The sequence below is a fragment of the Nevskia soli DSM 19509 genome (assembly GCF_000711955.1).
Lineage (GTDB): Bacteria > Pseudomonadota > Gammaproteobacteria > Nevskiales > Nevskiaceae > Nevskia > Nevskia soli.
In genome coordinates this window covers 170,725-286,067 of the sequence record NZ_KL543998.1, presented here as the reverse complement: position 1 = coordinate 286,067, position 115,343 = coordinate 170,725, and the positions used below count along the sequence as shown (strand labels likewise).

Below are 115,343 nucleotides of genomic sequence, written 5' to 3'. Positions count from 1 at the left end.
CCGCCAGCCTGATCTTCAACCGCTGGATCGCCAAGAGCGGCAGCGGCGCCGCCGTCGGCAACCAGTTCACCGCCGACGTGTCGGTGGAGCAGCTCAGGGTGCTGCCCGGCTCCGGGCGGGTGGAGGTCGGCGGCCAATACAGCCTGAACTTCCAGGGCCTCAGCGGCGGCGCCTTCGGCAACCTCGGGTCCGCCAGCGGCGTCGGTACCGACGACGTGGTGCAAGGCGTCGGCGCGCTGATCGACGCCTTTTCGAACAAAAAGAAGCACTAGGCCGACATGAAAAGCACCTACAGGATCATCCCCTGCGTCGCCCTGCTGCTCGCCGCCTGCGGCAGCGGCCCGAGCGGTGAATACACCGCGGACCAGCATGCCTTCTTCGACAAGCTGGTGTTCCGCTCTGGCGGCGAGGTGGACATCGGCTTCATGGGTAGCACCGGCGCCGGCAGCTACAAGATCGACGGCAAGCGCGTCCTGGTCACGGTCAACGGCAAAACCCAGGTATTCGAGATCGACCGCGACGGCTGCGTCGATGGCGGCTCCGGAATCGGGCGTTATTGCAAGCGCTGAGGGCGCGCCGTATCCGCCCTCCACCCACGCACCCGCGGCCACATACCCGGGATGCGTGAGCCGGCCGCGGTCAGCAGTCCCGAACATCCGGGCCGGCGGCAGTGTTTGCGATATCGTGCCTTTGATCGCTTGCTGATAGATGCGCCCGCCGCGCGATGGAGCCCAGGGCGCTCCATCGAGTCGACTATGACTTGCGGGTTCTTCTCGCGGAATGCTTCCGGCCCGGGACGGTACTCGCACCGGCGTTCGACCGCGCAGCCACCAGGATGCGGATGACTTCGCAGGTCACCGCGATATTCGGCTTGCGTCCCGTGATCTGGTCGCTGTACAGGCAGGATTCAACAATGCGCACGATGGCATAGGCCAGGTCTTCGATGCTGAGGGCTGGTGCAATATGGCCGGCTTTGGCGTGCTCGCGCAGCAGGGCCCCGACCGCCTCGATGATGCGGGCCTGCACGGTGCTGGTTTTCGAAGTAAGCAGGCGCAAGGCGTATTCCGGATCCTGCGCGATAAAGCGCCGCAGCGGCGTCGATTCAAGCGCGGATTCCATCAGCCGGCGCGTGAAGTCGGCCGCGTAGTCGGCGCCCACCCCTTGCGCCGCCGCCATCGCATCTCTCCAGATCGCGGCGAAGCTCTGCCAGATCACCTCGCCAAGCAGGAGTTCACGACTGCCGACCCAGCGGAAGACAGTCGCACGATTGACGCCGAGCTCCTCGGCCACCGCGCCCACCTCGACACGTTCTCCTTTTACCCATTTGCGCATCGCCAGCTCGAACGCATCCCGCGGCATCGCGCGGCGACTGGGCTCGGCGCGCCGCAGTTCGCGGCTGAGGCGGGTTTCTCGGCTGCCCGGAGGGGTATTCATTCGCAAGCTTGGCGGTAGGCGTGGCTCATTCTCAACGCATTGACAAGGCATGGCAATGTGCATCATTGTGACGATGTGACGCATCGCGCGGCGTTACGGCAGAAAGCTACTAAAAAAATTTGGAGGAGTTCACATGCGCAGGTCGTACATTGTCCGTTGGGCAGCTTCTTCGCTGTTCACGCTGCTTGCGGCGTGCGGAGGCTCCACCGCGCCGGCCAGCACCGACCCGGTGGGCTCGAGCGCTTCGTTCGCGTTCCAACCGATCGCCATCCAGCGCATCGACCTGCCCGCAAGTGTGGTATCCGCCGGTTGGCCGGTCTTCGCCAACGACGGGCAGCACCTGCTGTTCTTTTCGACCGGTACCAGTTCGACGGGAGGCAATACCGGTCAAGGGACAACCGCCGAACTGTGGATCACTGGCCTCGACGGGGGCGGCGCCCATTGCCTTTCCTGCGGGCTCGTCAATGATCCAACGTCCAAGGGGGAGGGCGAGATCACCCCGTTCCCGGATGGCAAGCGGGTGTTCTTCGGCAGCTTCAACCAGCCGGGCTCCAGTCAATACGGGGTTCTGGAGTGCAGCCCGAGCGTGGCCGACTGCCGGAGCGCCAGCATCCTCCCCGTCGATTTCTCCGCGGCGGAGCCCAAGCTGATTCCACCGGGCGGGGTCGTCCTAATCCCCCAGCTCAACACCGGCGGCGCTTATGCGGCAAAGCTGTCGCAGGACGGTGTACACGTCGGCTTCTCCGACATCCTGATCGACAGCATCGAGATGATGGTGGTCGGAACGCTGACCCGTTCCAGCAGCGGATACCAGGTGACCGATCCGCTCGTGATCAACCCCGACAACCCCACCTCGCTTGCGGATACCAACATTGAAGCCTGGTCCAATGGCGGTGCGCTGTACGAATTCAAGACTTTCAGCAACGGCGGTGCCGATGCTACCTATGCGCAGTCCGGCGGCATCGCGTTGGGGAACCCGGACGTTTGGTCGGTCAACCTGGCAAGCGGGAAGCGGACCCGCCTCACGGCCCACCCAGACTACGACGAGGACAACGCCGTCTCGCCGAACGGCAAGCTGCTCGCACTCTGGAGCAACCGGACCATGCATCTCACCGACTGGTACGGCGGCCTCGTCCCCGTGCGCGATTTCATCGACGTGCCATCGGCTCTGCTGGCCCTGGGCATATCCAGCTCGAACAAGAGGTGCCATGGCCCGATCTGGATCATGCCATCGGGCGGCGACCGGGACGGAACGCTTGCCGGCCAGCCTATCGTCTACCATCCGACACCGGATATTTTCGTGACCAACAATCTGGTCGGGTGGCCGCAGTGGAGCGCCGACGGCACCATGCTTGCGCTGAACACGACCAACAGCGCCGCGGGTAGCGCATACCCGGCGCACGCTCCCTTCCTGCTGGTGGCGCATTTCACGGCAATGCAGGCGAGTCCGGCACTCGCTGCGGTCAGCTCGCAGCCGGGCGCCTGGGCGATTCCTCCGGCCGACTACCATCCCGCGATGGGCAGCATCGGCATCCATACATTTTCCGGCCCCGGCGGCGGAACTGTCACGGTCAGCTATCTGGGCAATGTGCTCGCCGGCAATTGGTCGGAGACGTACAAGAACTACTCCGACGACGGCGTCGATTTCGTCACCGGCTCGGTCACCATCACCTCGGCGATCGAGTTCGGAACCTACAGTTCGCACCTGAGCATGACCGGCGCACATACCGGCAGTACCAACACGGATATGAGATTCGTGGGCGGTGCCCAGGGTCATGGAGAGTCCACCTACGATGGAAACACCGTCAGCGGACCCTCGGCGGAACAGACAGGGGGCGGTGCCTGCCCCGATCTCGAGCCGAAGGCGCCGGCATTGCAGCTTGCGTATTCGAGCCTCGGCAATGGGGCTTACAGGATCCACGTAACCGCGAGCGTTGCCGGCGTTGGCCCCAACGAAGCCTCCGTCGATACGGAGCCGGTCTATCACGCAACGCTGCAGCTCGGCGATCAGACCGCCTACACCGACGATCAGGGCGCCGCCACGGTGACCGTAACCTCAAGCCATGATCTGGCAGTGAAGGCGGGCGATACCCTGCAAGCTGCATCTATCCACTTGCCCTGAGCCGGTACGGATGGAAATATCTCATCCAGGCCCGTGTCGGGGCTACGAAAGTGTCGAATGCTGGGGGGACTGCGCACGCAGCAGGACGCTGATCCGTGTAGTCCGCGCACTCGTCGGGATTCTCGCAATTGCCCTGTCCTGTGTCACCGCCACAGGCTGCGGCAGCAGCAATGGTGTAGATCGGAATGTCAGCGGGTCACTGCCCCCGGCGGTTTCGCCACCGGACTATCCGGGCGCGGCAAATGAAGTGCCGCCCACGCCGGCAAAGGGCACATCGCGTGCGGGACTCTGCTACAACATCTACGTCGAGGGCGGTCATGGCGAGAAGGTAGCCTTTTCCGTTTGCGAACCGGGCTTCCTCGAAGGCGGAAAAACCTATCCGCTCGTGCTTCATTCGCACGGCTTTGGCGGCAGCCGGGACACCGGTCCCAACAATGTTCCCGGGTACGCGGGCACCGGTACGGGAATGCTCGTTGCGAACGGCTATGGCTTCATCAGTATCGACGAGCGTGGCCATGGCGAGAGCGGGGGCACCATCCGCGCCATGGACCCGGACTATGAAGGCAAGGACCTCATTGCGGTGATGGACTGGGCCGAGACCCACCTCGACTGGCTCGCATACGGCAGTAACGCGGACGGCAGTAATTCGCACAGCCCGATCATCGGATCGATCGGCGGATCCTATGGCGGCATGTATCAATACCTGATCCACGACATCGACCCCAGGCACCGCGTCATCGCCATGGTGCCGGAGTATGCGCCGTACGATCTCAACGGCAGCATGTTCCCCAATGAAGTGCCGAAGACCCTTTGGGATGCGTTCCTGTTTGTATCGGGCACCATTGCGGGGAACGGACTGGATCGCCTCCACTTTGATCCATTCATCAATCGCGAACTGCCCGCCGCCCTGCTTTCCAATTCTGAAAGCCCGGCACTGAGCGACTTCTTCCGGTATCACAGCGATCGATATTTCTGTGAAGGGCTGCCCATCGCAAGCAATGGCGGTCCCGGAACGTCTCCCGAGCACGCGCCGCTGCCGGGGCCCAGGGTGCACGCGATGCTGTGGCAGGGAATGCGCGATACCTTGTTTGACTTCACCAACGCCTGGCGCAACTACGAATGTCTGAAGGCCGCGGGTGGGGATGTGCGCTTGCTTAGCTATCAGGCGGGACATAACAGCTTGCAAGCGGTTCCGGATCCGGATGAACTCCTGTATCACCCCCTCGGTGACGACCTCAATACGCAGTGCGGCACCCTGGAGGTGCGCACTGCGACGCTGGCTTTCTTCGACGAATATCTGAAAGGCCAGGCCGGGGCGGCCGACAGGATCATTCCGCGCCGGATTTGCCTGTCGATTTCCGGAACCGATGCGGTTCTGGTCGATACGCTCATTTCCGGACACGCGGGAACTGAAGCAAGCGTTCAAAACGCCATGGTCACCGCGGGCATTCCGAACGTTCCGACCGTGGTGGACACCGGCATCACCGCCGGAGCGGATGGGCTCGTAGTCGGCGGCATTCCGAGACTGGAAGTCAGTGTTCAACCGCTTGTTTCCGGCGCGCGCGGGGTTCCCATCATCTTTGCGGGTATAGGCATCTGGCATAGCCCGCCCGCGCCCCTGTTCGAGTTGGTGGACAATCAGATTTCGCCGCTGCGCGATGTGGGCGAACACGACATCGACATGAGTGGTGTGGCGGCTCGATTGAAGCCCGGCGAAAAACTCGTTCTACTGCTCTACGGCGGCCACGATCAGTATCTGGCGAACGGATCGATCAATCTGGATCTTCCGTCCGAGGCCATATTACCTGTGACAGTCAGTGGAAAGGTCTGGATTCCTGTCTTGTCGACACCCATCGCCGCCCCTTGAGGCACTTGGTGTATGTTGCGCAAGGCGCAGGCTGCGCCTTGCGTATCTGAAATTGCCGTTCGCACCGCTGCGGTCTTCCGATCGGTGCGGCCACGGGCCGTATTGCAGGCATGAGTGCGGATGACCGCGAGAGGCCATGGCCAAGCCGCAGGGTCGTGGGCCTGAACGGTCGGCTGGATGTCGTCGATCACGTCCCCCGCTCGACCCACTGCGCGCGCCAGGCGGGGGCGTCGAAAGGATCGGCAAAATATTGAGTCTCGTGCGACACCTTCCCATTCCGGAACTCCATGATGCTCACGGTATGGGCACGCTTGCCCGCATAGTCAATCACGTACTCGGTCACCCAGAGATTGCCTTCTCCCGTTATGCGCCGGACCACAAACCCGGACGGTCTGCCTGGATGATGACTGCGCAGCGCCTGGAGGTTGTGCCGACCGTGGATGACCTCGCCTGACTGCGGGTACTCGCACACGGCATCATCGTGATAGATCTCATGCTCGGCGACCTGGTCGCCTGCGGCGGATGCGATCCAGTGTCGATCAATGGCCATGCGGATGTTCTGCTCTTCCATCATCAGCCTCCATTTGAGTTCGCCCGGAGTGGGTGGTGACTCACCATTTGCCGCGCGCCGCTTCTCGGCCGCACCACAATCGGCATGCGAATGACATCGAATCCGCTGCAACATGCAGACGTTGTCGTGCCTTGCTCGAAACGCCTTCGACTGGCCCGACGTATCCGGCTTGATGTCGCTCCTTGAACTTTACTTCGAACGGCGAAGCTTTGGCATGTAGGGCGTAACCCCTTCATTCGTATCTTGAAGTCCATGGCCGGTCCCGGCGTGGGGGCGGTCTTGGGCTTCAGATCGCCTTTTGATTGACCCGCTGGCTCAAGGCTTCGGCGCTTTCCTTGCGCTCGCTGTAGCGGTCCACCAGATAGGGCGCCACATCGCGGGTCAGCAGGGTGAACTTCATCAGCTCTTCCATGACGTCGACCACGCGGTCGTAGTAGGCGGAGGGTTTCATGCGGCCGGCCTCGTCGAATTCCAGGAAGGCCTTGGCCACGGAGGACTGGTTGGGGATGGTGAGCATGCGCATCCAGCGGCCCAGGATGCGCAGCTGGTTGACGGCATTGAAGGACTGCGAGCCGCCGCTGACTTCCATCACCGCCAGCGTCTTGCCCTGGGTGGGACGGACGGAGCCGACGGACAGCGGAATCCAGTCGATCTGCGTTTTCATGATGCCGGTCATGGCGCCGTGGCGCTCCGGCGAGCACCACACCATGCCTTCGGACCACTGCGCCAGCGCGCGCAGTTCCACCACTTTGGGATGGGTTTCCGGCGCGCTGTCGGCCAGGGGCAGGCCAAGTGGGTTGAAGATACGTACTTCCGCACCCATGGCTTGCAGCAGGCGCCCGGCTTCCTCGACCAGCAGGCGGCTGTAGGAGCGTTCGCGCAGAGAGCCGTAGAGCAGGAGAAAGCGTGGCGGGTGCGTCGACGGTGCCGTTGACGTCAGCCGGGCAATGTCCGGAATGGCAAAAAGCGCCGGGTCGATGTTCGGCAGCGTGTTCGAGGGTTCAGACACGCTTGCCCTCCGCGTTTACCACGGCTTCGCCGTCTTCCTTGGAGAAGGCGCCGCGCTGCGGCTGCGGCAGGATCTCCAGCACCGCTTCCGAGGGGCGGCACAGACGGGTACCCAGGGGCGTCACCACGATGGGGCGGTTGATCAGGATCGGGTGCGCCATCATGAAATCCAGCAGTTCGTCATCGGTCCATTTCGGATCGTCCAGGCCCAGATCCTCATAGGGCGTGCCTTTCTTGCGCAGCACCTCGCGTACCGGGACGTTCATGGCCGCGATGAGTCCGCGCAGGGTTTCGCGGCTGGGCGGCGTGACGAGGTATTCGACGATTTCCGGCTCCACGCCGGAGTTGCGGATCAGGCCCAGCACATTGCGGGAGGTGCCGCATTTGGGGTTGTGGTAAATGGTGATCGGGCTCATGCGGGCGCCATGGAAGATGGGAGGGAGTGGTTGACATCATCCCATGTTTCCATAATCATGGAAACATGGAAATGAAATCCGCACTGGCTGCCTTGTCCGCGCTCGCCCAGGAAACCCGGCTCGCCGTGTTCCGCTACCTGGTCGAAGCGGGTCCCGAGGGGATGACCGTCGGCCGCATCGGCGAGGCCCTGGGGGTGCCGGCGGCGACGCTGTCGTTCCACCTCAAGGAACTGAGCCACGCCGGCCTGGTCTCCAGCCGCCAGGAGAGCCGCTTCATCTGGTACTCGGCGAACTACGAGTCCATGAACGGATTGATCGCCTACCTGACCGAAAACTGCTGTCGCGGCCAGCCGGAAGCCTGCGGTGTGGGCTGCGCCCCACAGACGAAATCCAGCACTGCCAGCCGCAAGAAGGTGCCTGCATGAAACGTTTCACACACTCGGCGACATTTCCGTGTTCGGTGCGCATGCGGCGGGGCCGGCAGCGGCGGTTTGCTGCGCGCCCGAGCTTCCGGTGAGTTTCGCGCCGCGCCCAAAGCCGGCGGGTTGCTGCAGCTGATTGGCCGTGCCTATCGTCCCCGCCAGGGCCGCCGATGAGGCGGACATCAGACGCCTGCTCGAAGCATCGGGTCTGCCGACTGCCGATGTTACGCCGCTATTGCTTGAGCACTTCCTGGTACTTCGTGAAGGTGCGTCCCTGCTTGCCGTGGTTGGTCTGGAGCCTGCCGGGGATACAGCCCTGCTGCGCTCGCTGGCGGTAGCGGATTCGCTGCGCGGCGGCGGCATCGGGCGGCGGATGGTGCGCGCTGCCGAGGACCTGGCCCGGGAGCGCGGCATACGGTCGCTCTACCTGCTGACGACGACGGCCCACCATTATTTCGCCGCCTTGGGTTACCAGCACGCGCCGCGCGATCAGGCGCCGGTGTCCATCCGGGAAACAGCGCAGTTTTCCAGCCTCTGTCCCTCGTCGTCTTTCTTCATGGTGAAAGCTTTGGCCCCCAGGCCGTTCAATGTGCTGTTCCTGTGCACCGGCAATTCGGCACGTTCCATCATGGCCGAGGCGATCCTGAACCATCTCTCCGGTCGCGGCCGATTCCGCGCCTATTCTGCCGGCAGCCATCCGAGGGACAAGCCCCATCCCTTTGCGGTGCAATTGCTCGAGGAGTTCAGACTCCCGACGGATGGCCTGCGCAGCAAGAGCTGGGACGAATTCGCCCAGGCGGATGCGCCGCCTCTCGATTTTGTCTTCACGGTCTGCGACAAGGCCGCCGGCGAGCAGTGCCCGTTATGGCCGGGCCAGCCGATGACGGCGCACTGGGGCGTGCCGGACCCGGTGGAGGCCGAGGGCAGCGACGACACCAGGCGCAGGGCGTTCTCGGATGCTTTCCTGGTCCTCAAGCGTCGCATCGACCTGTTCACCAACCTCCCATTTGATTCGATTGCCGGCATGGCGCTGGAGCAGCGTCTTCGGGAAATCGGCAAGGAATGAATCACGATATGTCTACGCGGATCGATGCTCCGGCCACGCCGGAATCAGGGGCGGCGATGAGCGTGTTCGAACGCTATCTCACCGTCTGGGTATTCCTTTGCATCGTCGTCGGCATTGCGCTGGGACAGGTGCTGCCCGGCGCATTTCAGGCCATCGGCCGTATCGCGATCGCCGAGGTGAACCTGCCGGTCGGCCTGCTGATCTGGGTGATGATCATTCCGATGCTGTTGAAGGTGGACTTCAGTGCGCTGCATCAGGTGCGCCAGCATATCCGCGGCATCGGCGTGACCCTGTTCGTGAACTGGCTGGTCAAGCCGTTTTCGATGGCCTTCCTCGGCTGGCTGTTCCTGCGGCACCTGTTCGCGGCCTACCTGCCCGCGGACCAGATCGACAGCTATGTCGCCGGCCTGATTCTGCTCGCCGCAGCGCCTTGCACGGCGATGGTGTTCGTCTGGAGCCGTCTCACCAATGGCGACCCGCTGTTCACGCTGTCACAAGTGGCGCTCAACGATTCCATCATGGTGTTCGCTTTCGCGCCCATCGTTGGCCTGCTGCTGGGTATTTCCAGCATCACCGTTCCCTGGGCCACCTTGCTGACCTCGGTCGTCCTGTACATCGTCATCCCGGTCATCATTGCCCAGATCATCCGCCGCGCCCTGCTGCGCCAGGGCCAGGCGAAATTCGATGCCGCGCTGGCGAAGATCGGGCCCTGGTCGATCGGCGCATTGCTGACCACGCTTGTGCTGCTGTTCGCTTTCCAGGGGCAGGCGATCCTGAAGCAGCCGCTGGTGATCGCACTGCTTGCCGTGCCGATCCTGATCCAGGTGTTCTTCAATTCGGCGCTGGCTTACGGCCTCAACCGGTTGGCCGGCGAAAAGCATTCGGTGGCCTGCCCGTCGGCATTGATCGGCGCCAGCAATTTCTTCGAGTTGGCGGTGGCCGCGGCCATCAGCCTGTTTGGATTCAACTCCGGCGCCGCATTGGCCACCGTGGTGGGGGTCCTGATCGAGGTGCCGGTCATGCTGCTGGTGGTTCGGGTGGTCAACGCCTCCAAGCCCTGGTACGAAGCCGGCAAGGCACGCCAATCTTCATAGTCGCTTCTGCTTCAATTCGAGCCAGGCATGACATCTTCGCCCTTCAATGTGCTTTTCCTGTGCACCGGAAATTCGGCGCGCTCCATCCTCGCGGAGGCAACGCTCAATCATCTTTCGCGAGCGGATGGCCGGTTCCACGCCTATTCTGCCGGCAGCTTCCCCAAGGGAGAGCCGAATCCACTGGCGCTGGCGCTCCTCGGCGCCGAAGGCATTTCCACGGAGGGTGCGCGCAGCAAGAGTTGGGACGAGTTTTCGGCGCCAGGAGCGCCGCCCATTCATCTGGTCATTACCGTTTGCGATCAGGCTGCGGGTGAGCAATGTCCGTACTATCCCGGCCAGCCGCTCAAGGCGCACTGGGGAGTGCCCGATCCGCATACGGCGGCGGACTTCCGCGATGCCTATGCGGCGCTGCGCCGCCGCGTGCAATTGTTGATCGAAACGCCGCTCGATTCGCTGCAGCGGTCGGAATTGCAGCGGAGACTCAATGCTATTGGCCAGATTTGAGCGTAACGCTCGATGGGCAGCAGCCTGCTGACGCTCGGGGCGATGACGTAATCGACGGGTATTTGTAAGCTTTCCGCCCGGCACCCGGGCAGCACGGTGGAGCATGCGGCGCTGGACAAGATGGGCGAGCGTTACCTGTAACGGGCTTTGCCGAAAAATCCCAACAAGGTGCAGTGGTTTGTCGAGCTGGATGCGAAGACCGGTGAGACGGTGACGGATCAGCAGGACGCCCACCAGACCTTCAGCGCAACGCGCCTGTACAGCGGCCTCTCCCCGCGCGTGGAGCAGGGAGAGGCCGTGTTCGTTATCCCAGCAGGATCTTCGGCTTCTCCGACAGGCCTTCCAGCATCAGCTTGTTGATCTGCCGGACGAAGGCCGCGGGATCTTCCAGCTGGCCGCCTTCGGCCAGCACGGCCTGGCCGTGCAGCAGCTGGGCCAGGTCGGTGAAGGCGGTTTCGTCCTGGGCGTCCTTGAGGCGCTGTACCAAGGGATGCTGCGTGTTCAGCTCCAGGATCGGCAGGCTGCCGAAGGGGTTGGCCTGGCCTGCCTGCTTGAGCATGCGGGCCATGCGCAGGGAGATGTCGTTTTCGCCGGAGACCAGGCAGGCGGGGGACTCGGTGAGGCGGCCGGAGACCTTGGCGGCGCTGATCTTGCCGGCGAGGGTTTTCTGCAGGCGCTCCAGGATGTCCTTGTAGGCGGACTCGGCGGCGGCTTTTTCCGGCGTGTCGATCACCGATTCGACGTCGGCGGCGGCGCTGGCCACGCTGTCGAGTTTCTTGCCTTCGAACTCGCGCAGGTGGGTGGTGACCCATTCGTCGACGCGATCGGTCAGCAGCAGGACCTCATAGCCCTTGCCGCGGAAGCCTTCCAGGTGCGGGCTGTTGCGCGCGGCGGAGAGGCTGTCGGCGGTGAGGAAGTAGATCGCCTTCTGCTCCGGCTTCATGCGGGCGACGTAGTCGGCCAGCGAGGTGGTGGCGTCGGCTTCGGTGGTGGTGGAGTTGAAGCGCAGGAGCTTGGCGATGCGCTCTTTCTGGCCCTCGTCCTCGATGATGCCTTCCTTCAGCACGGCGCCGAAGGTCTTCCAGAATTCCGCGTATTCCTCGGGCTTGTTGGCGGCGAGGTCTTCGAGCAGGTCGAGCGAGCGCTTGACCAGGGCTGAGCGGATCTTCTCGACGGTGCGGTTGTTCTGCAGCAGCTCGCGCGAGACGTTGAGCGGCAGGTCGGCGCTGTCCACCAGGCCGCGCATGAAGCGCAACCAGGGCGGCAGCAGTTCGGCCGCCTTGTCCATGATGAAGACGCGCTTCACGTAGAGCTGCACGCCGTGCGAGGGCTCGCGCTCGTACAGGTCCATCGGGGCGCGCTTGGGGAGGTAGAGCAGGGAGGTGTATTCGAGGTTGCCTTCGACCTTGTGGTGGGCCCAGGCGCGGGCATCTTCCCAGTCGTGGCTGAGGTGCTTGTAGAAGGCCTGGTAATCCTCGTCCTTGAGTTCGGATTTGGGGCGGGTCCAGAAGGCGCGGGCCTGGTTGAGGGTTTCCTCCTTGCCGTCGTGGACGAGCACGATGGGCAGGCCGAGGTGGTCGGAGTATTTCTGCACCAGGTGGCGCAGACGCTCCGGCTGGAGAAATTCCTTGTCGTCCTGGCGCAGGTGCAGGATCACCTCGGTGCCGCGGTCGGCCTTGTGGTGCGGCTGGATGTCGTAGGCGCCTTCGCCGTCGGAGTCCCAGCGCACGCCTTCGCCGTCGCTGCGCTTGGTCAGCACGCTGACGCGCTCGGCGACGATGAAGGCGGAGTAGAAGCCGACGCCGAACTGGCCGATCAGCTGGGTGTCCTTCGCCTCGTTGCCGCTGAGGGCTTCGAGGAATTTCCTGGTGCCGGAGCGGGCGATGGTCCCGAGGTTTTCGATCACCTCGTCGCGGCTCATGCCGATGCCGTTGTCCTTGATGGTCAGGGTGCCGGCGCCGGCATCCGGGATCAGCTCGATGCGCAGGGTGTCGCCGCCCATCAGGTCCGGTTTGGCCAGGGCTTCGAAGCGCAGCTTTTCGCAGGCGTCGGAGGCGTTGGAAATGAGCTCACGCAGGAAGATTTCCTTGTGCGAGTAGAGCGAATGGATCACCAGGCGCAGCACCTGGCGGGTTTCGGCCTGGAATTCCCGTGTTTCAGTCGTCATTGGCGTGTTTGGTGGATTGGTGGTTGTAACGTGACCCAGTACTCAATTAGGGCTCGGATCGGCCAAATTCAAGGGCTTGGACCGGTTGCCGACCCCTGCCGCCGGGGCTAGGCTTGCATCAGGCCCGCCATCGGCGGGCCGCAGAATATACAAGAAGGGGATCGATGTTCGCTGTCCGGCTGTGCCGCCTGCCGTGGTGGTGCCGCGCCCGGGGCGACAGGGACGTCCGCAGCGCGGGCTGGTGGCGCCGCAACGCCGTACTGCCGTGCCTGTTGCTGCCCTTGCTGCTGGGGGCCGGAGCCTCCTGCGCGGCGCCCCTGGGCGACCCGCCGATTACCCGCTTCGCGCCGAACATCGACGTCTATCCGCAGACCTTCGACATTGCCCAGGACGGCGCCGGGGTGGTCTACGTCGCCGCCACCAATGGCGTGCTGAGCTTCGACGGGGTGCGCTGGCAGCTGATCCGCCTGCCCAATGGCGACATGGTGCGCTCGCTGGCTGATGACGGGCATGGGCGCATCTATGTCGGCGGCTATGGGTTATTCGGTTACCTGGAGCGTGATGCCCTGGGCGCGGCGCAGTTCCATGACCTCACCGCGCTGTACCGGGAGCAGTTGCACGGCGAGACCTTCGACGACGTCTGGAACATCCTGGTGTCGCCGCAGGGAGTGTTTTTCATGGCGCTGTCGCAGCTGTTCCAGTATGTGCCGGAGACGCAGGCGGTGCGGCTATGGCGCTATCCGCAGCACTACGGGACCATCGTCGAATCCCATGGCGAGGTGCTGGTGCAGTTCCGCGAGCAGGGCCTGAAGCGGCTCAAGGACGGCGACTGGGAACCGGTGCCGGGCAGCGAGCCGCTGAAGGACCTGGTGTACCAGTTCCTGCATCTGCCCGATGGCGGCCTGCTGACCCTGGCCCGCGATGGGCGCTGGCGTGAATTCCGCGATGGGCGGGTGAGCGACTACGCCATGCCGGCCGGCTTTCCGGCGTCCTCGTTCCTGATGATGGGGCGCGAGCTGGCGGATGGCAGCATCGCCTTGGCGGGGCAGGACGGGCAGCTGCATCTGTACGATCCGGTTCGCCGCAGCGTGCGCAGTGTGCGGGTCGACGACAGCGCGCTCAACGGTATCGTGCAGGCCGCGGATGGCGGGCTGCTGACGCTCAGCAATCTCGCCGTGTTCCATGTCGCCTGGCCCACGCCGTGGAGTGTGATCCGCCCGCAGACCGGACTCAACGGCGGGGTGCATCGCATCGCCCGCTGGGGCGAGCGCTGGCTGGCGCTGACCGATGCGGGGGTTTACCAGGCGCAAGGCGGTGGTGCGGCGTTCCACCGTCTCGGCTGGACCGATTTCGAAGGCTGGGATCTGCTGCCGCTGGATCAGCACAGCGCCTTGCTGGCCGAGACCTACAACATCAAGCTGGTGCAGGGCGATCGCGCCGTCAACCTGTTCGAGACCCGGGTCGCGCCATTCCTGCTGCGCCGCTCCCGTTTCGATGCGGATGTGGTGTACGTCGGCACCGAAACGGGCTTTGCCGTGCTGCGGCGGGAAGCGGGGCAGTGGCGCCTCAAGCTCAATGCGGCGGATCTGGAGACCACGCGCGTCGGCAGCCTGGTCGAACTGGGGCCGCATGAGTTGCTGGTCGGTTCGGATCGCGGCGGCGTGCATCGCCTCCGATTGGCCGACGATGACTCGCGGATCGTCGGGTTGCAGGGCTTCGGCGCGGCCGAGGGCATCGGCTACGGCCGCCTGTCGGCCGCCACGGTGACGGACTGGGCCGATGGCGCGCGCCTGGCTGCCACCGCGGCCGGCATCTATCGCTGGAGCGGCGGCCGCTTCGAGCGCACCGATCTGGATGGACTTGAAGGCCTGCGCCGGAAAGACGAGGAATTGACCCTGGCGCTGGCGCCGGACGGCGATCAATGGGCCTACAGCTACAACCATATCTATCATCGCCCCGCAGGGGGCGCGTGGCGGCGGGAAGAGCTGGGCAACATCCTGCATGGCGCGCTGGAGTCGCACAGCTTCGAAGGTGATGGCACCGCCTTGTTCGCCGCCAACGGCGAGGTGTTGCGCCACGACGCGGCGGCGCCCGCGGGTGGTCATGCCGATCCGGTGGTGCAGTTGCGCTCGGTCGAGCACCTGGACGAAGGCGATCAGCCGCAGGCCTTGCCGCTGCGGCCGGAAGCGCCGCCGCGCTACGCGCAGCTGCAACTGGCCATGCGTTTCCATATCGCCCTGCCGGACTATCGCAGCGTCGGCGAGGTGCGTTACCAGGTGTGCCTGGAAGGCTTCGACCGGCACTTCGGCGACTGGTCCGAATCGCGCACCTATACCTATCGCCGCCTGCCGCCGGGCGAATACCGCTTCGAGGCGCGCGCGCGGGACAGCTACGGCAACATCAGCGAGATCGTGCCGTATCGCTTCACCGTGGCGGAGCCCTGGTTCAATACTTCCACGGGACGATGGCTGGAACTGCTGCTGATCGGTTTCGTCGCGGTCTTCGCCGGGCTGCTGGCGGCGCGGCTGCGCACGCGGCGGCTGGCGCTGGAGAAGTTCCGGCTGGAGGAAGTGGTGCGGACGCGCACGCTGGAGCTGGAATCGGTCAATCGGCGCCTGGACAGGATGGCGCACCTGGACGGACTCACCGAGATCCCGAACCGGCGTCGCCTCAACGATTATCTCAGCGAGGTGTGGGCGCGTTGCGCCGAGCAGGGTCGGCCGGTGTCGGTGCTGGTGATCGACGCCGACCGCTTCAAGGAATACAACGACCAGCACGGCCATCTGGCCGGCGACGAGGTGCTGAAGCGGCTGACCCAGGTGCTTACTTCCTGCCTGCGGCGCGACGAGGACCTGGTGGCGCGCTTCGGCGGCGACGAATTCGTCGCGGTGTTGCCGGGCGCCGAGATGCACATCGCCCGGGAGGTGGCGGAGATCATGCGCAGCAAGGTGGAGGAGAGCGGGGTGGGCGTCACCATCTCGGTCGGCTATTCCTCGCGCGTGCCGCAGTCCCACGAGACGGTGTGGGCGCTGGTGCATGAGGTGGATGGGGCGCTGTATGACGCCAAGCGCAGCGGGCGCAACCGGGTGGCGGGATTCGGTGAGGGACCTAGTCCGGATATGTGAAGGCCTGTTGCCTGCTGTCCACTAGCATGCGGCATACGCTGTCAACCGGAGGAGAATCCACCATGGCTGTTACACCGGCAGAAGTGCGCGTTGTCCTGCAGAAATACGTCGAGGCCTGGGCGCGGGGCGACAAGGCCTTGTTGCTGTCGATCTTCGCCGAGGATGCCGCCTGGTGCGATCCGGTGGGCACGCCCCCTTTCGTCGGCCATGAAGGCGTCGGGGCGTTCTGGGATTTCGCCCATCAGGACAGTGCGCGTCAGCTGACTCCCAAGATCAATCGCATCGTCGCCTGCGGCAACGAGGGTATCCTCGATTTCACCATGCAGGTGCGCGTGCCCCACCTGAACCAGGGGCTGGACCTGCATATCGTGGACCGCTTCGTGCTCAACGATGCGGGCAAGATCCAGGCGGCGAATGCCTACTGGGACGAGACCTGTGCGACCGCGCCGGCGGGTATGGATTTCTTCGCGCCGAACATCGAAGAGGCGTACAAGAAGTAAGCGGGCTCAGCTCAGGGTGCCGGCCAGGGCGCCGATGCCGGCGGTCACGGCCATGGCCAGGGCGCTCCAGAAGGTGACGCGGGCCACGGCGGCGCGTAGCCAGCCGACGTTTTCGATGCGGTGGATTTCCAAGTCGTTGGCGGACGATCCTGCAGCTGAATCCGCAGTCATACCCTGATACTCCCCCCGAGCCGATGCCGGCGATTGTAGCCGGGCGCCGCCGTGGATTTTTTTGCCTACGGGAGGCCACGTGCCGGGGCGTGGCTTGCTTCTTGCGCATTCGCCTGCATGGACATCGCGGGGAAGGGAATTCCCGGGCAAGCGGGGGACGCAAGCATGAGTTTCGAGAAGTTCGTTCACAGGAATCTGCTGGTGGCGGATTGCGTGCAGCGGATCGCGGCGAGCGGCAAGGCCGGTCATCTGTTCGAACATTCCGCCCGGTTCAATCCCCGGGTGCGCGAGTTGCTGGCGGCGCAGGAGCGCTTGCTCAATGCGGCCGAGCGCCTGCTCGAGCATTGCGATTCCACCGAGGCTCAGAGCGCCTGACAGGCTGGGCCGGCGGCCCTGGAGGCGGCGGCAGCCCGGCTTGATGTAGGCTGTCCGCCATGAGCCCGATTCTTGCGGTGTCGCTGCCATGAGCCTGCGCGGTCACGTGCGGCTGCGCCTGCTGCTGGACGACGATATCGCCTTCGGCCCCGGCAAGGCCGACCTGCTGGAAGCGATCCGGCAGGCCGGCTCCATCTCGGCCGCGGCCAAGGTGCTGGACATGTCCTACCGGCGTGCCTGGATGCTGGTGGAGACGATGAACAGCTGCTTCGAGTCGCCGCTGGTCAAGTCGGCCAAGGGCGGCAGCGGCGGTGGGGGCGCCGAGGTCACTCCCGAGGGGCTGGCCTTGCTGCGGGAATTCCGGGGGATGGAGCGGGAGGTGGCGCAGGTGGTGAATGCGCACCTGCCGGCCTTCGCGCGGCAGGCGCGCAAGCCGCGGCGGCGGGCAGCCAAGTCCTAAGGGGGCTGTGGTGGGCGGTGATTTTTGGGATGCGATATATTCAGACAAACATAACGCTTGACTGAACCCTCGGACAACTCCATGAAAAAAATCCTGCTGGTGCTTGCCGGCCTGTTCTGCATGGGAGCGGCGCAGGCCGCCGAGCCCACCACCCTGACCATTGCCGCCGCGGCCGACCTGACCTTGTGCCTTGACGATCTCAACGCGGCGTTCAAGAAGATCCATCCGGACGCGGACCTCAAGTCCACCACAGGTTCCTCCGGCAATTTCCTGGCGCAGATCAAGAATGGCGCACCGTTCGATGTATTCCTCTCCGCCGACATGTCCTACCCGAAGGAGCTGGTCAAGGGCGGCCTGGGCGACGGGGCTTCGCTGACTCTCTACGCCACCGGACATATCGTGTTGTGGAGCACCAGCCCGGCGGTGGACGTAAGCAAGGGCCTGGCCGTGCTGAAGAGCGACAGCGTGAAGAAATTCGCCATCGCCAATCCCGAGGTAGCGCCCTATGGCCGCGCGGCCAAGGCGGCCCTGCAGAGCGCGGGCGTATGGGACCAGGTGCAGTCCAAGCTGGTCAGCGGCGAGAACATCGCGCAGACCGCGCAGTTCGTGCAGAGCGGCAATGTCGACGCCGGCATCGTTGCACTGTCCTTCGTGCTGTCGCCGAAGGTCGCGGGCACGGGCAAGTATTACCGCATCGCCGAGGACCAATACCCGGTGCTGGAGCAGGGCGCGGTGATCACGTCCAAGGGCGCGGCCAATCCCCTGGCCAAGGCCTACATCGAGTTCCTGCGTTCGCCGGAGGCGCGCGCGGTGTTCGACAAATACGGCTTCCTGCTGCCGGCGAAGTCCTGAGGAAGTTGGTTGCAGCCCCACGATGGTGCGCACCATCGTGGGGCGAATCGGCGCCTGGCGCGGTCCGGAGCGTGCTCTGTTCCGCGCCTGGGGTAGAATCGAAGTCCGCCCCACCGAGCAGAGGACCACGATATGAAATTGATCGTCGCCGTTATCAAACCGTTCAAGCTCGATGATGTGCGCGAGGCACTGTCCGAACTGGGCGTGTCCGGCATCACCGTCACCGAGGTGAAGGGCTTCGGCCGCCAGAAGGGCCACACCGAGCTGTATCGGGGCGCGGAGTACGTGGTCGACTTCCTGCCCAAGATCAAGCTGGAGATCGCCATCGAGGACGAGCGCTCCGAAGCCGCCGTCGACGTGATCAGCAAGGCAGCTCACACCGGCAAGATCGGCGACGGCAAGATCTTCGTCTACACGCTGGACCAGGCCATCCGCATCCGCACCGGGCAAACCGGCAAGGACGCGCTGTAGGCTGAATGAGGAATAAAAAAAGCCCCGAACGGAAAACCGTCCGGGGCTCAGGACCTCAGGGTCGTTGGCTACTTGGTGGTGGCTGAGGCCTCGTTGGAATACGGGCTCAGGCCGGCCGAATCATAGGCCTTGACCTCGAAGTAGTATTTCTTGTTCTGCGTCAGTCCGGTGACCTCGGCGCCGGGGCTGGTGACATAGCCCAGGGCCGTGCTGCTTTCGCCGTGTGAGCTGGTGCCCATGTAGACGTAGTAGCGGGTGGCGCTGGCGGAAGCGTTCCAGTTCAGATTGACCGCGCCCTGGCCCAGGTACTTGGTGCCGGTGGCGGTCAGGCCGGTCGGCGCCGCGGGAGCGCCGGTGCCGCCGCCACTGCTGGAGCTCGAACTGCCGCCGCTGGAGCTGGACGAGCTGGAGCTGCTCGACCCGCCGCTCGAGCTGGAGGAACTCGAACTGGAGCTGGAGCCGCCGCTCGAACTGGAACTGCTCGAGCTGCTGCCGCCAACCGTGGCGATGACGTCCGCGTACAGGTTGGCGCCGTTGTAGGAGCCCCAGCCTGTTGCGGTGTCGTAGCCGACCACTGCGCTGAAGTGGTTGTTGGTGCCGCTGGTGACGTCGTGGAAGTCCCTTGCGTAGGACGTGGCGTTCTCGGCCAGTTGATAGATGGTCGGGTTGGCGAAGCCGGGGCTCTTGCCCAGCCCCTTGGCGACCAGGCTCCAGAAGGCCGCGTACTGCGGCGCCGCATCGCTGGTGCCGCCGACGATGCACCAGCCGCCGCAGCCGTCCGTATCATAGATGTAGAAGCCGGTTGCGGGATCCGAGTCGAGCGCGACGTCGGGCACGTTGCGCTTGGTGGTGGAGAACTGGCCCGACGGCGCATTGGACACCACGCCGGTCTGGTAGGACGGAATGGCCCACAAGGTGCTGATGCCGCCGCCGCCGCCCTCGGTGGAGCTGGTATCCCAGGGTGTTTCGGAGGTGTAGGCCTGGGTCGAGGTCGTGACCAGGTTGGTGCCGCCCACGCCGACGACGTTCGGCTGCGAGGCCGGATCATCCACCGCCAGGGTCTTGGTGCCGCAGTCGTAAGCGCCGGAATCACCCGCCGCGGCGAACAGCGTCATGCCCTCGGCGACCATCTTGCTGAAGATGGTCGCTTCGGAATTGGCGGCGCTGGAGCCTTCGCTGGATTCGCACAGTCCCCAGGAAGTACTGACTGCGCTGACCAGGTTGTCGTTGGCGATTTGCGAATAGGTATCGAGCACGCCGCTGCTGGAGTTCGGGCCGGTGTAGACGTACATCGAGGAAGGATTGGACGTCGCCATCACCAGTTCGATGTCCAGCATCACCTCCGTCGAGCCGCTGGTGTCGGTGGTGCCGTTGTCGACCTTCTTCTGCGTGATGGTGGGGTTGGTCAGACCAAACTTGCTGGCGTAGGTCGCCGCGTCGGTGTATTTGGCGCTGGACAGTTCGAAGATCGCCACCGCCTGCGCGCCATTCTGGATGCTATTCAGGTTATAGGCCGTCTTGATGTCGGCCGGACCATAGGAGCCGGAGGATTGGGTTCCGGCGTGCGGCTGTGCGGCCGCGGAGACTTCGGTGTCGGTAGCCTGGCGTTTCTTGACCAGGTGTGAATGCAGGGGGCGATGATCCAGGCCCGCGGCGTCGGCGCCCAGCCCAAAAAATGCGAATGGCAATGCGGGTACACGGTCGGGAGCGAGGAACTGTTTTCCGTCCGCCTGCTGCAGCAACTGCATGCGCGAGCCCAGGACGCTGCGGATGGCTGCCGTGGATGCCTCCACATCCAGCAGGGTGCGGCTGGAGTTCTCTCCCACGATGGTGAAGCCGAATTCGGCCGCCAGTGTCTTGAGCTTGTCGTAGTCCGCCTGGGCAGGCGCAAAGCGCGCGTCGAAATCGGCGGAGCTCAGGAACTTATGGAATTGCGCGTCCCCCGGTGTATAGATGTGCTCGATCAGCTGATCCAGTTCGGCCTTGTTGCGCAACGGCAGGGTGAGGGCGAACTGGACTTTTTCCTGTTCGTCCGCGGCCCGAACGACGCTGTCCCCGACCAGCGGCAATGCCTGAGCCGATCCGATAAATGCCGCACCGAGAAACATCCCCGCCGCAGCCAGCTTGAGTTGGCCCTGCAACGTCAGCCGCCACGCTTCCTTGCGATGCTTCAACTGTTGTTTCATGAGAGACCTCATCAGAGTTAAGGGTTTGTCGACAGCCTTGCCGACCCCCGCCTCTGCCCCATCTGCCTCGGCGACAGAAAAAACAGCAACGGCCTCCCGCTCGCGGGCTGCCCGTCTCTTCAGTCCTTGAAGATTCCCCCAGTTACGGCTCGAAAGATTCCCCCCAATGCAGCTTGGACAGCGGTGAATGTCCAGCTCCCTAGGCCATCTGATTCGAGGCTAGTCTTTTTTTCTTAATAATGTGGTAAGGAAGTCGTAAGGAATCCGGAAGGCGGATTTACATAAAAATATTTATAAATCAAATATATAGTTTAAAAATTCATTTCCCACAATATGGCGCTTCCGGAAATGCGAGCCGACGAACGTAACGAAGCGTTGCGCGGGCGGGTCACTGCATTAAGAAAAATCCGCTAGTCATTTCGGACTACGCCGCGGCACGGTTCGCGGCGTAGGGTAGCCGCAACACAGCTGCACATAATCAGGCCCGCCGAGGCCCACGAAGAGGGGAGTGCTCATGGCTCGAGGGAGTCGTGCGGTTCCAAGCGGACCGCGTCGCTGCATGTTGCTGCTTGCCGTTCTTGCCATCGGCGTTCAGGGCGTGGCGCGCGCGGGATCGTTCGAGATCGGCGACATCCACGCCGACTACAAGCTGACGGTCAATTACGGTGTGGCGATGCGCATGAAGGAGCCGTCGAGCGCGCTGACCAACGGGCCGATCGACGATTTCCAGCTCAACCTCGGCGGCATCTTCAACGGCACCGGCTTCACCCATACCGGCCTGCCGACCACCGTCAACCAGGATGACGGCGACCGCAACTTCAAGCAGTTCAGCCTGATCAACAACCGCATCAGCGGCCTGCTGGAAACGCAGTTCAGCTACGAGAACTATGGTGTGGTGCTGAGCGGCGACGGCTTCTACGACCAGGTCTATCACCACCCCAACGACAACAACTCGCCCGACACCATCAACAAGGATGGGCCGACCACCGAGTTCGCGCCGGGTGCGCGCTACTACGATGGCCAGCGTGTGCGCCTGCTCGATGCCTACGCCTACGGCACCTGGCCGATCACCGACGGCATGACGCTGGACGTGCGCGCCGGCCAGCAGCTCGTCGCCTGGGGCGAGAGCCTGTTCTTCTCCGGCATGGCCATCTCGCAGTCCGCCGCCGACGCCACCAAGGCGTTCACGCCGGGCGTGGAGGTGAAGGAAATCCTGCTGCCGGGGAACCAGATCTCGGCCAGCCTCGCCATCGGCGACAAGTGGACGCTGATGTCCTACTACAAGCTGGCCTTCAAGAAGACCGAGATCTTCCCGGTGGGCGACTACTTCTCGTCGACCGACAGCGTCGGTCCGGGCGCTTCGTTTTCCTACGGCGCGGTCAATCCGCTGTTCCTGTCGAGCTGTCCGGGACTGCTCGGCAATCTGAGCTTCCTGTGCCAGCTCGGCGGCGGCCTCGGCGGCACGCTGATCGGCGCGGTGCCGAACATCCTCATTCCCAAGGGCGACGACCACAAGCCCAGCGACTTCGGCCAGTACGGCGTGGGCATCAAGGCGCAGATCACGCCGGGCACCACCCTCGGCTTCCATTACCTGCGCTACACCGATCCGAACCCTTCCGTCGACTTCACTACCGGTTACCCGGTGATCGCCACGCGGCCGGTGCTGACCACGCAGATCCTCAACGAGCCTACCGCCACCTCGTACTACCAGACCTGGTACAGCGGCATTCACATGTACAGCGGCACGTTCTCCACCGTGGTCGGGCCGTTCAACGTCGCCGGCGAACTGAACTACCGCTCCGGCATGGCGATTCCGGTGCAGTCGTTGCAGCTCGGCACCATCGATCCGGAATTCACCCATGGTGATTTGGGCCAAGCCCTGCTGTCGGCGATCTACGCCACCAATCCGCATCTGTGGTTCGACAATCTCTCGGCGGTGGGCGAGGTGGGTTATGTGCATGCCTATCATGTCGATCCGGTGCAGACTCGGCCCGGCATCATCGCCGTGGGCAACGGCGACTCGTTGTTCTACGACCGCAACTCCTGGGCCTTCCAGACCTTGTTCATCCCGGGCAAGAGCAACGTGATCAATCGCTGGGACCTGAGCATGCCGGTCAGCGTGGGCATGCTGGTCAAGGGCAATCCGTCCATGCCGGGGGCTTTCGGCGCCTTCGGCGGGGCCGGCGACCTGCGCGTCAGCACCGGCATCTCCATGCAATACCTGCAGAACCTGCAGCTTGCCTTCAGCTACAGTTTTTTCTTCGGCAATGCCGACCAGAACGTGGGGCAGAGCTTCATCAAGCAGAATCCCTACGTCGATCGCGACTACATGACGTTCAGCGCCAAGTATTCGTTCTGAACCCGGAGGGTGATGCCGATGCGCTTGCATCGGTATCGCCGGCTTTTGTTCTACGGCTTTGTGCTGCTGTCGAATACCCGCTCGCCGCCGATCCAGGTTTCCCGCACGTGGATGCCGTCGTCCACCACCACCAGGTCGGCGCGGCAGCCGGCGGCGATGCGGCCGTGGGTGGCTGCCAAGCCGAGGAAGGTGGCGGGGTAGGTGGAGGCCATGCGCGCGGCCTCGGCCAGCGGCAGATCCAGCATGGACACCGTGTTGCGTACGGCCGAGGCCATGTCGAGGCAGGAGCCGGCGAGCACACCGCCCGGCGTCAGGCAGATGCCGTCGCGGCAGGTGACGAGTTCCCCGCCGAGGCGGAAGGTCGGATCGTCGCTGCCGACCGGCGGCATCGCATCCGTCACCAGCATCATCTGGCCGAGGGCCTTGGCGCGGATCGCCACGCGCAGGGTGGCGGGGTGGACGTGGTGGCCGTCGACGATCAGGCCGCACCAGCTGGCGGCGTCGTCCAGTGCCGCGCCGACCACGCCGGGTTCGCGGCTTTGAAGCGGCGTCATGGCGTTGAACAGGTGGGTGAAGCCGCGCACGCCGGCGGCCAGGGCCGCGCGCATCTGCTCATGATTCGCAGTGGTGTGGCCGGCGGCGACGATCACACCGCGCGCATTCAGCTCGGCGATCACCTGGACCGTGGTGCGTTCGGGTGCCAGGGTCAGCAGGGTCTTGCCGTGCTGGAGCGAACCGGCGACGTCCACGCCTTGTGCGTCGATGGCGCGGATCTTCGCCGGGTCATGCACGCCGCGGCGTTCCGGTGACAGGAAGGGGCCTTCCAGGTGGATGCCGAGGATGCCCGGCACGCCCGCGATGATCGCGGCATCCACCGCGGCGACGGCGCGGCGCATGGTGTCGAGATCGTCGCTGATCAGGGTCGGCAGCAGGCCGGTGGTGCCGTAGCGGGCGTGCGCCGCGGCGATGCGCCGCACGCTGCCGGGTTCCGGCGCGTCGTTGAACAGCACGCCGCCGCCGCCGTTGACCTGGGTGTCGATGAAGCCGGGCAGCAACAGCTGCCCGGCCAGGTCGTGTTGCCGCGCGCTTGCGACGCGCGCATCGTCGGCGGCCACCACGTCGACGATGATGCCGTCCTCCACCAGCACGGCCCGGCCTGCCTCGATGTGTTCGTCGCCGAGAATGCGACCGTTGACGAAGGCGCGCAGCATCAGACGGTGCTCGTGACTTTGTTGAGGTGGGGCGGTGCGTCCGGGTTGCGCCCGCGGCGCACCGCGAGGGCGTTCACCGCCTTGTAGAAGCTGAGCATCTCCACCAGCGGCGTGCAGGCCGGATGGCGCACCGCGCAGGCCGGCAGGGCACCGGGCATGGCCAGGTCGGCGCCGGCCACCCAGACGCGCGCGCCGCGCGCGCGGAATTCGGCGGCGGCTTCCAGCGTGCCTTGCAGGGTGTCGTCCTGCTGCGTCAGGAACAGCAGCGGAAAGTCGGGACCGACCAGGGTCATGGGGCCGTGCTTCACCTCGGCGGCGCTGAAGCCCTCGGCATGCAGGCCGCAGGTCTCCTTGAACTTGAGCGCGGCTTCCTGCGCGGCGGCGAGGCCGAAGCCGCGGCCGACCACGAACATGTTGCGGGTATCGACTAGGCCGTCCACCAGCGGCGACCAGTCCAGGGTCCAGGCGGCGCGCATCTGTTCCGGCACCGCGGCCAGGGCTTCGGTCAGCGCGGCGTCGTCCTTCCAGCGCGACGCCAGGTGCAGGATGGCGGAGAGCGAGCAGAGGTAGCTCTTGGTCGCCGCCACGCTCTGCTCGCTGCCGGCCTGGAGGGGAATGACCATGTGCGCCACTTCGGCCAGCGGCGATTCCTTGACGTTGACCAGGGCGACGACACGTGCGCCGGCGCGGCGCGCGGCCTTGGCATGGTTGACGATGTCGGGGCTCTTGCCGGACTGCGAAATGGCCAGGTAGAGCACGCCGTCGAGCTTCTGCCGCGAGCCGTAGATCGAGCTGACCGAGGGCGAGGCCGAGGCGGTGACCAGGCCGAGCTGGGTTTCGAATACGTACTTGGCGAAGGTGGCGGCGTGGTCCGAACTGCCGCGGGCGCAGGTGACGACGAAGCGCGGCGGGTATTTGTGCAGCATCCCCACCAGCCTGCCCATGGCCTCGTCGTTGCGCGCCAGCTGGTGCGCTACCGCGTCGATGGCCTCGCGGGTTTCCCGGTGCATCATGGTGGCATCGGGCGCGGGCAGGGGCGGCGTTTGCAGGGCTGATGCTGGATTCATTGGGGGCTCAGTCGTTATGCAGTTCGGCGACGAAGTCGTAGATGTCGCCGCGGTAATGGGAGCAGGTGAACTCGACCACACGGCCGTCTTCGAGGAAGCCGCGGCGTTCGATCAGCAGGCCCGGGCTGCCCGTGGGCACGCCGAGCAGGCGCGACTGCGCGGCGTCGAAAGCCACCGCGCGCAATCTCTGCAGGGCACGGCTGGGGCGGCAACCGAGGTGGTCGAAGGCTTCATACAGCGAATGCTCGATCAGTGCCGGATCGGGCAGGAAGGCGCGCGGAATGACGCTGCGCTCGATCGCCAGCGGCTCGTCGCCGGCGAAGCGCAGGCGATGCAGGCGCACCACGGCCGCGCCAGGCGAGAGGTTCAGCGCCATCGCTTCCTCCGGCGTCACCGTGCCGGTGCCGCGGTCGAGGAATTGCGAGCGCGGTTTCAGCCCGCGGGCGCGCAGGTCTTCGCTGAAGCTGCTGAGGCGGGAGAAGGATTTGACGATGCGGTCGGCGACGAAGGTGCCGGCACCCTGGCGCTGCACCAGCAGGCCGTCGCTGACCAGGCCGGTGATGGCCTTGCGCACGGTGACGCGGGACAGCTGGAGCAGCCGGGCCAGTTCACGTTCGCTGGGCAGGGCCTGGCCTGCAAGCGCCGCACCGCTCTCGATGGTGTGGCGGATGGCGCGGCGCAGGCTCATGTAGGCGAGGCCGTGTTCCGGCTGTCGTTCCAGGCCCAGGGTGCGGTAGGCGTCGAGCAGGGTGACTTCCATACCAGTACAATACCATTACGATACCAATTGGCTCAACTGAATCAAATCCAAGTGGTTATTAGGAGGCGCTTGGTATCTCAGTGGTATTGCCTTGGTGGCGATGCCGCAAGGACTCTGATCCAGGATCCGGTCGGAAACAGTTGTTCGCCTTACGCCTGCCGTGGCCGCCGGGCGCGGGCGGCAGGGGCTGCCGGTTCAGTGTTGGCCGGCCGCTGCCGCAGCGGGGCGGTGGAGCCGCGTACCACCAGCTGCGGGCTGAAGCCCTCGTTCGGCGGCAGGGGTTGTTCCGGCTCGCCTTCCTTGGCCGACAGGCCGGCGATCAGGCGCAGCGCGGCGGAGCGGGCGATCTCTTCGGTGGCCTGCTTGGCGGTGGTCAGCGCGGGCCAGGAGTGCTTGGAGAAGGGGCTGTCCTCGAAGCCGGCGACGGACAGGTCGAAGGGCACATCCAGCCCGCTCGACTTGGCGGCAGCGATGACTCCGGCGGCGATTTCGTCGTTGGAGCCGAACACCGCGGTGGGGCGGTCGGGCACGGCGAGCAGCTTGCGGCCACCCCGGAAGCCGTCGTCGAAGGAGTAGTCGCCTTCCACGATCAGCTGCTTGTCCAGGGCGATGCCGTAGTCCTTCAGCGCGCTCTCGTAGCCCTTGTAGCGTTCCCAGCTGGAACGGTGGGACTTGCCGCCCCAGAGGAAGCCGATGCGGATATGGCCGAGCTGGATCAGGTGCTCGGTGATGTCGTAGGCGGCGTCGCGGTCGTCGACGAAGACGCAGGGGAATTCATCGTGCGGGTCTTCGGCGGCGGAGATGATGCGCACGAACTTGATGTTGTTGGCGGCGAGGTACTGGATGATCTCGGTGCGCTCGGACATCGGCGGTGCCAGCACCAGGCCGGCCAGGCGCGAGCGCTGGGCCAGTTCCACCAGCTCCTCGCCCAGCCGCGGCGAGGACGAGTTGCAGGGGTGGATCTGCAGACCGAACCAGCGTTCGCGGCAGGCCGAGAGCACGCCGTTCTGCACGCTGATGACGTAGTAGGGATTGGGGTTGTCGTAAACCAGGCCGATGGCATAGGAGCGGGCGCTGCGCAGGCTGCGCGCCGACAGGTCGGGCTGGTAGTTGAGGTCGGCGATGGCCTGCAGTACGCGGTTGCGGGTTTCCTCGCGCACCGAGGTCTCGTGGTTGATGACCCGCGAAACCGACTTGAGGGAAACCTTGGCCCGCTTGGCTACGTCGCGAATGGTGCTTTTTGCCATCTTCGAATGTCGCGTTCCCGTGAGCGTCGCACTGCGCCCGCCGGAGCCGCTTCCAGGCGATTTCCGGCGCTTCTTGCGCGTCGCGTGGATCGACACGGGTCAGGGCCGTTGACAATCGCGCCCAGTATATTCGCTTTTGCCGCCGCCCTCGCTCAGCGTTCCGGCTGGCCGATGCGGTGGCCGCGCAGCGAGTAGTACAGGATGTACAGATAGCAGGGCGCCATGATGCACAGGAATACGGTCTGGAAGGGAAGCTGCTCCTTCAGGGTGGCGAACAGCCGCGGAATCAGCGCGCCGCCGGCGATGCCCATGACCAGCAGGGCCGAGCCCTTCTCGGTGAAGCGGCCCAGGCCGGCGATGGCCAGGGGCCAGATCACCGGCCACATCAGCGCATTGGCCAGGCCCAGGGCGGCGACGAAGCCGACCGAGACATATCCGGTGCTGAGCCAGGCGCATGCGGTGAAGACCACGCCGAGCACCGCCGAGATGGTCAGGCCCTGGGCCTGGGTGATGAAGCGCGGGATGGCGAACATGCCGGCGACGTATCCCAGCAGCATCGCGATCATGGTCAATGTAGTGAAGTACTTGGTCTGGCCAACTGGCAGGTCGAAGCCGCGGCCATAGGTGCCGATGGCGTCGCCCGCCATCACTTCCACGCCGACGTAGAGGAACAGGCATAGCACGCCCAGCCACAGGTGCGGGAACTGGAAAATGCTGGTGCGCTCCCGCGGCGCGCTTTCGCTGCGCACCTGCACGTTGACCTCGGAGGCGCGGATTTCCGGCAGCGGCGAACGCAGTATCCACAGCGCCAGCAGGGCCAGCATGCCGGCCATCACCATGTAGGGCGCGTGCACCTTGGCGGCGAATTCATTGAGCAGCGCCTCGCGCGTCTGCGGATCGGCCGCGTTGCGCACCTGCTGCTCGATGATATCGACGCCGCTGAGCACGGTGCTGCCGATCACCAGCGGGCTGATGATGCCGGCGGTCTTGTTGCAGATGCCCATCAGGCTGATGCGCTGGGCGGCGCTTTCGATTGGGCCGAGGATGCTGATGTAGGGGTTGGAGGCGCACTGCAGCAGCGACAGGCCGGAGCCGATGATGAACAGCCCCGCCAGCGCACCGGGGTAGTGGCGCGCGGTGGCGAAGGTACCGAAGGCGAAGGCGCCGGCCGCCATCACCGACAGGCCCAGCGCCATGCCCTTCTTCATGCCGGTGCGCTCGAGGATCCAGGCCGAGGGCAGGGCGAGGAAGAAGTAGGACAGGTAGAACGCGGTGGTCACCAGGAAGGCCTTCGCGTCCGTGTCCAGGTCGAAGGCCAGCTTGACGAAGGTGATCAGCGGCCCGTTGAGCCAGGTGACGAACCCGAAGATGAAGAACAGCGTGCCGATGATGATGGTCGGCGCCAGCGGTGAGCGTTCCTCGCGCGTCGCCATCTGCATTGCGTTCATGTTCCCGATTTCCCCTCTTGATGTTTGCCGGTGTATCGCCGCGGTCTTGCCCGATTATCAATTGCGAATGAAATAAGAGCAACGTTGTCATCGTTGTCTTGCTTTCCTTATTGCGTGGATCGGAATTTCGCGCGCGCCGAACCTGGCGGTACTGCCTGGGGCGGGTTATTGACGGATTGCCAGTGTATTAAGGTCGTTTTGTAAATAAGCGCCACAAAATGTTGATTGTAAAAGGGCAATTTCACGCGGTGGTAAGCTGATCCGCCATTCTGGCGTACCAGCCGTTCCCAGCCGATTTGAATGTCTTGTAGTCCTATTATTGACAACGTTGTCTTTTGAGGGGAGACTCGGTTCACCAAGAGCGCGCGACCATGAAATGGCCGTCGTGATCGAAAGGACGGCAATACCGGGAGGGAGCGCAGGTTTGATTCAAGTCGCTAGCCAGATCGACTCAGTCCAGGCCCAGCAGGGAAGCAAGCGCTTCATTGCCGCCGACGTCGGTGGCACCCACGCCCGTGTCGCCATTGTCAGCGCGCGGCGCGGCGATGGGGCTTCGGTGCAGGTCGAGCAGTTCCGCAAATACGTCTGTGCCGACTATCCCAGCCTGACTGCCATCCTGCGGCATTTCCTCGACGCCGCCGGGGGCGGCATCGAGGAAGGCGCGGTGGCCTGTGCCGGTTATGCGGTCGCCGGCCGGGTCATCAACACCAATCTGCCGTGGCCGGTCTCCATCGACGAAATGCGCGACGCGCTGGGCTTGCGCAAGCTGGCCCTGGTCAATGACTTCGAGGCGGTGGCGCACGGCGTGCCCTGCATCGACAACGCCGGCACCACCCTGCTCAGCGGCCCGGCCGAAGCCGTCGCAACAGGGCCGGTGCTGGTGGTCGGACCGGGCACCGGGCTCGGTGCTGCGGCGCGCATCCCCGCCGGCCGCGGCACCACCGTGGTGCTGGCCACCGAAGCCGGGCAGACCAGCTTCGCCCCGGGCAGCGATGTGGAAATCGAAATCCTGCGGCTGCTGCGGCGTGGTACGACGCACGTGCCGGTGGAACAGCTCCTGTCCGGCCCCGGCCTGGTCAATCTCTATGGCGCGATTTGCGCCCTGCGCGGAGCCGCTCCGGCGCTGCGCGCCCCTGCGGCGATCAGCGACGCCGCCATGCAGGGCAGCGATGCCCTGGCTCATGAGGCCCTCGAGGTGTTCTGCGGCCTGATGGGCGGGGTGGTCGGCGACCTGGTGATGCTGTATCGCGCCCAGGCCGGCGTCTATCTCGCGGGCGGCATCCTGCCGCAGATCCAGTCTTTTCTTTTGCACAGCACCTTCAAGGCGCGCTTCCTCGACAAGGGACAGATGCGACCGGTGCTGGAGCGGGTACCGGTGCGCCTGATCGAGCACGGCCAGATCGGCGTGATCGGCGCGGCCAGCTGGTACCTGGGTGGAGCAGGCGAAAACGCAGGCGCAGCGCAACGCGGCGGCGGACGCTGAATCAATGTTGTTTTGGATTTTGTTTTGAGTTGCGAGCTTTAGGGAAGTGAGAGAGCCATAGCAGATGCCATAGCAGATGTGCATCCGGCCGCGTCCGGGCGCAGCCACAGCCACAAGGGGAGTAGAAAACATGCCTTACCGTAAAAAAGCATTGATCGCCGGCATCGCCGCGTGTTTCGCCACTTCGACCGGCGCCTACGCACAGGACGCCGCGCCTGCAACGACGCCTGCCGCCGCCAACGACACATCCGCCGACCAGGCCAAGCAGCTGCAGGGGGTGACCGTCACCGGCATCCGCGCCAGCCTGAAGAAATCGCTGGAGCGCAAGCGCGACAGCGCCGTCGTCAGCGAGGTCGTCACCGCGGAAGACGTGGGCAAGCTGCCGGCCAAGAACGTTGCCGACACCTTGCAGCGCCTGCCGGGTGTCAACATCAGTTCGGCCAGCGCCGACGAAGGCGGCTTCGACGAAAACGATCGCGTCTCCCTGCGTGGCACCAACCCCAGTCTGACCCAAACGCTGGTCAACGGACACACCATCGGCACCGGCGACTGGTTCGTGCTGAGCCAGGTGCAGACTGTGGGCCGCAGCGTCAGCTACAGCCTGCTGCCCTCGGAAATCGTCAGCCAGGTGGTGGTGCAGAAATCTTCCGAGGCGAGTCTGGTGGAGGGCGGCACCGCCGGCTCGGTGAACATCGTCACCCGCCGCCCGCTGGATTTCGGCAAGCCCCTGACCGCCGAAGTGAGCGCCGGTGGCGTCTACGCCGACCTACCCAGCAAGACCGACCCGCAGTTCAGCGGCCTGGTCAATTGGAAGCCGAGCAGGAGCTTCGGCGTGATGCTGGAAGGCTTCTACGAGAAGCGCGATCTGCAACGCAACGGCCAGGAAGTCGTCGGTGGCTATAACCAGATCGCGGCCAGCGACACCATTGCGAAGAACCATCCGGATCTCGCCGGGGTCTACTACCCGAACCTGGTCGGCGAAACGCTGTTCACGCAGAAGCGCGAGCGCGAGGGCGGTCTGATCGATGTCGAGTGGAAGCCGACCAATGACCTCACGCTGGATCTCAATGGCTTCTACTCCAAGCTCAACGCGGACAACTACAACCGCAACTACATGCTGTGGAACAGTCAGTACGTGCCCAGCGGCGCCGGTTTGCAGCCGGGTTACACGGTGCAGAACAACGTGCTCACCGGCGCCACCTTCTCGCCGCAGTCCAGTAGTACGGTTACGCCATACGGCGTCTACGACCAGATCTCTCGCCCAGGGGCCTCGTCTGAATCCAACTATGTGACCTTGGACGGCAAGTGGCACGCTGCCGAGCGCTGGACCTTCGGCGGACAGGTCGGCACCACCCATGGCAAGGGCAACAGCCCGACCCAGGACGTGATCGAGCTTGGCACCGGCGGCAACGCCGGTGGCAGCTGGCAGATGCGCGGCCCCAACCAGGCGATCAACTGGGTGCTCGGCGGCGACAACAGCACGCCTTCCGGCATCCTGCCGCAAAACGGTTGGATTTTCGGCGGCCAGGACATCCACGTGAAGGACTCGGAGAACTGGTTCCAGGGCGACGGCACCTACGACATCGGGCAGGGCATGCTGTCCACGCTGCAGTTCGGCGCGCGCTATGCGACGCACAAGCGCGAGAACCCGTTTGAAATCGCCCAGGGACCCAACTTCGCCACCGACTGGCAGAACCCGGCGAACTATCCGACCACCTATCAGAACTATCCCAGCGACTTCAGCAGTTCGCTCGGCGGCAGCTTCCCCGGCAATGTTTGGTACTACTCGCCCGGACAGCTTGCCGCGATCGACGCGAAGTTCGCCAACCGCGACCCCGTTACCCGCTTCTACTTCCAGGATACCTACAGCGTGAAGGAGAACGATGCGGCGGGTTACGCCCAGCTCAACTTCAGCGGCGACCGCTGGAGCGGCAACATCGGGGCGCGCTACGTCAATACTGACGAGACCATCGGCTACGCCAGCACCAATCCCGACCCCGACGCGAAATCCGTCACCGGCCCGATCACCGGCTCGGCCTTCGGCGATTATTACTGGAACGTGTTCAAGAAGAGCTACGGCACCTTCCTGCCCAGCGGCAACCTGAAGTTCGATCTGACCCAGAACCTGGTTGCCCGCGCCGCCGCTTCGCAGACCATGACCCGCCCGGACTATTCTGCGCTGGCCGGCTCGGTCTCCGCCAACGACCTGACGCACCAGGGTAGCGGCGGCAACCCGAAGCTGAATCCGATCGTCTCCACCAACTTCGACGGCGAGCTGGAGTGGTACTTCGCGCCGCGCGGCCTGTTGTCGGCCGGCGTGTACAGCATGGATCTGCAGGATTACGTGAACTTCGGCAACCAGATCCGCGTGTTCAAGGACATACAGGCCAGCCAGACTGTCGGCCACGACGTCTTCAGCAACTACACCATCAGCGTGCCGACCAACACCCACGCCAGCATCCACGGCGTGGAGTTCAACTACATCCAGCCGATTCTGAAGAATTTCGGCTTTGCTGCGAACTACACCTGGGCCGACGGCAAGGCGGACGGCGGTCAGCCGATGCAGGGCACCTCGAAAAACACCTACAACCTCTCGGGCTATTTCGAGAGCGATCGCTTCAATGCACGCGTGAGCTATACCTATCGCTCGGAGTTCTTCGCCGGTGTCACCCGCGCCGCGAACTATTACCAGCAAGGCACTGGCAATCTCGCCGCGGCGCTGGGCGCCAAAATCACCGACTGGGCTTCGGTGTCGTTCGATGCGCTGAACCTGAACAATCCGACGCTCAGGTACACGGTGAAGGACCCGGCCTTCGGCGAGCAGCCGCACGCCTCCTACGTCAACGGCCGCCAGTACTACTTCAATCTGCACCTGAAGTTCTGATCGAGGTGTTCATATGCGATGCGCTCAACCGTCTGGATTCGACCTGCCCATCAACCGCTACAGGAGCGGCCGTGAGTTCCTTGCAACGTCGCACCTGAAGCTGTAACCACGTTTCTCCCACAGTGGTAAGGTGCTGTGCGGGCCCGGTGGTTTCGGGCCCGCTTTTTTTTATGCGGATGCAGCCGGGTGTTCGGGACTACGATCATCCCCGGCTACATTCCTACACATGCTCTGGCCGATCATGACATTCAGGCTTCGTATCGCCCTCTTTTCCCTCGCGACGGTCTGCGCCGCCCTGTTTGGCGCAGCCGCTTGTGGTTCGCATCCGGCTACGCCCGCCACGGCTGCGGCGCCAACGCTGCGTGACCTGCCGCTGCTGCCGCTGCCGGCCCTGGTGGAGTGGCGCAGCGGCGCATTCACCGTCGCTGCGGACACGCCTATCCTGGTACCGGATGGCAATGCCGACGCGCAGGGGATCGCCGGGCTGCTCGCCGCTTACGTGCAGCAGGTGCGCGGGCTGAAGCTGGCCGTCGGCACGGGGCAGGGCAGCGGCCCGGCCCCGCCCGCCATCGTCCTCGCCATCGACCCGCAGGCCGGCGGTGCAACGGACGAGGGCTACCAACTGGATGTCTCCGCGCAAGGCATCCGCGTCGCGGCGCGCGCGCCGGCGGGTCTGTATTACGGCGCGGTGACGCTGTGGCAGCTGCTGACGCCGGATTCCGCGCAGGGTGCGCCGGTGACGGTGCCGGCCGTGCATATCTTCGACGGCCCGCGCTTCGCCTGGCGTGGAGTGATGCTGGACGTGTCGCGGCACTACATGCCGCCTGCGTTCGTCAAGCAGCTCATCGACTGGATGGCGCTGCACAAGCTCAATACCCTGCATTGGCATCTCACCGACGACCAGGGCTGGCGCCTGGAGATCAGGAAGTACCCGCGACTGACGGAGGTTGGCGCCTGGCGCATTCCACCGGAAGGCGGTCCCAGGACCGGTGGGTTCTATACCCAGGAGCAGGTGCGCGACATCGTCCGCTACGCCGCTCAGCGCTATGTCGCCATCGTGCCGGAGATCGACATGCCGGGCCATGCCCAGGCCGCCATCGCCGCTTATCCCTGGTTGGGTTCTCTCGGCGACCGACCGGCGGTGTCGGTCGATTGGGGCGTCAATCCCTATCTGCTCAACGTCGACGAGCGCACCTTCGGCTTCGTCGGCGGCGTGTTGGCCGAAGTGATGGAGCTGTTCCCTGGCCGCTACATCCATGTCGGCGGCGACGAGGCGATCAAGGACCAATGGAAGGCTTCGCCACGGGTGCAGGCGCGTATGCGCCAGCTCGGCATCACCAGCGAAGATGCCCTGCAGGGTTATTTCATGCGGCGCCTGGAAACCCTGCTCGCCGCGCACGGCCGCAAGCTGGTGGGTTGGGACGAGATCGTCGATGCCGGCCTGCCGGCGGATGCCACCGTCATGTCCTGGAGGGGCGCGCAGGGCGCCATCGCCGCGGCCCGCGCCGGTCACGACGTGATCATGGCGCCGTCGAACGCCCTGTATTTCGACTACCTCCAGGGCGATGGCCACGATGAGCCGCCAGGGCGGCCAACCTTGAGCACCCTCGGCAACGTCTACGACTTCCAGCCCTTGCCGGCGGAACTGGATGCGGCGCAGGCGCGGCACGTCATCGGCGTGCAGGCCAATGTCTGGACCGAGCACATGATCACGCCGCAGCGGGTGGAGCACGCGCTGTTCCCGCGTATGGCTGCCCTGGCCGAAGTGGCCTGGTCGCCGGTGGCTGTGCACGACTGGAGGGATTTCCTGTCGCGCCTGCCGCCTGAACTGGGTCGCTACCGGGCGCTGGGTATCGGCTATGCCGACAGTGCCTTTGCGGTGCGCATCCAGGCAAGCCCCGGCACTGTGCCGGGCGAGGCCACGGTCACGCTGGCCAATCAGACCGGTTTCGGTGAAATCCGCTATACGCTGGACGGCCGCGAACCGGCGGCGGACTCGCCGCGCTACGAGGCGCCGTTGCACCTGGCGCTGCCGCAGCAGGTAACAGCCGCGGCCTTCATTGACGGGCAGCCCATCACGTCAGCCAGACAGCTGCATATCGACGCCGCCAGCCTGCTGCTGCGCAATAGCGACGAGCTGCAAGGCTGCTCGGCCAAGCTGCCGCTGCGCCTGGGCGGGCCCTTGCGCGACGACGGCACGCAGGCGGTTTACCGGGTGGACATCATGGATCCCTGCTGGATCTATGCAGACATGCCGCTGGATGGCGTCTCGCGCGTCGAAGTGCGCCTGGGCCGGCTGCCGTACAACTTCCAGCTCGGCGCGGATGTGCGCAATGTGGTGTCGCGGCCGCCCCTTACGCGCCATGGCGAGCTGCAGATCCACCGCGACAGCTGTGATGGCCCGTTGCTGGCGCAGGTGCCGCTCCTGGCCGATACCGCGGCGCATCGGCCGGAGACGCTATCGGCGGCTATCGCGCCACAGGCCGGCACCCATTCCCTGTGCCTGTTCGTCGGTCACCGCGCTTCCGGTCCATTATGGGTGATCGATACGGTTCAACTGCTGCGCGACGGGTAGGGCTTCCGGGTGCAGGCCGCCGCATCCTGGTATAACATCGCACCTGGTATAACATTTCAATAGAAATGTTTTTGCGAACCGCGCACCATGGGCGCGGCCGTACCGGATGGAGGAGCTGGTCATGGGCATGATGGAAACCGTTGGCGGCGCTTCGGCGCCGCGTCCGCCTTACGTGCGCGGCCTGCCGTTGATCGGCAGCCTGTTCGATTTCGCCAAGGACCCGGCGCGCTTCTTCGTGCGCTGCTATCGCGAATACGGCGCGGTGTTCCGGGTCAAGGTGCTGGCCAATACCTATACCTGCATCGCCGGCGCCGAGGCCGCCAATTTCATGGGTACGCGCGAGGGCAAGGAATGCCTGCGCTCCCGCGAGGCCTGGCAGCCCCTGGTGGACGAGTTCGGCGCCTCCAAGATGCTCAGTGCCACCGACGGCGAGCTGCACAAGGAGTTGCGCGGCATCATGAAGCGCGGCTTCTCCAAGGAGCCGATCCGGGGGCGCTACAACGAGATGCTCGCGATCACCAACGCCAGCCTTGAGCGCGACTGGAAGGTGGGCACCCTGGTGCCGGTGGTGGAGGCGATGCAGTACGTGGTGGTGGACCAGCTCGGCACCGTGCTGACCGGCTCGACCCCGCGCGAGTACGTCAAGGACATCCGCACCACCATCCTCTACATCCTCAACGTGCTGGTCACGCGGCAGCGGCCGCAGTTCATGATGCTGATGCCGGAATACAAGCGGGCCAAGGCGCGCATGTTCGAGTTGGGCCGCAAGATGGTGGCCGATTACCGCGCGGAAGACGCCGCCCGCGGCGGTGTGGGCAAGCCGGAGGAGCAGAAGACCCTCATCGATGATGTGATGGAAGCGCACAAGGCCAATCCGGAGCTGATCCCGGAGCGCGACCTGATCATGCTGATGACCGGCCCTTACGTCGCCGGCCTGGACACGGTGGCCAACACCACCTCGGCCATCGTCTACGCCGTGCTGAAGCATCCCGAGGTGCTGCGCCGGGTGCAGCAGGAAGTGGACGCGCTGTTCGCCAGGGGGCCGGTGAACGAGGACGAGTTCATGAAGAGCCTGCCGGCGCTGAACGGCGCCATCATGGAAGCGATGCGCCTGTACCCGATCGCCGTGGCGCAGATCCGCACCGCCAACAAGGACTTCGTCTTTGCCGGCCACCAGATCAAGGAAGGAGAGTTGATCTACCTCGGCACCAGCGTGCCGCACTTCCAGGAAGAGTTCTATCCCGATCCGGAGCGTTTCGATATCGACCGCTACCAGAAGCCCCGCGCCGAGCACATGCAGGTCGGCACCTATTCACCCTATGGCCGCGGCCACCACACCTGCCTGGGCAAGAGCCTGGCCGAGGTGTTGCTCGCGATCACCATGGCCCAGGTCTTCCACAAGCTGGATCTCGAATTCGAGTCGCCCGGCTATGTGCTGAAGACCAAGACCGCGCCGACGCCGGGACCGGCGATGAGCTTCAAGGTCAGGGTGCGGGGCTACCGGCACTGAAACGGCGGGACGAGGCGCCTTGCAGTGCCTCGTCCCGCCTGTTTTTCCTGAAGAAAAAGCTGCTGCAGGAGATGTCACTTTACATTTTGCGATGGATATCGCAAAAATAGTGGCATAACTTCCCGGAGGCAGCTTGGCCATGTCCGCGCGCGCACCGAGTCTGGCGCTGAAACCGGTTCTCACGGCAACCAAGCCGCTACAGGCGCCTGCGCCCCGTGTCGGCCGTCCGCCCAGCCTCAGCACCCAGGCGATCATCACCGCCGCGCTGGACATCGGCCTGGACAAGGTCAGCTTCAAACAGCTGGCGGCACGCCTGGGCGTCAACGTCGCCACCATCTACCGTTATGTGCGCAACCGCAACGAGCTGCTGCGCCTGTCCGCCTTCCAGTTGACGCTGAGCCGCCGCCTGCCGGACCAGGAGCATGCGCATTGGTCGCAACTGGCCATGCACTATGCCGAGGAGATGTTCGAAACCTTCATGAAGGAGCCGGAACTGGTCGGCGAATTCCTCAAGGGCAGCATCGGCCCGCATGTCGAGATCGACGTGCTCGACCAGTTCCTCGGCGCCATGGGCCGCTACGGCTTCTCTCCGGAAGAAGGCCTGCTGCTGCACCGGGCCATCGGCACCTTCACCATCGGCGCCGCCACCGGCGTCATCGCGGTGAAGGCGCGCCAGGCGGCCGGTACACCCTGGCACGTCGAGATCCGCCGCACCCTGATCGAGCGGGCGGACAGCGACCTGCCCCACGTGCGCCAGGCCATGAGCGATTACCTGCATTTCGACGAATGGCACTGGCTGGTGCCGTTGCACCAGATGCTGGCGGGCATCGCCGCCGAACGCGGCGAAGAGTTGCCCACGCCGCAGGGGCGCCTCGCCAGGTTCTTCGTCGCCGCGCCCAAACCCCGCGCCGATAAGCCGGCCGAAAAGTCGGACGGGCAACCGGATCAAGCGGGACAGACCTGAAGGATCGAATAATCGGGCGCCGCATGCTGAACCCATAACGGAGGAGAGAGCCATGAACACCAGCACCGCCACCGAGGGACGCGTCGAAATCGACGGCCGCATCTTCAATCCGTATTCCAAGGACTTCATCCGCTCGCCCTGGGCCACCTGGGAGAAGATGGTGCTGGAATACCCGGTGGCCTGGCACAAGGACCTGAACATGTGGGTGGTCAGCTCCCACGACGCCTGCGCCGAGATGCTGAAGAACAACGTCTTCACTCCCAACTACAAGGCCTGGGAGCATGCCCCGCCGGAGAAGCCGGAAGCGGAGAAGAACGATTTCGAACGTTCGCTCGATCATGGCCTGTTCGCCACCAAGACGCAGGATCACCTGCGGCTGCGCAAGCTGGCCATGCCGGCCTTTTCCAAGCCGGTGATGGGCAAGATCGACGCCAAGATCCGCGACCTCGTCACCGGCGTGTTCGACGAGATAGGCGAGCCGGAACAGTTCGACGCTTTCAGCATGATCGCCGAGAAGCTGCCGGTGCGCGCCATCGCCCGCATGGTCGGCGTGCCGACCAACAAGGAAGCTTTCTTCCAGGAATTCGCGGTCAGCGTGATCAAGTCCACCCGCATCAACCTGCCGGCGAAGGAGCGGCAGGCGGCGATGCAGACCTCGCTTGCGGGCTTCGCCTACTTCAAGGATCTCATCGCCCAGCGCCGCGCCGCCGCCCATCCGGGCGACGATTTCGTCGGCAGCCTGATCAGCGCCAGCGAGGGCGACGACCGCCTCGGCGATTACGACATCATGGCCATGATCCAGGCGGTGATCGTCGCCGGCTCGGACACCGCCACCGACCTGCACACCTACGCCATCCAGGGCCTGCTCAGCAACCCGGAGCAGTACCGCCTGCTGCGGCAACGGCCGGAACTGATGGAGAACGCCATCATCGAGCTGCTGCGCGTCGGTGCTTTCGGCAAGATGCCGCAGTACCGCTTCGCCAGCGAGGATGCGGAGTTCCGCGGCCAGCATATCCGCAAGGGGCAGTCGATCCTGCTCAACCTCACCGCCGCCTGGGTCGACCCGCAGAAATGGGAGCGGCCGCGCCAGCTCGACATCACCCGGCGCCTCGACGGCAACCTGGTGTTCGGCGCCGGCGCCCACTTCTGCATCGGCACCTACCTGGTGCGCGTGCAGGGCGGCCTGATGATCAGCGAACTGATGAAGCGCTTCCCCAATGCCGAGCTGGTCAACGGCAACGGCGAGGTGGAATACGACTACAACCATCACAACGCCCGGCGTATCAATCGCCTGCTGGTGAAAAGCAATGTGCGTTCGCATGTGCATCCTGCACAAGAACGCGTCATCCGTGACGCGACTGTTGAAACAAGCCACTGAGCACCTTGAACTCCGAACCCATGAAAAAGTGGATCTGCATCATCTGCGGTTACATCTACGACGAGGCGGTCGGCATGCCGGACCATGGCATCGCCGCCGGCACCCGTTTCGAGAGCCTGCCGGACGACTGGACCTGCCCGGAATGCGGCTCGCCCAAGGAATCGTTTGAACTCTATGTCGGTTGAGTCCCATCCAGGGAAGTCGCCGGAGATGGACAGGACCTCGCCGCCGTCCGCCCGTCCGCGGCTGCGCGGCCGTGCGGCGACCCCGGTTCGCGTCCCGGCGCAGCCAGTCGAGCGCTTGGAGGAGAGGAGGCCGGCAGCGGTTTCGCGCAAGGAGCTGGAGCATCGCCGCATCCAGGCGGGCGAGCTGTTGCTGCAGGGGCTGCGCCAGAGCGAGGTGGCCGACCGGCTGCGCGTCAGCCGCGAAACCGTGCGGCGCTGGGCCGGCAAGATGGGCGAGGGTGGTCTGGCTGCGCTGAAAAACGCGCCGCGCCTGGGACGTCCCGCCGGACTCAACAACGCACAGCGCCAGCAACTCGGGTTACTGCTGCAACAAGGCGGCATGGCCCACGGCTTCGTCGACGACGACTGGTCCTTGAGCCGCGTGCGGCAACTGATCGCGCGCCATTTCGGCCGCAACTACAGCGAGGTCCAGGTCTGGCGCATTCTCGGCGCCCTCGGCTGGAGCCACCAGCAGCCCGGCACCGGCGTCCACGGCGGCAAGCGGCGCAAGACCCGCGAGTGGATGCAGAAGCGCTAAGAGCCTGTAACAGAATGAATCGCGCCTGCGACGGCGGTCATTTTTGCGCAGTGCAAGTCGGACAGAGCGCATCATGGAATCACCATGCCGCACTCTGTCCGACTTGCACTGCGCAAAAATGGCCCCGTCCCGGAGGGTTGCGCCCAAAATCGCGCCAGGGCGGCCCCGACACGGTGCCCGAGCGTAGCGAGGTGGGTGCGGGAGGGGTCGCCTTCGCCCGCTCCCGCACCCACGCTGACGCGGCACCGTGTCGCGGGCGATCGTTGTCAGCCCCAGCCATGGAATCACCATGGCTGGGGCCTCCGCCTTGCCTGACGCGATTTTGGACTGCAACGCAGGTGCGATTCATTCTGTTACAGGCTCTAAGCCAGGCGGCCAAGTAACAAATCCGGGTTCGTCCCGTGGAGTTTCCGCGGCGCCGTTGCCGATCAACGTCGCCGTTTTTTTTGGTGCCGCTGTCACGCAATTAAGAAACAAAAATTAGTCACTTCGGACGAAGCACGCAAACCTCACGCGCTTAGCATCACGGTAGACGCTGCAAAGCGCGCGGCCCATGCCACGCGCCGCGGACGAGGGCCTGTTAACGCTCATTTGGTCGCTGCGACGGCCTCTGGAAGTGTCCAGCGCAAGGAGTGAGGAGCGTGATGTACTTGATGTACATAAGCGACGAACGACGCCGCGATGGGCACTTCCAGAGGCCGTCCCGGAGGGTTGCGCCCAAAATCGAGCCATGCGGCGTTGTTGCCCTTGGCCATGGATTCACCATGGCCAGCGGGCTCCGCCTTGCCTGGCTCGATTTTGGACTGCAACGCAGCGATCAAATGAGCGTTAACAGGCCCTAGCTGCATATAAATAAGGGAATTCCGCCGCATTCCCGCAGTGCCAACGAGGAGAGAGCAATAATGAAGTTGCAACTGTTCCTGGTTTCATGCGCGGCAGCGGCTTGCGCCGCGCTCGCGGTCCCCGCCGCACAGGCCAAGGTACCGGCGGACAAGGCCGCGGAACTCGGCGGTTCCAGGCTCACCTGCATCGGCGCGGAGAAAGCGGGGACCCCCGATGGCGTGGCCGAATATACCGGCAAGTACCAGGGCACCTGGCCCGGCATGAAAGGACCGTCCGGCTTCGAGCCCGGTCCCTATGCCGCGGAAAAGCCCCTGTTCTCCATTACCGCGCAAAACCAGTCCAAGTATGCGGACAAGCTCACCGACGGCGAGAAGGCCCTGTTCGCCAAGTATCCGCAGACCTATCGCATGGATGTCTATCCCAGCCATCGCGACTTCGCGCCGCCCAATTTCGTCTGCGACAACACCAAGAAGAATGCGGTCACCTCCGAAGTGATCCATGACGGCAAGGGCGTCACCGGCATGGGCGGCGGTTACCTGTTTCCGATCCCGCAGAGCGGCCTGGAGGCGATCTGGAACGTGTCCAACGCCGGCAAGGTCTGGACCGAGGCCTGCATCTGCGACATCGCCGACGTCTACGCGGGCGGCAGCGTTGCCTGGGGGCGTGAGAAGTTCATGGACATGGCGCTGGGCAGCGATCCCAAGAACTACTTCTCCTACCAGGACCACATCAACGCCTACTTCTACGACGGCTTCCTGCTGCCGGAGCGGCAGAAGGGTTTCGTCGCCGTGGGCTACCAGCCCAACGATTACAGCAACGAGGGCACCATGTCCTGGCAGTACCTGCCGGGCGTGCGCCGCGTGCGCCAGGCACCGGAAGTCGGTTTCGATTACCCGGTGCCGCCGGCCGGCCTGCGCACGGTGGACGACGATTACGGCTTCAACGGCTCGCCCGAGCGCTACACCTGGAAGATCGTCGGCAAGAAGGAATACTACCTGCCTTATGCCAACTTCCGCGTCAATGATCCGGCAGTGAAGTACAAGGATCTGATCAAGGAAGGCACGGTCAACCCGGACTACCTGCGCTATGAGGCGCACCGTGTCTGGGTCATCGAGGGCACGCTGAAGCAGGGCGTGCGCCATATCTATGCCAAGCGGGTGATCTACGCCGACGAGGACTCCTGGCTGGCGCTGATGGCCGACAACTACGACAACCGCAACCAGCTCTGGCGCGTGGCGCTTATCACCTACCACTACTCGCAGGAATCCGGCAGCTGGCATCGCGGCGCTTCGATCTACCACGATCTCACCGCCGGTACCTACGAGGCCGGTTACCTGACCAATGAAAGCACCCAGTGGTGGCGCCTCAACCAGCCGATGAATGCCTCGCAATTCTCGCCGTCCGCGGCGGCGCAGGGCGGGCATTGACCCGGCGCGGCGCACCAACCCCTTGTTCCTCGTCCCCGCCGCGGCGGGGACGAGCCGTTTCTGTTGCCGGTCCCGCTGCCTGGGGAAATTCCCATCAGCGCATGCGGCAGACACCCTATACCCATTCGTGAGACCAGAACCATGAGCACCGTCGTCGACATCCGTGCACCGCAGTCCGCCGCCCGCGCCGCCTTCGATCGCGCCGCCGCCCTGGCGCCGTCGCTGGCGCAGACCAGCGCCGCGCAGCGCATCGAGAAGATCCAGCGCCTGGTTACGGTGATGCTGGCGCACAAGGAAGAAATCTACGCGGCGGTACGGCTGGAGCGCGGGCTGGCGCCGATCGACACCGACGGCGAACTGCTGATGGTGAAGTTCGAGGCCGACTTCATTGCCGCCAACCTGAAGGACTGGATGCCGGACAAGCCGGTCGATCCCTCGCTGATGACGCTGGGCAAGCGGTGCTATGTGCACTACGAGCCCAAGGGCGTGGTGCTGCACCTGGCCACCTGGAACGCACCCTATGTCATCGGCTTCCTGCCGGTGCTGGGTGCGCTGGCGGCCGGCAACGCCGTGATCCTCAAGCCGTCCGAACTGGCGCCGCATTCCTCCGGCGTGGTGGCGAAGATCGTCGCCGAGGCATTCCCCGGCGGGGAGGTGACGGTGGTGGAGGGTGGGGCGGAAACGGCGCAGCAACTGCTGGCCTGCCCCTTCAACCACATCTTCTACGTCGGCAATACCCAGATCGGCAAGCTGGTGATGAAGGCGGCGGCGGACCACTGCGCCTCGGTCACCCTGGAGATGGGCGGCAAGAATCCGAGCATCATCGGCGCCAGCGCCGATATCGCCGACACCGCCATGAAGACAGCCTGGGGCCGTATGTGCAACGGCGGCCAGGCCTGCATCGCGCCGGACTACCTGCTGGTGCATGCGTCGATCGAGCAGGCTTTCACCGAGGCCCTGGCGAAGGAGTTCACCGCCCAGTACAACGCCGACGGCAAGGGCTTCGCACAGAATCCGGACTATCCGGTCATCATCAACGAGCGCCATTTCAACCGCGTCCGCGCCCTCATCGAGGACGCCCGCGCCAAGGGCGCCAGGATCGTCTGCGGCGGCGAATATGTGCCGGAAAAGCGCCTGGTCACCCCCACCATCATCAGCAACGTCACCCCCGACATGAAGGTGATGCAGGAGGAAATCTTCGGGCCGGTGATCTGCGTGGTGCCGTACCAGAGCCGGGAGGAAGTGACGCGCTATGTCGCCGCCCGCGACAAGCCCCTGTCCCTCTACATCTTCAGCAAGGACCAGGCGGAGATCGACTATCACATCCGCCACACCACCTCGGGCAGCACCGTGGTCAACCACAATGTGATCCAGTCCGGCACCAATCCCTACCTGCCGTTCGGCGGCGTCAACACCAGCGGCATCGGCCGCATGGTCGGCTGGTTCACCTTCAACGAGTGCTCCAACGCCCGCTCCATCGTCATCGACGGACCGGCCCTGGGCGACCCGCGCATGTTCGTGCCGCCGCTCACCGACAAGTACAAGAAGCAGGTTTCCGGCCTGCTGACGCAGAAGCCGGTGCCCAGCGGCATCGTCAAGATGATTCACGGTGTGCTGAAGCTGAAGGGGAAGTTCTCGAAGTAGGGCGCCCGACCCGGCACGGCCGGGTTTTCCCGGCGCCCTTGCTGGCGGCATTACCGGTGATGTCGGCGCTCCGGTCCGGCCGCATCGCTTTCCGGGCGATGTGGCTTTATCCTTCCGCGATCTGCTACATCGCCACCCCCGGGGAAAAGTCGGTGGCGGCCAGAATGATTTATGCAGAGGGAGCCATCCCGTGCGCCGAGTGCGCAGGGGTCACACAGCAAGAAGCATCACATTGCCGATAGATCCATGACCCGCAGCAGCAGACTCCGCATCGCCCTCCTCATCGTCCTGATCGCCGTCATCGTCGGCACGCTGGTCCTGCCGTCGCTGTTCGACTGGCGCGCCACCAAGGCCTATGCCCGGATTGCGCGCGGCGACGAGGAGACGCGCGTGATCCTTTACATGGGCCACCCAGACACCACGGCGGCCTGCGGCACGCAGTTGCAATGGGACAAGGACAGCCTCGGCGCCAACGACGGCCGCTGCGTCAGGGCGGTACGCTACGTGGGGCGCCGCGGTGTCTGGGTGGTGGGTTATTCCGCCGACGCCCACGTGGTTTCCAAGTACTTCGAGACGCCCGGCCAGATTCCGTCCGAGGTTCCCGCCGGCAAGTAGGCGGATTTTCCCGGCTCAGGCGGGAAGGGCGGCACCGCCGGCGCGGATGCGTGCCGGAACCAGGTCCGACCAATCGGCGCCCTTGCGCGGCAGCGCTACCTTCCGCGCACTGACACCCGGTTCAGACAGGGAGTGCTACACCGCCAGCTCGCCGATGGTCTCCAGCATTTTCCGGTCGTATTCCATCATGCGATGGCAGCCATGGACGTTGCCGCTGGCGCAGCAAGGGCATTGCGCATGTGGGTGCCGCCGGAAGTGCGGGTGCGCACCCTGGTCAGCGCCGAAAAGCCGGTCGATTATCTGCGCGGCATCGACACCGCGGCCATCCTGGCGGCGGTGAGGCGCCTGATCGGGGAGACCGGCCGCGGCACTGAAAGGCCCGGATTGCGTGGCGGGGTCAAAGCCGCCTAGGCGATGGTTCAGGCCGCCGCGAGCATCCCCAGCATGGCCTGCTTGATCCGCTGCAGGTGACGGCCAAGGTGTTTTACCTGCGACTCGAAGATGCCCTCGATGCTCAGGCCGGTGAGGCAGAAGTGGGTAAAGGTGAGCGCCTCCTGGATCCTGACGTCGCTCAGCTTCGAATCGGGGAAGATTTCGCGCACGATTTTCAGGTGCGCCTTGCCCTGGCGCGCTTCCCAGGCGCGACCGGCGTGATCGGTCGCCTCGCGCGTGGCGAGCAGGATTTCCAGCGCCACCAGGTACAGATCGCTCTGGTAGTGCGTCCACATGCGGTCGACGAACACGCCGACGCGATCCGCCATGGTGCCCCCGCGCAGGCCCGGCGCCGTCATGGTGCCGATGAATTTTTCGTAGGACATCTCCAGGATCGCGTCGAGGATGTCTTCCTTCGAGCCGAAATGGTGCTGTGCCGCGCCCCAGGTCATGCCGGCGCGCTCGGCGATACGGCTGGAACTGGCGGCGGCGAAGCCGCCCTCCTTGATCAGGGACACGGTGGCATTGATCAGGCTCTCGCGGGTGCGCCTGGTTTTCAGCGCCTGGCGGCCTAGCGGTTCTTCTTCTTTTTTCTTGGGCATGACGGTCGGGGGATGGCGATCCCCCAAAATATTACACTCCGCAGGCTTGGCGCGGCGCCGGCGGCCCCGGACGCCGGGGCATGGATTAGGAACCCGAAGACGTGGCGGAGCGCCGCCCCGGCGTCCATCATCTTCGGGAAATTCCCGGTCATGCGCGGCTACGGTGGACCATGGCAGCGATGGCGCATGGCGAAACGATACTTGATGGAGGACACAATGCAGCGACTGACCCGGCAGGCAAGCCGCTCCGTCCTGGCAGCGGCGATCCTGCTGCTGCTACCCGGCAGCCCGGCCCTGGCTGATGCGGGCGCGCCGCCGCGCCCGCTGCTGCTCGAGCTTTTCACCTCGCAGGGTTGTTCATCCTGCCCGCCGGCCGATGCGCTGCTGCGCGAGTTATCGACGCGCGACGACCTTTTGCCCCTGGAGTTCCACGTCGACTACTGGGACAACCTCGGTTGGGTCGATCCGTTTTCCGCCGCGGCTTTCACCGCCCGGCAACAGGCTTATGCCTCGGCCCGGGATTTCGAGGTCTACACGCCGCAGCTGGTGGTGGAGGGCAAGAGCGCCGTGATCGGATCGAACCGGGGCGATGTCTTCGCCACTATCGCTTCAGCCAGGCATGAGGCGAGGAGCGCGGCGTCCAGCATCCGGCGCAACGGCAAGGAGGTGAGCCTGGGCATCGACACCGCCGGTACTGCCAGTGCGTCAGCGGATGTCTACCTGCTCAGCTTCGACAGCACCGACAGCACCAGCATCCGCGGTGGCGAGAACGCCGGCCGCAATCTGCTGTATGCCAACGTGGTGCGTTCGATCCGCAAGGTGGGAGAGTGGCGCAATCAGCCCCTGAAACTGACCGAACAGTTGCGGCCCGACGAAAGCGGCGACCGCCTGGCCCTGGTAGTTCAGGACCGCGGCGGCACCGTCTGGGCGGTGGCAAGCACTCCCGCGGCGGCGGCCGGGATTGACCGGTAGCGGCAACGGTAAGCGAGGCGGCCGGGACTGGACAGCGGAGCGCAGCAAGGGTCATGGAGCGAAGCGATCCGGGTGATGTGGTTGTTATCAGGCCGTTTCGCCACGCCGCATCAAGTCGGCACTATCCACCGCTCGCCATGGCACCGAACTTGCGGCCATAACCGGACCGGAGCCGCCGCCATCATTGCCAGTCCCGTGCGGCGATGCGTGGCGCACCTCCGGTGGGCCCTGGTGCCGCCCCGGCGCGGCCCGCCACCGACTGGACGCTGTCCGATGGAACCGATCAACCCGAAATCACCCTGGGGTTTCCGCCGCATGACCGGCCTGGTGCTGACCGCCGGCGGTGCCCGCGGCGCCTACCAGGCCGGCGTGCTCAAGCGCATCGGCGAAATCCCGGCGCTGCGCAACCGGCCTTCGCCGTTTCCCGTCGTCGCCGGCGCCTCCGCCGGCGCCATCAATGGCACCGCCGTGGCCGGCTACAGCGCCAATTTCCACGAGGGCACCCGCCTGCTGGCTCAACTATGGGGCCAGCTCGGCGCGCGCCAGGTGTATCGTCCCGACCTGCTGTCCCTCGGCCGCAACGCCCTGCGGCTGGTGCTGGATGTGGCGCTGGGCCCGATGTTCGGTGCGGGGCGGGTGCAGTCCTTCGTCGATACCTCGCCGCTGCGCGCCTTCCTCGCGGCCAACCTGCCGATGGAGGGCATCGCCTCGTCCATCCGCAGCGGCCATCTCTACGCCCTGGCCATCACCGCCACCGGCTACCACTCCGGCAAGGCCTTCACCTTCATCCAGGGCAAGCCTGGGCATCCGCTGTGGAACAAGAGCCGGCGCGTGGCGCTGCCGGTGGCGCTCGGCGTGGAGCACGTCTATGCCTCCGCCGCCATCCCGCTGGTATTTCCGCCGGCGCCGATCGTGGTGGCCGGGGCCACGGCCTACTTCGGCGATGGCGCGCTGCGCCTGGTGACGCCGCTGAGTCCCGCCATCCGCCTGGGCGCAGAGCGTATCTTCGCCATCGGCGTGCGCAACCAGAATGCCGCCGACGACTTGCTGCGCACCGAGCTGGCGTCGGATGCCGACGTGGTCGAAGCCAAGGCGCGCCTGCGCAGCCCGCCGCTGGCCCAGGTTTGCGGCGTGTTCATGAACGCGATCTTCCTCGATCACCTCGACGCCGACGTCGACCACCTGCTGCGCATGAACGAGCTGGTCGCGGGCTATCAGTGCGCCACACCGGGCAAGGCGGTGGTGCCGAGCCGCGTCAGCGAGCCGATGCGCATCGTCGAGCCGATGATCGTGTCGCCCTCCGAGGACCTGGCCATGATCGCCGCCTCCCTCCAGCACCGCATGCCGCGCGCCGTGCGCTACCTGATGGATGCCCTGGGAACCCCGGACGCGCAGAGCGCCGACCTTACCAGCTACCTGCTGTTCGACAGCGAGTTCACCCGGGCGCTGATCGACATCGGCTACCGCGACGCGGCCCAGCGCATCGCCGAGATCGAACATTTCCTGCTGGGTGCGGAAACGCAGCAGGCCGGCGAGGCTGCGGCGGCCGGCCGCTAGATACTCCCTCATAGCCGCGCGCCGCCGGAACGGCGCGCGGCCCGGGACCAATCTCAGCGGCGAACCGAGCGGACCGCCACGGTGTCGGCCAGGTTGTCGGCGTCGTACTTCAGCGCCTGCCGGGGCAGGTCGACGAAGAACATCTCCCCCTCGGACGTCCTGGGCAGCATGCCCACCTTGAGCGCCGGCACATAGGCCCGGCGTCCGGAGATCTTCACCGGCCGCAGCACCACGGCCATCTGTACGCTGACTTCTTCACCGTTGGCCGCCTGTTCGACGTGCGCCAGGATGGCCTTCTTCACAGTGTCCGCATCCTTCAGCGCCAGCGAGCGCAGGGCGGGATGGTAGGCGAGGGCCGGCCAGCGCAGATCGACGCCGATCAGTTCGCCCGAGGCGGCGGAGGTGAGTTTCGCCACGCTGCCTTCCACCATGATGCCGTCGACGCTGCGCAGCGCGTAGGTGAAGACGCCGTCCACCAGCGCTCCGTCCTGGTCGTTGCGGGCCGCGGCCGGTGCGGTATCGCCCGCCGCCACGGCCTTGTCGTCGCGCAGCGCGGTGAGGCCGGTCTGCAGGAACAGGATCTGCGACTGGTCGAGGCCGATCTTCGCCAGGAACTCCTGATGGTCCTTGCCGACGCGCTCCTTGATCCGCGCCGCCTCGTCATAAGCCACCGGCAGCAGCGCAGCGCTCTTCTTCACCAGCCGGACGCGTCCCGATGCGGCCTCCACACGCGCCGCGTACTGGTCATTGCTGACGTAGTCGCTGCCCTTGCGCGGTGTCGCACGCGCCACCTGCAGCGCGCTTTCCAGTTGCGGCAGGGTGCGCAGCTTCAGCGGATCGAGTTGGGCGGCCGGAAGTTTGCGGATCGCCTCCAGCCGCTCGGTCAGGCGCGCGCTGTCGAAGCGTGGGTAAGCGGCGTCGACCGCCTTGGCGTAGTCCTTGGTGAAAAAGGAGGCGGCGTCGGGGCCGGAGCCCAGATCGTTGTCGGCGGCGAGCGCCGCCGGGGCGCTGCCCAGCGCCAGTGCGGCGGCGGCCAGCAGTTGCAGGATTGATTTGCCGAAATTCATGATGGGTTCCCCCGTTGCTTGGTTGAAAATGCGTGGGTCGCTGCTGATCCGGTTCAGTGCGGCAGCGAGCCGCCGCCTTCAGACGGCGAGCACTCGCTGATGAAGCGCGTCACCACGAAGTTCGCCGGCGTATCGGCGTGGTTGACCCAGTACTGTTCGGACAACGCATCGTGCGCATGCGCCGAGTCCTTGCCGTAGGCGCGCGCCACCGGGCAGGTGGACTTGTAGGCGTTGTACCAGTGGTCGACGTGGTACATGTCGTCCACCCAGGCCTTGGCGACGCCCTCGCCGAACATGCCGTCCCAGGCCAGGTCGGAGTATTCGTCGACGTAGGACGAGCCGATCCACATCAGGCCGTGGAAGCCCATGATGGCGTGCACGCCGCCGGTGGCGACCGGATCCCAGGAACTGCGCTTCTCCCACTGCATGCTCTGGCAGGACGACATCTGGTAGAAGCGCGAGTGCCCGCCGGAGGCCTTGCCCAGTTTCATCTGGTTGACGTTGAGCCCGCACTCGCCATGGTCCTTGGTGTGCATGCTGCCGACCCAACCGACGCTGTCGTCATGGCCGTGCAGGCAGATCAAGCCGGCATCGGTGCTGTCGATGTTGCCGTTGTCGTTGGCCCAGCTGTTGATCGAGGGATCGGCGTAGCGCCCCACGGTGACGAGCTGGAAGTTGCGCCATACCTGGGCATTGCCCAGCGCGCCCATCTCATGGCGCCAGGCCATGCACATATCGTCCCACCAGTCGCGCTCGGCCCCGGGACAGTCGCCGTCCCACTTGGTGACCGCCGAAGTCCAGACCGATCCGGCACAGGCCGCACCCGAACCGAGTGCGAACGCTAGCGCCAGCGAATACAGGATGCCGCGTAACGATTTAGACATTGCCGTGTCCTCCCCTTGATTGCGCGAAGCGCGCGGACTTGCTGCCGCGCCAACAGTAGGCAGGTTCGGCCATGCCGCTTGTGAGGCGCCGCACAGGTAGTACGACTCATCTGGGGGGTAAGGCGATGCCAACTGTGACCGGCCGCTCAACCGCCGGAGGGTTCGTGCGGCCGCGCCGCGAACGGGCGGCCGGATTCGATCGCTTCCATAAAACATTTTGACAGAAATGTTTTATGGGACTAGGATTCGGCCATGGATTGCAGCGGCGCGGCGCATCGTGCCGGCCGTTGCGCCGCGCAGAGCCCGGCAAGGGCCGCGTTTCGCCGGCCGGTTTCCGGGGCGTCACCGAGGAGAACATCGTGAAGAAGTACGATCGCGACAGGGGCCTGTCGATGTTCGACGAGGTCTATTGCGGAGATCTCGGGCAGTTGCCTGCGGCCGGCGCGTCGAAATTCATCGATCACATGCTTGAAACGCTGTTCGCCGAATTGTGGGCGGACGGCACGCTCAGCATCCGCGACCGCCGCCTGCTGCTGCTCGGCGCCATCGCCGCGCAGGGTGACGAGACCACGCTCACCATCCAGGCCCGCTCGGCGCTGAAGCGCGGCGAGCTGAGCGGCGAGCAACTCGATGCGATGGCCCTGTTCCTGACGCAGTACGTCGGCTATCCCAAGGGTTCGCGCGTGTTCCGGGTGGTCAACGAAGTCAAGGCCGGGGCAGTGAAGAAATGATGGAAGGAAACGCTCGCGCGCACTCCCTACCGTCATCCCTGCGCGGGCGGGGACCTGTTTTTGCCTTTCTCCGTCCGGCCTGCGGAGCGAAATCCTGATGCTTCCCGGCTACTGGTTCTCCAGAAATCCCGACAAGGCCTGGGCCGAGAAATTCTTCCTGGGGTTCATTCCGGTCTTCTTCGCCTACAACGCCCTGATCCAGAAAATGGGCTGGCTCGACGTCGGCAATTTCTGGCATATCGCCCAGAACCTGCTGATGTGGATCCCTTATTGCCTGCTGCTGCCGCTGTTTCTGCGCCGTCACAGCGGCGTGCCCTGGCGCGACAGCTTCTGGTTCAAGTTCAACCTGTACATGTTCGTCTACGTTTTCTTCGCCACCTATTTCCATACCGAATACTTCTTCAAGACCCTGGGCATCCGCTACCGCTTTCCCCACGTCAGCCTGTACCTGGACTCGGCGCTGGTCGGACCGGATGAGGCCGGCGCCATGCGGAACTTCGAGAAGGTGCCGCTGGGCATGTATTTCAACGCCATCGCTTTCTTCATCGTCTATCACACCGCTTCGGTGATCTGCATGCGGCGGGTGAAGAGCCTGACGCCTACGCTGCCGAAGACGCTGCGCTATCTGTTGTGGGTGGTCACGGTGGCGGTCACTGCCTATTTCTTCGCCTGGGCCGAGACCTTCCTCTACGTCAACTCTTCGGCCAGGGCCAATGTCTGGTACATCGACATGCCGCGCATGCTGAGCCTGGGCTCGGCCTGTTATGCCCTGTATTTCATCGTCAGCTTTCCCAATGTGTTTCGTCTCGACGAAGAGGCGCAAGGGGAACGCTGGTCGCTGTCGCGCTGCGTCGTCGAAGCATCGTTCGTCAGCATGGTGGTGCTGCTCCTGCTGGATCTGTTCACCTGGCTGGTCGGCCCGATTGCCTGAGCGAGGGTATCCATGTCTTTCCGTTCGCAAGCGATAACCACCGGCCCCAACAGAAAACAGCCGGTGATCGAGCCGGACGAGACCGCGCGGGAGCGCTTCGCGGATCTTCTCGGCGCGATTTACCAGGGTCCTTACGAGCAACAACCCTGGAGCGGGGTGCTCAAGCGCATCCAGGCGGATTTGAAGGCATCATGGGCGGCGTTGCTGCTGCGCCCGGCCGGCGAGCATCTGCCGGCGCAACTGGTTGCCGCCGGCGGCCCATTATGGCTGGCGGAAGATTCTCCCTACTTGCCGGGTGGACGCTGTCCGCCGGGTGTGCCGTTCCACGATCTGCCTTGCGACCGCATGCTTCCGGTGCAGGATATTTCCGGCGACGGCCGCGTTCCGCGCCACGCCATCGGCGCCGACATCCTGGTGATGCCGGATGTGCGTGTGCGCCTGCGCATCTGCCGCGGCAGCCGGGAAGGGGCGTTCAATGAGCAGGATCTGCACTACGGCGAATCGCTGCTGCCGCATTTCAAACGCGCGCTGCGCGGCTATTTCCTGCAAAGCCGTCGTGATGCGGAGAACCACTTGCTGTCGCAGGCCGTGGAGCGGCTCGGTCTGGGCCTGGTGCTGCTCGACCAAGGCGGTGCATTGCTGAGCAGCAACGGTGCCGCCGACCGCATCCTGCGCCGCAAGGACGGCTTGCGCCTGCTCAACGCCATGCTGGCCTGCGATGCGCCGGCCGAAGACCGCCGCCTGCGCGGTGTGATCAAGGCCGCGCTGCAACGTGCCGCCTGCGGGACTGGAAGCGAGGGCGTCGCCGTGTCCGCCACCCGGGCCGATGGCTGTTCCCGCCTCGGCCTGGTGGTGCAGCCGCTGCCGCCCGGACCGCTCGATGAGGGCCGGCGCCGCCCGGCAGTCGCAGTATTCCTGCGTGATCCCCTCCAGGACTGCAATCCCGCTCCGTCCGCCGTGGGCCAGTTGTTCGGTCTTACCCCGGTGGAAACCCGGCTGGCCCTGGAAATGACCAATGGCGCCACGCTGGATGAGGCCGCCGCCACGCTCGACATCCGCCGCAATACGGCGCGCACCCACTTGCGCTCCATCTTCGCCAAGGTTGGAATCCAGCGTCAGGCGGGGCTGGTCAGGGTTATTTTGAACAGCGTCGCCGTCATGGCGGGATGAGGCAACCGTACCCTCGCAAGGAGGGGTTTACGGCATCATTGCCGTGAAATCGGGTGGCCGATGATGCGGCCTTGCCTTAAATAAATTTCACGAGCTATTGATTTTTAATATTTATTTTATTTTTGTGCTCACTCGCCCCGGCCAGTCCGGCAGGTGCCGCGCCAGCATGCCGGCCGCCAGGGATTGCAGCAGCGAAGCCTCACGAAAGGCAGGCCTTCGGCGACAATTTAGTTTTTCTAATCTCTGATGGTAGAAAAAATCAATTGTTGCAACGCAGCAAGCGGTGTTTAATACACCCCATGAAGTGAGTGGGTCAAGACGGATCCCGCTTCGAACATCTCCTCCAGATCCCGCACCTATGGGATCTTTCAGGCCACATCCTTACCGATGTGGCCTTTTTTTATGTCCGCGGTGAATCCGGTCCGCAACTTTAGTCCAGCCGGCACCGCTTGGCCAGCGGAAGTGTTCAGGGTAAGCCCGGCTGGCTTCCATTTGCCCGTTTTTCAGGATTGCCGATTCCCGGGGGGCGGCTTGCCGAAAGCACCAGCGTGCCGCCGCCCGGGGCGCGCAACACCGCGCGAACTTCGTGCGGGCCCTGTTCCAGCGGCCGGGCGATGCTGGCGCCCGCCGCAATCATCACCGCCAGATTCTGCTCGATGTCGTCCACCCGCAGGACCGGCGCCGGTTCCTCGACGATGCGCTCCTCTTGCGCCGCCAGGCCCAAGGTGAGGCCGCCGGCGTCGATGGCACAGTAACGGTCGCCGTCGCGGAATTTCACCGGCCAGCCGAGCGTATCGCGATAGAACGCGATCGCCGCTGCGAGGTCGTTGACCGGGCACAGCAGCAGGTTCATCTTCATCGCCATACACCTCATCTCGTCCTGAACCGATGCGGCAATGGTGCGTCATGCCGGAATCCAGGCATCGTCCTGCGGGACTACGCGCCGCGCGATGCGGATAGTCCTGTCGGGTGATGCCGCGCGCCACGCAACTCGCGGACACTCCAGCCTCATCACCGGAAGGCGGCATCAATGATCGACCAGTTGATTGGCATCGCGCTGCAAGCGGGAGCGGCGATCCTGCCCGTGTACGAGCGGATGAAGCCGGAAGAGGCCACGCTCAAGGGCGATGGCTCGCCGGTCACTGTGGCCGATGCGCTGGCCGAATCCATCATCCTGGAACAGCTGGGCAGCCTTGCGCCGCAGATCCCGGTGGTGGCGGAGGAGTCCGTCGCCGCCGGCCGCATCCCGCAGACCGCCGGCAAGCCGTTCTTCCTGGTCGATCCACTCGACGGCACCAAGGAATTCCTGTCCAGGAACGGCGACTTCACCGTCAATATCGCCCTGATCGAAGACGGCGTGCCGGTACTCGGCGTGGTCTATGCGCCGGCGATCGGCGAACTTTACGCCGGTGGCGTGGGGCAGGGCGCCCGCCGCGCCCTGGTGAAGGACGGCAAGCGCGGACCATGGACCGAAATCCATGTGCGCCCGGTGCCGCCCGGCGGCATCAAGGTCCAGGCCAGTCGTTCGCACCTGACCGAGGAAACCAAGACCTTCATCGAGCGCTTCAAGGTTGCCGAGTTCGTTTCCGCCGGCTCCTCGCTCAAGTTCTGCCGCGTCGCCGCCGGCGAAGCCGACCTCTACCCGCGTCTGGCCCGGACCATGGAATGGGATACCGCCGCCGCCGATGCCGTGCTGCGCGCCGCCGGCGGCAAGGTGCTGGACATGGAAGGCCGGCCGCTCGCCTATGGCAAGCGCAACCAGCCCACCGACAGCGACTTCGCCAACGGCTGGTTCGTCGCGACAGGCACGCTGGATCCGTTCGCGGCGCGCTGACCGGCCGTGCCGATCACTCCAGCTCGATCAGCAAATCCTTCGCATTCACCGTGATCCCCGGCCCTGTGTGAATCTGCTTCACCACCGCGTCGCGCGGGGCGGCGATGACGGTTTCCATCTTCATCGCCTCCAGCGCCATCAGCGGCTCACCCTTGGTCACGCTCTGGCCCTTCTGCACCGCCACGCGCACCACCATGCCCGGCATTGGGGCGCCGATCTGGTTGGCGTTGCCGTCCTCGGCCTTGGGGCGCTCCGTGGTGGACTTCGCCGCACCGGCGCGCGGCACTCGGATCATGCGCGACTGGCCGTTGAGCTCGAAGAACAGCTTGGACACGCCTTCATCTTCCAGATCGGTGCGGCTCTGCAGCCGGATCACCAGGGTCTTGCCCGGCTCGATGTCGACGCTGATCTCTTCCTGCTGCTCCGGCAGGCCGTAGAAGAACACCGGTGTGGGCAGGGTGCTGACATCGCCATAGAGTTTCTGGTGCTCGACGAATTCCCTGAAGACCTTCGGATACATCAGATAGGAAGCAAGGTCGGCATCGGATAACGGCAGGCCCAGAGCCTTCTCCGCTTCCGCCTTCGCCGCGGCGAGGTCCACCGGCGGGATCGACTCGCCCGGACGCCCCTTCAGCGGCGGCTTGCCCTTCAGCACCTTGCTCTGCAGCGCGGCCGGGAAGCCGTCGGCGGGGAAGCCGAGCTCCCCCCTCATCAGCGAGATCACCGATTCGGGAAAGTCGATGGCCTTGTCCGGATCCCGCACATCCGCCGCCGTCAGCCCGTTCGACACCATGTACAAGGCCATGTCGCCGACCACCTTGGAGGTCGGGGTCACCTTGACGATGTCGCCGAACAGCTGATTCACCTCGGCGTAAGCATGGGACACTTCGGGCCAGCGCGATTCCAGTCCCAGCGAGCGGGCCTGCTCGCGCAGATTGGTGTACTGGCCGCCCGGCATTTCGTGGCGGTAGACATCGGAAGTGCCGGAGCGGATGTCGGCTTCGAACGGCGAATAGAAACGGCGCACGCCCTCCCAGTAATCGGACAGCCGCTGCATCGCCTCCAGGTCCACGCCCGCGTCGCGCTCGCTGCCGGTGAGGCTGCTGGCGATGCTGCCGAGATTGGGCTGCGAGGTGAGCCCGCTCATCGAGTCGAGCGCGCCGTCCACCGCGTCGCAGCCGGCCTCGATGGCGGCCAGCACGCTGGCCGCGGCGATGCCGCTGGTATCGTGCGTATGGAAGTGCAACGGCAGGCCGACTTCCTGCTTCAGCGCCCGTACCAGCTCGCGCGCCGCGCGCGGGCGGCACACGCCGGACATGTCCTTGATGCTCAGCACCTGGGCGCCGGCCTTCTCCAGCACCTTGGCCAGGTCGATGTAGTACTTCAGGTTGTACTTGGGCCGGCTGCTATCGAACAGGTCGCCGGTGTAGCAGATCGCCGCCTCCGCCAGGCCGCCGGCCTCGCGCACCGCATCGATCGGCAGGCGCATGTTCTCCACCGCATTGAGGCAGTCGAAGATGCGGAAGATATCGACGCCGGCCTGCGCCGCCTGCTGCACGAAGTACTTGACCACGTTGTCGGCGTAGTTGGTGTAGCCCACCGCGTTGGCCGAGCGCAGCAGCATCTGCAGCGGAATATTGGGCACCGCCTCGCGCAGGTCCGCCAGGCGCTGGAACGGATCCTCCTTGAGGAAGCGCAGGGCCACGTCGAAGGTGGCGCCGCCCCAGCATTCCAGCGACAGCAGGTTCGGCAGCATGCGCGCGTAATACGGCGCGATGGCGACGATGTCCTTGCTGCGCATGCGCGTGGCAAACAGCGACTGGTGCGCGTCGCGCATGGTGGTGTCGGTGAGCAGCACCCGCTGCTGCTCCTTCATCCATTTGGCGAAGCCGTCCGGGCCCTTCTCCTTGAGCAGGTCGCGCAGGCCGCGCGGCACCGGCTGGCCCAGGTCGATTTTCGGCTTGATCGGCGCGGCCAGCGGCAGCGCCGGCGCCTTGCGGCCCTTCATCTCCGGATTGCCGTTGACGATGACGTCGCCGATGAAGCGCAGCACGCGCGTGGCGCGGTCGCGCCGCGGCGCGAACACGAACAGCTCCGGCGTGTTGTCGATGAAGCGGGTGATGCACTCGCCGGAGCGGAACTGCGGATGGCCGATGACCTTTTCCAGGAATTGCAGATTGGTGGACAGGCCGCGGATGCGGAACTCGCGCAGGGCGCGATCCATGCGCAGGATCGCCTCGTCCACCGTCGGCGCCCAGGCGGTCACCTTGACCAGCATGGAATCGTAGAACGGTGTGATCACGGCGCCGGAATAGGCAGTGCCGCCGTCGAGGCGGATGCCGAAGCCGGCCGGGCTGCGGTAGGCCAGCAGACGGCCATGGTCCGGAGTGAAACCGTTCTCCGGATCCTCGGTGGTGACGCGGCATTGCAGCGCATGCCCGTCCAGCTTGACCTGGTCCTGCGTCGGCAGCTTGGAATCGGGATCGCCGATGCGCGCGCCCTCGGAAACGCGGATCTGCGCCTTGACGATATCCACGCCGGTCACCTCCTCGGTGACCGTGTGTTCCACCTGGATGCGCGGGTTGACCTCGATGAAGTAGAAGTGGCCGGTGTCGGCATCCATCAGGAACTCGACGGTGCCGGCGTGGGAGTAATTCACCTGCCGGCACAGCCGCAGCGCGGCGTCGCACAACTCCTGGCGCTGATCCTGTTTCAGGTACGGCGCCGGCGCGCGCTCCACCACCTTCTGGTTGCGCCGCTGCACCGAGCAGTCGCGCTCGAACAGGTGGATCAGGTTGCCGTGGCTGTCGCCGAGCACCTGCACCTCGACATGGCGCGCGCGCCGCACCAACTTCTCGACGTAGACCTCGTCGTTGCCGAAAGCGGCCTTGGCTTCGCGCCGCGCCGATTCCATCTGCGGCCCCAGCTCCGCCTCGGACTCGATCACGCGCATGCCGCGGCCGCCGCCGCCCCAGCTGGCCTTCATCATCACCGGATAGCCGACCGCGGCGACGATCGGCTTGCACGCGTCCAGCTCGTGGGGCAGGGCACGCGAGGCCGGCAGCACCGGCACTTGGGCCAGTTCCGCCGCCTTGCGCGCGGCTACCTTGTCGCCGAGCGTCTTCAATACCAGCGGCTGCGGACCGATGAACAGGATGCCGGCCGCGGCGCAGGCTTCGGCGAAGGCCGGGTTCTCGGACAGGAAGCCGTAGCCCGGATGGATGGCGTCGACCTGCGCATCCTTGGCGGTGCGGATGATGTCGGCGATGTCCAGGTAGGCGGCGATCGGCTTGGCGCCGGCGCCCACCAGGTAGCTCTCGTCCGCCTTGAAACGGTGCAGGGCGAAGCGGTCCTCGTGGGCGTAGATCGAAACGGTGCGAATTCCCATTTCCGCCGCGGCCCGCATGACGCGGATGGAAATTTCACCGCGATTGGCGACAAGCAGCTTGCGGATCCGGTGGCCGGATTCGTTCGCGGAGGACATTGCGAGTTCCTGGAAAAGAGGGGTTGCCGGTCCAGATTACCGAATTGTGTCGCTGCTTCAACCCTACGCCGGCGTACTGCCTTCAGGGTAAGAAATATTGTCCTGAAACAAAGGATTCATGTGCCGTGCCTATCTTTGCCACACCGGCCGGGATCCACGCCTCATTCCGGTTCGCCGCGCCCCATCCGGTGCGGATTTTCCAACTCAGACATGGACGTTCTGGTGCCTATCAATCGCAGGGATTTCCTGCTGCGCGGCGGTCTTGCCACCGCCGCGCTGGCGGTCAGCCCGCCGGCATTCGAAGCCGAGCCCTTGCCGCAGTTGCCGCTCTGCGGCGGCGCCGCGCTGCGCAAGGTCGCGTTCCGCAACCAGGTGCTGCCCTCCGGGCCGCCGCTCAACCCCCTGACCCTGGCGCGCTTCGTCGATCTCCTGCCGATCCCGCCGGTCCTGCGCAGCGCCGGAACGCGGCCCAGCCCCGAAGACTCAGGGCTGGCGCTGCCTTACTACCGCGTCGAAATGCGTGAATGCCTGGCGCAATTGCATCGCGATCTCAAGCCAACGCGCCAGTGGGGCTATGCCGGCAGCGTTCCCGGCCCGACCATCGAAACCCGGAGCGGCCAGGGCCTGCTGGTGGAGTGGGTCAACGCCCTGCCGCGCAAGCACCTGCTGCCGGTGGACTTCAACGTTCACGGCGCCGAGGCCAACAAGCCCGAGGTGCGCACCATCGCCCACGTGCACGGCGCCAAGGTGCCGCCGCAGGGTGACGGCTATCCCGAGCGCTGGTGGACCTCCGGCAAGTCCGCCACTTTCCACTATCCCAACCAGCAGGATGCGGCCACGCTGTGGTACCACGATCATGCCATGGGCATCACCCGCCTCAACATGTTCGCCGGCCTGTTCGGCTTCTTCATCGTGCGCGACGAGGCGGAGGATGCGCTGGATCTGCCGCGCGGCGAGTGCGACATCCCGCTGGTGATCTACGACCGCCGGCTCGATCGCGACGGCCAACTTTACTATCTCACCTCCGGCGATGCGCGCGCGCCTTGGGTGCCCGAGTTCTACAGCAACGCCATCGTCTGCAACGGCAAGCTGTTTCCTTATCTGGAAGTGGAGCCGCGCCGCTATCGCTTGCGCCTGCTCAATGCCGCCAACGGGCGCTCCTTCCACCTGACCCTGTCCAACGGTCAGGACTTCCAGCAGATCGGCAGCGACGGCGGTCTGCTGCCGCAGCCGGTGACGCTGAAGGACGTGACGCTGTTTCCGGCCGAGCGCGCCGACCTCGTCATCGATTTCTCGGCGCATGCCGGTGAACAGATCGTGCTGCAGCAGGAGTCGCAGGAAGTGATGCAGTTCCGCGTGCGCAAGGGCGGCGGCAAGGACCGCGCCGCGCTGCCGCAGAAGCTGCGCCCCGTGCCGCGCATCGCCGAAGCCGAGGCGGTGAAGACGCGCCTGCTGACTCTGGGCGAGCGCGACGACTACGCCGGCAACTCCACCATGGTGCTGCTCAACGGCACGCACTGGGATCGGCCGGTCACCGAAACGCCGACGCTCGACACGGTGGAAATCTGGAGCCTGCTCAACCTTACCGGCGACGCCCACCCGATCCATCTGCACCTGGTGCGTTTCCAGATTCTCGACCGCCGTCCATTCGATGTGTTCGCCTACAACGCCAGCAAGACCCTGCGCTACACCGGTCCGGCCGTGCCGCCGCCGCCGCAGGAAGCGGGCTGGAAGGACACGGTACGCACCGATCCGGGCATGGTGACCCGCATCATCGTGCGCTTCGAGGGCTATCCCGGCCGCTATGTGTGGCATTGCCACCTGCTCGAACACGAGGACAACGAAATGATGCGACCTTACGACATCCTTACAAAGGAGTAACGCAAGGTACTGTCTGGATTGAGGTTTCACGGAAACGAAACCTTCGCGTCATTTTCTCTGGGCACACTTCGGGTCCCCCATCACACACACAGGGAGTGTCACGTGATCCGGTTATCCCCCCAGTTCAAGCTGCGCACTTTTGCCGGTGCCGCGGCGTTGGCCATCGCCAGCGCATTCGCGGCCTCATGCTCCAACGACAACAACGGCACCGGCGGCGCCGGCGTTGCCGCCACGCCGATCCAGCACGTCATCCTGATCATCGGCGAGAACCGCACCTTCGATCACGTCTTCGCCACCTATACGCCGCACACCGCCGGGCAGACGGTTTCCAACCTCCTGTCCAAGGGCATCGTCAACGCCGACGGTACCCCGGGGACAAACGTCGCGCTGGCCAAGCAGTTCCAGGCCACCGCCAATGGCGCGTACTCCATCAGCCCGACCACCGGCAAAACCGCTTACGCGACGCTGCCGCCGATGATGACCGGCGGCGCGCCGACCAATCCGCACTTCGCGTCCGGCACGCAGGCTGCTACGGTCGAGCCGGCCCTGCCCAGCACCGCCTATGGCGAACTGGCCAACGGCGGCACCGGCCTCAAGACCAACTCGGTCGACACGCGCTTCACCAACGCCACCACGCTGCCCAATGCGCCGGTGGACATGAACGGCCCGCTGAGCTACGACGACTACGCCAGCAGCCCGGTGCACCGCTTCTTCCAGATGTGGCAGCAGCTGGATTGCAGCATCACCGCCAGCACCACGCAGAATCCGAGCGGTTGCCAGAATGATCTGTTCCCCTGGGTCGAAGTCACCATCGGCGCCGGCAGCAACGGCGCGGCGCAGCCGGCCGGCTTCACCGACCAGAGCACGGGCGAGGGTTCCACCTCGATGCAGTTCCTCAACGTCGCCAAGGGTGATGCGCCGTATTTCAAGTCCCTGGCAGACGACTACACCATCAGCGACAACTTCCACCAGTCGATCATGGGCGGCACCGGTGCCAACCACATCATGCTGGGCTACGGCAGCCTCATCTACTACGCCAATCCGGACGGCACCCCCGGCACTCCGCCGGCCGCCCAGATCGAGAATCCGGATGCGCAGGCGGGCACCAACAACTATTACACCCAGGACGGCTACAGCGGCGGCTCCTACGTCGACTGCGCCGATGCCACCAAGCCGGGTGTAAGCGCGGTGCTCAACTACCTGAAGGCCCTGCCGTACAAGGTCTTCAATGGCGGAAACTGCGTGTCCAACCAGTACTACCTGGTCAACAATTACAACCCCGGCTACCTCGGCACCGGTGCAGCGGCGCCCCTCGGCGCCACCACGTACACCATCCCGCCGAGCACCCAGCCGAACCTGGCCACCCTGCTGGAAAAGCACAGCGTCAGCTGGAAGTACTACGGCGAAGGTTTTGACGGCGGTGCGGAAGACGGCGAAGCCGGCACCTTCTGCAACATCTGCGATCCCTTCCTGTACTCCACGCAGGTCATGACCAACCCGGAATTGCGCGCCAAGAACCAGGACATCGGCGACCTCTACGCGGACATCAACAACAGCGACCTGCCGGCGGTGTCGATCGTCAAGCCGGACGGCCTGCTCGACGGTCACCCGGCCTCGTCCAAGCTGGATCTGTTCGAAGGCTTCAGCAAGAAGATCATCGACATGGTCAAGGCCAACCCCACGCTGTGGGCCAACACCGCAGTGATGGTCACCTTCGACGAGGGCGGCGGCTACTACGACTCCGGTTATGTGCAGCCGATCGACTTCTTCGGCGACGGCACCCGCATCCCGCTGATCGTGGTGTCGAAGTACTCCACCGGCGGCCGCGTCGTCCACACCTACGGCGATCACGTCTCTTTCGACAAATTCGTCGAGGCCAACTGGAAGCTGGGTGAACCCATCTCCACCATCAGCCGCGACAACCTGCCGAATCCGACCGCGGGGCCCAACGCCTACGTGCCGGGCAACCAGCCTGCGATTGGCGACTTGATGGACATGTTCGTGTTCCCGTCCAGCTGAACGCAAGCAGCCTATGCTGTATAGGGCCGGCAGCCGTGAGGCTGCCGGCCTTTTTCAGTACCTGGCACCGTATCAGGATTCCCGATGAATCGATCATTCACCTCGTGCGCCGCCGGCGCGCTCTTGCTTTTATCCGGCATCGCCGCCGCCCAGGCGGATGATTTCGGCGCCATGCCGGGACTGTGGAAAACCACCTACAGCCTGGAGCCGGGGAGTGCCGGCACCACGCCGCCGTTGCGATGGCATTGTGTCGACGAGGCGGCCGATCCCTGGCAGGCCTTTGCGCAACTCGATGCGCGCGCGCCGGCTTGCAAGTCCGCCACCTACGAGCGGACCGTTTCCTCGCTCAAGTGGCATCGGGCCTGCGGCGCCGCCCCCAGCGAGGGTTCGCTGGTGTTCGACAGCCCCAAGCACTACAGCGGTACCATCGCCGCCCTCGGCGGCAAGGCCAAGGCGCCGCCCGGCAGTTTGCGCGTGGAGGGTGAGCGTGTTGCCGCCTGTACCAGCCCCTCCGACTGAGGGAGCGCGCCTGAACACCATTCGTCGATACGATCCGCTTGACCCCGCGCGGTGCCGCCGCGCCGCACGGTGTCGCGTCGGCTGGCCTTACGGGGGCGGTATTGGCTCGCAGGTGCCGGTCTGGTGCTCGACCAGGCAGCCGGACTCCAGGTGAAAGTTGAACTCGCCGCTGTTGCGGTCGACGGTGGCGTCGCGGCCTGCCATGCCGGCACCCCATTTCTTCAGGGTGACGACGCTGCCCTCGCTCTCGATCGGGCCGGTCAGGTGATCGTATTTCCACAGCTTCCGTTCCAGATCGATCTCCAACGCGCCCTTTTCATGCATCGGGGCGATCACGCCGGGGCAATGGCTGGGACCGAACGCCAAGGTGGTGACGCACTGGTAGCGCAGCGGAGCTTCGGCCCGGGCCGTCGTGCACAAGGCCAGGGTGGCCAGCGCAAGCAGGATTCGGAAGGGGCGGTTCCCGGAAGTGGTGAGCGGGGTTTGCATCGGCTGGCACCTACTTATTAATGGTAAGGGTAAACTAGCAAATAGCTAGCCAGGTTTTATCCAGCCGCCAGGACCTCTGCCTGCAGCATTGCCACCGTTGCGCTGTTTGTGGTTGCCGAAGCGGCACCCGGGCAGCGCCATCAGAGCCCGGCGTGGCTCTGCAGCAGCGTAAGCAGGGATGCGATCTGCAGCGCCAGGGCGGCCACTACCGCCAGGCACTCGAACAAGGACAGATGTTCGCTGCGTAACTGTTCCATTGCACCAGACTCCGTGTTGTCGGCCAAAAAAAAGTCCGCGTTGCCGGGCGCAATGCCGACAACGCGGACGTCGATGTCCACAGGATCAGACTTCCTCGTCTGACCCTAAGCATCATGGAACTTCGCAAACCCTGTGCCAGAGAAGTTGCGCCGTTTTCGTTGCCGCGGGGTTCCCGCAGGCAGGGGAATGGTGCAAATCCATCGACGGAAGCATAAATCGGCAAATACTTTGCCACATAAAGTGGCACGCGCCGCCGCGACCGCTCTTTCTTGGGTCGTGCGCAATTGCCGATATGCAGAGCTGCGGCTGCGGATTCGATCGGGGCGCTGCCAGCTGCATATATAAGGAGTATGAAGTGCGCGGCGGCAAGACCATTAACATGGCATATAGATTGCTACTTTAAATCAAGGCTGCACCCGGCAACGATCGAGGCCTCATGTGGAGATCACGCGAGGAGATCGTACGGGCAGGCAATTCGCAAACGATGCCTGCCTGCCGCAGCCGATGCTGTTATGGAGTGTCGGAAGGGGAAGGGTTCGGCAATGCTTGCGGGCATTTCGCGAATTCTGGCACGGGGATTGCGATGTTGATTTCAGTGCGTACCTAAAGGCGCACAAGTTACGGGTGGATCGGGCAAAGGCGCCTGATCCTGCGGACAGCGACGTCCACGTTACTGGCAATGACAGCCAGCGACGTGGACGTTTTTTTTTGCCTCGCGGAATCCGCTTCGGTACGCGGCTTTCGTTGCACACATATTTTTTAAGGAGCTCAGGAATGAAAGGGTTAAAAGGGAGCAAATCCCCGTTCAAGCGTTACGCGGCACTGCTTGTGGCGGCGGCATCCTGCATCGGTGGTACCGCTCATGCTGGCTGGTTCGACTACAACGACGGCAAGGTGTTCTTGACCCAAGGTGTCAGCATGGTGGACGGTGCGGCCGGTGGCGGTGCAGTGCCATGGGCGGTGATCGCCGGCAACGAAACGCGCGACGGCATCAATGCCAACGTGCACTACACCTACGCCAGCTTGCCGAACTACAGCCTCAACACCGCCGGCATCGCGGTGGGCTTCTACGACCGTTTCGAGGTGTCGTACGCCTACTCGGTTTTGCCCACCGGCAGCACCTTCGATACTGTGGGCCTGCTCAACAGCGCGCTTTCCGGCAGCAGCACCTCCAGCACCATCGGCGGTGTCGAGCCCTGGAACACCACCATCAAGATGAACATCTACGGTGCCAAGCTGCGTCTCATCGGCGAGGCGATCTACGACTCGGACACCTGGGAGCCGCAGGTCGCCCTTGGCGGTTTCTACAAGGTCAACGGCAACAAGGCCTTGTTGAAGACCTTGGGCGCGGACAAGGCATCGGACTTTGAAGCCTACCTGGCCGTCACCAAGATCTTCTTCCCGATCAGCACCGCGATCGACTTCACGGCGCGTTACACCAGCGCCAATGAAACCGGTCTCACCGGCTTCGGCAGCGATACTGGCGGCAACCATCGGAAACTCCGCATGGAAGGGTCTCTGGCCTACCTGCTGGCGAAGAACATCGCCATCGGCGGCGAGTATCAGCAGCATGGCAACAATCTGGGCGGCAAAACCGTCTCCACCCTGAGCGGTGTGAACACTTTGCTCGGCTCGCTCGGCCTCGGCGGTCTGGACACGACGCTGACGCAGCAGAACGAAAGCGACTGGATCGATCTGTTCGTCGCCTTCGCGCCGGCCAAGAACCTGTCCTTCACCGCGGCCGTCCTCGACCTGGGCAACATCACCTTCACGCCCAACCAGTACGGCTACTACATTTCGATGGCGGCCAGTTTCTGAGCCCCCCGCCGAAACATCGTAGCGATTGCCAAAGATTAAGGAGACTTTCATGAAGCAGATTCAAGGTTTCAAACCGCTGGTTCTGGCGACCGCGCTGTTCGCCGCCAGCATCGGCGCCGGTTGCGCCAGCGGCGACCCGGTGGCCAACCGCACCGAGGGCAAGACCCCGGCCGTCATCGGCATCCCCAGCGACTCGCTGGAGAAGTTCGGCGGCCAGGCCGGCATCGACGTGTGGGTGGACGATCTGTTCTACTACATTCTTGCCGACAACCGTATCAACCAGATCTTCAACACTCACGGCCACGTGCAGCGCCAGATGGCGTTGAACAAGGAGTTGGAGAACATGGTGCTGGGCGGGCCTGCGCACTATTCCGGTGCGAGCATGAGTGCGGCCCATGCCGAGTTGGGCCTGACCCTGACGCAGTTCAACGCGGTGGTGGAAGATGCCTACCTCGCCTGCGATGCGGCACGTACGCCGTATCACGTCTGCAACCAGCTGATCGCCGCGCTGGCGCCGTTCGAACGCGTTATCGTGACCAAGTAACAGAGTTTTATCTGCAAGCAGTCCAGAAGCTGTAGACGGATAAACCCATTGGGCAGGGTGCCCAATGGGTTTTCCACAAACCAGGAGGTTTTTTGAAAGTGCACCATTCGTTCAAACGCGCATCGCTTACCGTTCCCGCCCTCCTTCTAGGGCTGGGCACCGGCGGCGCCGCTCACGCGATCGACGATATCTACGAGACCCAGGATGCGTTCCTGGCCGAAACTTTCGGTGCAACGGTGCCGGCGCCGAAATTCCTCGATCTGGATGGACCGGCACAGGCGCAGGTCACCGCGGCCCTGGGCCACAGCTATCAGCAATCCCGCCTGCGCTACTGGAAAGCCAACGGCAAGACCGCCTGGGTGATCGAGGACAAGGGCAAGCAGGGCTACCAGCTCACCACCGCCGCCTTCGTCGTCAAGGGCGGCGCCATCGATATTGCGCGCGTCCTCATCTACCGTGAATCGCACGGCGAGGAAATCGCGCAGGCTTCGTTTCTCAACAAGTTCACCGGGGCCCACGCCGTCGGCGGCAAGCTTGACCGCACCATCGACAGCATCTCCGGCGCCACGCTGTCGGTGCTGATGATGCAGCGTATGGCCGCGGCCGCCATCGCGCTGGATGCGCTGACTCCGCCGTAGGGCCTGTTAACGCTAATTTGATCGCTGCGACGGCCTCTGGAGGGTTTCCGGGGCAAGGAGAGAGGAGCGTGATGTACTGGAAGTACATGAGCGACGAACGACGCCGCGATGGGCGCCTCCAGAGGTCGTCCCGGAGGGTTGCGCCCAAAATCGAGCCATGCGGCGTTGTCGCCCTCGGCCATGGATTCACCATGGCCAGCGGGCTCCGCCTTGCCTGGCTCGATTTTGGACTGCAACGCAGCGATCAAATTAGCGTTAACAGGCCCTAAGGTTTTAGTCCGTGACCATGTCGGAACCGCCTCCGAAACGCAGCCTTACCGATACGCTGCGTCCTTGGCGCTCGCGCGCTGTGGTCAGCCCGCGTGAGCGCCAGCCGCAGGTGCAGCCCAAGCGGAATTTCACCGCCACCCTGCGCGAGTGGCACAAGCGCGCCGGCCTGTTCGCCTTCCTGTTCCTGGGCTGGCTCGGCCTGAGCGGCATCCTGCTCAATGAAGCTTCTGACCTGAATCTCAACAGCGTCCGCATCGACTGGACCTGGCTGATGTCGATCTACGGTCTGCACGCGGACCCGCCGCAGGCCGCGTTGCCGGCGGGCGGCCACTGGCTCGCCGTCGCCGGCGACAACACCGTACTTGACGGCAAGCCGCTGGCGGATCCGATCGAGGCGCCGCTGGGCTTCGTTGCCGCCCCCGAGCCGGGACAAACCGCCAAGCAGATGCTCTACATCGCCCGCGCCGACAGCCTGGTGCTGCTCAAGCCCGATGGCACGCGCGTCGACGAACTGCGCATGCCGCCCCTGCCGATCGGCGCCATCCGCCGCATCGGCGTAGTGCAGGAGCATGCCGGCAGCATCGCCATCCAGGGCGCCGATACCGCTTACCAGAGCGACGATGAAGGCGAGAGCTGGAAGCCGGTCCCCGCCACCGCCGTGCAGTGGTCGGTGAAGCAGCCGCTGCCGCCCGAGCAGCGCAAGCTGCTCGTCCCGTTTTCCCGCCCCAGCATCTCGGTACAGCAGATCCTGGTGGACGCGCACAGCGGCCGCCTGTTCGGCCGCTTCGGTACCTTCTTCGTCGATGCCGTCGGGTTGGCCGCCCTGCTACTCGCCACCAGCGGTGTGTGGATGATGTGGCGCACCAGCAATGCGCGTCGCAAGCAGGCCAGCCGCATGGCTACCACGCCGGCCATCAAGCCCGCACGCAAGCCGGACACGAATGCCTAGCGGAATGCTTGGCGCATCGGTATGAACGCTGTGAACGAACAAAGCCTGTCGCTGGTGGAGCAGCATTTCATGGCGATGGGCACCCTGGTGTTGGTGACCATCCCCATCGAAGACGAGTCCCTGCGCGCACAGGCCGACGGCGCCATTGCCGAGGTACGCAAGCTGTTGCAGGAATTCGGCCGGGACGGCTGGGCCTGGGGCAGCGGTGCACTGGCCGGCTTCAATCGTTCACTGGGCGAGGGGCGGCGTGCGCTGGTACCGCCCGTGTTGAAACCGCTGTTTGCGCGCGCCTGGGACATATACCAGGCCAGCGGCGGGCTGTTCGAGCCACGCATCGGCGCCCTGGTACGCCTGTGGGGCTTCGACGACATGGCACGCCTGCGAAGCGCGCCGCCGGATGCCGTCGAGGTCCATCGGCTGCTGACGCAGATGCACGGGGCGCCCGCTTACCACGGCGAGGACTTCTACGGTCCCGCACCGGATGTGGTGTGGGATCTTGGCGCCATCGGCAAAGGCTATATCGTCGATCTGGCCCTGGATTGGCTGCACCGGCGCGGCTTCGGCAACGCCATCATCAATGCCGGTGGCAATGTCGCGGCGCGCGGCACGCGCCGCGATCGTCCCTGGCACATCGGCATCCGCGATCCGCGGCTTTCCGCCGAGTTGCCGCAGTTGTTGGCCGCGCTCGATGTCCAGGACGAATCCGTCATCACTCATGGCGACGACCAGCGCTATTTCGAACATGACGGCCAGCGCTATGCGCACTTGCTGCATCCGCACAGCGGCACCCCGGTGCATGGCCTGCGTTCCCTCACCGTGGTGCACGCGGATGGCACGCTGGCCGACGCCGGCGGCGCTGCGCTGTTCGTCGCAGGTCTCGAAGGCTGGCCGCAGCTGGCGAGACAGCTGGGTATCCAGCAGGTTCTGGCGGTTGCCGACGACGGCACGGTGTGGGTGAGCGAGCCGCTCGCAGCGCGCATACAGGCTGCTGCGGGATTGAGCGTCAAAGTAGTGCGTCAGGGAGCCTCTGATTAGTCCCAAGCCCTGCTGTCATTCAGGTGCGCTATAACAGGGTCCGTGTGCGTCCGCGGACCGGGCGTGCAGCGGGCACTGTTGCGCCGCTTGCAATAAGTGGCATGGCACATGCTTGTTTTGCTCCATAATCCAGGGACTCCGCATGGCCATTGCATTGCCGCCGCCAATTACTCCACAAGAGGGGTCCGTGGTCGAATTGCGCGCGCAGTCGCGGGCGCAGCAGGAGCTGGTCATCGAATACGGCAAAGGCGTCCTCATCCACGTCTTCGGCAGCCAGCTGGTGAGTGCGGATCGCATGCGCAAGGCGGTTGCGGCGGCAGCCAATATTTCCGATGCGGTCCGTACCGTTGGTTACGTCTATTACGTTTCCGGTTATCCGGCCACCCTGGTGACCTACGCCGAGGCGGGCCAGTACCTGGTGGATATCTATGTGCGCGTCGTGCCCGGCCGGGTCAAGGACGTCACCGGACCCGCTGCGCTGCAGCCCTACTTTTCCGACCTGAAGGGCGGCAAGGCGCCGCTGACCAGTGCCAGGCTTGAAGCCGACCGTGCCGTGGCCGACGGTTTGACCGAACGTGCCGGCGAACAGTACAAGCCTGTCTTCAGACAGGTCGGCCCGGATGAAGTGGTGCTCGATCTCGGCGATGCCGCGCCGGGCATCCGGCGCACCAACTTGTTCGGCACCTTCGGCAACTATGGCAATCGCTACGCCGGTCCATATCTGGCTACCGCGGGCGTCAGGCAATCCTTCTCCAGTGGCGACGAAGTAACCCTGGCCGGCGGCACCAGCGTGCGCTTCCTCGGGCTCGGCGGCTCACATTCCGAACCCTATCACGAGGGCGACGGCATCTGGTCCCGGGTGACGCCATACGGCGTGTTCGGACTGCAGGGGCGTTATGCCGAGTTCAGCCAGAGCGTGCAGGGCTATCGCTTCAACGGCAACATCACTTCCGGCAGCGCCACCTGGCTTTATCCCCTGTACTCCGACTTCCAGCAGCGCCTCAATCTGCAAGGCAAGTTCGAGCGCGACCACGAGGTCATCGATGCGCCGGCGTTGACCAGCAATTGCAGCGTGCTGGGCGATCTGCTCAATCTGCTCGGGCTCGTCAGCTGCCCGGTGACCGTCAGCGCCGGGGGAGAGGTGCTGTCCGAACTGTACAATTCCACCGAACTCACGCTCAGCTATGTAGCCCGCACGCAGCACGGCGAGCACCAGGCCGAACTGCAGGCAGGCCTTACCTTGCGCAAGGGCCTGGGACCACACCAGTCCGCCGGCAGCGCCGCCAGCCTCGACTATTTCCTGTGGCAACCTTCTTTCACTGCGCGTTATTCGCTGAACTCGCACTGGAGCGTGCTCGGCGACGGCAACTTCCAGTTCAGCAACAGCATCCTGCCGCAGCAGCAGAAGTTCGTCATTGGCGGTCCTTCAAGCCTGCATGCTTATGAAGCAGGCGTCGGCGTCGGCGACCATGGCGAGAATCTGCGCCTCGGCGTCGAATGGAAGGGTTACGACGATTCCTGGACCGAGCGTTACGGCATCCGTCCACGCGGCTTCGTCGAGTACGGTTCCGCCACGCTCGAGCACGTTGCGCCCGGCACGCCGTCCGGCACGGTTGCCACCGCCGATGTCGGCGCCGCGACGGATATTCGTTTCACATCCTGGCTCGGCGGCACCCTGTCTCTGGCGCAGTCCATTTACAGCCATGGCGGCGACAGCAGCCCGGATGGCCTGGCGAAGAAATACGTCTTCTTCCAGCTGTCGGCGAAGTACTAGACGCGAAAAACGATCAAGCGCGAACGTGCGTCCGACGTTCTGATTCAAGCCGGAAATCGAACGCAAGGGAGCAGCAGCGCGTGCCGTAGGCAGCTCCTGCGGAACGAAATCCGCAACAGCGGAATTCCGCAGGAACCGCGCTCCGGCACGTTTGCAGCACAGCCGTCATCACAGACCGCTGACCAGCCCACCCGCCAATCCGCCGACGCCGCTGATGATCGGCGCCACCACCGGTGCCGCCTTGTCGACCAGGGGCAGGGCTACATTGAGCACCACCGGTACCAGATTGCCTATCGGCAGATGCAGCTGCGCCAGTGTCGGCGCCAGATTCGTCACCACCGGCAGGGTTACATTGAGCACCACCGGCACCAGATTGCCTATCGGCAGATGCAGTTGCGCCAGCGTCGGCGCCAGATCCGTCACCACCGGCAGGGCCACGTTGAGCACCACCGGCACCAGCGCACCCACGGCCAGCAGATTGCCGGTCCCGCCTCCGGTCAGCACGCCCTTGACCACGGGGCCGACCACCGGCAGACCGTTCACCAGGCCGCCGACTCCGCCGAGCACGGGACCGACCACCGGCAATCCGGTCAGGCTCAGCGCGGGTGCCGCCGAGGCCAGATGCGGTGCGGCGGCCAATGTTGCCGCAGCGACTACGATTGCGAATTTTTTCATGACATTAAATCTCCGTGAGACGCTCCACAAAAAACCACGTCATGGCTTGCGCCGGTGACGTGGCCGTCCATGTCTGGAAGATCAGGCCACAGCGGCCGATCCTCCCCGGAAAAATTCAAACAGGTGCAGGGCCCCGCACTCACATCATTTGCGCTGAGGCGATGATCAGAGGCCGTTCACCACACCGACCACCACCGGCAGGGCCACGTTGAGCACGATCGGCACCACGGTGCCTATCGGAAGATGCAGCTGCGACAGCGTCGGTGCCAGATCGGTTACCACCGGCAGGGCCACGTTGAGCACGATCGGCACCAGGGTGCCTACCGGAAGATGCAGCTGCGACAGCGTCGGTGCCAGACCGGTTACCACCGGCAGGGCCACGTTGAGCACGGTCGGCACCAGATTGCCGACCGGCAGCGCGACCAGGTTCAGGCCGGCGGCCGACGCGGAATGCGGCGCGCCGTACAGCGCTGCGGCAGCGATTAACGTTGCGATTTTTTTCATGATTCAAACTCTCCTGAGTTACCCCAAAAAAAAAGTCCACATTGCCGGCAGGGCCGGCGATGTGGACGTCGATGTCCAGAGGATCAAGCATCGTTGGCCGAGCCCCGTGCAAGATTTCAAGCAAACGCTATGCCACGTTAAGCGAGCACAGCAAGGGCTGCCGGCGCATGACTCCAAAAAAAAGCCCCACCGGCCAGAGGCCGGCGGGGCTGAAGGAGCCGGTACTTCCGGCCCCGCCTTCCCATTCTTACTGCACGACGACCTTGCCGGTCATATACGGGTGCACGCCGCACTGATAGGTGTAGACACCCGGGCTGCTGAAGGTGCGGCTGTAGCTGGCGCCCTGCTTCAGGGTGCCGCTCATGCCGTCGGGGAACTTCACGATGTGCGGCGTATCCAGATCCTGGTTGGTCCAGGTCACGGTCGTGCCCACCGGCACGGTGATGGTCTCCGGAGTGAAGGCGAACTTGACGATGGTGACGGCCGTCGTGGTCGACACTGCTGCCGGTACCGGCGGAGCCACCACAACCGGCGCCGCTGCCGCATTGGCTTCCGTCACTTTCAATTCGACACGACGGTTCAGCGCACGTCCCGCGTCGGTCTTGTTGTCGGCGACCGGCATGGACTTGCCGAAGCCGGCGCTGGTCATGCGGCCGCTATCGATGCCCTTGCCGACCAGATAGAGCACGACCGATGCGGCGCGGCGTTCTGACAGCTTCTGGTTATAGGGCACCGAGCCCTTGCCGTCGGTATGTCCGTCGATCTCGACCTTGATGTCCGGTCGCGACTGCAGCGCCGTGGCCACCTGGTCGAGAATATTCCGGGCGGTGGGCGTCAGCGTGGCCTTGTCGAAGTCGAAGTTGACATCGTGCAGGACCAGCACATCGCCCTGCTTGCAGCCGGCGAGGCTGATGGGTTGGCCGGCATTCGGGGCTTCACAAGGTGGAGCCGGCGGCGGCGGGGGCGGGGGCGGAGGTGCCGGCCGCACCGGGCTGGGCGAATAACCCAGAGGCTCGCCGGGGATCGGCAGCTGTCCGCTGGGCCAGCCGCCTCCACCGGGCGGGGTTCCGCCCATGGCGTTGACGAACGGCGTCGGTGACGGCGTGGTGCTGCGGTTGTAGTCCAACCCGTTGGATGCGCTCAGGCAGCCGGACAGCGGCAGCGCGAGGGCGATGACGGGCAGCGTGAAATACCTTTTTTTGAACAGCATGTAGAGACTCCCTGAGATGTACGTAAACGGAGCGCCGGGCTCCGGTGAGCGCCCCGGTGCGGCTGCCGGGTCCTGGTTGTTCCGGCTCGCCGCGACGGATGTGCGCGGCAGCGTCCGCCGCGCCTTGCGACCATGGCGATGGTCCGGCATGTTCATGTGGTGGAGCCCTCCGTGCGTTTTGCCGCGCCAAAAAAAACGTCCACGCCACCGGCAGCTGTGCCGGCAACGTGGACGTCTGTGTCCGCAAGTCCGCCCAACTTTGGCCGGACTCTGTGCCTAGAAATAACGCAATCGCTATGCCAATTCAAATCCGCGGTGGCGACCCGCGCCAGCCTGGGGTCCGAATAAAGGGCGACTGCAGCCTATTTTGATGCGAGATTGGCGGCGCGCAGCAGCGCACGATCCACCATGCCCGGTCCTGCCGGCTGATGCTCCAGCCAGCGCAGCGGCTTCTCCGGGTCGAACACGGTGCCGTCCAGCAGCAGGTCGGCGCCCAGTTCCAGTGCGCCGCCGCCCAGCATATCCGTCATCCAGGCACCGGCGTGTTCGCCCTCCATCTTGTAATCCGAAGCGGGGCAGGGCTCCGCCACCAGCGCCGCGGCCTCGCGATAGGTTTCGCAGCGGTAGACGTCGCGCGCCAGCGCGCCGAGATCGGGCGTCACCCAGCACTGCCGCCAGCGCAGCATCTGCAGCGCGAACCAGATCGCGTGCGAACGCCAGGGAAAAGTCGCCGCATGGCGATGGAACACCAGCCCATCGGCATGCGGCTGCAGCGAAGCACGGATGGTATCGGCCGGCGCCTGTACCCAGCCATTGTCGATCATCAGCCGTGCCGCTTCGCCGCGATGCTCGGGAATATCGAGCCAGCGCGCCGCCTCGATCAAGGCTGCCACCAGGGCGCGGTGGGTTGTCGGATGCGCCTCTGCCCAGTCCCGCGTCATGCCGAGCACTTTCTCCGGGCTGTTGTTCCAGATCGCGTACTTGGTCGCCACCGTGACGCCGAGGCCGCGCAGCGCCGCCACTTCGCTCCAGGGCGCGCCGACGCAGAAGCCGTCGACGCGACCGGCCGCCAGTTCGCCCACCATCCGCGGCGGCGGCACCACGCACAGGCGCACATCCGCATCGGGATCGATGCCGGCGCTGGCCAGCCACATGCGCAGCTCATAGTGGTGCGTGGAAAAGGGAAACACATGGGCAAACACCGGCTGCGGCAGATGCGCCTTGCGGTCCGCTTCCAGCACCTTCGCCAGTGCCTTGGCCCACTGCGCCGCATCGGGCCGCGCCGGGGCCAGCGCGCGCATGCGTTCGTGCAAGGCCTTGGAAACGGTGATGGCGTTGCCGTTGAGGTTGAGCGACAGCGCCGTCACCATCGGCACCGCGATACCGTCCAGCCCCAGCGTCGCCGCGATCGGCATCGGCGCCAGCATCTGCGCCGCGTCCAGCACCCCCATCGCCACCTTGTCGCGCAGCGCCGCCCAGGCGCGCTCCACCCGCAGCTCCACATCCAGGCCGTGACGGGCGAAGAAGCCGCGCGCCTTGGCGATGACAATGGGTGCGGCATCGGCCAGAGGCAGAAGCCCCACGCGCAGCGACGTCTTCTCCAGCCCGTCGCCCATCACAGTACATCCGCCGCGGTGATCAGCACCCGGGCGAAGTCGCCGATCCGCTGCTTGCGGTCCATTGCCATGCGCCGCAGCAGGCCGTAGGCCGCCGACTCGTCGAGGCCGCGACGCTTCATCAGCAAGCCCTTGGCTTTTTCGATATCGCGCTGGTCGGCGAGCCGGGTGCGCGCCTGGTCGAGTTCCTGGCGTAGCGCCTGGTGCAGCTCGAAGCGGGCGATGGCCACTTCCATCAGCGAACTCAGGCGTGTCGGGTGCAGGCCGTCGACCACATAGGCGCTGACACCGGCGTGGACCGCGCGCCGCGTCGTCTCCGGGTCGCTGCGCGCGGCAAAGAGCACGATGGGGCGCGGTTGTTCCCGACTCAGCTGGCCGAGCGATTCCAGCGTGTCGCGCCCAGGTGCGTCGACATCGATGAAGATGACTTCCGGCTGGCAGCGCTCCACCGCCGAGGGCAGATCGGCGTGCGTGTCCAGCCGCGCGGCTATCGTATGTCCTTCCGCCACCAGCGCCTGTTCCAGCATCGACAAGCGCTCGGCGTCGTCGTCCACCAGCATCACCCTAAGCTTGGTGTGTCCGCCTGCCATGGGCAGTCCCTTTCGTTTTAAACCCTGGCTTATACATAGCAACTGAAATGCCAAGTACCGCCCGGCCGGCCCGATATACCGTGCGGCGGAGAAATAAACCCTAAACGCCGCGCGGCGGCCACAGTTTGTGCTTAAATGGTGCGATTTTTTTCTGGGGGAGCCAGCGTGCGCCTGTCCTTATATACCGACTTTTCCCTCCGTCTCCTGGTCTACCTGGCTGGCGTGCGCGACGGCAAACCCGTCAGCGCCGGGCTGATTGCCGAAAAGTACCGGGTTTCCACCCATCACATGCACAAGGTTGCACAGGGATTGCGCAAGCTGGGCTACATTGAATCGGTCTGCGGCAGGAACGGCGGCCTGCGGCTGGCTGTCCCCGCCGATGCGCTGCGTATCGGCGACGTGGTCGAAGCGATGGAAGGCCGCGGGCACATGGCGGATTGTGCTCGCGGACCCTGCGTGCTTCACGGTGCCTGCATCCTCAAGGGCGCGCTGGACCGTGCCGAGCGCAACTTCCTCGACGAGCTCAGGAAATACACCCTGGCCGACGTGGTGCGCGGCCCCACCGTGATCCGGCTCGAGACCCTGATGCGGGCGGCCTGAGCCGCCCGTTCCTTGCGCCCGCAGCGGCGGGCCCTGCTTTCGCCTCCCGTGACAGCCTCGGCCAGGGGCAGGCTGTCCTGTCCCCTTGCGCGGCCCCATGCCCGTTTCCGAACGATATTCACGGGCATGAGCGAGACAATTCCCTGTAGTCGAACTGGTCTCCTCGTGGCTGGGGCGCAGCGGCACGGACGCCCGGCTGGTGATCCCGTACCCTGCTGACGCAGCTCCTTTATTTAATCTGGCATACCGATTGCTTAGTTTCCCCTTACAAGGGAACGATCAGCGTCGATGGTTCCCCCAGGACAACGGCGTCCACGGAGCTGGCACTGCAGCCGGCGCGTGGACGTTTTTTTTGGGCATCAGGAAATGGGATACGGGCCGCTGCGGCGGGAGCCAGTTCACGTGAACCAGGGCAATATCGGGCAGGAGCAGGGTAGGCGCGTCGCCGCTTGGCGGCACATCGCTGCGGCCTTTTGCCTGTCGCTGCCGATGCTGGCTGCGGCGAGCACGGAGCAGGACGGGGTCATCGCAGGGCTGAAGGCCGCGACGCTGGATTTGATGCAGGCGCAGCCGGCACCGGGTGCAGCGGCCGGTTCGCTCGCCGTCTATGTCGGCAACAAGGACCAGACCGTGCTGCTCGATGAGATCAAGGTCTACATCGACGATGCCCCGGCCCAGCGTTATGAGTTCAGTGATCGCGAAAGCCTGGCCCTGCACCGCGATGGACTGCATCGCCTTTCTTTGACGACACTGGCACCGGGCACGCACCGTTTTCGTGCCGATTTCGCTGCGCGCTTCGCCGACGCACCGCCGGACCACGGCCGCGCCGCAGGCATGCTGGACCGAAGCATCACCATCGATGCGCAGCCGTCGATCATCGAACTGGAGTTGGTGGGCGGCGGCTACATCGGCAAGCCGGATCTGCAATTCCATCAGCTGCAAGCCGCCGCCGAAGGCCCCGCGGCGCCGGACAGTTTTGGCTTCGCTTCGCACAGTGATCCGCGCGTTCGCTTCGCCGCCTTCCTGTGCGACACGGACCGCCCGTTCGCCGCCGCTGCGGAGCTGATCAAGCTGAAGGCACAGGCCGCCGGCGCGCCCCTGCCGGCCGATTTCTATCAGCAACTGGCGGAAGCGCTGAATGGCTTCGGCTTGCCGCAACGGGCGCAATCCCTTTACAAGGACAGCGGCGCGACCGCGCCGGATGGCGGCGACGCAATAGCCCAGTCCTACGCCGACTACAATCGCGGCGTGGCGCTGATGAAGGACGGGCACGCGGCGGAAGGCAGCGCCCTGCTGGCAGCGATTGCCGCCGGCAAGGGCAATGATGCCGAGTCCGCTGCGCTGCGCGACAAGGCCAACCTGGTGCTCGGCTATGCACAGTTGCGCAACCACACCGGCAGCAACGCCGTGTCCCTGTTCAGCAGCGTGCGCAGTTTCGGTGCCGATGCCAACGCCGCCCTGCTCGGCCTCGGCTGGGCGCTGCTTGCGCCATCCGGCAACGGCCAGAACGCCGAGCCGCAGCGGAATTCCGCCGTGGCCGCCGCCGCGAATTTCCGGCGCATCCCGGTGCTGCTGCAGCCGCATCTCACCGACGATATCGCCGCGCTGAAGCAGCACGAGCCCTACAGCCTCAGGCAGGCTTCGCCGCAGGAGGAGCAGGCATTGCGCCGCGCGCTGGTGCCATGGATCGAGCTGGTCGGACGCGATCCGGTCGATCCCGCCGTGCAGGAAGGCATGATCGCCATCCCCTATGCGCTCAATCACATCGGCGCCTACGAGGAGGCGCAGGAAGATTTCATGCGCGCCATCAAGCTGCTTGAAGCAGCCGATGTACAGATCGATGCCGCCATGCAGCGCGTCAGCGCGGGCCGGATGATCCAGGCGCTCGACACGCGCGAAGCCGCCAACAACGGCTGGCCGTGGTGGCTGGCTGCCTATCCGAAAGAGCACTGGTGGCTGGCGGACGATCCGCGCGAGCCGATGGCGGCGCCGGACACGTTCTACCTGCAGCATCTGATGACCGACGGCGGCTTCCGCACGGCGATGCAGGACTTTCACGATCTGCGCCTGCTCGGCGACGCCCTCGATCGCATGGACGGCGCCGCCGGCGTCGACAGCCTGCGCTCCCGCGTCGTCGCGGCCACCGCCGTCCAGGCCAGGCTGCTGCAGGATCTGGCTATTGCCGATCTGAACAGGGAGAAACGCCACACCCGCATGTATCTGGGCGAGGCGCGTTTCGCCCTGGCGCACATGAACGAACCGCCTCCACCCCCAGCCCCGGCCAAAGTGGTGCGGCCGGCACCGGCGGGAGCCGCACGATGAGGCGCGCTCTGCTGCTGCTGCTGTCGTTGCTGGCCGCGCTCCAGGTCCAGGCGGCGGAGGATGCGCCGTCCACCGTCGGCTCGATCACCAAAAACAACGGCCTGGAAAAGGATCGCTACATCTACATCCGCACGCCCAGCATCATGCGCATCACCAAATCCAAAACGGTGAAGGGGGATGTGCAGGCCGCCATCGAGAATTACGACAAGGCGGCGGAGCTGTCGCCCGATCCCCTGATCCGCGCGGAATCGCTGCGCCGCGGTGCCGACCTGCGCGTGCAACTCGCCGATGCCGGCGACCTCGACGCGGCGGAAATGCGCAAGGCCATTGCGGCCTATCAGCGCATCCTCGCCGACTATCCCGGCTATGGCGAGAACGATCGCGTGCTGTACCAGCTGGCCCGCGCCCAGCAGTTCGACGGGCAGGGTGATGTCGCCATCGATACCCTGCGCACCCTCGGCCGGCGCTATCCCGATTCTCCCCGCATGGGGGACGCCGTGTTCCGCGCCGCCGAACTGCTCTACGCGCGCGGCCGCTACGACGAAGCGGAGCCGGAATACCGTACGGTACTGAAACAAGGTGCGGGTACGCCCTATTTCGAGCCGGCGCAGTACAAGTACGGCTGGACCCTGTACAAGCAGGCGAAATATCCCGAGGCCATCCCGGTGTTCCTCGCCATCCTCGACCGCACCCTGCCGCCGGGTGCGCCGGACGATCCGGCGCAGGCGCTCGCCGCCGTGCCGCAGAACAAGGGCGAGATGAGCGGCGACGCCCTGCGCGTCGCCAGCCTGTCCTTCGCCGCGCTCGGCGGCGGCAAGGCCATCAACGACTACAACGCCCGCCAGGGCGAGCCGCGCTTCAGCGTGCTGCTGTACCGCGCGCTGGGCCAGCAGATGCTGGACCGCCAGCGCTACAACGATGCCGCCGGCGCTTATACCGCCTTCATCGACACCCATCCCGCCCACGCGCTGGCGCCGCAGTTCCAGACGCGCGTCATCGCCGCCTACCGCAAGGGCGATTTCCCCGAGCAACTGGTGCGCGAGGAAGGCCGCTACGTCGATGCCTATGCCCCGGGCGCACCCTACTGGGGCACGCGCAAGCCCAGCCCCGAAGTAATGACGGCCCTGCGCGACAACCTCGGCGAACTGGCACCCTGGTACCACGCCAAGGCACAGAAGGATCCACCGGCGGACGCCGCGGCCAGGCGCGCCGACTTCATCGCCGCCGCCGGCTGGTACAAAAAAATCCTGACGATCTACCCGCAGGATCCCAAGCTGCCCGAGATCAACCTGCTCTACGCCGACGCCCTCTACGACGGCGGCCAGACCCGCGAGGCCGCCGAGCAATACCAGAAGGCCGCCTACAACTATCCCGGCAATCCCAAGGCGCCGGAAGCCGCCTACGCGGCGGTGCAGGCCTGGCAGCGCCTGGGCAAGGAAGTGCCGGCGCAGGAGCGCCCGGCCGTGCTGCACCAGTCGGTGGACGCCAGCGTCAAGTACGCCGACACCTTCCCGGCGAGTGCGCAGGCCGCGCCGGTGCTGACCCGTGCCGCCGAGGATTTGTACGAGAGCAAGGATCTCGACCAGGCCATCGTCCTCTCCAACCGCGTGCTCGCCGCCAGCCCGCCGGCCGCACCCGAACTGCGCAGCCAGACCCTGGGCGTGCTGGCCGATGCCAAGTTCGCGCAGGGCAAGTACGCCGAGTCCGAAGCCGCCTACACCCAGTTGATGGCGCTGACGCCGGCCACCGATGCCAACCACAAGGTGATCGTCGAGCAGCTCGCCGCCTCGATCTACAAGCAGGGTGATGCCGCCCGCAGCGCCGGCGACCTGCGCACCGCCGCGCGGTTCTTCCAGCGCGTCGGGCAGGTGGTGCCCGACGCCAGCATCCGTCCCAATGCGGACTACGACGCGGCCTCCGCCTTCGTCGCCGTGCAGGACTGGAACGCGGCGGAAGCCGCGCTGGAAAGTTTCCGCGCGCGCAACCCGCAAAGCCCGCTGCTGGCCGACGCCGACAAGAAACTCGCCCTGGCCTACCAGAAAGACAACAAGCCCGGTCCCGCCGCCGAGGTCTACGCCCGACTGGCGCAGCGTCCTGGTGAAAGCGAGGACAACCGCCGCGAAGCCGCCTGGCTCTCCGCCACGCTCTACGACCAGGCGCAGCAAGGCCAGTCCGCCCAGGCCGCCTACCAGTCCTACATCAAGGCCTATCCGCAATCGCTGGATCGCGGCATCGACGCGCGGCAGCGCATGGCCGCCATGACCGCCGGCGACAGCGTCCGCCATGCCTATTGGCTCCACGACATCATCGGCGCCGACAGCACAGCCGGTTCCGCGCGCAGCGAGCGCAGCAAACTCGCCGCCGCGCAGGCACAGCTGGAGCTGGGCCGCATCGACGCCGCCGGCGCGCACGGCCTTGCGCTCAACGCCCCGCTCGCCGCCAGCCTGGCCAAACGCAAGCAGGCCACCGAGAACGCCATCGCCACCCTCAACAGCGCCGCCGGTTACGGCTATGCCGACATCACCACCGCCGCCACCTATGAGATCGGCGCGGTCTACCGCGACTTCGGCCAGGCCCTGCTCGATTCCGAGCGTCCGGCCAAACTCAAGGGCGACGAGCTGGAACAGTACAACCTGCTGCTGGAAGAGCAGGCCGATCCGTTCGAACAGAAAGCCATCGAGGCGCACCGCGCCAACCTGCAACGTTTCGGCCAGGGCGTGTGGAACGACTGGATCCAGAAGAGCGCCACACAACTGGCCGAGCTGGCCCCCGCTCAATATGGCAAGACCGAACAGCGCGAGGACGCCTATGAAGCCCTTCGTTAAATCCGGTGCGCTCCTGCTGCCGCTTGTCATGCTCGTCGCGTGCAGCGGTCCCGCGCCGCGCTACAACGGCACCGCCCCGTCACATGCGCGCGAGGTGCAGCCGCTGGCGCAGGCTGCGCCAGCCAATCCTGCTCCCGATCGGGCCAAGGGCGATCCCGAGCAGCGTTTCCAGGCGGCGCTGAAGCTGATGAAGGACCACCAGCCGCAGGAAGCGCGCGAGGCCTTCGACAGCCTGGCCCAGGACTTCCCCAACTATTCCGGTCCGCTCAACGATCTCGGCGTGCTGCAGGCCCAGGGCAAGCAGCGCGATCAGGCCATCGCCAGCTTCGCCCGCGCCATCAACGCCAACGGCAGCAACGCCTTTGCCTACGGCTGGCTGGGCATCCTCTATCGCGAGAGCGGCGACTTTGCCCGTGCCGAGCAGGCCTACCGCAAGGCCATCGAGCTCAAGCCGGAAGACGCCGCGGCCCACCTCAACCTCGGCATCCTCTACGACGTCTGCCTCAAGCGTCCCGCAGATGCCTTGGCGCAGTACCGCGAGTACCAACGCATCGCCGGCTCGAAGAACCTGATGGTCGGCATCTGGATCAAGCAGCTCGAAGTGAAGACGCCTGGCGGCGGCATCGCCGCCGCCGCCGCGATCTCCGGAGCCCTGCCATGAAGCGCCATGCCTTGCTGCTCCTGACTCTATGGTGTTGTTCCGCCAATGCCGCATCGCCCAAGCCGGCCGCCGCAGCGGCTCCGCCTGCCGAGACGCCAGCTGTGGATACCCTGCAGCAGGCGGGGGAGGCCGGCACCACCATCGTCGGCGAGCGCGATTCGGACGTCGGCCTGTACCTGACGCCGTGGAAGGAAGAGCATCCCGACAACATCGATCCGCCGCCGAGCCTGCTCGACGAGCCGCCGCAACCCGTCGATGCGCGCGCTTTCGCGCGCCAGGTGCGTGATGCTTCCACCATCACCGCCTATCGGCGCGAACAGCGTCTGCCCAATCGCTGAGCACGCTATACCGCCACGCGCCAAGCCGGACAGGAACACGCACCATGGCCGCGCATACGATCCGTTGGGATAGCTGGATACTTGCCGACGAGGCGGACCGCAGATTCCGCCGCATCTGCACCATCGTTGCCGCACCCACGCTGGCACTGGCCCTGCTGTTCACGCTGTGGCGGCTGGAACTGCCGGAAAAGAAAGTCGAGCCGGCCCAGCCGCCGAAGCGCTACGTCCAGTTGATGCAGCCGAAGATCGTGGCCCGTGCCGAGCGCAAGCCGTCGCCGCACGGCGAACCCGCTCACGCCGCGCCGCACCCGGCCCAAGCGCAACAAGCTGCGCCCGCGCCCAGCGCACGCGAAGTCGCGCACGCCGGCCTGATGCAACTGCGCGATCAGCTCGCCAGCCTGCGCAACCAGTCCATCAATACCCTGGGCGGCCAGCGCCTGGTGTCGACCTCCGTCGTCAGCGCCAACACCGCCGGTGCCTTGAGCGCGAACGGCCTGGCCGGCGGTGCGGCCGCCACCAGCGGCGGCATCGGCGCCGGTGGCAGCGTCAGCGCGGGGCAGGGCGGCACCGGTTTGGGTACACGGCGCACCGGCGGTGTGCAAAGCCCTTTTCCGGGCACCGGCGGTGGCGGCGGTGGAGCGGGCGGCAACGGTCGCGGTGCCACGCGCAGCCTGGCGGAGATCCAGGAAGTGTTCGACCGCAACAAGGGACCGATGGTCTCGATCTACAACCGCAGCGCGCGCCAGACCGCCGGAATGGAGAGCGGCAAGATCGTGCTCGACCTGCTGATCGCGCCGGACGGCTCCGTCACCCGTTGCAGCATCGTCTCCAGCAGTTTCAACAACGCCGAGCTGGAGCAGAAGATCCTGGCACGCGTGCGTGCGCTCAACTTCGGCGCCAAGCCGGTGCCGCCCTTCAGCTATCCGAATTATCCGATCAGTTTCCTCGCTTCCTGATCGCTCGTGGCAAACATGGCATGCTGATTGCTTGATTGGTAAAGACATGGAGCGGACCACGAAGTCCGCTTCCCACAGGACACCGACGTCCACGTGAACGGCAATGCAGCCGCCAACGTGGACGTTTTTTTTTGGCTTCGATTTTGTTTTTCGGCAGACAGGATGCCGATGAGCACCGAGTTGAAACGCGACGACAGGATTCAGGTTTCTCCCCGCAGCGCCAGAGCTGGTATTGCCCCCACAGCTTCTGGTCATTTCGCTGCGGCGCGCTCAGCGAAGCGCGCCGCAGCTTTCTTTTTCCTGTACTGAATTCACAAGCGCGCGCCACCATGACCACCGAATTCTGGTGTTCCTCCTGTCGCCGTCACCGGCCCTTGCCCTTGTTCGGCGCCAAGGTCGACAAGTTCCGCAGCTATTGCCGCGACTGCCTCACGCGGCGCAAGCAGGCCATGCAGGCCATCCACAAGACTCCCGCCGTGCCGGTCAAGTAAATTCGCCGCAAGCGCGGCTCGCGAGCACCCCCTACACTGCGCCCTGATCCGATCTACAGCGGAGGCGCATGGACACAGTCGATTGCGTCGTCATCGGCGCCGGGGTGGTGGGCCTCGCCGTGGCGCGGCAACTGGCCCTGGCCGGGCTGGAACCGCTGATCATCGAGCGCCATCGCGCCATCGGCATGGAAACCAGCTCGCGCAACAGCGAGGTGATCCACGCCGGCCTCTACTACGCCCCGGGTTCGCTCAAGGCCCGGCTCTGCCTGCGCGGGCGCGACCTGCTCTACACCTGGTGCCAGCAGCGCGGCATCGCCCACCGCCGCTGCGGCAAGCTGATCGTCGCCACCCATGAAGCGCAGCGCGGCGAACTGGAAGTCCTGGAACGGCGTGCGATCGACAACGGCGTGAACGACCTGCGCCTCCTGGAACGCGCGGAAGCGCAGGCCCTGGAACCCGCCCTGCATTGCGTCGCCGCCCTGCTGTCGCCGTCCACCGGCATCATCGACTCCCACGCCTACCTGTTGTCCCTGCTCGGCGATGCCGAAGCGCATGGCGCCATCCTCGCCACCTCCAGCGCTGTCACCGCCATGCGCCTCGTTCGCAACGGCATCCAGATCTGCATCAACGATGACCCGGAGCCCTTGCTGCTGGCCCGCCGCGCGGTCAACGCCGCCGGCCTGCACGCCCCGGCGCTGGCACGCGCCATCGAAGGTTTCCCGACCCTCCAGGTGCCGGCGGAGCACTTCGCCAAGGGCAGCTACTTCACCCTGGACGGCCGTCCCCCGTTTTCCCGCCTGGTCTACCCGCTGCCGCAGCCCGGCGGCCTCGGTGTGCACCTCACCCTGGACCTGGCCGGCCAGGCCCGCTTCGGCCCGGACGTCGAATGGCTGGAGCCGGGACAACCCTTCGACTACGCCGTCGATCCCGCCCGCGCCGCCGCCTTCCACCAGGCGATCCTCGACTACTGGCCGGGCCTGCGTCCGGGGCAGCTGTTGCCCGGCTACGCCGGCATCCGTCCCAAGCTGGCCGGCCCCGGCGCGCCGGCCGCGGACTTCCGCCTTGACGGCCCGCAAAGCCACGGCGTGCCGGGCCTGGTCAACCTGTTCGGCATCGAATCGCCCGGCCTGACCGCCTCCCTGGCCATCGCCGAGCGGGTGGGGGCACTGCTCGCCGCTGCCTGAGGCGGGCCACGGATCCCCGCCGCTCATGTCAAAATAGCCACCCCGGACCGGGGAGGCGCTAGTCCGTATTGGGGATGAGCGCCGTCGCGGCCATGGGCAAGATGAGACAGTGCGCGGAGCATCCGAGGAAAATCCGGCTCAACCGACCAGGCCGTGTCACAGGCAGCCGCCAGTCTGTGCCGCCGCTCCACCGCCCATCCACCATCAACAACGAACGGGACGCATCAAGGACATGACCGAGCAGAAAGCCACCAACGTCACCTGGCACGACGGCGAAGTGACCCGCGCCGACCGCGCCGCGCTGCTCGGCCACAACGGCGCCACCATCTGGTTCACCGGCCTGTCCGGTTCCGGCAAGAGCACCGTGGCGGTGGCGCTGGAGAAAGTCCTGCACGCCCAGGGCAAGCTCTCCTACCGCCTGGACGGCGACAACGTGCGCCTCGGCATCAACAAGAACCTCGGCTTCTCCGCCGAGGACCGCGCCGAAAACATCCGCCGCATCGGCGAAATCGCCAAACTGTTCGTCGATACCGGCGTCATCGTCCTGTCCAGCTTCGTCAGCCCCTACCGCGCCGACCGCGACCTGGTGCGCAAGCTGCACGAGGACGCCGGCATGGCCTTCATCGAGGTCTACGTCGAAGTGCCCCTGGCCGAAGCCGAAAAGCGCGACCCCAAGGGCCTCTACAAGAAAGCCCGCGCCGGCCTGATCAAGAACTTCACCGGCATCGACGATCCCTACGAAGCCCCGGAAAAGCCCGAGCTGGTGCTGCACACCGACCGGATGAGCCTGCAGGACGAGGTCAAGGCCCTCCTCGACCTGCTGCAGCAGCGCGGCATCCTGCCCGCCTGAACTCAGTTTCTTCCAATTTCCCCAATCATCACGCTACGGACAGTCCCATGATCAAGCCGCACGGCAGCACCGAGTTGAAGCCGCTGTTTGTCTACGACACGCAGAAGCACCAGGCCCTGATGAAGGAAGCCGAGAGCCTGCCCAGCCTGCTGCTCAACTCCGCCGCCGCCGCCAACGCCGTCATGCTCGGCGCCGGCTACTTCAACCCGCTGCCCGGCTACATGAACCTGGCCGACACCCTGTCCGTGGCCGAGCACCTGAAGACCACCGGCGGCCTGTTCTGGCCCGTCCCCATCGTCAACCTGACCAGGGAAAAGGGCATCAAGGCCGGCAGCCGCATCGCCCTCAGGGACCCTAACGTCGAAGGCCACCCGGTCCTGGCCGTGATGGACGTGCAGGCGGTGGAAAGCATCAGCCCCGAGCAGATCGAGTTCGTGGCCAAACACATCTTCGGCAACCTCGATCCCAAGCATCCCGGCGTCGCCACCTTCACCAAGCTCGGCGACACCCTGCTGTCCGGCCCCATCCAGGTGCTGAACTTCAGCTACTTCCAGACCGACTTCCCGGATACCTTCCGTACCGCCGTCGAAATCCGCAACGAAATCCAGGAGCGCGGCTGGAAGAAGGTCGTCGCCTTCCAGACCCGCAACCCCATGCACCGCGCCCATGAAGAGCTGTGCCGCATGGCCCACGACCGCCTCGGCGCCGACGGCATCGTCATCCACATGCTGCTGGGCAAGCTCAAGGAAGGCGATATCCCCGCCCCGGTGCGCGACGCCTGCATCCGCAAGATGGTCGAGCTGTACTTCCCGGCCAACACCGTGATGATCGCCGGTTACGGTTTCGACATGCTCTACGCCGGCCCGCGCGAAGCCGTGCTGCATGCCATCTTCCGCCAGAACATGGGCGCCAACTACTTCATCGTCGGCCGCGACCATGCCGGCGTCGGCGACTACTACGGCCCCTTCGACGCCCAGACCATCTTCGACACCAGCGTCCCCAAGGACGCCCTGCTGATCGAAATCTTCCGCGCCGACAACACCGCCTACAGCAAGAAGCTGGACCGCGTCGTGATGATGCGCGAAGCCCCGGACCATACCCCGGAAGACTTCATCAATCTGTCCGGCACCAAGGTGCGCCAGATGCTGGGGCAGGGCATCGCCCCGCCGCCGGAATTCTCAAGACCGGAAGTGGCGAAGATCCTGATGGCGTACTACCAGGAAATCGACGCCAAGAAATAAATCGCAAGCGCGTCAAGCAAGAGCCCGGCATTGCCGGGCTCTTGCTTGTGCAGGGGTGAAATGACTTCCCTCAGTGTGTCTGGAACACGTCCTGGTAAAGCGCCACCCGTTTCTTGATGGCGGCGATCTCGGCGGGCGTGGCATGCTCCGGGTCCGCCGCGTGCGGATACGGGCCGAACTTCATGATCGCCGCCGTCAGCAGCAGCCGCGCCTTGGTGGTGGTCAGGTTGTTGCCCTCGATGAACAGGTTGTCCGGGTTCACCTTGACCAGGCCGCGCGCGTCGCCGCGCGCCGTCTTCACCACCGGCAGGCCGCTCAGCACCGCCTTCTCCAGTGCCTTGTCCTGCGAGCCGGACATGGTGGAGTAGGGCGCCAGGCCTTCGCCGACGATGCCCGCCAGCGGGTATTTGCCCAGCAGCATGTCGATGCTGGCGGCGATGCCCTTCTCGGCGGCCGGGTCGGGCTCGCCGGTATCGTCGTACCAGACATCGCCCTTGAGCATCACCACCTTGGGGATTGCCGCAGGCAGCAGTTCGCCGGCGGCGTTCTTGATCTCCACCGGCACCGTCCTGAACGCGGCGTTCTGCCGCAGCAGGCCGTCCATATGGCCGGGCAGCTGCGTCACACGCACATCCGAATTCCAGGTGTGCTTCCGCGTCGGTACATTGGTGACATAGGGGCCGGCGGTCATCGAGCCGAGGATGCCGCCATAGCCGCCGGTATTGACGTAGCCGCCCGGATGCGCGTCGCCCTTTTCCACTTCGCGCGCGGAGAAGATCACCTCGTCCTGCACCATCACCGCGCCCAGGCGATTTTTGCCGCCGTCGTCCGCCCATACCTTCGACAGGATGTAGTCGATGGAGTCGAGGATGTTGCCGTCGCCGTCGGCGCTGACCAGGCCGCGGTTGCGATGTGCCGAGTTGGCCGCGATCGGCAGCGTCGTATCGACCATGATGTTCAGCCAGTAGGCGCTGTCCTCCACCGAGGGACTGCCTTCCAGCCAGAGAGCGCCGGCATACTGCCCGCTGGCCAGCGCCTTCTGCACGAAGTTCACCGAGCGGGCGAGCATGGTGCGCGGCGGCGAAGCGGCATAGGGCCCATAGCTGAAGAAGTCGACGCCGAGCTTCTCGGGCGCGATGTCGCCGCTGCCGGTGTCGGTACGCTGCGCCGCGGGCAGGCCCTTGGTGTAGCCGCCGGCCGGCACCGCGCGGTAGAAATCGTAGTCCGCCTTGGCATTGATCTCGCCGCCGTTGCGCTCGATCTCCTCGAAGATGCGCGAAGCGTTCGGCACGAAGGTCTGGCGCGCTTCCGAGAACGGCGCCCCAGGATGCGTCGCCTGGCCCTCCCAGGCCTGGCCGTTGGCCTGGCGCCCCATGTAGGGCAGTGCATACAGCCCGTCCTCGGGCTTGAGCGTCACCGCGTAGACCGGCTTGTCGGTGGAGTTCTTGCGCTCCTTGGAGAACGCGCCCTTGGCGTCGACGTAACCATCCGGCGGCGCGTAAAGCTCCTTCACATCCGCTTCCAGCGGGTGCGCGGTATACATCTCGACATAGACCGTGACCGGCGCGGCCAGCCGCTGGTAGCGCGGCCAGTCCGTCATGGTCTTGCCCCACTTGTCCTTGAGCAGGGGCAGGCCGTACTGCTCGCGCGCCTTGTTGCTGGTGATCAGCGGCTTGTTGTTCTGGATGGTGGCGGTGGGGCCGGAGAAGACGGCGATTTTCGGCTTGGCCGTATCCGCGGCCTGCGCTGTCGCCGCGCCGATGCCCATGGCGAGGATGCCGGCGAGAATCGGCGCAAAGCGTTTCGAGGGGGAAAGCATGTGGGCGGTCCTGGATGTGCGCCGCTGTTGCGGCGCTTGCAGCTAGGACGGGATAACCCACGCTTCCCCTACCATGCGGTTTCGGCGTTCCTTAGCCTCAACCGCCTTCGCCGGCGTGTTTCCTGGCCAGCGCCGCGCTGGTCGCGCTGCGCCATTCCTCCATCATCGCGCGGTAATGATCCTCCTCGAGAAACCCCCGCACGAACTTCCGTCCCGGCGCCCCCAAACCGGTCAAGGTGTAGCGCACCCGGACATCGGTGCCGCCGGAAGCCGCCGCGCTGCACACCACATCCACCAGCCCGATGTTCGAATCCTGCGCCAGCCGGGCATAACTGACCCGGCCGTCCTCGGGGCGGTAGTCGATGACGATCCAGGTGGTCTCGCGGTCGTCGTGGCCGCGGGTACGGAAGCTGCTGCCGCGCGCTTCGGCGCCGCTCAGCATCTCGGGTTCCCAGCCGGCCGCCCAGGCGCGCTCGCCTTCCGCCGTGAACAGGGGGAAGACCTGCGCCAGCGGCGCATCGAGGTGAAAGCTGCCGACCCGGCTGGCGGGAGTATTGGACATGGCGCAGGGACTCCACAAGCCGAGGCACAGGACGAGAGCCGCATTTTTCCATTTCGCAAGAAATGATGGCATGGGCGTGGCCCCGTGTAGTTGGTGTATATGTACCAATGTACCAAATGATAAAATCATCCGCAACCCATGCCATCCTTCGAGCCGTCCTGCCGCCCCGGAATCCGTCATGCCCTCCGCCAAATCCCCCAAGCAGCCGCAGCCCCGCGAGGTCGAGCGCATCCAGACCGGCGTACGCCTGGAAAAGCGCCTGCTCAAGGTGCTCAAGGGCCTGGCCGAATATCTGGACATGTCCCTCGGCGACCTGCTCGAAGGCATCGCCCTGCATGCGCTGGAGAACAAGGCTCCGTTCAAACCCTCCACGCTGGAGAAGATCGCCGACCTGAAGCGCGTCTACGGCCTCGACCTGGGTGCCGGGGACAGCCACCGGCTGCGCGAACCCTAGGGGAGGGAGGGGCTGGCAAGAAACCTGCTTGGAGAAAAGCGTCAGCTACCTGTTTGTGGAGAAGGTTCGTGATGGATGCCCTGGAGATCCAGCAGCAAGGCGCCCACGCCCGGGTGCGCGGCGAGCACATGGTCGCCAACCCGTACTACAAGGCGCGCAACATGCCCTTCAGCACCGGCGAGTCCACGGAAGAGTGGAACCAGAAGGCCGTGGCCTGGCGCCGCGGCTGGGAGCAGGAAAACTACCAGCTGGAAGAATGAGCGACAGCCGACCGGCAATTCAAGGCTGCGGACGCCGCCGGTGCTTCAGCCGGAACAGCAGTGTCGAACCGAGCGCCAGCAGGCCGGCATAGAACGTTGCGAAATGCACCCATAGCTGGAACAGGAACGCCGTCCGAGCCGTAGCGCCGTGAAAGGCCGCCGCCGCATTCCAGGCAAAGGGCAGGCTCCCGCCCAGCGCAACCACGCCCAGGCCGCCGAGCAGGAATTGGCGCCAGCGCTCCTCCTTGCTGTCCGACTCCTCCGGCAGTGCCTGCCGGCACAGCCAGGAACGGTAAGCCCATATCAGGATCAGGCCGCCGGCGACGCTGCTCAGCCATTGCAGCCATTCGTAAAGCGGAATCGCCTGGCCGCCGATGAACAGCGCCGGATCGTTGAAAAAAGCCAGGTGCTGCGGCCCCCAGCGGCCGCGATGGGTGAAACCGTCCCAGGCGATATGCGTCCAGGCGCCCAGCAACACCGAGGCCGCGGCAATGCCGAGGCTGGCCAGGCCGGGCCAACGGCGGCGGTTTGCCGCCAACGGGGTGAGGGCAGCCCGATGCGGTTGCGGCAGCACAAAACACAGTGGCTGCCTCAGCCAATGCAGCGAGGCCAGCAGGATCAGGCCGACCGGCAGGCCGGGGAAGACGATGCCGGCCAGGCTGTGCGTCTCCCGGTGCGCGGCCAGCCCGGGGATGTAATAGCCGATATCCGGAACGATGCTGCCGACGAGCAGCCCGACGAAATCCAGGCGCGGACAGAAACGCCGCAACGGCAACACCGCGGCAGGGTGCGACAGGGTGAAGGGCATGATCCGCTCCGCGATTGCATCGATGCGGCAATGGTGCGGGTCGCGGATGCAGGCAGGGAGGCGCTGCCGTGCAATTATGGTGCAGCCATCGCAGCCGGCTGCGTGCCCTCAGTTGGCCGGAAACACCCCGCGCCGCGCCGGCACGAACCAGGTCAGGCCGAACAGGATGGTCAGCGGAATCACGCGCGAGGCCGAGGGATTGCGGCTTCTCAGCATGCGGAAGACGAAGGGCAATTCCACGATATGGCTGATCAGCATGGTGGTGGCCAGCGACACCACCCAATGCTTGTCATGGCCGGAGCAGAGCAGCCACAGCGCCGCCAGCCAGAACACGATCTGCACGCAGTGCGCGGGATACCAGAAGTAAGGCTTGTCGATCATGGCGTGGGCGCATCGGTGGGGACTCCTTTATAGCAAGCCCGGCACCAGCCACCAACTGTTTTTTTTGTAGGCCGCCCACTCCGGGTAGCGCGACATGCTGGCTTCCTTCATCACCATGTTCACCGCGAACAGGGCGCTCCAGAAATAAGCCAGCACCACCACCGGGAACCAGTGCCAGACCAGCATGGCGAAAGCGCCGTAGATCATCATCTCGCCAAGGTAGTTGGGATGGCGGATGTACCGGTACACACCATCCGTGATCAGCCCGCGCTTGACCTGCAGCGTGTAGAACTTCTGCGCATCGGCGGCCACCATGATGGCGCAGCCGAAGTAGCACAGCGAAATGCACACGCAGTACCAGGCCGCGTCCGGCAAGGGGTAATGCGGCTGCGCCGTCCCGGAGATCAGCAGCCAGCCGAAGCTCCAGTACAGCCCCAGCCCGAACAAGGCATAGAGGCTGCTGGGCACGGTGATGCGCACCTGCCAGTTCGGATCGGGAAAGTTCAGGTCCTTGAGCAGCCAGGTCAGGCCGTAGCTGCCGTGCAGCGCCAGATAGATCCAGGCAGCCGTCGAAGTGGCCGCGGGCGTGCGCCCCGCGTAGAACCACATCAGGAAACCGAGGAAGAAGAAGGTGCCGCCCTTCTGGAAATTGATGATCCAGGAAAACTTCAGAGGCCGTGGACCGCCGAGGGCATCGTGCAGCAGCCAGTCGTTGATGCGGCGCATGCGCTGCGCCCAGGCCGGCGCGCTGCGGGATGTGTCGGCTTGAGCGACGGGACGGGTGACGGTATTCATGCGTCTGCCTCCTTGGATGCCGCGTTCGCTTACTGCCAGATCACCGCCTGCTTGTGGCTGGCCCAGCGTTCGAAATGCTCGCCGTAGTGCTTCTCGATCACCGGACGCTTCACCTTGAAGGTGGGCGTGATGAAGCCGTTGTCCACCGTCCACTGTTCCGGCACCACCGCCACGAAATCCATCTGCTCGTGCGGATCGAGCTGGGCGTTGACGCGGTCCAGGTGCTCCCGCAGCGACTGCGTCAGCTCCGCGCGCGCCTGCGCCTCGCGGCAGCGCTCCCATTCCGCCTGGCTCAGCATCAGCAGGGCGAAGGGCTGCGGGAAGGCAACGCCGGTGACGCAGCAGGCCTCCACCTTCGGATGGGTGCCGAGCCGGTTCTCGATCGGCGCCGGCGCCACGTATTTGCCCTTGCTGGTCTTGAACTGCTCCTTGGCCCGCCCGGTGATGCGCAGGCGGCCCTCGCTGTCCAGTTCGCCGACGTCGCCGGTGCGCAGGAACCCGTCCTCGGTGAAGGCCTCGCGGGTCTTCTCCTCGTCCTTGTAGTAGCCGAGCATCGCGCCGGGCGTCTTCACCAGGATTTCGCCGATGTCGGAGAATTTCGCCTCCACGCCCGGCCAGGCATAACCCACCGTGCCGGGGCTGCTGCGGCCAACGCGCGCGCAGTGGGCGAGGGCGAAGTTCTCGGTCATGCCGTAGATCTCCAGCATCTCCAGCCCCAGGCCGCGGAACCAGCGCACGATGTCCGGCGGCAGCGGCGCGGCGCCGGTACAGGCGTAGCGCACCGCATCCATGCCCAGCTGCTTCAGGATCTGCTTCTTCACCAGCCGGCCGAACAGGGGAATGCGGAACAGCCGGTCGAGCTGCTCCTTCGGCTTCTTCGCGAACACGCCCTGCTGGAACTTGGTCCACAGCCGCGGCACCGAGCCGAACACCGTCGGCCGCGCCCGTTGCAGGTCCGCGGCGAACGTCTCCAGGCTCTCCGAGAAAAACACATGGCAGCCGTAGCGCAGCGACATCGCCTCCACCAGCACCCGCTCCGCCACATGCGCCAGCGGCAGGTAGGAAATCACCCGGTCCTGAGCATTGCAGCCGAAGTAATCGCCGATGGTCTTGATCGAGATGGCGATGCTGCCGAAGGTGTGCATCACCCCCTTGGGCATGCCGGTGGTGCCGGAGGTATAGATGATGGTGGCCAGGTCGCCGGCGCCGCGCACCGGGCGGCCCTGCATCGGCAAGGTCCTGGCGACGATGTCTTCCCACTGCGGGCAGTCGATCGTGGGCGCCAGCGGGAAGGCGATATGCAGCACCTGCTCCGGGATGCCCGGCGCCATGGTGTCCCAGGCGTCCAGCTTGCCGATGAAGCAGGCCCGCGCCCCGGAGTGTTCCAGGATCTGCCGCACCGAGGCGGCGGTCAGCGTCGGGTAGATCGGCACGCTGACGTAGCCCGCCATCCAGATGGCGTAGTCCGCCAGCAGCCACCAGGCGCAGTTCTTGGAGAGGATCGCCACCCGCGTGCCGGGTTCCCAGCCGAAGGATTGCAGGTGCGTCGCCATGCGCCGCGCCTGCTCGACCGCGTCGGCCCAGCTGAAGTCGCGCACCGCGCCGCCGCCCAGGGGCTGCGTCAGATAGATTTCCCCGGCGCGTTCCGTTTCCCAACGCCACAGGCGTTGCAGCGGCAAATCATCCTGATGCAGTTGCGGCGCAGATTCGGACATGGCTCCTCGGCCCTCCGGCTCAACGGCCGGAGTAATTATGATTACTGCCGGTCGACGGAAAGGCTCGCCGGCGGCCTATGGTAGACCGCCCGCCGCTCTGCGCAAAAGGGGTGCCCGCCCCTCGCGAGCAAAAAGAATGCTTACCGTCCGGTGCGGACGGCGACGCGCTAGGACGCGAGGATGCGCGAAGCGCTTTCCGTCAGCGCGAGATTTCCATCCCGGTCGAACTGCACCAGCCGCAGCCGCGCGAAGGCGTTGAGGTCGTCGAGATAGAGCGGGGGCGTGGCTTTGCTGTCGGCTTTCGCATCGCGGATCTGCCGGAGCAGATTCAGCCGCTGCGGCGTGATCGCCGTATCTGAAGGTCGCATGGAAGCTCCTGGGCCTGCCGGAAACGCGCGCCATCTTTAGCATGGCCGGCAAGCGCCTTCCAAGTCCCCGCAGTGCAGCACCGGCCTTGCGGCAACTGCGGTAACACTTGAGGATTCCTGCCTAAGCAGTTGATCGGCCACAACGCATGCTTCGGCTTTCCGCAGCGTGCGGGGGTGCGAAAATTTTTCTCTGATGCGCCAGCCGGCCGGCTTTCGCAGCGGCCCTTTCAGCATGCCGGAACGCCCCGCGATCGCGGGGGCTGATCATTCGACCTCATGCTGTCATGCTGGCGAACAAATACTTACCGCTTTTACACGCCGTCGATGATCATCGACGCGGGGGCCTTGGGAGAGGCGTACATGGGATATTGCGGGAGAATCTGCTGCGTCCTGCTGGCCGGCTGGCTGAGCGCCTGCCACGGCCGGGATGCCGCCGGCGGCGACGCCGCGGCCGAGGCCACCCATGTGCGCGAGGGCGAGCTGATTGTGGTGCCGGAGAAATCGGCCCTGCGCCAGGTCCTGGCCATCGCCCCGGCGCAGAAACAGCTGGCGCAGACCCCCTTGCAGGCACCGGCCACGCTGGAAGCCGACCCGGCCAAGGTCGCCAACATCCTGCCGCCGGTGTCAGGCCGCATCAGCACCCTCTATGTGCACCTGGGCGATACGGTCAAGGCCGGGCAGCCCCTGTTCAGCATCGCCTCCGCCGACCTGGCCGCGGCGCGCTCCGACCTGCGCCACGCCCGCATCGCCCTGACCCAGACCAGGAAGACCCTCGACCGCCAGCAGGACCTCGCCGAGCACCACATCGCCGCGCAGAAAGACCTGGAGCAGGCCCAGGCCGACTACGAGGGCGCGCAGAGCGAGTACGAGCGCGCGGCCACCGTGTTCCGCGTCATGGGCGTTCCGATGGAAGGGGACGGCGAGGGCGCCTCCTCGCGCGAGCTGACCGTGCGCTCGCCGCTGGCCGGCCGCATCTCCATGCTCAACCTCGTCCCCGGCACCTATGCCAACGACAACACGGCGGCCTTGCTCACCGTGTCCGACGCCTCCACCATCTGGTTCACCGCCAGCGTGCAGGAGAAGGATCTCGACCGGGTGCGCCCCGGCGAGGCGGTCAGCGCCACCGTGCAGTCCTTCCCCGGCGAGACCTTCCAGGGCAAGGTGCAGTTCGTCGCCGACCAGCTCGATGCCGACACCCGCACCATCAAGGTCCGCGTCGCCTACGACAACCGCGAGGATCGCCTCAAGCCCGGCATGTTCGCCAATCTCGAGTTCCAGGGCCAGCCGCACGAGGCGGTGCTGGTGCCGACCACCGCCCTGATCCAGAGCGGCGACCGGACCGTGGTCTTCGTCGAATCGCAGCCGTGGAAGTTCGAGGCGCGACCGGTGCTCACCGGACCGCAGGACGGCGCCTCCACCGAGATTCTCAAGGGGCTGGACGGCGGTGAGCGCATCGTCGTGCGCCAGGGCGTGCTGCTCAATGATTGAGCGCATCATCGCGCTGTGCCTGCACCGCAGGACCATCGTCTGGGCGGTATTCCTGTTCGTCGCGGTCTACGGCTGCATCTCCTTCCGCCAGATGCCGCTGGAAGCCTATCCGGACATCGCCAACACCAGCGCCCAGATCATCACCAAGGTGCCGGGCCTGGCGGCCGAGGACGTGGAGCAGCAGATCACCATCCCGATCGAGCGGGCCATCGCCAACACCCCCGGCGTGGAAGTGACGCGCTCGGAGAGCACCTTCGCCCTGTCGCTGATCGCGGTCGAGTTCAAGGACGGGGTGGAGGACTACTGGGGCCGCACGCGCCTGCGCGAGCAGCTCAGCGGGCTGCCTCTGCCGTACAGCGCGGTACCGACGCTCGATCCCCTGAGCAGCCCCACCGGCGAGATCTACCGCTACACCCTGGAATCCCCGACGCGCAGCCTGCGCGAGCTGTCCGAGCTGCAATTCTGGACCGTGATCCCGCGCATCAAGCAGGTGCCGGGCGTGGTCGATCTGACCAATTTCGGCGGCATCACCACGCAGTACCAGCTGCTGCTCGACCCGGCGCGCATGGTCGAGTACGGCCTGACCCTGTCCCAGGTCACCGCCGCCATCAAGGCCAACAACAGCAATGCCGGCGGCAGCGTGGTCAACCGCGGCGAGCAGGGCTTCGTGGTGCGCGGCGTCGGCCTGGTGCAGAACCTGCAGGACCTCGGCAACGTCGTCGTCAGCAGCAGCAAGGGCGGGGTGCCGGTGCGCATCGGCGACCTCGGTACCGTCACCCTCGGCAACCTCGAACGCCACGGCATCCTCGGCATGGACCGCCAGCCCGATCACATCGAGGGCATCGTGCTGCTGCTCAAGCACCAGAACGAATCCGCCACCCTCAAGGCCCTGCATGCCGCGGTCGACGAACTCAACGCCAGCGGCTTGCCGCCGGACGTGAAGATCGTGCCCTTCCTCGACCGCAGCACCCTGATCCACGCCACCGAGCGTACCGTGGCGCTGACCCTCGGCGAGGGCCTGCTGCTGGTCGGCGTGGTGCTGCTGCTGTTCCTCGGCAGCCCGCGCGCCGCGGCCATCGTGGCGCTGACCATCCCGCTGTCGCTGCTGTTCGCCTTCATGATGATGCACCAGCTGCGCGTGCCGGTGAACATGCTCTCCCTGGGCTCGGCCGACTTCGGCATCCTGGTCGACGGCGCCATCGTCATGCTGGAGAACATGCTGCGCCACCGCGAGGAAGCGGAAGGGCGCATCCTGACCCTGCGCGATTCCTACGCCGCCGCCATCCAGGTCGGCCGCCCGGTGTTCTTCGCCGTGCTGATCATCATCACCGCCTACCTGCCGCTGTTCTTCTTCGAAGGCATCGAGTACCGCCTGTTCTCGCCGATGGCCTACGCCCTCGGCTTCTCCCTGCTCGGCGCCCTGCTGGTGGCGCTGTGCCTGGTGCCGGGCCTGGCCTACGCTGCTTACCACCGCCCGCACCGCGTGTTCCGCAACCGCCTGGTCGAGCGCGCCAGCTACCGCTACCGGCATTTCCTGCTGATCTTCATCCACCGCACCGGCCTCGCCGTCGGCGTGGCGGCGGTGGCCCTGGCTGGCGCGGCCCTGCTCGGCTTCACCACCGGCCGCGACTTCCTGCCGGAACTGGACGAGGGCTCGATCTGGCTCCAGGTCTCGCTGCCGCAGAGCGTGTCCCTGCAGAAGGCCGCCGAGATGGCCGGCGAGCTGCGCCAGGCCACCCTGGAGTTTCCCGAAGTCAGCCACGTCATGACCCAGGTCGGCCGCAACGACGACGGCACCGACTCCTTCACCCCCTCGCACATCGAGTGCGCCGTGGCCCTGCGCCCCTACGCCGAGTGGAAATCCGGCATCAGCAAGGCCGCGCTGATCGAGAGAATGGCCGCCCGCTACAAGCGGATGCCCGGCTTCGACGTCGGCTTCACCCAGCCCATGATCGACGGCATCTACGACCAGATCGCGGGCGCCCACAGCCAGCTGGTGGTGAAGGTCTTCGGCCAGGACTTCGAGGAGCTGCGCCGCATCGCCGGCGCGGTGTCCGACACGCTCAAGACCATCCCCGGCGCCGCCGACGTCAGCATCGACCAGGAGCCGCCGTCGCCGCAGCTGCGCATCTCTCTCGACCGCCAGGCGGCGGCGCGCTATGGCCTCAACGCCGACGATATCTCCAACCTCATCGGCAGCGGCGTCAGCGGCGCCGCGCTCACCCAGATCTACGTCGGCGAGCGCGTCTACGACATCGTGGTGCGCTTCCGCGGCGCCGTCCGCGACGATCCGCAGAAGCTCGGCGAGCTGCAGCTGGTCTCGCCGAACGGCGCCCACGTCTCGCTGTCGCAGATCGCCCACATCGAAGTGCGCTCCGGCGAGAGCGTCATCACCCGCGAGATGGGCCGCCGCCACCTCACCGTCACCCTCAACCTGCGCGGCCGCGACCTCGGCGGCTTCGTCGACGAGGCGAGGGCGACGCTGGAAAAGCAGGTGCAGTACGACCACCGCGCCTACCACCTGGCCTGGGGCGGCCAGTACGAGAACGAGCAGCGCGCCCAGAAGCGCCTGTTCCTGATCGTCCCCATCACCCTGGGCCTGATGCTGGTGCTGCTGTACAGCGCCTTCGGCACCCTGCGCCACCCGCTGCTGATCATGCTGGCGGTGCCGCTGGCCGCCATCGGCGGCTTCCTCGCCATCCAGCTGCGCGGCATGACCCTCAACGTTTCCAGCGCCGTCGGCTTCGTCGCCCTGTTCGGCGTGGCGATCCAGAACGCCATCATCATGGTCGCCAACCTCAACCGCTGGCGCGACCTCGATACTTCGCTGTTGCAGGCGGTGCTCAAGGGCGCGCGCGAGCGCTTCCGCCCGGTGCTGATGACGGCGGTGGTGGCCATCGTTGGCCTGCTGCCGGCTGCGCTCTCGCACAGCCTCGGCAGCGACGTGCAGCGCCCCCTGGCCACGGTCATCATCGGCGGCCTGCTCACCGCCACCGCATTGACCCTGCTGTTGCTGCCGACGCTTTATTTCTGGATCGAGACCTGGACCCGGCGCCGCCTGAAGGAGCGCCCGCCCAGCACCGACCGCACCCTCGATGCGGTCATAGCGGAGGGCGAATGAACGCCATCAAGACGCGCCTGCTGGCGGCGGCGCTGGCGCTGCTCAGCATCCACGCCGCGGCACAGGACAGTGCGGCCGTCGTTGACGCGGCCCCGGTCAAGTACGACGAATACCTGGCCGAGGTGCTGCGCGCCAACCTCGACTACGCCACGCAGAAGTACAACGTCACCATCGCCGAGGCCGGCATCTCCATCGCCCGCCTGTTCCCGGACCCGACCGTCACCGCCGGCATCGCCTCCACCGAGGTCTATGGCCCGACTCACCGCGCCTATCCCACCTCGCCGACCTTCGGCCTGGGCTGGACCATGGAGCTGGGCGGCAAGCGCGGCGCGCGCATCGCCCTGGCCAGGGACACCCTGAAGCAGACCCAGGCCAGCCTCGACGACTTCCTGCGCCAGCTCAAGGCCACCGCCACCAACGCCTTCGTCGACAGCCTCAAGGCGCGGCTGGTGGTGCAGCGCAAGCAGGACACCCTCAAGGGCTTCGAGGAACTGGTCGCCCTCGACGAGATCCGCTACAAGGACGGCGACATCGGCCAGCTCGAGCTGTCCCAGGCGCGCGTCGCGCGCGACCAGTTCCTCGGCGAATCGCTCTCCGCCGAGTCGGACGTCAAGGTGGCCGACGCCACGCTGTCGCAGTTCGCCGGCGGCGGACTCCAGGGCCGCCCCCCGGTGGGCGAGCTGGACGCGCCGCCGCGCAACTTCGACCTGAGCCAGGCCCTCGATGCGGCGATGAAGAACCGCAGCGACGTCCTCGCCGCGCAGAAGGCGGTGGACGTCGCCGCCGACAACCTCGGCCTGGCCAAGGCCAACCGCTGGGTCGACCTTGGTCTCAATCTTACCTACACCCACACCCGCGCCATCTATTCCGATCCCGGTGTGCTGGACAAGACCGGCCAGTCCTTCCCCCCGGAAAGCGCCCGCAACGACGCTCTCGGCGCCACCGTCACCGTGCCGATCCCGTTCTCCAGGCTCCAGCACGGCGAACTGACCCAGGCCGAGGCCGCGCTGTCGCAGGCCCAGCTGCAGCTGCGCGTGGCCCAGCTCCAGGCCCGCACCGACGTCATCAGCGCCTACGCCCAGTACACCGCGGCAGCGAAGGCGCTCGCCGCCTACCGCGGCAGCATCCTGCGCGAAACCGATCAAACCCTGGTGGACACGAAGTACGCCTACCAGCGCGGCGCCATCAGCATCGTCGAACTGATCCAGGCGCAGCAGGCCACCAACGACATCTACCTGGCCTACTACGACGCCCTCTCCGCCCACGACAAGGCCCTGCTGGCCCTGCTGCTGGCCGAAGGCGACAAGGATTTCTCGCTGTAGGGAAAGCTCCGAGCCCTTCAAATATCGTCATTCATCAGGCGTATTTTTATCCGCTGAAGTTATATACCGCAGAGATATCTGCCGATGTTTGGCATCCTGCACTTCCGGAGCATCAGGACCGAGAGGCGACAACTCCTTCACCACAGCGCCGAAATAGGTGATTGCCGACGACCTGTCCCGCTTGCGCTCGGCAAATAGGCCGCGCAAGTAGTCGAGTTGACCGGCGATGATCACGTGCTCGACCGGTCCAAGAGGTAATTGAGCGAGCATGCCGCTCACCTCGTCGATAATCTGGCCCACTTCCGGATCGTGCTTCGCCGCAACCAGCTCATAGGCGCCGAGGAGCAACGCCCTGCGATACATATAATCATCCCTGGGCAAGGTCTGTCGTGCTAGACGGATCGTTTCTTCTGCCATTTCGACAGCGGACTTGGTGTACGCAGCATTGGTTTCGGCCAGGCCTGACAGGGATCTTGTCAACTGAAGGCGGGCGCGCCAAGTCCAGAGGCTGGCTGGTCCATAGTGGGCGCTGAAATCCGAAAGCACCCGACGCTCGGTTTGGACCGCGTCAGTCCACCGGCGCGTTTGTATGTAAAGGTCGCCCAAATCCTGCAGCCCGAAGTCTACTTCGGTGCTGTCTACGCCGTACAAGGTAGTTAGTCCCGTGACTGCAATGTGAAACTCTGCCTCAGCCGCTGGGAAATTATGACTCGATCCGAATTCATTCGCGTAACCGTGTCCCAAGGTGCGGTGCAGGTCGAGAGCGATGCGACTGTTAACGCCGTAGGCATTTTCAATATGGGGCATCAGTTTCGTGGCCTGATCCTGAGCGGCGGCGGAGCGACCGTTCAGGATCAGGCTTTTGATATAGGTCAGGCGGGTCTGGTCAAGCCAGCGCAATTCTTCAGGGTTGGGTTGCGGAGGATAATGCGCGAGTGCTGCTTCGAGTATGGGCAGCGCTTCTTCATCCCGCGCTTCCATCGAAGCCAGACGCGCACGTATCAAAGCCGCTTTGAGCGCTACAAGATCCGATTCCGGGAGAGTATGGCGTAGGGTTTCATCCAGCGGTCGGAACTCGGGGGCGAGTTTTGCCTGCGGCTCTGTGAGCAGCCGGTAGGTGAACTCGTCGACTCTGGCCGACAGAGTACGGCGATCGACTGGGCCGTAAAGCCGAGAATAAAGTTCCGCTGCCCGGTGCGCCAGCTGCGCAGCTTCGACCGGATCACTCAGGGTCGAAAGCGAGTCGGCAAGCGACTGGTCGAGCGCCGCGGCGACCGGCGCGCTGTTGGAAAGCTTGGGCGAGATTTCCTGGATGCTCTCCAGCACCGCCTTTTTCAGCGTTACATCAACGTGTCCACCGTAGTCGGGACTGGCTTGGCGGACGAGATCCTTGCCCAGGAAATCGGCGACGGCCCGCGCGATCTGTTCGTTCTCTGTGGCGATGCGGGCACTTTCGGCGGCTGCGGCGGCGGCATGCCGGGCCTGCAGCATCAGACTCCAGCTGACGGCGGCAGCAAGGAGCAGCACCCCGGCGGCAGCAATCATCCACGGCCGTCGCGCGCGCGTTCGTTCCAAAGCTTGTTTGAGGGCGGCGTTTCGGACCTGGGCTTGGCGTTCGCGCTCCAATTGCTCGCGCCGCTCAGGAATCGAGCGTAGCCGTTGCGCGAGCAGTAGTGCCGATGACAGGCGGCGCTCCGGATCGCGGTGAATGGTCGCGGCGATGTCGTCGCGTAAAAGCTCATCCGCCACGTCGGCTTCCCAGCCAAAGGCCAGGGGCCGCATTTCCCCGATCGTCAATTGATAAAGCATGACGCCAAGAGAATAGATGTCGGATTGCACGCTCGGAGTGCCACCGAACTGAAGCTCCGGAGCCATGTAGGTCGGAGTACCTGCATTGGCTACGGTACGGGTAAAACCAAGACGGGTAACGCTCAAGGCCTCCGGCCCGGCAGTGTCCAGCAGCAGGCCGGTGCCAAAATCACACAGGCGCACCTGGATCCTTTCAGCTTCGTCCAGTACCAGGATGTTTTGAGGCTTGAGGTCATTATGCAACACACCGACCGCATGGACAGCTGTCACCGCCTCGGCGGCAAGCACTAGCACCTGCAGGCGGGTGTCGAGCGGGATGTTCTGCAAGCCACCCCTTTGCGCTGCCCAGGATCGCATGTCCTGGCCCCAGCGTTCGGCCTCGGTATAGTAAGGCGGGGTTTCAAATTGCCATTCGAGTAGAGCCGGTACCGGCGCCCGATCGGCAAGGGTTTCCCGCAAAACACGAAACAGAGTGGATTCACGCTTGAGTGCCCTGAGCCGCTCGGCGTCCGCACAGAACTTGAAGACGTGCTGCTCGCGCGTTTTGGAATTGGTCGCGATCCAGGAATCCCCATAACCGCCGCTATCCAGATGCTCGGTCAAGCGCCAATGCGGCCGGCCGGGTACCACATCGCCCAGCTTGAGTGCCGAATTCTGGATGCGGCGCGGCCGGCTACGCCGTTCCACCTTGGCCGAAAAGCGGTAGCCGATCTTGGACACCGTCGTGATGATTTCTCGGCTGTCGTCCTTCAGCAGCTTGCGCAACTTGCTGATGGCGTTCGTCACGTTGGTGACGGGCGTCATTGACGATTCGGCCCGACCAGGCAGTCGCGATGATCTCTTCGGTGGAGACGACATTCCCGGCATGCCGTAATAGGAGAATAAGCAGATCGAGCGGCCGCGGCTCGATCTCTACCAGTTCGCCGCCGACCCTCAGCTCGCGCGAGCCTTCGTCAAGCTCGGCGCCGCCAAATCGCCATGTGGCGGTGACGTCTTCCGACAGCACATATGGCTCACTACTACTCATCCGTTAGTGAGGCCCGAAATCTTATGGCTGGCCAGATGGCTAACAAGGGCGTCGGTATCGCCGGACGCACGTTCCCACAAAGCCGTGGTCCGTTCAGGCACGAGCTTGGATAGGGCTTCGTAGGCTGCCAGGCGCGTACGCGGACATGGACTGGCCACGATCAGGTCGTCGAGAAGCTGCTGCGTATTGCCGTCACCGATCAAGCCCGCCAGACGCAGCATTGCCGATCGGCGAGAACTTGGCAGCTCGGGCGCATAATCGCGCAAGGTAGCGGTTTTCATATCGACCATGTGTTGGTCGCCGATTTCGTGGAGGATCATGAGTGCCACACTGATGCTGAGCTTTTCGGGCGGCAAACGATGGACTACCTCGCCGTGGGGCAGGAACATGACCGCTTGGTCGACACTCAGTCGCACCCGCTCAACGAAGGTGAGCGGGACCGGCTCGCCTGGGTAGCCGATGATCGCGGCCGGATCGTAAGCGTAAAGGTCGTTGATCAGGCCCGGTCCGAAATGGCCGGTCATGAGACAGGGAAAGCTTTGCCCTGTGCCGCAATTGTAAATAGCGGCTTGTTCTCGATATGTCGGCGATCCGGCAGCTTCGGCGGCTGGCCAAATATCCGCTCGCACGTAGAAATCCATGCCGCCACCGAGCACAACCACCTGTGTGGTGGGCACCCGCTGGTTGGAGAACAGGTCTCGCATCTGCTGGTGCAGGGCTAACAGAACTAGGTGGCGGTCATTGGCCAAGGCGCGTAGCATGGGTGCAACGGAAGCGACGCTTTCCGGGTCTTTGCAATCGACAGTCGAAGAGACGTGTTCGATAAAGTCGCCGAGGCTGACAACGTTCGTATTCTGGCAGGGTATAGTCAGGGCCATGCTGGACTCCTAAGAATCTGCGTCGAGCTTCTGCAGCGTCTTGGCGGCAGCGGCCTGCACTAAGGGATGGGGATCGTCGAGAGCGCGTTTGAGGAGAGGCCGCGCGGAACTCGCCTTGATCCGGGCGACATTTTGAATGGCGCTCCAGCGCACGGCATGATGGCGGTGGGTACTCAGCCATTCCAAAACCTCAAGTGAGGATGGATCTCGCAGGTTTCCCAACACGTCGGATGCAGCGCGCAATTGCATGTCGATGACATCGGCGTCGGTGGCCCACAGGGCCTTCATGGTGTTTCGGTCGAATATCCACTTGAGGCGTAATGCAAATGGCGTGGTCAGTACGACGGCGACCACAGGGGAATCGCCGGCGCCGGCCTGGAAGTCGTACACCATGTCTGGCTCGGCCAGAAGAATCTCTCCCGGTCGCGCCGTGACCCGGCCTGCTGGTTCCAGTCGGAGCTTGGGATCGAATACATCGTTCGCATGGGGCGGTAGATGGTACAGGTCGCAGTGGAGGCTCTGCGGGCCGATTGGCACGTACATGGCCGCCTCGGAGCTGCTTTGAAACGGTTGCTGGTCGCCGATGACACGCACCGCAATGGTCAGTCCATTGATCTGCTGGATGTCGAATTGCGGCCAGAACCAAAGGCCCGCGTCGGCCGGCTTGCGGAGCATCTCCGCCAGGTGACCGTTAACCCATAAAGCAGGGAAGCCACTCGAAGCAAAGATTCCAAATTCGTCCTTTAAGGACCAAAACTGATCTAGAGAACCGTCATAGGTGCTTGCGTGCTCAACGAATCGCTTGAGCGGCTCGCCGTAACTGTCCATGTCGTCGATAGCCTATTCGTCCGGGTGATATGAAGTGTTGGAGCCAAGCTTAGCCGCGCACGGGGCTTCCTGACCAGCGTCAAAACGTGTGATGTTCGTTGCTGCCAACCGGGGCGCTTCGCAGCCAAGTCCTGCATAAGTCATTGATTGTCTAGACGATAGAAAATCTGTGGCTAAAAAATAGAAATCCGATAGGACTTTTTCATTCGCCCTCCCTACTTTGGGCAAGTCCAGACGGCACGTTCCACTGTGCGTCTGTGACAACGGCGTGCAAAGCGTACAGATTGCAAAAGCCTGGAATGCACTGGAAGCGTCAGGATCACCGGAATAGGCACTGTGACACTACAACCACCTACAAAAACGTTGCTTTTCCATGGGCGAGGACCCGTGATCGACAGCATTCGCGCCACCACGGCCTCCATCCTGGTCTTCGGGGCGCCCGAGGGTACGGTAGAACAGATGACCCGTGATGGCTGGCATCGCAGTACTGAAGTCGTCGATGAGCGGGCGGCCGTAGCGGCGATCGTCGATCGGCTCGGTGCCGGCGGCGTCTACGTCAATGTGATCAAGACCGGCGCAGGCTACATCGTATGGACCAAGCCGCCCTCAGAGTCCTGCGAATAGATCGTGAAGTCAAGGGATTACTCGCAAAATGGATTTGCAGCAAGGAGAACAGATTCGTAGTCAGCCCAATCCGGATAAAAGCAGCGCGGCGACGATGCCGATTCTGGAAGCGCAATTGCGTCACATCGCACGCACCGAAGGCAACTTCGGTATCCTCGTGTTGCCGGTTATCGAGAAGAACAATGTGTGGTGGTGCCTTCGGTTACGCCTTCCCGACAATCCCCGAGAGCTGTGCGTGGTCGATGCAAATTTCGCGGAACGGCGCTGGCGCCAGCTCAATGCTCTGGTGCGTTTCATCATCCGCTCCTGCGGGCGTAATCGGCGGGTGACACTTGATCTCGAGGGGGTGCGACATGACATGCTGCGAACCCGAGGGGAGGCGCATTAAAACAACTTCGACAACAAAATAAAATTTGACCGCTGGTTCGTTTCGAGTCCGCAGCAATTACTGTTACGTGCGGGCTCCGGAGATACGTGCCATTGAGTCCCGTTGAGCCCGACAAGCGAGTTGGCTACGCTGACCGGCTACAGCCCAGAGTAGACGCGGACGAACGTCGGCTTCTGAGTATCTTGAGAATTGTAGTGACCACGACAGAATTCGTAGATTTCTATCGAGCTCCGAAGTCCTTTGCAATAGGGCTAGTAAGGGATTCCAGAAAGGCGACTATATCGCCCTTTTCTTGTGGCGTAAGAATCAGCGGGCGTCCCATATCCGCGCCCCTGTTGTAGAGTTCCATCTCGACCGCATCTTTCAACGACGCAACGCTTCCATCGTGCATGTAAGGGCCCGTGAGGGCCACGTTTCGAAGCGACGGCGTCCGGAATTTTCCGATGTCAGCAGGTTTCAATGTGACTACAAAACGCCCCAATTCCGCCAAATCCTCTTCACTCAGGACGGTCTGATCCAGACTTGTACCGGCCTGGCGAGCTTTTACTAACCGAGTCGTCAATTCCGCCAGCCGTGGGGCGATTCTCTGCAAGCCAACGTTGACGCTATGAAAGTCATTGTCGGTAAACAGCGCACTCTCCTTCCCGACGATGTGACAACTCGCGCATCCGGCGCGTCCCTCAAAGAGCAGAAGCCCCCGCTGTGCGTCAGCCGGAATCGCCTTTGAGTCTCCTCCAAACTGGAATCGGTCGAATGGGGAATCCCCGGCCAGCAGGATTCTCTCAAAGGAAGCCAATGCTCGGCCGACGTGTTCAGGCCGGATTCCTGCCGGTTCTACCGAAAATGCATTTCGAAATAATTCAACGTATTCCTGGTCATGCCTGATAATTGTGAGTAGGGCCTCATCATCCGAAAGGCCCTGTTCCCTTGGATTGACCAGTGGATCCAAGGCCTGTGCTTCGAGCGTTTGCCGCCGTCCATCCCAAAACTGTGAAGTGTTGAACCCCACATTCAACAACGTCGGTGCATTGCGTGTCCCGATGCGCCCTGCGGTTCCCTTGGCGAGCGAACGTCCGTCTGTAAATGCGAGTTCCGGCTTATGGCAGGTAGAGCAACTGATTGTTCCGTCTCGACTTAGCCGGGCGTCGAAGAACAGTTTCTTCCCCAAAGCAGAAATGTTGCCCTGTGCCGGATTGGTACTAGTGGGGCCTATAGCGGGAAGGCCCAATGCAGCGTTTTCAGCCGCCATCGCATCCGCTATGCAAGTCAATAGGATGCCTGTCAGTACCAGAACGATGGGTATTCGGGTGGAGAACATGAAGGAAATGGTATACCGGAAGGTACGAACTGTGACGTAGTCGACATCACTACAGATGAGCGGTGAAGGCTGGCGGTCAAACGGACAACTGATGTGGCTGTCATCCTTTTACTATGTCCCCCGCAACTAGGGAAGTCTGTCGGGGAAAAACATGTCGGCACAATGTTCTGGGCGCAAAAATGCGCTCACGTGGGTGGCTTTTGTCCGCATTTTGCTGACGAAGTCCCTGGCGCGAATAACTTTACAGTCGCGCCTGCCGCGTGCCTGGCTCGGCATGGCGGCAGTTGCATTGTCGGCGGTATTTCCAAGCTTCAACGCCGCGGCAGCCGGTGCCCAATACGTCTATGACAACGGCGGCCGACTTGTACAGGTAATCGCTCCGGATGGATCGAGCGCCCAGTACACGTACGATCCGGCCGGAAATATCCTCAGCATCAAACGGATTGCCTCGACTGCATTGGCGGAGACGGGAACATCCGTTGCCAGTGGCGCTGTCGGCAGTACATTGACGATTTACGGCAGCGGATTCTCGACAACCGCTTCCAGCAACCAGGTCTGGATCAACGGTGTTCTCTGCACCGTCGTGTCGTCAACGGCCAACAGCATCATGGTTATCGTGCCTGCGGGCGCCACCTCGGGCCCCATCAAAATCACCGTCGCCGGCACTACCGTCACGAGCACCGCCAGCTTCAATGTTGCGGCTGCGATACCCGCGCCCACTATTTCGTCAGTCAATCCTACAATTGCCGCCGCTGGTGCCAGCGTGACCATCACCGGTAGCAATTTCCAGGCAAGCGCTGCGAACAACAAGGTGACTTTTGCCCGGTCGTCCGCTTCCATATCTGCGGCTACGGTTACTTCGATCACGACGGTCGTACCTGCCGGATATCCCTCGGGCCATATTTCGGTATCGACGCCTTACGGTACCTCCGCTAGCACCCAGGATCTTTTCGTTCCTCCGAACGGCCATGTTGCAGCCGACGTTGCGGCGACCGGCCGAATCACCGTGGGCGGCCCTGCCACTAATGTCACTCTCAGTGCCGCTGGCAAGATCGGAATGGTCCTGTTTGATGGCCAGCAGGGACAGCAAGTCAGCCTGCAGCTATCGAACCAAAGTTTTCAGACCAATTGCGCCTATGGATCGGTCGTCCTTCTGGGCCCCTCACCAGGAAATACTGCAATAGGCTTCACTAACTTCTGCACAGGTGCAGTGCGAGTGGCATTGCCCACGACGGGGACTTATACCCTGATCTTCACGCCGGGCAGCGCTTCGGACACGGGAAGCGTCACGATCAAGGTTGCAAACGCGGCGCCCGTACTAATGACCACCACCATAGGTGGGTCGGCCGTGACCGCGACGACTACCGTGCCGGCACAGCAGGCGATGATCGCGTTCACCACCAGCATGGCGAATCAAGTAGTCAGCGTTCAGGTAGTCAGCGAGACCTATCCGACGAACTGCTACAGCGCGACACTTTCGATCATCGGTCCGTCTCCTTCTACAACCCCTGTTGGGAACACGAATATCTGCCCAGGAGCAGCCCGGTTCACATTGGGCGCGGCTGGCACCTATAGGATCCTTGTCGCTCCAGCGGGAAGTGATACCGGCAGCATAACTTTGAAGCTTTTCAACGCCACGCCGGTAGGCGGCCCGATTGTCGCTGGCGGATCAGCTGTTGTGGTGACGACGACTGCTCCCGCACAACAAGGCATTTTGACATTCTCCAGCACGGTCGCGAATCAAGTCGTCAGTATTCAGGCATCCGCTCAGACCTACCCTAGCAACTGCAATTACGGGTCGATCGTGATTACTGGCCCTTCTCCGGCGACTACGTATAACGGCTCGATGAGTTTCTGCGCTGGCGCGAGTCGCTTCACGCTAGGAGCTGCTGGCACATATACCATCGTGGTAACGGCGAATGCGGCCGATACCGGTAGCATCAGCCTGCAGCTGTACAATGCCACGCCGGTCACGGCCTCTCCCCCAATCGGTGGATCTGCTCTGGTAGTCACCACCACAGTTCCGGCACAGCAGGCGATCCTGACGTTTGCGACAACGGTTGCGAATGAAGTCGTCAGCCTGCAGGTCTCTGCCCAGACCTACGCCAGCAACTGCAATTACGGGTCGATTCAGATTCTTGGCCCGTCCCCGGCGACTACGCAGGTGGCCAGTACATCGTTCTGCTCTGGAGCGAATGCCTTCACGCTTGCTGCGATAGGGACCTACACCATCGTACTGACCCCCAATGGCGCCGATACCGGAAGCATCACGCTGCAGATCTACAATACGACACCCTGGAGCCAGACGGTTTCGGCCAACGGCACAGCCACGACCATGTCCATCACGGTGCCGACGCAGCAGGGGCGCCTTAGCTTCAGCGGAACGTCGGGCCAGCGCATCAGCCTCCAGGTTTCGAACGATACCTTAAACGGCACTGGAGGTTTTTTCGCCCTGACCCTCCTCAACCCGGACGGGTCTACGGCATACAACAATGGACTCACCAGTGGGCCGACTTTTGGTCCCTTCACGTTGACACAAACTGGTACGTTCACGTTTGTGGTCAACCCATATGGGGCCGGCACTGGCTCCCTAACTCTTCAGGTGAACACCGTACCGCCTGATTTGTCGGGTCCAATCCCGACGAATGGAACGGCGACGACGATGACGGTTGGCACACCGGGTCAGGGCGCCGCCTACACGTTTAGCGGGACCGCTGGCCAGAGAATCAGCTTTACGGCGACGAGCAGCACCCTCACCAATAGCTGGTATGACGTAACGATTCTCAACCCCGACGGCGGCACGCTCAAGACGTTCTCTGCGTACGGATCCACAGCATTCAACGGCCCGATCACCCTGGTCCAAAGCGGCACTCACACGCTCAAGATCGTGCCCGAACAGTGGGGGACGGGATCGTTGGTCGTCGAGATCTATATCGTCCCGCCGGATATCTCGGCTGCGATTTCAACCAATGGATCGGCCACCACCATGACGGCGACCACGCCAGGCCAGGGAGCTCTCTATACATTCAGTGGAACCGCAGGCCAGAGAATCAGCTTTGTGGCGACCAGCAACACGCTCACCAGTAATTGGTATGACGTAACGATCCTCAATCCCGATGGCAGCACGCTCAAAGGATTCTCCGCATACGGATCCACTACGTTCAATGGGCCTACTACTCTGACGCAATCCGGGACCCACACACTCAAGATCGTGCCGGAAAGCGGTGGAACCGGCACGCTGACCCAGAAGCTCTACATCCTGCCTGCGGATGCCACCACCGCGTCTCCGGGTGATGGTTCGGCGGTCACCCAGACCTCAACGACCCCGGGCCAAGGCATGGACTACACCTTCAGCGGGGTGGCCGGTCAAATGGACAGTTTCTGGCTGAGCTTTTCGCTCACGCCCAGCGGCGAATGTCCCAACATGACGGTCTACAACCCTGATGGCAGCACATTTCAGAATTTGAGTTATATCTGCGGCAGTCCGAAGTTCTTTGGCCCTTACACACTTACCCAGACAGGGACATTCAAGGTGATTGTTTCTGATTCGGGCGGCGGAACGGGAACGGCGACGTTGCAAAGGTACATTGTCCCTGCCGACGTAAGCGCTTCGGTGGCCGTCAATGGCAGTGCCGTTACCCAGACCATGGGGACGCCCGGGCAGGGAGTCGATTACCCCTTCAGCGGTACATCGGGGCATCAGGTCACCATCAACTTGACGTACTCACTGACACCCAGCGGCGATTGCCCCGGGATGACGCTCTACAACCCCGACGGAAGCGTGGTGCAGAACTGGTCTTACATCTGCGGGAGTGGCGTCCACAGCACCGGAGCGCTGACCTTGGCCCAGTCAGGAACATTCAAGGTGGTCGTGGCCGATACCGGTGGAGGGACGGGGACAGCGACCGTTTCCCTAACGGGCAATTGAGGTGGTGAAGTGATGGGCGTTGCATTCAGCGATGTTGTGCATTGCACGTCCCGATGAAGTGATGGCGTTTAAAAACCTTGTAGCCAGGTCTATCGAGTTGGGGATTTGAAAGTGGGGGAAGTCGTGACGAACAAAAGTCAGTATCGCAAAGCATATCGGGGTTACCTCGCCAAGGGAGCGCTGCACGCACTGGCGATGTTTCTGCTGGTTGCAACCGCCGGTACGCAGGCGCAATACGCATCTGATACGGCAACCGCACATGATGTCACAGCGGCGGTGACCAATGTTTCGTCTCCACATCCCGTCGCTGCACCCGGCCAGAGCCTAACGCAGCTGCCGGATGGCAGCTGGCTGGCGATTGGCGGCAGTGAGCACCCGGTTGACCTGGTTCTGGAGCATGCCAGTGGCTCACGCATCGCCACGCTGTCCCTCCATCTGGCCCAAGGCCGTTCCGGCCACAGTGCAACGCTGCTGCCCGACGGCACCGTGCTGGTTTTCGGTGGGGTGGATAGCGGCGGCCGCGCGCTCGATAGCGCCGAAGTAGTCGATCTGTCCAAGATGACGATTCAGTCGCTCGCCGCCACAGGCTTGCTTCCGCGCGCCTACCACAGCACCTCGGTTCTTTCCGACGGCCGTGTACTGGTTGCCGGCGGTGTAGGCAAGGACGGCACTCCCTTGCTGCAGGCGGAGATCTACGACCCGGCGTCGCACCAGGTCGAAGTCCTGGATGGGCAGCTGGACCATGCCCGCCTCAAGCATCTGGCGGCGATGGTTGGCAACAGCTCCATCCTTCTGTGGGGCGGCTCGGACGGGGATGGGCGGATTCTGGCCAACGGCTCTGTCTATAACCCAGCCGCCGCCCAGTTCTCCGGGGTAGGCGGCGACCAGGCCCTGCTGATGGCGCAAAGCCTGTCGAACGCTGTGCCGCCCGCGGTGGTGGAAACCCGGCCTGCCGGGAATACCACGGCCGTGCCCATCGGCAAGCCCCTCATGGTGCACTTCAACAAGCGGATGGCGGTAACCAGTCTCAACGCCGACACGGTCACCCTGATCGGTCCCAGCAGCGTCACGCCCGTAAAGGTTGTCCCGGTGGAAGAGGGTGCGCTGCTGTTTGTGACCCCGGCCCAGGAGCTTCAACCTGCCGCCAGCTATACCCTGTTCATCAATGGCGCGACGGACCAGAACGGCCGTCTGCTGCCTTTCACGGCGATCGGCTTTACCACGGAGTCGTTGAGCCCAAAGACCGATTCGAGCACCCAGGCTGCCGCCAAGGGCACCAATTCCGCATCGACGGCCAGTACGCCAGATGGCGTCTCAACCAAGGCAAGCGCTTCGGCGGCGGCGTCCAGCACCAAGGTTCTCGCTCCGGTCCAGGGCAAGAAGTCGGTTTTTGGATCGCCGGCCTATTTCTGGCTGCCGAAGAGCGCATCAGACCTGTTCTCGCTCATTGACCAGGCTCACGCCACCCATGAATCCCTTGTGGCCAGCATCGACGCCAGCGATGAAACCTGGACGCCGGGGGCCGCCAACTATCACGGTAAATGGACCAGCGGCCATGGTCACTGGGGGCAGTACCATCCGCCCGCCAATGAAACTCTGGGCCGCGCATTGTATGGCCACCCCGAAATTACCGGAGCGATGGCGAAACTCAGGCCGGGTACGGTTGCCTCGGGAATGCTCAAGAAGCTGGTGCCGGCGCGTGCGCTGACGCCGGAACGGGGTGTGACCGCGATCAGCGGACAAGTCCTGCGCCTCAACAGTCGCCCGCTGGCGAATGTCAGTCTTTCGATCGGCAACCATGTCGTGCGTACCGACGCCAACGGCGAATTCGTGCTCCGCGGCGTGCCGGCAGGCCACCAGGTCATGGTGATCGACGGCGGCTCCGCCGACGAGGGCCAGCGGCAATATGGGCGCTACGAATACGGCATCGACGTCGTCGCCAACCAGGTGAATGTGCTGCCTTTCGTCATCTGGATGACCCGCCTGGACAGCGCCAACGCATTGAATATTCCGTCGCCGACGAACAGCCAGACGGTGCTGACCAATCCGAAGATCCCGGGCCTGGAATTGCGTATTCCGGCAGGCACGGTGATCCGCGACGCGCAAGGCAAGGTCGTCACGCAGCTCAGCATGACGGCGATTCCCACGGACCAGCCGCCGTTTCCGCTGCCGAACGTGCCGGTGCCCACTTATTTTACTATCCAGCCGGGCGGGGCCCATCTGGAAGGTGCTAACGGGCACGTTACCAAGGGTGCCCAGCTGGTTTATCCGAACTTCACCAGCTCGGCCCCCGGCTCCCGCATTACTTTCTGGAACTACGATTCGACCGGCAAGGGCTGGTATGTCTACGGCCAGGGTACCGTCACTGCCGACGGCAAGCAGGTTATGCCGGATCCGGGTGTGGTGATCTATGAATTTACCGGGGCGATGGTTTCGGTTGATGGCAACGCACCGAATTCGGGGCCCGCCGAAGGTGGAAGCGGTCCCGGTATTGGTTCGGGTAGTGGCTCCGGTAGTGATCCTGATCCAACGAATCCGTCCCCTGATCCGAAGAATAAGCCGCCTCATTGTGGTGACCCTGTAGATTGCTCGACAGGGCTGTTTCTCAACGAGGAGACCGACTTCAGAATTCCGGACGTGATGCCGGTCGTTTTACGGCGAAGCTATCGTCCTCAGGACAGTGCTTCTCGTGCCTTTGGTGTTGGAACGAATCTGTCTTACGACATGTTCATGGTCGGCGATATGAATCCGTATACCTATCAGGATCTCATCTTGCCGGATGGAGGGCGTATTCACTACCCGCGTATTTCGGCGGGAACGAGTTGGACTGACGCGGTTTACCAGAATGTATCAACGCCTGGAAAGTTTTATGGGTCGGTACTCAAGTGGGACCTGAGCACGGGATATGCCTGGACGCTAACGCTGAAGGATGGCACGGTTTATTCTTTTGCAGATGAGGCGGGATCGACCTCGGCACGCGCAGGGGCAGTGCGGGCAATCAGTGATCGGTTCGGTAATACGCTGACCTTGACGCGAGATGGAAACTACAACCTCACGCAGGTTACCTCCCCGAATGGACGTCATCTGAATTTTATATATGACAGCAGTAACCGCGTAACACAAGCCAGTGACGATCTTGGACGTACCAGCGCCTATACCTATGATGCGATCGGGCGGTTGATCAAAGTCACCGATCCGGCCGGATACTTCGAGCAGTACACGTACGATGCAAATAGCAACATGCTCACGGTGACCGATAAACGCGGCAACCTGATGGTGACTAACACCTACGATGGGAATGGTCGCGTTAGCAAGCAAACATATGCCGATAGCACGACATTGCTGTTCGCTTACACTGTGGGTGGCAATGGAAAGGTCACGCAAACAGATATTACGGATCAACGCGGAATCGTCCATAGAGAAATATTCACTTCGAGTGGCTATCTGAGCTCAGTTATTCGGGCGATGGGACGGCCGGAACAACAAACAACGACGTATACGCGCGATCCAGTAACAAATCTTCTCAGTACCACTACGGATGCATTGGGCCGTGTGACAAGTTATACCCACGACGCCTTAGGTAACCTGACTCAAATTACGCAGCTTTACGGGACAGCGAATCCAGTAACGTCGAATATGCAATACAGTTCGCAGTTCGGCTTGCTCACGCAAATAACGAATGCCAATGGTTTTGTAACTACGATGAGCTACGACGGCTCCGGAAATCTGGTGCAGGTACAAGACCCGCTTGGCCACCTGTCAAACTATACCTACGATGTCGAGGGCCGTCTTCTGACTGCAACAGATGCAAACGGGAACACCAATTCCTTCACCTATTTCGGCGGTGATCTAGTGAGCGCGATCGACGCATTGGGTCGGAAGATGGTAGTACGTACCGATGCGGTTGGTCGTACTATCGGTACTGTCAATCCACTGGGCGCCCAATACAGCACTGCTTACGATTCGCTCAATCGGATCATTAATTCTGTTGACCCTAATGGAAGCCAGCTTCAATTTGGTTTCGACCAAAATGGGAACAGGACAAGTCACACTGACGCTAACAATCACGTTGCCGCATATACGTTCGATGCTATGAATCATGTTGTAACGAAGACCGATTCTTTATCATTTAGCGAAAGCTATGGCTACGATCCAATTGGCCATCTAATCCGGCGGATAGACCGCAAGCAGCAGGTCAGCGGGTGGACATATGACGGACTTGGGCGCGTGACACAGGCCGGCTTTGGCGCGACGGTTGCGAATCCCACTGCTTATACCAGCACGATCAGCCAGACTTGGGATGCCGGGGACCGGCTGACCCAGGTGGTCGATTCGGCGAATGGTACTATCGGCCGTAGCTACGACGCACTTGATCGAATGACGCAGGAAACCACGGTTCAGGGAACTGTCAATTATACGTATGACGCAGGTGGCCGACGCACCAGCATGACAGTTCAAGGTCAGCCGACCGTGAATTATACTTGGGACAATGCTAATCGCCTTAGCCAAATTCAGCAGGCAGCAGGCGCCAGCAACGGCAA

Annotated in this window: 97 protein-coding genes (2 of these 97 only partly in view); 62 read left to right on the top strand and 35 right to left on the bottom strand. The window is 64.4% G+C overall.

The genetic code is table 11. The annotated features are described in order from the left end of the window. Positions 1-272, top strand: partial view of a hypothetical protein gene (locus BP26_RS0123780; protein ID WP_029923040.1) — the end only. It extends 370 nt beyond the left edge of the window; 272 of the gene's 642 nt are visible here — the last part of the coding sequence; its start codon lies beyond the left edge, outside the window; its stop codon occupies positions 270-272. A gap of 6 nt (positions 273-278) precedes the next feature. Next, positions 279-569 carry a hypothetical protein gene (locus tag BP26_RS0123775; RefSeq protein ID WP_029923039.1) on the top strand — a complete coding sequence of 97 codons (291 nt, stop codon included), beginning with the start codon at positions 279-281 and terminating at the stop codon, positions 567-569. 184 nt (positions 570-753) lie between these two features. On the opposite strand, the gene BP26_RS0123770 is transcribed toward BP26_RS0123775, so the two are convergent. Further along, positions 754-1,434: a QsdR family transcriptional regulator gene (locus BP26_RS0123770; RefSeq protein ID WP_051749355.1), complete on the bottom strand. Its 681-nt coding sequence runs from the start codon at positions 1,432-1,434 to the stop codon at positions 754-756. Between the two features lie 133 nt (positions 1,435-1,567). Here BP26_RS0123770 and BP26_RS0123765 point away from each other — a divergent pair, with 133 nt between their 5' ends. Further along, the gene (locus BP26_RS0123765; protein ID WP_029923037.1) at positions 1,568-3,556 is read left to right on the top strand and encodes a TolB family protein; all 1,989 of its coding nucleotides are present in this window, start codon (positions 1,568-1,570) and stop codon (positions 3,554-3,556) included. A 247-nt stretch (positions 3,557-3,803) separates the two neighbouring features. Then, positions 3,804-5,423 (top strand): alpha/beta hydrolase, encoded by a 1,620-nt coding sequence (locus BP26_RS0123760; protein ID WP_169740772.1) that lies wholly within the window; start codon positions 3,804-3,806, stop codon positions 5,421-5,423. 187 nt (positions 5,424-5,610) lie between these two features. On the opposite strand, the gene BP26_RS0123755 is transcribed toward BP26_RS0123760, so the two are convergent. From BP26_RS0123755 to arsC, 3 genes are all read right to left on the bottom strand, one after another. Then, positions 5,611-5,994, bottom strand: a complete 384-nt coding sequence (locus BP26_RS0123755; RefSeq protein ID WP_029923035.1) for a nuclear transport factor 2 family protein — start codon at positions 5,992-5,994, stop codon at positions 5,611-5,613. Between the two features lie 286 nt (positions 5,995-6,280). Next, complete coding sequence (gene arsH / locus BP26_RS0123750) at positions 6,281-7,003, bottom strand: arsenical resistance protein ArsH (protein WP_029923034.1); 723 nt, start codon at positions 7,001-7,003, stop codon at positions 6,281-6,283. Continuing rightward, the gene (arsC, locus tag BP26_RS0123745; RefSeq protein WP_029923033.1) at positions 6,996-7,418 is read right to left on the bottom strand and encodes an arsenate reductase (glutaredoxin); all 423 of its coding nucleotides are present in this window, start codon (positions 7,416-7,418) and stop codon (positions 6,996-6,998) included. The genes arsH and arsC overlap by 8 nt, the downstream gene beginning before the upstream one ends. 65 nt (positions 7,419-7,483) lie before the next feature. Here arsC and BP26_RS0123740 point away from each other — a divergent pair, with 65 nt between their 5' ends. The 4 genes from BP26_RS0123740 (at position 7,484) to BP26_RS0123725 (ending at position 10,504) form a co-directional block, all read left to right on the top strand. Then, the gene (locus BP26_RS0123740) at positions 7,484-7,843 is read left to right on the top strand and encodes an ArsR/SmtB family transcription factor (RefSeq protein ID WP_029923032.1); all 360 of its coding nucleotides are present in this window, start codon (positions 7,484-7,486) and stop codon (positions 7,841-7,843) included. 139 nt (positions 7,844-7,982) lie between these two features. Next, positions 7,983-8,906: an arsenic resistance N-acetyltransferase ArsN2 gene (gene arsN2, locus BP26_RS31210; protein WP_366518059.1), complete on the top strand. Its 924-nt coding sequence runs from the start codon at positions 7,983-7,985 to the stop codon at positions 8,904-8,906. Between the two features lie 56 nt (positions 8,907-8,962). Then, positions 8,963-10,000: an ACR3 family arsenite efflux transporter gene (gene arsB / locus BP26_RS0123730; RefSeq protein WP_036517814.1), complete on the top strand. Its 1,038-nt coding sequence runs from the start codon at positions 8,963-8,965 to the stop codon at positions 9,998-10,000. Positions 10,001-10,027: 27 nt separating this feature from the next. After that, positions 10,028-10,504, top strand: coding sequence for an arsenate reductase ArsC (locus BP26_RS0123725; RefSeq protein WP_029923029.1), 477 nt, complete (start codon positions 10,028-10,030; stop codon positions 10,502-10,504). Between the two features lie 304 nt (positions 10,505-10,808). Here BP26_RS0123725 and htpG read toward each other — a convergent pair whose 3' ends face one another. Then, positions 10,809-12,671: a molecular chaperone HtpG gene (gene htpG, locus BP26_RS0123720; protein ID WP_029923028.1), complete on the bottom strand. Its 1,863-nt coding sequence runs from the start codon at positions 12,669-12,671 to the stop codon at positions 10,809-10,811. Between the two features lie 164 nt (positions 12,672-12,835). Here htpG and BP26_RS28035 point away from each other — a divergent pair, with 164 nt between their 5' ends. Continuing rightward, the gene (locus BP26_RS28035; protein ID WP_051749353.1) at positions 12,836-15,796 is read left to right on the top strand and encodes a ligand-binding sensor domain-containing diguanylate cyclase; all 2,961 of its coding nucleotides are present in this window, start codon (positions 12,836-12,838) and stop codon (positions 15,794-15,796) included. A gap of 62 nt (positions 15,797-15,858) precedes the next feature. Then, the gene (locus BP26_RS0123710; protein ID WP_029923026.1) at positions 15,859-16,296 is read left to right on the top strand and encodes a nuclear transport factor 2 family protein; all 438 of its coding nucleotides are present in this window, start codon (positions 15,859-15,861) and stop codon (positions 16,294-16,296) included. Between the two features lie 6 nt (positions 16,297-16,302). Here BP26_RS0123710 and BP26_RS30450 read toward each other — a convergent pair whose 3' ends face one another. Then, positions 16,303-16,467 carry a hypothetical protein gene (locus BP26_RS30450; protein ID WP_211255034.1) on the bottom strand — a complete coding sequence of 55 codons (165 nt, stop codon included), beginning with the start codon at positions 16,465-16,467 and terminating at the stop codon, positions 16,303-16,305. Between the two features lie 165 nt (positions 16,468-16,632). On the opposite strand from BP26_RS30450, the gene BP26_RS0123700 reads away from it, so the two are divergent. The 4 genes from BP26_RS0123700 (at position 16,633) to BP26_RS0123685 (ending at position 18,625) form a co-directional block, all read left to right on the top strand. Further along, positions 16,633-16,842, top strand: a complete 210-nt coding sequence (locus tag BP26_RS0123700) for a hypothetical protein (RefSeq protein WP_029923025.1) — start codon at positions 16,633-16,635, stop codon at positions 16,840-16,842. Between the two features lie 88 nt (positions 16,843-16,930). Next, entirely contained in the window at positions 16,931-17,302 is a 372-nt protein-coding gene (locus BP26_RS0123695; RefSeq protein WP_029923024.1) for a winged helix-turn-helix domain-containing protein, read from the top strand. Between the two features lie 81 nt (positions 17,303-17,383). Then, positions 17,384-18,154 carry a molybdate ABC transporter substrate-binding protein gene (gene modA / locus BP26_RS0123690; RefSeq protein ID WP_029923023.1) on the top strand — a complete coding sequence of 257 codons (771 nt, stop codon included), beginning with the start codon at positions 17,384-17,386 and terminating at the stop codon, positions 18,152-18,154. Positions 18,155-18,286: 132 nt separating this feature from the next. Beyond that, positions 18,287-18,625, top strand: coding sequence for a P-II family nitrogen regulator (locus tag BP26_RS0123685; RefSeq protein ID WP_029923022.1), 339 nt, complete (start codon positions 18,287-18,289; stop codon positions 18,623-18,625). Between the two features lie 68 nt (positions 18,626-18,693). On the opposite strand, the gene BP26_RS28030 is transcribed toward BP26_RS0123685, so the two are convergent. Continuing rightward, the gene (locus BP26_RS28030; RefSeq protein WP_169740771.1) at positions 18,694-20,811 is read right to left on the bottom strand and encodes a protease pro-enzyme activation domain-containing protein; all 2,118 of its coding nucleotides are present in this window, start codon (positions 20,809-20,811) and stop codon (positions 18,694-18,696) included. 559 nt (positions 20,812-21,370) lie between these two features. Between BP26_RS28030 and BP26_RS0123675 the strand changes: the two genes are divergently transcribed. Then, entirely contained in the window at positions 21,371-23,170 is a 1,800-nt protein-coding gene (locus BP26_RS0123675; RefSeq protein ID WP_051749349.1) for a DUF1302 domain-containing protein, read from the top strand. Between the two features lie 50 nt (positions 23,171-23,220). On the opposite strand, the gene nagA is transcribed toward BP26_RS0123675, so the two are convergent. From nagA to BP26_RS0123650, 5 genes are all read right to left on the bottom strand, one after another. Further along, a complete protein-coding gene (gene nagA / locus BP26_RS0123670) occupies positions 23,221-24,381 on the bottom strand; it encodes an N-acetylglucosamine-6-phosphate deacetylase (protein ID WP_029923019.1) in 1,161 nt (386 codons plus the stop codon). Beyond that, the gene (locus BP26_RS0123665) at positions 24,381-25,448 is read right to left on the bottom strand and encodes an SIS domain-containing protein (RefSeq protein ID WP_051749347.1); all 1,068 of its coding nucleotides are present in this window, start codon (positions 25,446-25,448) and stop codon (positions 24,381-24,383) included. The genes nagA and BP26_RS0123665 overlap by 1 nt, the downstream gene beginning before the upstream one ends. 7 nt (positions 25,449-25,455) lie before the next feature. Continuing rightward, a complete protein-coding gene (locus BP26_RS0123660) occupies positions 25,456-26,208 on the bottom strand; it encodes a GntR family transcriptional regulator (protein ID WP_029923017.1) in 753 nt (250 codons plus the stop codon). A 149-nt stretch (positions 26,209-26,357) separates the two neighbouring features. Next, complete coding sequence (locus BP26_RS0123655; protein ID WP_029923016.1) at positions 26,358-27,455, bottom strand: LacI family DNA-binding transcriptional regulator; 1,098 nt, start codon at positions 27,453-27,455, stop codon at positions 26,358-26,360. A 152-nt stretch (positions 27,456-27,607) separates the two neighbouring features. Beyond that, a complete protein-coding gene (locus BP26_RS0123650) occupies positions 27,608-28,888 on the bottom strand; it encodes a sugar MFS transporter (protein ID WP_029923015.1) in 1,281 nt (426 codons plus the stop codon). A gap of 439 nt (positions 28,889-29,327) precedes the next feature. On the opposite strand from BP26_RS0123650, the gene glk reads away from it, so the two are divergent. The 12 genes from glk to BP26_RS29890 all read left to right on the top strand — a co-directional run bounded on the left by glk (position 29,328) and on the right by BP26_RS29890 (position 45,399). After that, positions 29,328-30,386 carry a glucokinase gene (gene glk / locus BP26_RS0123645; RefSeq protein WP_211255033.1) on the top strand — a complete coding sequence of 353 codons (1,059 nt, stop codon included), beginning with the start codon at positions 29,328-29,330 and terminating at the stop codon, positions 30,384-30,386. Between the two features lie 130 nt (positions 30,387-30,516). After that, the gene (locus BP26_RS0123640) at positions 30,517-33,270 is read left to right on the top strand and encodes a TonB-dependent receptor (RefSeq protein ID WP_029923013.1); all 2,754 of its coding nucleotides are present in this window, start codon (positions 30,517-30,519) and stop codon (positions 33,268-33,270) included. A 241-nt stretch (positions 33,271-33,511) separates the two neighbouring features. After that, on the top strand, positions 33,512-35,845 hold the full coding sequence (locus tag BP26_RS0123635) for a family 20 glycosylhydrolase (protein WP_169740770.1): 2,334 nt from the start codon (positions 33,512-33,514) through the stop codon (positions 35,843-35,845). A gap of 121 nt (positions 35,846-35,966) precedes the next feature. Next, entirely contained in the window at positions 35,967-37,355 is a 1,389-nt protein-coding gene (locus tag BP26_RS0123630; protein WP_245611881.1) for a cytochrome P450, read from the top strand. Between the two features lie 139 nt (positions 37,356-37,494). Then, the gene (locus BP26_RS0123625) at positions 37,495-38,319 is read left to right on the top strand and encodes a TetR/AcrR family transcriptional regulator (RefSeq protein WP_029923010.1); all 825 of its coding nucleotides are present in this window, start codon (positions 37,495-37,497) and stop codon (positions 38,317-38,319) included. Positions 38,320-38,371: 52 nt separating this feature from the next. Next, on the top strand, positions 38,372-39,697 hold the full coding sequence (locus BP26_RS0123620) for a cytochrome P450 (protein ID WP_051749345.1): 1,326 nt from the start codon (positions 38,372-38,374) through the stop codon (positions 39,695-39,697). 20 nt (positions 39,698-39,717) lie between these two features. Then, positions 39,718-39,882: a rubredoxin gene (locus BP26_RS0123615; RefSeq protein WP_029923008.1), complete on the top strand. Its 165-nt coding sequence runs from the start codon at positions 39,718-39,720 to the stop codon at positions 39,880-39,882. Positions 39,883-39,907: 25 nt separating this feature from the next. After that, a complete protein-coding gene (locus BP26_RS0123610) occupies positions 39,908-40,459 on the top strand; it encodes a helix-turn-helix domain-containing protein (RefSeq protein ID WP_051749344.1) in 552 nt (183 codons plus the stop codon). A gap of 902 nt (positions 40,460-41,361) precedes the next feature. Further along, entirely contained in the window at positions 41,362-42,729 is a 1,368-nt protein-coding gene (locus BP26_RS0123600; RefSeq protein WP_029923005.1) for a DUF1329 domain-containing protein, read from the top strand. 141 nt (positions 42,730-42,870) lie between these two features. After that, entirely contained in the window at positions 42,871-44,373 is a 1,503-nt protein-coding gene (locus tag BP26_RS0123595) for an aldehyde dehydrogenase family protein (RefSeq protein WP_029923004.1), read from the top strand. 246 nt (positions 44,374-44,619) lie between these two features. After that, positions 44,620-44,988, top strand: coding sequence for a hypothetical protein (locus tag BP26_RS0123590; RefSeq protein ID WP_029923003.1), 369 nt, complete (start codon positions 44,620-44,622; stop codon positions 44,986-44,988). Positions 44,989-45,189: 201 nt separating this feature from the next. Then, positions 45,190-45,399, top strand: a complete 210-nt coding sequence (locus BP26_RS29890; RefSeq protein WP_157572734.1) for a hypothetical protein — start codon at positions 45,190-45,192, stop codon at positions 45,397-45,399. An 8-nt stretch (positions 45,400-45,407) separates the two neighbouring features. On the opposite strand, the gene BP26_RS28025 is transcribed toward BP26_RS29890, so the two are convergent. Continuing rightward, entirely contained in the window at positions 45,408-46,022 is a 615-nt protein-coding gene (locus BP26_RS28025; RefSeq protein WP_051749342.1) for a TetR/AcrR family transcriptional regulator, read from the bottom strand. Between the two features lie 216 nt (positions 46,023-46,238). Here BP26_RS28025 and BP26_RS0123575 point away from each other — a divergent pair, with 216 nt between their 5' ends. Both BP26_RS0123575 and BP26_RS0123570 read left to right on the top strand, forming a co-directional pair. After that, the gene (locus BP26_RS0123575) at positions 46,239-46,994 is read left to right on the top strand and encodes a DUF1223 domain-containing protein (RefSeq protein ID WP_051749341.1); all 756 of its coding nucleotides are present in this window, start codon (positions 46,239-46,241) and stop codon (positions 46,992-46,994) included. A 273-nt stretch (positions 46,995-47,267) separates the two neighbouring features. Continuing rightward, entirely contained in the window at positions 47,268-48,551 is a 1,284-nt protein-coding gene (locus tag BP26_RS0123570) for a patatin-like phospholipase family protein (RefSeq protein ID WP_245611880.1), read from the top strand. A gap of 53 nt (positions 48,552-48,604) precedes the next feature. On the opposite strand, the gene BP26_RS0123565 is transcribed toward BP26_RS0123570, so the two are convergent. Beyond that, positions 48,605-49,618: a hypothetical protein gene (locus BP26_RS0123565; RefSeq protein WP_029922999.1), complete on the bottom strand. Its 1,014-nt coding sequence runs from the start codon at positions 49,616-49,618 to the stop codon at positions 48,605-48,607. Between the two features lie 53 nt (positions 49,619-49,671). Beyond that, entirely contained in the window at positions 49,672-50,502 is an 831-nt protein-coding gene (locus BP26_RS0123560) for a hypothetical protein (protein ID WP_157572733.1), read from the bottom strand. A 359-nt stretch (positions 50,503-50,861) separates the two neighbouring features. Between BP26_RS0123560 and BP26_RS27095 the strand changes: the two genes are divergently transcribed. The 3 genes from BP26_RS27095 to BP26_RS0123545 all read left to right on the top strand — a co-directional run bounded on the left by BP26_RS27095 (position 50,862) and on the right by BP26_RS0123545 (position 53,334). Then, a complete protein-coding gene (locus BP26_RS27095) occupies positions 50,862-51,233 on the top strand; it encodes a carboxymuconolactone decarboxylase family protein (RefSeq protein WP_169740769.1) in 372 nt (123 codons plus the stop codon). A gap of 97 nt (positions 51,234-51,330) precedes the next feature. After that, positions 51,331-52,164 carry a hypothetical protein gene (locus BP26_RS0123550; protein ID WP_029922996.1) on the top strand — a complete coding sequence of 278 codons (834 nt, stop codon included), beginning with the start codon at positions 51,331-51,333 and terminating at the stop codon, positions 52,162-52,164. A 12-nt stretch (positions 52,165-52,176) separates the two neighbouring features. Then, positions 52,177-53,334, top strand: a complete 1,158-nt coding sequence (locus BP26_RS0123545; RefSeq protein ID WP_157572732.1) for a helix-turn-helix transcriptional regulator — start codon at positions 52,177-52,179, stop codon at positions 53,332-53,334. Positions 53,335-53,800: 466 nt separating this feature from the next. On the opposite strand, the gene BP26_RS0123540 is transcribed toward BP26_RS0123545, so the two are convergent. Beyond that, complete coding sequence (locus BP26_RS0123540) at positions 53,801-54,193, bottom strand: VOC family protein (protein WP_051749338.1); 393 nt, start codon at positions 54,191-54,193, stop codon at positions 53,801-53,803. A gap of 171 nt (positions 54,194-54,364) precedes the next feature. Here BP26_RS0123540 and cysQ point away from each other — a divergent pair, with 171 nt between their 5' ends. Next, complete coding sequence (gene cysQ / locus BP26_RS0123535) at positions 54,365-55,168, top strand: 3'(2'),5'-bisphosphate nucleotidase CysQ (protein ID WP_029922993.1); 804 nt, start codon at positions 54,365-54,367, stop codon at positions 55,166-55,168. Between the two features lie 13 nt (positions 55,169-55,181). Here the strand turns inward: cysQ and BP26_RS0123530 are convergent, their stop codons facing one another. Further along, positions 55,182-58,652: a pyruvate carboxylase gene (locus BP26_RS0123530; RefSeq protein ID WP_029922992.1), complete on the bottom strand. Its 3,471-nt coding sequence runs from the start codon at positions 58,650-58,652 to the stop codon at positions 55,182-55,184. Positions 58,653-58,874: 222 nt separating this feature from the next. On the opposite strand from BP26_RS0123530, the gene BP26_RS0123525 reads away from it, so the two are divergent. The 3 genes from BP26_RS0123525 (at position 58,875) to BP26_RS0123515 (ending at position 63,071) form a co-directional block, all read left to right on the top strand. Then, positions 58,875-60,533: a multicopper oxidase family protein gene (locus BP26_RS0123525; protein WP_029922991.1), complete on the top strand. Its 1,659-nt coding sequence runs from the start codon at positions 58,875-58,877 to the stop codon at positions 60,531-60,533. Positions 60,534-60,635: 102 nt separating this feature from the next. Next, a complete protein-coding gene (locus tag BP26_RS0123520) occupies positions 60,636-62,552 on the top strand; it encodes an alkaline phosphatase family protein (RefSeq protein WP_029922990.1) in 1,917 nt (638 codons plus the stop codon). A gap of 84 nt (positions 62,553-62,636) precedes the next feature. Then, entirely contained in the window at positions 62,637-63,071 is a 435-nt protein-coding gene (locus tag BP26_RS0123515) for a DUF3617 domain-containing protein (RefSeq protein ID WP_157572731.1), read from the top strand. Positions 63,072-63,158: 87 nt separating this feature from the next. Here the strand turns inward: BP26_RS0123515 and BP26_RS0123510 are convergent, their stop codons facing one another. Next, positions 63,159-63,560, bottom strand: a complete 402-nt coding sequence (locus BP26_RS0123510) for a hypothetical protein (RefSeq protein ID WP_029922988.1) — start codon at positions 63,558-63,560, stop codon at positions 63,159-63,161. Positions 63,561-63,700: 140 nt separating this feature from the next. Further along, positions 63,701-63,898, bottom strand: coding sequence for a hypothetical protein (locus BP26_RS0123505; RefSeq protein WP_029922987.1), 198 nt, complete (start codon positions 63,896-63,898; stop codon positions 63,701-63,703). Positions 63,899-64,592: 694 nt separating this feature from the next. Between BP26_RS0123505 and BP26_RS0123500 the strand changes: the two genes are divergently transcribed. The 6 genes from BP26_RS0123500 to BP26_RS0123470 all read left to right on the top strand — a co-directional run bounded on the left by BP26_RS0123500 (position 64,593) and on the right by BP26_RS0123470 (position 70,846). Continuing rightward, complete coding sequence (locus BP26_RS0123500; RefSeq protein ID WP_029922986.1) at positions 64,593-65,636, top strand: DUF3034 family protein; 1,044 nt, start codon at positions 64,593-64,595, stop codon at positions 65,634-65,636. Positions 65,637-65,685: 49 nt separating this feature from the next. Beyond that, positions 65,686-66,180 carry a group I truncated hemoglobin gene (locus BP26_RS0123495; protein ID WP_029922985.1) on the top strand — a complete coding sequence of 165 codons (495 nt, stop codon included), beginning with the start codon at positions 65,686-65,688 and terminating at the stop codon, positions 66,178-66,180. A gap of 92 nt (positions 66,181-66,272) precedes the next feature. Then, complete coding sequence (locus BP26_RS27090) at positions 66,273-66,818, top strand: FMN-binding protein (protein ID WP_051749337.1); 546 nt, start codon at positions 66,273-66,275, stop codon at positions 66,816-66,818. 286 nt (positions 66,819-67,104) lie between these two features. Beyond that, a complete protein-coding gene (locus BP26_RS0123480; protein ID WP_245611882.1) occupies positions 67,105-68,037 on the top strand; it encodes a PepSY domain-containing protein in 933 nt (310 codons plus the stop codon). Between the two features lie 21 nt (positions 68,038-68,058). After that, positions 68,059-69,072, top strand: a complete 1,014-nt coding sequence (locus tag BP26_RS0123475) for an FAD:protein FMN transferase (protein ID WP_029922981.1) — start codon at positions 68,059-68,061, stop codon at positions 69,070-69,072. A gap of 187 nt (positions 69,073-69,259) precedes the next feature. Continuing rightward, a complete protein-coding gene (locus tag BP26_RS0123470; RefSeq protein WP_029922980.1) occupies positions 69,260-70,846 on the top strand; it encodes a ShlB/FhaC/HecB family hemolysin secretion/activation protein in 1,587 nt (528 codons plus the stop codon). Between the two features lie 168 nt (positions 70,847-71,014). Here the strand turns inward: BP26_RS0123470 and BP26_RS0123465 are convergent, their stop codons facing one another. The 5 genes from BP26_RS0123465 to BP26_RS0123445 form a co-directional block, all read right to left on the bottom strand. Next, positions 71,015-71,521, bottom strand: coding sequence for a hypothetical protein (locus BP26_RS0123465; RefSeq protein ID WP_157572730.1), 507 nt, complete (start codon positions 71,519-71,521; stop codon positions 71,015-71,017). 165 nt (positions 71,522-71,686) lie between these two features. Continuing rightward, entirely contained in the window at positions 71,687-72,025 is a 339-nt protein-coding gene (locus tag BP26_RS0123460) for a hypothetical protein (RefSeq protein ID WP_029922978.1), read from the bottom strand. Positions 72,026-72,272: 247 nt separating this feature from the next. Further along, on the bottom strand, positions 72,273-73,235 hold the full coding sequence (locus BP26_RS30445) for an OmpA family protein (protein WP_051749336.1): 963 nt from the start codon (positions 73,233-73,235) through the stop codon (positions 72,273-72,275). A 362-nt stretch (positions 73,236-73,597) separates the two neighbouring features. After that, the gene (locus BP26_RS0123450) at positions 73,598-74,851 is read right to left on the bottom strand and encodes a CmpA/NrtA family ABC transporter substrate-binding protein (RefSeq protein ID WP_036517803.1); all 1,254 of its coding nucleotides are present in this window, start codon (positions 74,849-74,851) and stop codon (positions 73,598-73,600) included. After that, positions 74,851-75,441, bottom strand: coding sequence for an ANTAR domain-containing response regulator (locus BP26_RS0123445; RefSeq protein ID WP_036517801.1), 591 nt, complete (start codon positions 75,439-75,441; stop codon positions 74,851-74,853). The genes BP26_RS0123450 and BP26_RS0123445 overlap by 1 nt, the downstream gene beginning before the upstream one ends. Before the next feature lie 165 nt (positions 75,442-75,606). On the opposite strand from BP26_RS0123445, the gene BP26_RS0123440 reads away from it, so the two are divergent. The 11 genes from BP26_RS0123440 to sat all read left to right on the top strand — a co-directional run bounded on the left by BP26_RS0123440 (position 75,607) and on the right by sat (position 86,909). Further along, the gene (locus tag BP26_RS0123440) at positions 75,607-76,041 is read left to right on the top strand and encodes an RrF2 family transcriptional regulator (protein ID WP_036517800.1); all 435 of its coding nucleotides are present in this window, start codon (positions 75,607-75,609) and stop codon (positions 76,039-76,041) included. 402 nt (positions 76,042-76,443) lie between these two features. Continuing rightward, positions 76,444-78,363: a hypothetical protein gene (locus BP26_RS0123435; RefSeq protein WP_029922973.1), complete on the top strand. Its 1,920-nt coding sequence runs from the start codon at positions 76,444-76,446 to the stop codon at positions 78,361-78,363. Next, positions 78,360-81,188 (top strand): tetratricopeptide repeat protein, encoded by a 2,829-nt coding sequence (locus tag BP26_RS0123430; RefSeq protein ID WP_029922972.1) that lies wholly within the window; start codon positions 78,360-78,362, stop codon positions 81,186-81,188. The genes BP26_RS0123435 and BP26_RS0123430 overlap by 4 nt, the downstream gene beginning before the upstream one ends. Then, positions 81,172-81,849 (top strand): tetratricopeptide repeat protein, encoded by a 678-nt coding sequence (locus BP26_RS28015; RefSeq protein ID WP_051749335.1) that lies wholly within the window; start codon positions 81,172-81,174, stop codon positions 81,847-81,849. The genes BP26_RS0123430 and BP26_RS28015 overlap by 17 nt, the downstream gene beginning before the upstream one ends. Next, positions 81,846-82,187, top strand: a complete 342-nt coding sequence (locus BP26_RS0123420; RefSeq protein ID WP_157572729.1) for a hypothetical protein — start codon at positions 81,846-81,848, stop codon at positions 82,185-82,187. Before BP26_RS28015 ends, BP26_RS0123420 begins: the two co-directional genes overlap by 4 nt. A gap of 44 nt (positions 82,188-82,231) precedes the next feature. Next, entirely contained in the window at positions 82,232-83,143 is a 912-nt protein-coding gene (locus BP26_RS29885) for a TonB family protein (RefSeq protein WP_029922969.1), read from the top strand. A gap of 93 nt (positions 83,144-83,236) precedes the next feature. Beyond that, positions 83,237-83,452: a hypothetical protein gene (locus tag BP26_RS29880; RefSeq protein WP_157572728.1), complete on the top strand. Its 216-nt coding sequence runs from the start codon at positions 83,237-83,239 to the stop codon at positions 83,450-83,452. A 20-nt stretch (positions 83,453-83,472) separates the two neighbouring features. After that, complete coding sequence (locus BP26_RS29875; protein ID WP_157572727.1) at positions 83,473-83,634, top strand: hypothetical protein; 162 nt, start codon at positions 83,473-83,475, stop codon at positions 83,632-83,634. A 68-nt stretch (positions 83,635-83,702) separates the two neighbouring features. Further along, positions 83,703-84,818, top strand: a complete 1,116-nt coding sequence (locus tag BP26_RS0123405; protein ID WP_029922968.1) for an NAD(P)/FAD-dependent oxidoreductase — start codon at positions 83,703-83,705, stop codon at positions 84,816-84,818. 232 nt (positions 84,819-85,050) lie between these two features. Next, on the top strand, positions 85,051-85,668 hold the full coding sequence (cysC, locus tag BP26_RS0123400; protein ID WP_029922967.1) for an adenylyl-sulfate kinase: 618 nt from the start codon (positions 85,051-85,053) through the stop codon (positions 85,666-85,668). A gap of 47 nt (positions 85,669-85,715) precedes the next feature. Continuing rightward, the gene (gene sat / locus BP26_RS0123395; RefSeq protein WP_029922966.1) at positions 85,716-86,909 is read left to right on the top strand and encodes a sulfate adenylyltransferase; all 1,194 of its coding nucleotides are present in this window, start codon (positions 85,716-85,718) and stop codon (positions 86,907-86,909) included. 70 nt (positions 86,910-86,979) lie between these two features. On the opposite strand, the gene BP26_RS0123390 is transcribed toward sat, so the two are convergent. Together BP26_RS0123390 and BP26_RS0123385 are read right to left on the bottom strand one after the other, a co-directional pair. Continuing rightward, the gene (locus BP26_RS0123390) at positions 86,980-88,728 is read right to left on the bottom strand and encodes an asparaginase domain-containing protein (RefSeq protein WP_051749334.1); all 1,749 of its coding nucleotides are present in this window, start codon (positions 88,726-88,728) and stop codon (positions 86,980-86,982) included. Positions 88,729-88,825: 97 nt separating this feature from the next. Further along, positions 88,826-89,290: an SRPBCC family protein gene (locus BP26_RS0123385; RefSeq protein ID WP_051749333.1), complete on the bottom strand. Its 465-nt coding sequence runs from the start codon at positions 89,288-89,290 to the stop codon at positions 88,826-88,828. A 178-nt stretch (positions 89,291-89,468) separates the two neighbouring features. On the opposite strand from BP26_RS0123385, the gene BP26_RS0123375 reads away from it, so the two are divergent. Then, positions 89,469-89,744: a hypothetical protein gene (locus BP26_RS0123375; RefSeq protein WP_051749332.1), complete on the top strand. Its 276-nt coding sequence runs from the start codon at positions 89,469-89,471 to the stop codon at positions 89,742-89,744. Between the two features lie 71 nt (positions 89,745-89,815). Then, positions 89,816-90,004, top strand: coding sequence for a CrpP-related protein (locus BP26_RS0123370; protein ID WP_029922962.1), 189 nt, complete (start codon positions 89,816-89,818; stop codon positions 90,002-90,004). Between the two features lie 19 nt (positions 90,005-90,023). Here BP26_RS0123370 and BP26_RS0123365 read toward each other — a convergent pair whose 3' ends face one another. The 5 genes from BP26_RS0123365 to BP26_RS0123345 all read right to left on the bottom strand — a co-directional run bounded on the left by BP26_RS0123365 (position 90,024) and on the right by BP26_RS0123345 (position 94,071). Further along, positions 90,024-90,812, bottom strand: a complete 789-nt coding sequence (locus tag BP26_RS0123365; RefSeq protein ID WP_029922961.1) for a DUF4184 family protein — start codon at positions 90,810-90,812, stop codon at positions 90,024-90,026. Positions 90,813-90,920: 108 nt separating this feature from the next. Further along, the gene (locus BP26_RS0123360; RefSeq protein WP_029922960.1) at positions 90,921-91,193 is read right to left on the bottom strand and encodes a hypothetical protein; all 273 of its coding nucleotides are present in this window, start codon (positions 91,191-91,193) and stop codon (positions 90,921-90,923) included. A gap of 27 nt (positions 91,194-91,220) precedes the next feature. Continuing rightward, complete coding sequence (locus BP26_RS0123355) at positions 91,221-91,988, bottom strand: methyltransferase family protein (RefSeq protein ID WP_084183375.1); 768 nt, start codon at positions 91,986-91,988, stop codon at positions 91,221-91,223. A gap of 29 nt (positions 91,989-92,017) precedes the next feature. Further along, entirely contained in the window at positions 92,018-93,703 is a 1,686-nt protein-coding gene (locus tag BP26_RS0123350) for an AMP-binding protein (protein WP_051749331.1), read from the bottom strand. A 167-nt stretch (positions 93,704-93,870) separates the two neighbouring features. Beyond that, positions 93,871-94,071, bottom strand: coding sequence for a hypothetical protein (locus tag BP26_RS0123345; RefSeq protein ID WP_029922957.1), 201 nt, complete (start codon positions 94,069-94,071; stop codon positions 93,871-93,873). A 360-nt stretch (positions 94,072-94,431) separates the two neighbouring features. On the opposite strand from BP26_RS0123345, the gene BP26_RS0123340 reads away from it, so the two are divergent. The 3 genes from BP26_RS0123340 to BP26_RS27080 are packed head-to-tail and all read left to right on the top strand — an operon-like array spanning position 94,432 to position 100,002. Further along, positions 94,432-95,559: an efflux RND transporter periplasmic adaptor subunit gene (locus tag BP26_RS0123340; RefSeq protein WP_051749330.1), complete on the top strand. Its 1,128-nt coding sequence runs from the start codon at positions 94,432-94,434 to the stop codon at positions 95,557-95,559. After that, positions 95,552-98,680, top strand: a complete 3,129-nt coding sequence (locus tag BP26_RS0123335; protein WP_051749329.1) for an efflux RND transporter permease subunit — start codon at positions 95,552-95,554, stop codon at positions 98,678-98,680. Before BP26_RS0123340 ends, BP26_RS0123335 begins: the two co-directional genes overlap by 8 nt. Further along, entirely contained in the window at positions 98,677-100,002 is a 1,326-nt protein-coding gene (locus tag BP26_RS27080) for a TolC family protein (protein ID WP_036517798.1), read from the top strand. The genes BP26_RS0123335 and BP26_RS27080 overlap by 4 nt, the downstream gene beginning before the upstream one ends. 27 nt (positions 100,003-100,029) lie before the next feature. Here BP26_RS27080 and BP26_RS0123325 read toward each other — a convergent pair whose 3' ends face one another. From BP26_RS0123325 to BP26_RS0123315, 3 genes are all read right to left on the bottom strand, one after another. Then, entirely contained in the window at positions 100,030-102,615 is a 2,586-nt protein-coding gene (locus BP26_RS0123325) for a protein kinase domain-containing protein (protein ID WP_029922954.1), read from the bottom strand. A gap of 219 nt (positions 102,616-102,834) precedes the next feature. Continuing rightward, positions 102,835-103,716 carry a hypothetical protein gene (locus BP26_RS0123320; protein ID WP_029922953.1) on the bottom strand — a complete coding sequence of 294 codons (882 nt, stop codon included), beginning with the start codon at positions 103,714-103,716 and terminating at the stop codon, positions 102,835-102,837. Positions 103,717-103,725: 9 nt separating this feature from the next. Next, a complete protein-coding gene (locus BP26_RS0123315; protein ID WP_029922952.1) occupies positions 103,726-104,544 on the bottom strand; it encodes a HEAT repeat domain-containing protein in 819 nt (272 codons plus the stop codon). Positions 104,545-104,931: 387 nt separating this feature from the next. On the opposite strand from BP26_RS0123315, the gene BP26_RS0123310 reads away from it, so the two are divergent. Together BP26_RS0123310 and BP26_RS29870 are read left to right on the top strand one after the other, a co-directional pair. Then, a complete protein-coding gene (locus tag BP26_RS0123310) occupies positions 104,932-105,168 on the top strand; it encodes a hypothetical protein (protein WP_029922951.1) in 237 nt (78 codons plus the stop codon). 28 nt (positions 105,169-105,196) lie between these two features. Continuing rightward, entirely contained in the window at positions 105,197-105,556 is a 360-nt protein-coding gene (locus tag BP26_RS29870) for a hypothetical protein (RefSeq protein ID WP_157572725.1), read from the top strand. A 220-nt stretch (positions 105,557-105,776) separates the two neighbouring features. Here the strand turns inward: BP26_RS29870 and BP26_RS29030 are convergent, their stop codons facing one another. After that, on the bottom strand, positions 105,777-106,874 hold the full coding sequence (locus BP26_RS29030) for a cytochrome-c peroxidase (RefSeq protein ID WP_084183371.1): 1,098 nt from the start codon (positions 106,872-106,874) through the stop codon (positions 105,777-105,779). 151 nt (positions 106,875-107,025) lie between these two features. On the opposite strand from BP26_RS29030, the gene BP26_RS29025 reads away from it, so the two are divergent. Together BP26_RS29025 and BP26_RS28005 are read left to right on the top strand one after the other, a co-directional pair. Beyond that, positions 107,026-110,802 carry a beta strand repeat-containing protein gene (locus tag BP26_RS29025; RefSeq protein WP_084183370.1) on the top strand — a complete coding sequence of 1,259 codons (3,777 nt, stop codon included), beginning with the start codon at positions 107,026-107,028 and terminating at the stop codon, positions 110,800-110,802. A 111-nt stretch (positions 110,803-110,913) separates the two neighbouring features. After that, on the top strand, positions 110,914-115,343 hold the 5' portion of the coding sequence (locus tag BP26_RS28005) for an RHS repeat-associated core domain-containing protein (protein ID WP_029922947.1). 1,297 nt of this gene lie beyond the right edge of the window; 4,430 of the gene's 5,727 nt are visible here — the first part of the coding sequence; it begins with the start codon at positions 110,914-110,916; the stop codon falls past the right edge of the window.

What these genes read in the sequence shown, in the direction of transcription:
- BP26_RS29885 (WP_029922969.1), top strand. Translation starts at nt 82,232, where the DNA reads ATGGCCGCGCATACGATCCGTTGGGATAGCTGGATACTTGCCGACGAG.
- BP26_RS0123660 (WP_029923017.1), bottom strand. Translation starts at nt 26,208, where the DNA reads ATGGAAGTCACCCTGCTCGACGCCTACCGCACCCTGGGCCTGGAACGA.
- BP26_RS0123340 (WP_051749330.1), top strand. Translation starts at nt 94,432, where the DNA reads ATGGGATATTGCGGGAGAATCTGCTGCGTCCTGCTGGCCGGCTGGCTG.
- BP26_RS0123710 (WP_029923026.1), top strand. Translation starts at nt 15,859, where the DNA reads ATGGCTGTTACACCGGCAGAAGTGCGCGTTGTCCTGCAGAAATACGTC.
- BP26_RS0123665 (WP_051749347.1), bottom strand. Translation starts at nt 25,448, where the DNA reads ATGAATCCAGCATCAGCCCTGCAAACGCCGCCCCTGCCCGCGCCCGAT.
- BP26_RS0123545 (WP_157572732.1), top strand. Translation starts at nt 52,177, where the DNA reads ATGTCTTTCCGTTCGCAAGCGATAACCACCGGCCCCAACAGAAAACAG.
- BP26_RS0123640 (WP_029923013.1), top strand. Translation starts at nt 30,517, where the DNA reads ATGCCTTACCGTAAAAAAGCATTGATCGCCGGCATCGCCGCGTGTTTC.
- BP26_RS0123700 (WP_029923025.1), top strand. Translation starts at nt 16,633, where the DNA reads ATGAGTTTCGAGAAGTTCGTTCACAGGAATCTGCTGGTGGCGGATTGC.
- BP26_RS0123515 (WP_157572731.1), top strand. Translation starts at nt 62,637, where the DNA reads ATGAATCGATCATTCACCTCGTGCGCCGCCGGCGCGCTCTTGCTTTTA.
- BP26_RS0123740 (WP_029923032.1), top strand. Translation starts at nt 7,484, where the DNA reads ATGGAAATGAAATCCGCACTGGCTGCCTTGTCCGCGCTCGCCCAGGAA.
- BP26_RS30445 (WP_051749336.1), bottom strand. Translation starts at nt 73,235, where the DNA reads ATGCTGTTCAAAAAAAGGTATTTCACGCTGCCCGTCATCGCCCTCGCG.
- BP26_RS0123430 (WP_029922972.1), top strand. Translation starts at nt 78,360, where the DNA reads ATGAGGCGCGCTCTGCTGCTGCTGCTGTCGTTGCTGGCCGCGCTCCAG.
- BP26_RS0123355 (WP_084183375.1), bottom strand. Translation starts at nt 91,988, where the DNA reads ATGAATACCGTCACCCGTCCCGTCGCTCAAGCCGACACATCCCGCAGC.
- BP26_RS0123360 (WP_029922960.1), bottom strand. Translation starts at nt 91,193, where the DNA reads ATGATCGACAAGCCTTACTTCTGGTATCCCGCGCACTGCGTGCAGATC.
- BP26_RS0123510 (WP_029922988.1), bottom strand. Translation starts at nt 63,560, where the DNA reads ATGCAAACCCCGCTCACCACTTCCGGGAACCGCCCCTTCCGAATCCTG.
- BP26_RS0123610 (WP_051749344.1), top strand. Translation starts at nt 39,908, where the DNA reads ATGGACAGGACCTCGCCGCCGTCCGCCCGTCCGCGGCTGCGCGGCCGT.
- BP26_RS0123480 (WP_245611882.1), top strand. Translation starts at nt 67,105, where the DNA reads ATGTCGGAACCGCCTCCGAAACGCAGCCTTACCGATACGCTGCGTCCT.
- arsB (WP_036517814.1), top strand. Translation starts at nt 8,963, where the DNA reads ATGAGCGTGTTCGAACGCTATCTCACCGTCTGGGTATTCCTTTGCATC.
- BP26_RS0123630 (WP_245611881.1), top strand. Translation starts at nt 35,967, where the DNA reads ATGGGCATGATGGAAACCGTTGGCGGCGCTTCGGCGCCGCGTCCGCCT.
- BP26_RS0123770 (WP_051749355.1), bottom strand. Translation starts at nt 1,434, where the DNA reads ATGAATACCCCTCCGGGCAGCCGAGAAACCCGCCTCAGCCGCGAACTG.
- nagA (WP_029923019.1), bottom strand. Translation starts at nt 24,381, where the DNA reads ATGCTGCGCGCCTTCGTCAACGGTCGCATTCTCGGCGACGAACACATC.
- BP26_RS0123345 (WP_029922957.1), bottom strand. Translation starts at nt 94,071, where the DNA reads ATGCGACCTTCAGATACGGCGATCACGCCGCAGCGGCTGAATCTGCTC.
- BP26_RS0123335 (WP_051749329.1), top strand. Translation starts at nt 95,552, where the DNA reads ATGATTGAGCGCATCATCGCGCTGTGCCTGCACCGCAGGACCATCGTC.
- BP26_RS29030 (WP_084183371.1), bottom strand. Translation starts at nt 106,874, where the DNA reads ATGTTCTCCACCCGAATACCCATCGTTCTGGTACTGACAGGCATCCTA.
- BP26_RS30450 (WP_211255034.1), bottom strand. Translation starts at nt 16,467, where the DNA reads ATGACTGCGGATTCAGCTGCAGGATCGTCCGCCAACGACTTGGAAATC.
- BP26_RS28025 (WP_051749342.1), bottom strand. Translation starts at nt 46,022, where the DNA reads ATGCCCAAGAAAAAAGAAGAAGAACCGCTAGGCCGCCAGGCGCTGAAA.
- BP26_RS0123565 (WP_029922999.1), bottom strand. Translation starts at nt 49,618, where the DNA reads ATGAATTTCGGCAAATCAATCCTGCAACTGCTGGCCGCCGCCGCACTG.
- BP26_RS28030 (WP_169740771.1), bottom strand. Translation starts at nt 20,811, where the DNA reads ATGAAACAACAGTTGAAGCATCGCAAGGAAGCGTGGCGGCTGACGTTG.
- BP26_RS0123595 (WP_029923004.1), top strand. Translation starts at nt 42,871, where the DNA reads ATGAGCACCGTCGTCGACATCCGTGCACCGCAGTCCGCCGCCCGCGCC.
- BP26_RS0123500 (WP_029922986.1), top strand. Translation starts at nt 64,593, where the DNA reads ATGAAAGGGTTAAAAGGGAGCAAATCCCCGTTCAAGCGTTACGCGGCA.
- BP26_RS0123420 (WP_157572729.1), top strand. Translation starts at nt 81,846, where the DNA reads ATGAAGCGCCATGCCTTGCTGCTCCTGACTCTATGGTGTTGTTCCGCC.
- BP26_RS0123550 (WP_029922996.1), top strand. Translation starts at nt 51,331, where the DNA reads ATGCTTCCCGGCTACTGGTTCTCCAGAAATCCCGACAAGGCCTGGGCC.
- BP26_RS0123375 (WP_051749332.1), top strand. Translation starts at nt 89,469, where the DNA reads ATGCCCTCCGCCAAATCCCCCAAGCAGCCGCAGCCCCGCGAGGTCGAG.
- BP26_RS0123320 (WP_029922953.1), bottom strand. Translation starts at nt 103,716, where the DNA reads ATGGCCCTGACTATACCCTGCCAGAATACGAACGTTGTCAGCCTCGGC.
- BP26_RS0123495 (WP_029922985.1), top strand. Translation starts at nt 65,686, where the DNA reads ATGAAGCAGATTCAAGGTTTCAAACCGCTGGTTCTGGCGACCGCGCTG.
- BP26_RS0123530 (WP_029922992.1), bottom strand. Translation starts at nt 58,652, where the DNA reads ATGTCCTCCGCGAACGAATCCGGCCACCGGATCCGCAAGCTGCTTGTC.
- BP26_RS0123615 (WP_029923008.1), top strand. Translation starts at nt 39,718, where the DNA reads ATGAAAAAGTGGATCTGCATCATCTGCGGTTACATCTACGACGAGGCG.
- BP26_RS0123460 (WP_029922978.1), bottom strand. Translation starts at nt 72,025, where the DNA reads ATGAAAAAAATCGCAACGTTAATCGCTGCCGCAGCGCTGTACGGCGCG.
- BP26_RS29870 (WP_157572725.1), top strand. Translation starts at nt 105,197, where the DNA reads ATGGATTTGCAGCAAGGAGAACAGATTCGTAGTCAGCCCAATCCGGAT.
- BP26_RS27080 (WP_036517798.1), top strand. Translation starts at nt 98,677, where the DNA reads ATGAACGCCATCAAGACGCGCCTGCTGGCGGCGGCGCTGGCGCTGCTC.
- BP26_RS0123625 (WP_029923010.1), top strand. Translation starts at nt 37,495, where the DNA reads ATGTCCGCGCGCGCACCGAGTCTGGCGCTGAAACCGGTTCTCACGGCA.
- cysC (WP_029922967.1), top strand. Translation starts at nt 85,051, where the DNA reads ATGACCGAGCAGAAAGCCACCAACGTCACCTGGCACGACGGCGAAGTG.
- BP26_RS0123560 (WP_157572733.1), bottom strand. Translation starts at nt 50,502, where the DNA reads ATGTCTAAATCGTTACGCGGCATCCTGTATTCGCTGGCGCTAGCGTTC.
- BP26_RS0123620 (WP_051749345.1), top strand. Translation starts at nt 38,372, where the DNA reads ATGAACACCAGCACCGCCACCGAGGGACGCGTCGAAATCGACGGCCGC.
- BP26_RS0123775 (WP_029923039.1), top strand. Translation starts at nt 279, where the DNA reads ATGAAAAGCACCTACAGGATCATCCCCTGCGTCGCCCTGCTGCTCGCC.
- BP26_RS0123755 (WP_029923035.1), bottom strand. Translation starts at nt 5,994, where the DNA reads ATGGAAGAGCAGAACATCCGCATGGCCATTGATCGACACTGGATCGCA.
- BP26_RS0123600 (WP_029923005.1), top strand. Translation starts at nt 41,362, where the DNA reads ATGAAGTTGCAACTGTTCCTGGTTTCATGCGCGGCAGCGGCTTGCGCC.
- BP26_RS0123350 (WP_051749331.1), bottom strand. Translation starts at nt 93,703, where the DNA reads ATGTCCGAATCTGCGCCGCAACTGCATCAGGATGATTTGCCGCTGCAA.
- BP26_RS0123370 (WP_029922962.1), top strand. Translation starts at nt 89,816, where the DNA reads ATGGATGCCCTGGAGATCCAGCAGCAAGGCGCCCACGCCCGGGTGCGC.
- BP26_RS0123445 (WP_036517801.1), bottom strand. Translation starts at nt 75,441, where the DNA reads ATGGCAGGCGGACACACCAAGCTTAGGGTGATGCTGGTGGACGACGAC.
- BP26_RS0123570 (WP_245611880.1), top strand. Translation starts at nt 47,268, where the DNA reads ATGGAACCGATCAACCCGAAATCACCCTGGGGTTTCCGCCGCATGACC.
- modA (WP_029923023.1), top strand. Translation starts at nt 17,384, where the DNA reads ATGAAAAAAATCCTGCTGGTGCTTGCCGGCCTGTTCTGCATGGGAGCG.
- BP26_RS0123325 (WP_029922954.1), bottom strand. Translation starts at nt 102,615, where the DNA reads ATGACGCCCGTCACCAACGTGACGAACGCCATCAGCAAGTTGCGCAAG.
- BP26_RS0123540 (WP_051749338.1), bottom strand. Translation starts at nt 54,193, where the DNA reads ATGAAGATGAACCTGCTGCTGTGCCCGGTCAACGACCTCGCAGCGGCG.
- BP26_RS28035 (WP_051749353.1), top strand. Translation starts at nt 12,836, where the DNA reads ATGTTCGCTGTCCGGCTGTGCCGCCTGCCGTGGTGGTGCCGCGCCCGG.
- BP26_RS0123695 (WP_029923024.1), top strand. Translation starts at nt 16,931, where the DNA reads ATGAGCCTGCGCGGTCACGTGCGGCTGCGCCTGCTGCTGGACGACGAT.
- BP26_RS0123725 (WP_029923029.1), top strand. Translation starts at nt 10,028, where the DNA reads ATGACATCTTCGCCCTTCAATGTGCTTTTCCTGTGCACCGGAAATTCG.
- BP26_RS0123465 (WP_157572730.1), bottom strand. Translation starts at nt 71,521, where the DNA reads ATGAAAAAATTCGCAATCGTAGTCGCTGCGGCAACATTGGCCGCCGCA.
- BP26_RS0123590 (WP_029923003.1), top strand. Translation starts at nt 44,620, where the DNA reads ATGACCCGCAGCAGCAGACTCCGCATCGCCCTCCTCATCGTCCTGATC.
- arsC (WP_029923033.1), bottom strand. Translation starts at nt 7,418, where the DNA reads ATGAGCCCGATCACCATTTACCACAACCCCAAATGCGGCACCTCCCGC.
- BP26_RS0123365 (WP_029922961.1), bottom strand. Translation starts at nt 90,812, where the DNA reads ATGCCCTTCACCCTGTCGCACCCTGCCGCGGTGTTGCCGTTGCGGCGT.
- BP26_RS0123390 (WP_051749334.1), bottom strand. Translation starts at nt 88,728, where the DNA reads ATGCTTTCCCCCTCGAAACGCTTTGCGCCGATTCTCGCCGGCATCCTC.
- BP26_RS28015 (WP_051749335.1), top strand. Translation starts at nt 81,172, where the DNA reads ATGAAGCCCTTCGTTAAATCCGGTGCGCTCCTGCTGCCGCTTGTCATG.
- BP26_RS0123450 (WP_036517803.1), bottom strand. Translation starts at nt 74,851, where the DNA reads ATGGGCGACGGGCTGGAGAAGACGTCGCTGCGCGTGGGGCTTCTGCCT.
- sat (WP_029922966.1), top strand. Translation starts at nt 85,716, where the DNA reads ATGATCAAGCCGCACGGCAGCACCGAGTTGAAGCCGCTGTTTGTCTAC.
- cysQ (WP_029922993.1), top strand. Translation starts at nt 54,365, where the DNA reads ATGATCGACCAGTTGATTGGCATCGCGCTGCAAGCGGGAGCGGCGATC.
- BP26_RS0123765 (WP_029923037.1), top strand. Translation starts at nt 1,568, where the DNA reads ATGCGCAGGTCGTACATTGTCCGTTGGGCAGCTTCTTCGCTGTTCACG.
- BP26_RS0123650 (WP_029923015.1), bottom strand. Translation starts at nt 28,888, where the DNA reads ATGGCGACGCGCGAGGAACGCTCACCGCTGGCGCCGACCATCATCATC.
- BP26_RS0123315 (WP_029922952.1), bottom strand. Translation starts at nt 104,544, where the DNA reads ATGGACAGTTACGGCGAGCCGCTCAAGCGATTCGTTGAGCACGCAAGC.
- BP26_RS0123385 (WP_051749333.1), bottom strand. Translation starts at nt 89,290, where the DNA reads ATGTCCAATACTCCCGCCAGCCGGGTCGGCAGCTTTCACCTCGATGCG.
- BP26_RS29025 (WP_084183370.1), top strand. Translation starts at nt 107,026, where the DNA reads ATGTCGGCACAATGTTCTGGGCGCAAAAATGCGCTCACGTGGGTGGCT.
- BP26_RS0123475 (WP_029922981.1), top strand. Translation starts at nt 68,059, where the DNA reads ATGAACGCTGTGAACGAACAAAGCCTGTCGCTGGTGGAGCAGCATTTC.
- BP26_RS29890 (WP_157572734.1), top strand. Translation starts at nt 45,190, where the DNA reads ATGGACGTTGCCGCTGGCGCAGCAAGGGCATTGCGCATGTGGGTGCCG.
- BP26_RS0123635 (WP_169740770.1), top strand. Translation starts at nt 33,512, where the DNA reads ATGACATTCAGGCTTCGTATCGCCCTCTTTTCCCTCGCGACGGTCTGC.
- BP26_RS0123575 (WP_051749341.1), top strand. Translation starts at nt 46,239, where the DNA reads ATGCAGCGACTGACCCGGCAGGCAAGCCGCTCCGTCCTGGCAGCGGCG.
- BP26_RS0123405 (WP_029922968.1), top strand. Translation starts at nt 83,703, where the DNA reads ATGGACACAGTCGATTGCGTCGTCATCGGCGCCGGGGTGGTGGGCCTC.
- BP26_RS0123675 (WP_051749349.1), top strand. Translation starts at nt 21,371, where the DNA reads ATGTTGCTGCTTGCCGTTCTTGCCATCGGCGTTCAGGGCGTGGCGCGC.
- BP26_RS29875 (WP_157572727.1), top strand. Translation starts at nt 83,473, where the DNA reads ATGACCACCGAATTCTGGTGTTCCTCCTGTCGCCGTCACCGGCCCTTG.
- BP26_RS0123685 (WP_029923022.1), top strand. Translation starts at nt 18,287, where the DNA reads ATGAAATTGATCGTCGCCGTTATCAAACCGTTCAAGCTCGATGATGTG.
- htpG (WP_029923028.1), bottom strand. Translation starts at nt 12,671, where the DNA reads ATGACGACTGAAACACGGGAATTCCAGGCCGAAACCCGCCAGGTGCTG.
- BP26_RS0123655 (WP_029923016.1), bottom strand. Translation starts at nt 27,455, where the DNA reads ATGGCAAAAAGCACCATTCGCGACGTAGCCAAGCGGGCCAAGGTTTCC.